Source organism: Piscinibacter lacus (genome assembly GCF_016735685.1).
Taxonomy (GTDB): domain Bacteria; phylum Pseudomonadota; class Gammaproteobacteria; order Burkholderiales; family Burkholderiaceae_C; genus Aquariibacter; species Aquariibacter lacus.
Genome location: NZ_JAERRA010000002.1, coordinates 444,260 through 552,581, shown reverse-complemented (window position 1 = coordinate 552,581; position 108,322 = coordinate 444,260). Strand labels below are relative to the sequence as shown.

The window sequence follows — 108,322 nt, the reverse complement described above, 5'->3', positions numbered from 1 at the left end:
GCACATCAACGTCAGCGGCCCGCTGGCCGGCCGCTTGCTCGGCGGCCAGATCGGCCGCGATGGCGACACCTTCCCTCTGGCCGGCAACCGCATGCGCGTGGCCGAGCCCGAGTTCACCTTCCACATGGGCCGGGACCTGCCGCCCCGCGCCAGCGACTACACGGTCGACGAGGTGATGGCCGCCGTCGCCAGCCTGCATCCCTCGATCGAGCTGCCCGATTCGCGCTTTGCCGACTTCACCGTGGTCGGCGAGGCCCAGCTCCTGGCCGACAACGCCTGCGCCGGCCGCTATGCCCTGGGCGATGCCCCGGAGCCGGGTGCGGGCGCCGACTGGCGCAGCCTGGACCTGGCGGCCCACCGCGTGCGCGGCCAGGTCTTCCGCAAGGTCGATGGCGAGGAAACCTGCGTGATCGACCGCGAAGGCCAGGGCGCCAATGTGCTGGACGACCCGCGCCTGGCGCTGACCTGGCTGGTCAACGAGCTTTCGGCCCTGGGCCTGGGCCTGGGCCGGCGCAGCCTGGTGACCACCGGCACCTGCATGAAGCCGCTGGCCATCGCGCCGGGCGACCGGGTCGAGGTGGATTTCGGCGTGCTGGGCCGGGTCGGCCTGAAGCTCGCGCCCGAGGCTGGCTGAGTTCGCCGCGGGCCCGGCCTCAGGCCTGCATCCAGCGCTGCGCCGCGGCTTCCACCACGGCCGGCAGCGGCGAGCCGCTGGCATGCAGGGCGCGCAGGCGGTCGGCATCGTTGCCTTCGAAGAGGCTGTCGCGCAGCAGTTGCGTGGCCTCCAGGGCCTGCAGGTCGAGCGCATGCTCGTCCAGGCGCACGAGGGTGCGCAGGATGTCGTCGCGCAGGCGCATGCGCTGCTTGGTCTTGGGATCGACGAACTCGCCGCGCAGGCCGAAGCGGCAGGCCTGGAAGCGGTTGAAGGTATAGACGAGGTAGTCGTCCTCGGCCGGCTCCAGGGGCCGCTCCTCCAGCAACTGGCGGCAGATGCATTGCAGGTAGCAGGCGAGGGCGGCGGCCTTGTCGACCGTCAAGGGCGTGTCGCAGACGCGCAGCTCGATGGTGCCGAATTCGGGCTTGGGCCGCAGGTCCCAGTAGAAGTCCTTCATCGACTGGACGACGCCGGTGGCGGTCATCTTGTCGAAGTAGCTGCCGAACTCGTCCCAGCTCCGCACGAAGGGCGCGCGGCCCGAGAGCGGGAAGGCAAAGACGGAGTTCAGCCGCGCCGAGTCGAAGCCGGTGTCCACGCCCTGCACGAAGGGCGAGCTGGCCGACAGCGCGATGAAGTGCGGCACATACCGGCTCAGGGCATGGAGCAGCCACAGGGCCTGGTCGCCGTCGCGGCAGCCCACATGCACATGCTGGCCGAAGACGGTGAACTGCTGGGCCAGGTAGCCATAGAGATCCGACAGGTAGCGGTAGCGCTCGCTGGCGGTGATCTGCTGCTGGCTCCAGTGCTGGAAGGGATGGGTGCCGCCACCGGCGATGGCCACATTGAGCTTGCGCGCGGCGGCGCTGATCTGGCTGCGCAGGTCGCGCAGCTCGTCGCGCAGGCTTTCGTGGCGGGTCTGGATCGAGCTGCCGATCTCGATCATCGAGCGGGTGATCTCGGGCTTGATGTCCCAGGCGCCGGTGTGGCGGGCGGTCTCGCGCAGCAGGTCGTCGGCCTGGGCGACCAGGTCGAAGTCGTGGGTGGCGACGATCTGAAGTTCCAGCTCGACGCCCAGGGTCAGCGACTCGGAGGAGGTGAAGGCTTGCAGCGGCATCGGGGGCTCCGGTGGGGGCGCTCAGGCGCGGGTGGGCGGGCGCTCGGGCGCGCCGAGCAGCGGCCCCGCTGCAGCGGCCTGCGGAACGGCGGGCAGGGGGCCGGCCGCCCCGGGGCTGGCCGCCGGCGGCACGGCCGGGCTGGCCGGCGGCCCGGCGCGCGGGCCGGGGCTGCGGGCGGGCGGGCTGACCTCGCCCGCCACCTGGGCCAGGGCGAAGCGGCCCAGCACCGGCCCCAGCAACTGCATCAGCGTGGTGGCGATCATCAGCGCCTGCCACAGGGCCTGCTCGGCCTCGTCCCGGCCCAGGGTCCAGGCATAGCTGCCCAGGCCCAGCAGCAGGGCGGTGGGCGTCATCGATTGCAGGGCCAGGGCCAGGGCGCCGGCCTGGCGCCAGCCCAGGCCGCTGAGCCGGGCCGTGCCCAGCACGCCCAGGCTCAGGCCCAGGGCGCGGGCCAGCACGATGGCCAGCACCCAGGGCCAGACGGTGGCCAGCCCGTCCAGGGTCGACAGCAGGCCCAGGCTGACGAAGAGCAGCACGCCCAGCGCGGCCCCGGCGCTGCCGAGCTGGGGCGCAACGCTGAGCCGGTGGCCCATGCGCGCCCGCGCCGCCATGCCCAGCACCAGCAGGGTCAACATGGGCGAGAACTTCCAGCCGCCGGCCAGCAGGGCCGCCACCACCAGCATGGCCAGTTGCAGCACGGCATGGGTGCCGGCATCGCGCACCGGTCGGGTCAGGGCGTCCAGGGCCAGCGCCGCAGCCAGGCCCAACATCACGCTGCCGCTGAGCACCATGCCGGCCCGCAGCAGGGCCGGCAGCCAGCCGCTCTCGGCCGCCGTCGCGCCGGCCCCGCCCACCAGCGGCGGGGCCAGCACGGTCAGGGCCTGCACCGCCAGCACGGCCAGCACGCTGCTGAAGGCGCTGGCCATCAGCAGGCGCTCGGTCACCTGGCCGCGCGGCTGGCTGGCATGCAGCAGGGCCATGGCGATCAGCGGCGAGCTGCTCATGGCCACCGCCGCCACCAGGGCCGAGGCGCCCGCCGGTGCACCCAGGGCGACCAGGCTGAGGCCGACCAGGCCGCCCGCGGCCAGGGCGCTGGCGCCGATCTGCAGCGCGAGGCCGGGGTTGTCGATCAGCCAGCGCGGCCGCAGCCGGCTGCCCAGCTCGAAGAGCAGCACGCCCATGGCCAGGTCGATCAGCGGCTTCCAGGGGTCCAGATCGGCCGGCGCCATCAGGCGCAGGGCCGGCGGGCCGGCGAGCAGGCCGATGGCCATCCAGCCCAGCAGGCGCGGCAGCTTGAGCAGGCGTTGCACCAGATCGCCGGCCAGCACGGCGACGATGACCAGGCCGGCCAGGCCGAGCACCGGGTCCAGGTCGCGCAGGGTGTCCAGCGTCCAGCGGGCGGCTTCGGCGGGCACGGCCACGGCGGCATCCAGGCCGCCGGCCGCACTCGCCGGCCAGGCGCTGGCGGCGGCTTCAGCGGCCGGGGCCAGATCGGGCAGGCCGCTTGCCGATGCAGCGGCTTCGGGGGGCACGGCCAGGCGGTCGGTGGGCTGGGGCATGGCGTCTCCTTCTGTTCTTCTGGGGCGGCGAGCTTATGGGCTGAGCCGTCAGCGGGCCTGTGGTTCCCCGGCCTTGAAAGCCGGGTGGCCCGCCCCATCTACTTGGGTGTTACCCGGAAGCCCGTTCGCGGCGGCCCTGCCGGCCTGCGCCTACGGGCGGCTTTTCGATCTTCGCGACCCTGCCCCACGCCTCATGAGCAAGCACACCCATGCCTTCCAGGCCGAGGTCCAGCAGTTGCTGCACCTCGTGACCCATGCCTTGTACTCGAACAAGGAGATCTTCCTGCGCGAGCTGGTCTCCAACGCCTCCGACGCCTGCGACAAGCTGCGCTTCGAGGCCCTGGCCGACGACAGCAAGTGGGGCGAGGACCGCGAGCTGCGCATCCGTATCGCCTTCGATGCCGAGGCCCGCACGCTCACGATCAGCGACAACGGCATCGGCCTGAGCGCGGACGAAGCCATCGCCCACCTCGGCACCATCGCCAAGAGCGGCACCCGCGAGTTCATGGCCGCGCTCGATGCCGACAAGAAGAAGGACGCCAGCCTGATCGGCCAGTTCGGCGTGGGCTTCTATTCGGGCTTCATCGTCGCCGACCGCATCACGGTGGAATCGCGCCGGGCCGGCCTGCCGGCCGCGCAGGGCGTGCGCTGGAGCAGCGCGGGCACCGGCGATTTCGAGGTCGAGGCCATCGAGCGCGCGCCGCGCGGCACCGACGTGATCCTGCACCTGCGCGAGGATGCGGGCGAGTTCCTCTCGCGCTGGAAGCTGGCTGCCATCGTCGGCAAGTACTCCGACCACATCTCCCTGCCCATCCAGATGCGCAAGGAGATCTGGGATGCCGAGAAGGGCGCGCAGACCGTCGCCGACGAGTGGGAGACCGTCAACAAGGCCGCCGCCCTGTGGGCGCGACCCAAGGCCGAGCTGAGCGAAGCCGACTACCACGCCTTCTACGAGCAGCTCAGCCACGACAGCACGCCACCGCTGGCCCACACGCACAACCGCGTCGAGGGCCGCAGCGAGTACACGCAGTTGCTCTACATCCCGGCCAAGGCGCCCTACGACCTGTGGAACCGCGACAAGCGCGGCGGCGTGAAGCTCTATGTGAAGCGCGTCTTCATCATGGACGATGCCGAGGCGCTGATGCCGGTCTACCTGCGCTTCGTCAAGGGCGTGATCGATTCCAACGACCTGCCGCTCAATGTCAGTCGCGAGCTGCTGCAGGAAAGCCGCGACGTGAAGGCCATCCGCGAGGGCTCGACCAAGCGCGTGCTGTCGATGCTGGAGGCGCTGGCCACCAGCGAGGATGCGGCCGAGCGCGCCAAGTACGCGGCCTTCTGGAAGGACTTCGGCGCGGTGCTCAAGGAGGGCATCGGCGAGGACTACGCCAACCAGGAACGCCTGGCCAAGCTGCTGCGCTTTGCCTCGACCCAGGCCGAGGAGGGCGTGTCCCTGGCCGACTACGTGGCCCGCATGAAGGAAGGCCAGGAGGCCATCTATGTGCTGACCGCCGACAGCCTGGCGGCGGCCCAGGGCAGCCCGCAGCTCGAAGTCTTCCGCAAGAAGGGCATCGAGGTGCTGCTGCTGACCGATCGCGTCGACGAGTGGCTGCTCAGCCACCTGCACGAATTCGAAGGCAAGCCGCTGCAGAGCGTCGCCAAGGGCGCGGTCGATCTGGGCAAGCTGGCCGACGAGGCCGAGAAGCAGCAGGCCGAGGCCGCCGCCGAGGCCGCCCGGCCGCTGGTCGAGCAGCTCAAGGCCGCGCTGACCGAGCGGGCCAAGGATGTGCGCGTGACCACCCGCCTGGTCGAGTCGCCGGCCTGCCTGGTCAGCGAGGAAGGCGACATGAGCGGCCACCTGGCCCGCCTGCTCAAGCAGGCCGGCCAGGACGCGCCGCCCTTTCGCCCGGTGCTGGAGGTCAATCCCGAGCATGCGCTGCTGAAGAAGCTCGACACCCTGCGCGAGGACGGCACCCGCTTCGGCGACCTGGCCCAGATCCTCTTCGACCAGGCCTGGCTGGCCGAGGGCGGCCAGCTTGAGGACCCAGCCGCCTATGTGCGTCGTGTGAACGCGCTGCTCAGCGCCTGAGGCGGCGGCACGCGGCCGGCCGCCGGGCCGGGCGTGTGCCGCTCAGCGGCCCTCGTCGAGCCGCTCGATCTGTTCCTGCAACTGCACCGTCTGCTGCGCCCAGTAGCTCGGGCTGTCGAACCAGGGGAAGGCGGCGGGGAAGGCCGGGTCGGCCCAGCGCTGGGCCAGCCAGGCGCTGTGGTGGATGAGGCGCAGGCTGCGGAGTGGTTCGATCAGGCGCCGCTCGGCCGGGTCGAAGTCGCAGAAGGCCTCATAGCCTTCCAGCAGGGCGGCCAGGGCCTGGCGGCTGCCGGCTTCGTCGCCGGGCAGCAGCATCCACAGATCCTGCACGGCTGGGGCGGTGCCGCAATCGTCAAGGTCGACGAAGTGCGGGCCGCCGGCCTCCGTCCACAGCAGGTTGCCGGGGTGGCAGTCGCCGTGGGCGCGCAGCCAGCGCAAGCCGGGCTGGGCGGCGAAGCGCTCGCGCACGCGGTCGAGCAGGGCATCGACCGTGTCGCGCCAGCGGCCGGCCAGGTCCAGCGGCAGGTGCGGGCTGGCCAGCACGGTCGCGCGGGCTTGTTCGCCGAGCCGGGCCAGGTCCAGCCGCGGCCGGTGCGCGAAGGGCTGGCGCCGGCCGACGGCATGCATGCGGCCCAGGCAGTGGCCGATGCGCAGCAGCACCTCGGGGTCGTCCAGCTCGGGCGTGCGGCCGCCGGCGCGCGGGCTGACGGCCCAGCGCAGCGCGCCGCGCCGGGCCAGGGTCGCAGGGCGGCCCAGGTGTTCGAGCGGCGGCGCTTCGTCGCGCAGCCTTGCGCCGTCCACCGGCTGCAGCACCAGCGGCGCGATCACTGGCACCTCCGCCGCGGCCAGTTCGGCTGCGAAGCTGTGCTCTTCCAGGATCTGCGCCTCGGTCCAGCGGCCCGGGCGGTAGAACTTCAGCACGACGAAGCCGCCGTCCTCCAGCCCCGCCTGGACGACGCGGTTCTCGTAGCTGTTGAGTTGCAGCAGGCGGCCGTCGCCGAACAGGCCGAGGTCTTCCAGCCGGTCGAGGATGCGGTGCGGCGTCAGCTCCGCATAGGGGGCCTCGGGGGCGGGGTGTGCGTCAGCGGCCATCGGGGGATGGTCGCATGCGGGCGGGCCGCGGCCTCACTGCTGTGCGCTGCCGCCGCCCTCGCGCCGCAGGTGCTCGCGCACTTCGCCGACGACCTCGATCAGCTCGCCCACGCGCTGGGCCTGTTGCTTGAGGTGGTAGTCGAAGGCGGCCGCATGCGTCTCGACCAGTTCCTCGAAGCGGCTGGCCAGGGTGTCGGGCGGCAGGCGCAGCCAGGCTTCGGATTCGTTGCCCTCGCGCTCCAGGATGGCGCCTGCCTTGCGGGCGATGTGCAGCATCACGCGGTTGTCGCTGAGGGCATGGATGTAGAGGGTCGCGATGCCGCGGTTGCGGGCATGCATGACGGCATGGTCGAAGAGCCGCTCCCCGTAGCCGCGGCCGCGCACCCGGGGCAGCACCGAGACGCCGAACTCGGCCATCGCCAGCCGGCCGATGCGTTCCGCCTCGGGTGCATAGGCTAGGTGGGCGGTTGCGATGAGTTGCAGGCGGCGGTTGACGATGCCGAAGACCTCGTCGCGGCCGAAATCCATGGCCTCGACCTGATGCAGGATCTGCGCATCCGACAGGGCCTGGCCAAAGCGCAGGTAGCGGTCGTCGGCATCCAGGGCCAGCAGATGCGTGGCGAGCGCCTTGCGGTCCTGTGCCGTCAGCGAGCGGATCGGCACCCAGCGCCGCAGCGCGCCGGTGCGCTGCGCGGGGGGCAGGGGGCTGGGCTCGCGCAGCAGCACGGGATCGGTCGGGATCGCTCGCTCGGGGTTCATGGCCCATACTAAGGGTAAACCCGAAACCGCACCGTCAACGCAGCCACTTGGCTTGGTCTCGATGAGATCGCAGAGGTGCAGCGCTTTCCGGCTACACTCGCAGGCTTCCTGTTTTTTGGCTGCAGGAAGACGTGTCCGCGGTTCTGGGGCCTGCGCAAAGGAGCGCGGCGCCTTCGGGTCAAGGCCACGCGGCGCCTAAGAGGCCCCCCGCCGCATCCGCGGCACCACAAGGGGCACCGACCGCGCCGGATTCCAGCCCAGTTTCCACTCTTGGATTCGTCATGAAGACCTTCAGCGCCAAACCGGCTGATGTGACGCACGAGTGGTTTGTGATTGATGCCACCGATAAGGTGCTCGGACGAGTGGCCAGCGAAGTCGCTCTCCGTCTGCGTGGCAAGCACAAGCCCATCTACACGCCTCACGTCGATACCGGCGATTTCATCGTCATCGTCAACGCCGACAAGCTCCGGGTCACCGGCAACAAGGCCAACGACAAGATCTACTACCGTCACTCGGGCTTCCCCGGCGGCATCTACGCCACGAAGTTCAAGGACATGCAGGCCAAGCATCCGGGCCGCGCACTCGAAAAGGCCGTCAAGGGCATGCTGCCCAAGGGCCCGCTCGGTTACGCGATGGTCAAGAAGCTGAAGGTGTATGCCGGTGCCTCGCACCCGCACACCGCCCAGCAGCCCAAGACGCTTGAGATCTAAGGAGCGGCGATGATCGGCAATTGGAATTACGGCACCGGCCGTCGCAAGTCTTCGGTGGCGCGGGTCTTCATCAAGAAGGGCACCGGCCAGATCACGGTCAATGGCAAGCCGGTCGAGCAGTACTTCGGCCGCCAGACCTCGATCATGATCGTCAAGCAGCCCCTGCTGCTGACGAACAACGGCGAAGCCTTCGACATCAAGGTCAATGTCCACGGCGGCGGCGAATCTGGCCAGGCAGGCGCTGTGCGTCACGGCCTGACCCGCGCCCTGATCGACTACGACTCGGCCCTCAAGCCCGAACTGAGCCGCGCGGGCTTCGTCACCCGCGACGCCCGCGAAGTCGAGCGGAAGAAGGTCGGTCTGCACGGCGCCCGTCGCGCCAAGCAGTTCAGCAAGCGCTGATCCCGGCCGATGGGTGGAGGACCTGGCCCGGCCAAGTCCTCATGCCCGTCCCCACGACAAGCCGCCCCCGGGCGGCTTGTCTGTTTCCGGGTCCACAATACGCCTCACCGCGGCTTGGACCGCAACCCGCTTCCCGAGGAGGAATCCCATGAGCGCCCTGGCCGAAACCAGCACCAGCCCCAGCATCCTGCCCAGCGCCCCGCCGGCGCCGATCGTCTTCACCGACAGCGCGGCCGACAAGGTCAAGCAACTCGTCGACGAGGAGGGCAACCCCGAGCTGAAGCTGCGCGTCTTCGTGCAAGGCGGCGGCTGCTCGGGCTTCCAGTACGGCTTCACCTTCGACGAGATCGTCAACGAGGACGACACCTCGATGGAGAAGAACGGCGTCACCCTGCTGATCGACGCCATGAGCCTGCAGTACTTGGCCGGCGCCGAGATCGACTACAAGGACGACCTGGAAGGCGCGCAGTTCGTGATCAAGAACCCGAACGCCACCACCACCTGCGGTTGCGGCTCGTCCTTCTCGGTCTGAGCCTTCCGCCGACCGGCCGGGCCGCTGCGCGGATCCGGCCCGTCCGACAAGCGCCCCGGGCTTCGGCCCCGGGCGCTTTTTTCATGGGCGGCCGCCGCGCCGAGGGCCCGATCAGACCGGGTAGCAGGCGCCAAGGATGCGCGGCCCGCGTGCGCCGGTGACGGCCGGCAGGTTGCCGGGCTCGCCCAGCAAGTGGGCCCGAGCCAGCCAGGCGAAGGCGGTGGCCTCGACCCACTGCGGCGGCAGGCCGTGCGCGGCGCTGCTCGCCACCGCCCAGTCGGGCAGGGCGGCTTGCAGGCCGCGCAGCAGCGCGCCGTTGAAGGCCCCGCCGCCGCAGACGATCAGCGGCCGTGGCGCGCCACCGGGCGCCGCGCCGGGCCGCCAGGCCTGCAGGGCCTGGGCGATGGACTGCACCGTCAGCGCAAGCAGGGTGGCCTGCACGTCTTCCGGGGCGGCTGCACCGTCGCCGTCCAGCCAGCGGGCCAGCCAGTCGGCATGGAAGTGGTCGCGGCCGGTGCTCTTGGGCGCGGGCCGGGCGAAGTAGGGATCGGCCAGGCCGCGGGCCAGCAGGGCGGGCAGCACCCGGCCGCTGGCGGCCCAGGCACCGTCGGCATCGTGGGCCAGGCCGCGCTGGCGGGCGATCCAGAGGTCCATCAGCACATTGGCCGGTCCGGTGTCGAAGCCGGTCACCGCGCCCTGCGCGGGCAGCAGGCTGAGGTTGGCGATGCCGCCGAGGTTCAGCACCGCCACATCCTGCCCGGGCTGGGCCCACAGGGCTTGATGGAAGGCCGGCACCAGCGGTGCGCCTTGGCCTCCGGCGGCGATGTCGCGACTGCGGAAATCGGCGATCACCGCGATGCCGCAGCGCTCGGCCAGGCGGGCTGGCGCGGCCAGTTGCAGGGTGTAGCCGCCGTCGGCCGGATCCGGCCGGTGCCGCACCGTCTGGCCGTGCAAGCCCAGCGCGGCGATGGCCGCCGCAGCCTGGCCGGAGGCGGCCAGCACGGCCTCAACCACCTCGGCGCAGACGGCCATCAAGCCCTGGGCGGCAAGGCTGGCGCGGTGCAGTTCGTCATGCCCCGGATGGTTCAGGGCCAGCAGCTCGGCCCGCAGCGGGGCCGGCAGCGGCCGGTGCGCGCAAGCCAGAACGCGACCCCAACCTGGCATGCCGCCGGGATGCCAGTCGACCAAGGCGCCGTCCACCCCGTCGGTCGAGGTGCCGGACATCAGGCCCAGCGTCAGCATGGAAGGCCGATTCAGGGGGCCGGGCGGGTCAGACGGGCGGCGGTCCCCCGGGACCGCCGCCGCGAGGGCGCTCACTCGAAGCGCTCGCCCTGGTTGGCGGAACCGGCCGCCGCGCTGAGTTGCAGGCTGGCCGAGCGCGCGCTCTGCGCGAAGCTGGCGCGAGCGGCTTCCGACAGCGTGACTGGTGCCGAGGCGCGGGCCATGCGGACCGGATCGACCTGGGCGCCGCCGACGAGGAATTCGAAGTGCAGGTGCGGGCCGGTGGCCCAGCCGGTGGCGCCGACGGCGCCGATGAGCTGGCCTTGCTCGACCCGCGACCCCTGGCGTACTGAAATGCGGCTGAGGTGGGCGTAGCGGGTCTCGTGACCGCCCGCATGGCGAATCATCACGATGTTGCCGTAGCCGTTCTGACGGCCCGCGAAGGACACCACGCCTTCGCCGACCGAGCGCACCGGTGTGCCGGTCGGCGCACCGTAATCGACGCCCTTGTGCTGGCTCCAGCGGCCGCTGATCGGGTGCATGCGCATCGCGAAGCCCGAGGTCACGCGCGAGAAAGCCAGCGGCGAGCCCAGGAACATGCGGTTCTTGCTGCGGCCCTTGGGGTCGAAGTAAGCGCCGCGCTTGCCGGGTTCCTGGAACCAGATGGCCTCATGGACCTCGCCACCGTTCTCGAAGCGCGCCGCCAGCACGCGGCCGGCGCCCTGGGCCCAGGCCACCGGCTCGCCGTCGGCCATCAGGCCTTCGTAGAGCACGGAGAAGGTGTCGCCGCGGCGCAGCTCGCGGCGGAAGTCGATGTCGGCACCGAACAGCTCGGCAAGCTGGTTGGTGACGGCGTCGGGCAGCTTGGCGTCGTCGGCCGCGGCGTAAAGCGAGCTGACGATCGTGCCCGAGCTGAGGCGGGTCTGCACCGCATACGGCACTTCCGCGGTGCGGGCGGTGAAGCCGCCGCCCGCCAGGCGCTTGATCTCCAGCCGGTGGAAGTGGGTGCTGGCCCGCTCGTCCAGCGGCGAGGGCGAGCGCAGGGTCAGCGAGATCATGCGGCCGCCCTCGGCCAGCACCTGCACCATCTTGCCGGGCCGGCCGGCAAGCACTTCGCGGCCGGCCGGGTCGGTGCGCAGGAAGCGCGCGGCTTCCGGATCGTCCACGCCCAGGCGCTTGAGCAGCGAATCCACGGTGTCGCCCGCACGGCTCAGGTCGCTGCGATAGAGGGCCAGGCTGTGCTCGTCCAGCGCGAGCAACTGCTCTTGCAGCGCGGCATCGCCCGGCAGGTCTTGCTGGACCAGGCGCTGCGGCAGTTCAGCCGCATCAGGCACCAGCGGCGCCACGCCGAAGGCGGTGACGGCGCTGCCGGTCAGCAGGACGATCACGGCGGCCGTGACCCGGCGGCGGTGGCGGCCCAGTGCGGCTTCAAGGGCCCGACCCGCACGCATCAATTGAAATTCGAGGTTCACCAGGAGGGTTCCGGCTTGGGCATGACACCGTTCGCAAGCAAGGCAGATGCCTGCAGCCGGTGGTCGGCTTGGTGAGGACAGTCGGGGCGCAGAACGGGCCGGATCGGGTCCGGTCCGGTTCGTGGCAGGGCGATGACGGCGGCTGCCTAGAATCCGGCGTCTGCGCGGGGCTGGAGTGTACCGGCACCCCTCTGGGGGTTCCTGTGGTTTACCCCCAGTCGATCCCCTGTTCCTGAAGGCCTGTTTTCCTCATGTCAGCTTCCCAACCCGCCGCGCCCCTGCCCCCCAGCGACGCTGTGCAGCATGCCCTGGCCCAGACCCTGCGCGGTTGCGAAGAGCTGCTGCCGCGCGAGGACTGGCTGAAGAAGCTCCAGCGCGCCGAGGCCAGCGGCCAGCCGCTGCGCATCAAGCTGGGCCTGGACCCGACCGCGCCCGACATCCACCTCGGCCACACCGTGGTGCTGAACAAGCTGCGGCAGTTGCAGGACCTGGGCCACACCGTCATCTTCTTGATCGGCGACTTCACCGCCGCCATCGGCGACCCTTCGGGCCGCAACAGCACGCGGCCGCCGCTGTCGGCCGAGCAGATCCGCGCCAATGCCGAGACCTACTACGCCCAGGCCAGCCTGGTGCTGGACCCGGCGCGCACCGAGGTCCGCTACAACAGCGAGTGGTGCGATCCGCTGGGCACGCGCGGCCTGATCCAGCTCGCCAGCCGCTACACCGTCGCCCGCATGATGGAGCGCGACGACTTCACCAAGCGCTTCCAGGGCGGCGTGCCGATCAGCGTGCACGAGTTCCTCTACCCCCTGCTGCAGGGCTACGACTCGGTCGCGCTCAAGAGCGACCTGGAACTCGGCGGCACCGACCAGAAGTTCAACCTCCTCGTCGGCCGCGCGCTGCAGCAGGAGTTCGGCCAGGAGCCGCAGTGCATCCTGACCATGCCGCTGCTCGAAGGCCTGGACGGCGTCGAGAAGATGTCCAAGTCCAAGAACAACTACATCGGCATCACCGAGCCGGCGAACACCATGTTCGCCAAGCTGCTCTCGATCAGCGACGCGCTGATGTGGAAGTACTTCACCCTGCTGAGCCTGCGCAGCGAGGCCGAGATCGCCGCGCTCAAGGCCGAGGTCGAGGCCGGCCGCAACCCCAAGGACGCCAAGGTCCTGCTGGCCACCGAGATCACCACCCGCTTCCACAGCGCCGCGGCGGCCGAGGCCGCGCTGCAGGACTTCCACCACCGCGCCCGCGGCGGCATTCCCGACGAGGTGCCCGAGCTGAGCCTGGGCGGCGCGCCGCTGGGCCTGGCCGCCCTGCTCAAGGCCGCCGGCCTTGCGCCTTCGAGCAGCGAGGCCAACCGTCTGATCGACGGCGGCGGCGTGCGCCTGGACGGCACGGTCGTCAGCGACAAGGGCCTGAAGTTCGAGGCCGGTTTCTCCGCCGTCGTGCAGGTCGGCAAGCGCAAGTTCGTCCGCGTTCACCTGGCGGCCTGAGGCATGGACCAGCCCCTTCTTCAGCGCCGTGGCGCGGCCCCAGCGCTGATGGCCGGGGTGATCGGCCTGGGCCTGGCCTGCTGGGCCCTGCTGCCCAACGAGCAGGTGCGCGAGCTGATGAGCGAGCAGGGCCCTTTCGAGGCTGGCACGGCCCTGGCCTATGCCCTGACCGCCGTGCTGGCCTGGATGCTGCGCGACCGCGAAGAGCCGGCTGCGCTCTTTGCCGCGATCGCCGTGGTGATGCTGGCTTTCGCAATGCGCGAGCTGGACTGGCACAAGGCCTACACCGACCTCAGCATGCTCAAGTCCCGCTTCTGGTCCGGCCCCTACCCCCTGCACCAGAAGCTGGCCTCGGCTGCCGTGCTGCTGCCGGTGCTGGGCAGCGTTGCCTACCTGCTGCGCCGCGGCCTGCCGCGGGTGCGCCAGGGCCTGCGCAGCGGGCACCCGGCCGCGGTGACGGCCCTCACCTTCCTCATCACCCTGGCCCTGGTCAAGCCCATCGACAGCACGGTCAATGTGCTGGTCGACGGGCACGGCTGGGTGGCGCCGGTCTGGCTGCCGCCGCTCAATGCGGCGATCGAGGAGTCGCTGGAGCTGGGCCTGGGCCTGCTCACGGCCCTGGGCCTGCTCCAGCATCGCGCCAGGCGGCGGCGTAGCTGACCCGGCCCGGCCCGCGCGGATGCACGGGCAGGGTCCAGTGCTGCCGGGGCGGCAGGCCCTGGGGCAGGGCGGCCGAGGCCGCTTTCACATCCGCCCCGCGCCCGACCCAGAGCAACGGCCCGGCCGGCAGCGCAGCCGGCGGCTCGTCCGGTCGCCGCACTTCGACCCGCGCCTGCGGCAGCGCCAGGCGCAGGCCGCCGGCCAGCACGCGGTCGCTGCTGATCACGGTGAAGGGCCCGGCCGGCACCGCGCCCGCTGCGTGCAGGCCCTGCACCAGGGCGGCCAGCGGCTCGTTCAGCTCGTCCGGGCGGTTGCGTTCGCCGGCCACCCAGGTGCGCAGGCCGATGCCGGCCAGCCAGATCACGGCGGCCAGCGCCGCCAGGCGGTGCAGCCAGCGCCGCCGGGGATGGCCTTGCAGGGCAGGCAGCGAAGCGAAGAAGAGCAGCGGCAGCGGCAGCAGGAAGGGCATCAGCCAGCGTTCCTTGAACTGCGTCGCGCCGCCCAGGATCACCAGGGCCGCGAAGAACAGGGCCATCGTCAGCAGGTAGAGGCCGCCGAGCGCGCGCGCCAGGGCGCGCTGGCTGCGGGCGGTGGCCTCGGCCACCGGCGCCTGCCAAGCGCTGCGCAGGCCGCGCGGGCCCAGCACCAGCAGCAGCACCAGGCCCAGCGGCATCAGCCCTGCCACGGCCGCGAGCAGCGCGCCGAGCAGGCCGCGGCCCATGCCCAGCAGCCGGGCAAGCGCATCCGGCGCCGCCGCGCCGGCCAGCTTGCCGGCGGCATGGGCGCGGGCCGCCTCGCCATGGTCCAGCAGCCACAGGCCGTGCGGCGCCAGCAGTGCGCCGGCCAGGCCGGCAGCCAGCAGCAGACCAGCCCAGGCCCCCCACTGGCGCAGGGCGGCGCGGCCCGCCGGCAGCCAGGCCAGCGCCGCAAACCAGGCCAGCGCGAAACCGGCATAGCTGTACTTGGACAGCAGGCCCGCGCCGACCAGCAGGCCCAGCAGCGCCCAGCGGCCCAGGCGCTGCGGCGCCTCCAGCAGGCGCAGGCTGGCCAGCACCGTCAGTGCCGCCACGGTGGTGACCAGCACCGAGTGGGTCAGGTCGCGCTGCGATTCCCAGCCGATCTGCAGCATCAGCAGCGGCATCAGCGCCGTCGTGGCGGCCAGCGGCGCCGGCATCAGCTTCAGCCCGGCCCGCCACAGCGCCAGGTAGGTGGTGGCCAGCAGCAGGTTCTTGAGCAGGCTCAGGCCCAGCAGCGAGGGGCCGGTCAACAGGAAGACGAGCTGCTGCAGCCAGGTGTAGAGCGGCGGCTGCGGGCCGTGGCCCCAGGCCCAGGACTGGGTCCACAGCGCCTGCTCGGCTTCGTCCAGCTCCAGCGCGGGCGAGGCGGCCAGGCGGGTCAGCACCTGCGCGCCGAAGTACAGCAGGGCCAGGCCCAGGGCCAGGGCCCAGGCCTGGCGCGCAGCCGTCGGGTCATGGGAGGAGGCAGGGGCGTGCATCGGCCCGGCTTATGCCGGAGCTGGATGAAGCGGGCATGAAGGCCAGCCCGGTCGAGGTGGCCTCGCGACAGCGTCGCCCTTTCTTCATGTTCGCTTCATCGACGGCCCGAACACTAGGTCGCCGGCCGGTCCACCGCGCCTTGTCCCGTCCGACGATGAACGCCTTCACCCATTTCGTCTTCGCTTCCGAGCCGCTGCCCCTGGCCGAGGTGGCTGTGCCTGCGTCGGCGGAGGCCGCCGCGCCCGAGGTGTCGATCGTCATCCCCGTCTACAACGAGGCCGAGAACCTGCCCGAGCTGATCCGCCGCGTCGGCGAGGCCCTGGCCCCGACCGGTCGCCGCTTCGAGCTGATCCTGGTCGACGACGGCTCGCGCGACGCCAGCGCCGCCCTGCTGCGCGAGGAAGCCGCCCGCCGGCCCTGGCTGGTGCCGGTGGTGCTGGCGCGCAACTACGGCCAGAGCAGCGCCCTGCAGGCCGGCTTCGACCGCGTGCGCGGCCGCTATGTGGTCACGCTCGACGGCGACCTGCAGAACGACCCGCTCGACATCCCGGCGATGCTCGACCGCCTGGACGCCGACGACAGCGTCGACATGATCTCCGGCTGGCGCCGTAACCGGCAGGACGCCGAGATCTCGCGCAAGCTGCCCAGCCGCATCGCCAATGCGCTGATCTCGCGCGCCACCGGCGTGCACCTGCACGACTACGGCTGCGCGCTCAAGGCCTACCGGCGCGAAATCATCGACCGCATCCGGCTCTACGGCGAGCTGCACCGCTTCATTCCCTCGCTCGCCAAGGACGCCGGCGCGCGCATCGCCGAGGTGCCGGTGCGCCACCATGCGCGCACCCGCGGCGTCAGCAAGTACGGCATCGACCGCACCTTCCGCGTCATCCTCGACCTGGTGCTGATCGTCTTCTTCATGCGCTACCGCCAGCGGCCGTTGTATGCCTTCGGCGGCCTCGGCCTGTGGCTGCTGACGCCCGGCCTGGGCATGCTCGGCCACCTGGGCGTGCTCAAGCTGCTGGGGCAGGACATCGGCGGCCGGCCGCTGCTGATGACCGGCATGCTGCTCAGCCTGATCGGCGTGCAGCTCATCGTCGCCGGCCTGGTCGGCGAGATGCTGACCCGCATTTACCACGAGGCCGGCGGGCGTCCGCAGGCCCATGTGCGGATGGACGGCGCGGCCCGGCGGGCGTGAGCGGGGCCGCGCCCGCCTTGCCGCCCGGACGGTCGGCCGGTGCGTCGACCCGCCGCAAGGGCCCCGTCCTCTTGCGCCTGGCCCTGGGGCTGTGCGTGTTGGCGGGCCTGCTGGCCCTGGTCGACACGGCCGCCCTGCGGCGCAGCCTGGCCGGCGCCGATCCGGCTTGGCTGCTGCTGGGCCTGGGCAGCGCGGTGCTGGCCAATCTGCTGTCGGCCTTGCGCTGGTGGGCCTTGGCGCGCTGGCTCGGCGCCTGCGTCACACCGGGCTGGGCGGTGGCCCGCTATGCCGGCGGCATCGCGCTGAATGCGCTGCTGCCGGGTGCCGTGGTGGGTGGCGACCTCTACCGCGCCCAGGCCCTGCGAGCCCACGGCCTGGGCTGGGCCGCGGCCGGGCTCTCGGTGCTGGTCGACCGAGGGGCCGGCCTGTGGATGCTCGGCGTGCTGGCCCTGGCCGGAGCCGCCCTGGCCCTGCTGGGCGCCGAGCCCGCGGCCTTGCTCGACCCCCTGGCGGCGCTGCTGCCGACCGGCCCGCAGGCGGCCCTGCGCGCCCTGCCGGCGGCCGGCTTGGCAGCGGCCTGCGCCGGCCTGGTCCTGGCCTGCACCCTGGCCCCGCTGGCCCTGACCGCCCGGTCTCCGGCCGCCGGCTCCGCCGGTCCGGCTTCGCCCGCATCGGACGGCCCCGAGGCGGCCCCGCCCGCGCTGCCCTCGCGCGCCCAGGCCCTGCGCGCCCTGGCCCGGCGGCCGGGCGCCCGCGGCCAGCTCGCCCTGCAACTGCTGGCTTCGCTGGGGGTGCAGCTCTTCTCGGTCGGCACCCTGGCCTGCGCCGGCCTGGCCCTGGGCGTGACCCTGCCGGCCTGGACCTGGGCCCTGGTCGCGCTGCCGATCTTCCTGATGTCCACCCTGCCGATCAGCTTTGGCGGCTGGGGCAGCCGCGAGGCCGCAGCCGTGCTGGCCCTGGGTGCCTTCGGCGTGCCCGCGCCGCTGGCCCTGGGCATCGGCCTGCTCTACGGCCTGGCGGCCCTGGCCCAGGCCCTGCCCGGCGCGGCGGTGCTGGCCGCCGAGCGCCGCCAGCGGCCGGCCGGGGCGCAGCCCGCGGCTTGATCGCGCCCGCGCCCGCAGCACGGGCTGGATCGCGCCAGCCCCCGCCGCACCGGCCTGATCGCGCGATGCCCCGCCCGGGCAGGCAGCGACACTTGATCCCCGCCCCGGGCCGATCCCGGCCCCGCCCTCTGCCCTCCAGGATCTCCGGGCCATGCTGCACCTCGTCACCGGCCATGCCGGCTTCATCGGCTTCCACACCGCCTGCCGCCTGCTCGAACGCGGCGAGGGCGTGATCGGCTTGGACAACCTGAACGACTACTACGACCCCGCACTCAAGCAGGCCCGCCTGGTCGCGCTGCAGGCCGTGGCGGATCGCAGCGGCGGCTTCTACCGCGATGTGCGCGCCAACCTGGCCGATGCGGCGGCGGTGGATGCCGTCTTCGCCCAGCACCGCATCGAGCGGGTGATCAACCTGGCCGCCCAGGCCGGCGTGCGCTATTCGCTGCAGAACCCGCGCGCCTATGTGGAAAGCAACATCAGCGGCTTCGTGAACCTGCTGGAGGCCTGCCGCCACCACGGGGTGGGCCACCTCAGCTATGCCTCGACCAGCTCGGTCTACGGCGCCAGCACCGCGCTGCCTTCCAGCGAGCATGTCGCCGCCGACCATCCGCTGCAGTTCTACGCCGCCACCAAGCGCGCCAACGAGCTGATGGCCCATGCCTACAGCCACCTCTACCGGCTGCCGACCACCGGCCTGCGCTTCTTCACCGTCTACGGCCCCTGGGGCCGGCCGGACATGGCGCCTTTCCTCTTCACCCGCGCGATCCTGGAAGGCCGGCCGATCCAGCTTTTCAACCACGGCCGCCACAGCCGCGACTTCACCTTCGTCGAGGACATCGTCGAAGGCCTGCTGCGCGCCAGCGACCAGCCCGCCGCGCCCGACCCGGCCTGGAACAGCGCCGCCCCCGATCCGGCCCGCAGCAATGCGCCCTGGCGGGTCTACAACCTGGGCGCGAGCGCGCCGGTCGCCCTGGTCGATTTCATCGATGCCCTGGAGGCCGCCATCGGCAAGCCGGCGATCCGCGAGCTGGCCCCCATGCAGCCCGGCGACGTGCCCGACACCGCGGCCGACACCCGCGGCCTGCAGGCCGACGTCGGCTATGCGCCGGCCACCCCGCTGCGCGAGGGCGTGCAGCGCTTCGTCGACTGGTACCGCGGCTTCTACAAGGTCTGAGCGGCGGAGGCTCCCGCCGGCAGCCGCAGCGTCGCGCGAAAGCCCGGCCGGCCCGGTGCCAGCGGCGAGGCCAGCAGGAGCTCGCCGCCCGACTGCCGCGCCACCGCCTCGACGATGGCCAGGCCCAGGCCGCTGCCTTCGGCCTGCCGGTCGGCGCGCTCGAAGGGGCGGCGCAGGCGCGCCAGCATCTCGCCCGGCACGCCCGGGCCCTCGTCCTCCAGGACCAGCGCGACCTGGCCGTCCTGCCGCTGCACGCTGAGCCGCCGCGCGACGCCCGGCCCGCCGTGGCGCAGGCTGTTCTCGATCAGGTTGCGCAGCGCGATGCCCAGGGCATCCAGGTCGCCGTGCACCGTCAGCGGCTGCAGCGCCAGCGTCCAGCCGGGCGGGGCGGCGGGGGCATCCGCGGCTTCGTCCGCCGAGCCGGCCGGCAGCAGGCCGGCCTGCATGAATTCGTCCAGCACCAGCAGGGCCAGCTCGTCGAGCGCCACCGGCTCGCGCGCCAGGCCGACGCCGGCATCCACCCGCGCAAGCTGCAGCAGCTTGGCGCCCAGCTCGCCCAGGCGCTGAAGCTGCCGCGCCAGCGTGGCGGCGCGGGCCTGGCTGGCATGGCCGGCCGGCAGCGCGTCTGCCAGCTCAACTTGCAGGCGCTTGAGCTGGGCCTGGGCGGCGGCCAGCGGGGTGCGCAGCTCGTGCGCGCTGGCGGCGGCGAACTGGCGCTCGGCGCCGAGCAGGCGGCCGAGCCGCCCGAGCAGCGCGTCCACCGCCTCGACCAGGGGCGCCAGCTCCTGCGGCAGGGTGGACGCACCGTCGGGCCCGCGCAGGGCCGGGTCGCTGGCGAGCGGCGAGAGGTCATGGCCGTCACGCCGGGCCAGCGCGGCGCGTGCCGGGGCGAGGCTGGCAAAGCCCTGGCGCAGGCTGCGGTGCAGGCCCCAGGCCAGCAGGGGCAGCAGGGCCAGCAGGGGCGCCAGCAGCCAGACCAGGGCGGGGAGGATGGCCTGCGCCCTTTCCTCCAGGGGCTCCGCCGCCACCGCCACCCGGCCGCCCCGGCGCTCCACCTCCACATGCACCCGCCAGCGCCCCGCCCAGCGCTGGCCGCGCCGGTCCAGCGCGGCCAGCGCGGCGGCCGGGGCTTCCTCGGAGCGCCACAGCATCCGCCCCTGCGGGTCGAAAAGCTGCAGGGCGATCTCGCCCTCCTGGTCGTCCTCGACCCGCGGCGCGGGGCGGTCCCAGGCCAGGGGTAGGCTGAGCAGGCGGCGCGCCTGGTCTTCCAGCGCCTCGTCGCGCAGCTTGTGCAGCTCATGGGCCGCGCCGCCGCCCGCCAGCGCCGCGGCCAGCAGCCAAGCGGCGGCGAGGCCGCCCAGCAAGCGGCGGCGCAGGCGTTGCTCCAGCCGCCAGGGGCGCGCCGGGCCGGGGGAGGGCGGCGCGGCATCGGGCCTGCTCATGCGCCGGCCTCGAAGCGGTAACCCAGGCCGCGCTGGGTGCGGATGGTCTCGGCGCCGAGCTTGCGGCGCAGGCGGCTGATCAGCACCTCCACCGAGTTGCTGTCGGCCTCGCCGCGCCCGGCCTGGGTGTAGACGGCCTGTTCCAGCGCGCTGCGGCTCCAGAGCTGGCCGGGCCGGCTCGCCAGGCGAGCGAGCAGGGCCCATTCCATGGCAGTCAGCAGCACCTCCTCGCCGCCGCGCCAGGCCCGGCCGGCGGCGAAGTCCAGCTTCAGCGCATCGGCCTGCAGTGTCGGCGGCGCGACGCTGCCGCTGCGCCGGGCCACAGCCTCGATGCGGGCCAGCAGCTCGTCGAGGTCGAAGGGCTTGACCAGGTAGTCGTCGGCGCCGGCCTGCAAACCGCGGATGCGGTCGCTGATCTGGTCGCGCGCGGTGAGCACGATGACCGGCCGGCGGTCGCCGGCCGCACGGCGGCGGCGCAGCAGCTCGGTCGCATCGCCGTCGGGCAGTTGCAGGTCGAAGAGGGCCAGCTCGATCGCCGCCTCGCCAGCCAGCCGGGCCTCGGCCTGGGCGATCAGCTTCATCCACTGCACGGCATGGCCGGCGGCTTCGAGGTGGTCGAGCACGGCCTGGCCGAGGTCGATGTCGTCTTCGAGCAGCAGCAGGTGCATGGGGTGGGTGCGCGGAGACGCGGGGCAGGGCGGGTGAGGGTGCCGGTCGGGACTGAACCGATTCTGAACCGCAGGCCGGCGCCGTTCAGGTCGGGTTCAAGTCCGCAGCCGACCATGCGGTCCATGCCTCGAAGCGCCGGGGGCCAGATGGCCCGCCCGCCCCGAAGCCCTCTTAACCCCCCCTTGAAGGAGTTCACCATGTTCCCTCGCCTGCCCCGCTTGAAGGCCCTTGCCCTGGCCGCCACCCTGGGCCTAGCCGCCCCCGCTTTCGCCAGCGGCGACCGCTGCCAAGCCGGCCCCGAAACCGGCTGGAAGCCGCTGGCCGAGCTGGTCCAGAAGCTGAGCGCCGAGGGCTGGCGCCTGCGCAAGATCGAGATCGACGACGGCTGCTACGAGGTCAAGGGTGTCGACAAGGAGGGCCGCTACCACGAGGCCTACTTCCACCCGCAAACCCTGGAGCGCAAGGGCTGGGCCCACTGATGGCCGCGCTGCCATCGCCGCGCTGCGCCTGGGTGGGCGGGCTGCTGCTGCTGGGCGGCCTGCTCGCGGCCGGGGTCGCCGGACTCGGGGTCCTGCTCGACGAGGGCCTGCCGGCCTGGCCCGGCGCCTGGGCCGCGCCCGCGTGGTGGCCGCAGGCCCTGCCGCTCGGGCCCTGGCATGCCGCTCTCGGCACCGGCCTGGCGCTGGCCCTGCTGCTGGGCCTGGCTGCGGCCCTGCTGCGCCTGCGCGGCGGGCCGCGCGGCCTGGCCGGCCTGGCCCTGCTCGACACCCTGCTGCTGGCCGGCAGCGGCGCGGCCCTGGCGCCCGGCGGCTGGCGCGAGGGCGGGCTGCCGGCGGGGCTCGATCCCTGGATCGCCGCCGGCCTGATCGAGGCCGCCGCCGAGGCCCATGCGGCCAGCACGGTTTTGCTGCCGCTGCTGATCGGCGCGGCCTGGACCGGGGCCGCCTTGCAGGCCCGACGCCTCGGCGCCGCCTGAGCGCGGGGCTCAGACTTCCAGGTTGTCGATCAGCCGGGTGCGGCCCAGCCGCGCGGCGGCCAGGGCCACGGCCGGCGTGTCGCCCGCGACGGGCTGCAGGTCGTCGCGGCGGCGCAGGCTGAGGTAGTCGGGCTGCCAGCCGCGGGCGCGCAGGGCGGCGGTGGCTTCGGCCTCCAGCGCCTCGCGGCGGTCGGCCGTGCGCGGGCCGGCGCGCCAGGCGGCGGCCAGGGCATGCAGCGCGGCCTGGAGTTGCGGCGCCTCGGCACGCTCGGCGGCATCGAGGTAGCCATTGCGCGAGCTGAGCGCCAGGCCGTCGGCCGCCCGCACCGTGGGCCCGGCCAGCACCTCGATCGGCAGCGCGAACTGCCGCACCATGCCCTGCAGCACGCGCAGTTGCTGGTAGTCCTTCTGGCCGAAGACGGCGGCATGCGGCTGGACGCACTGGAAGAGCTTCATCACCACCGTGGCCACGCCGGTGAAGAAGCCGGGCCGGAAAGCGCCTTCCAGGATGTCGGCCAGCGCGGCCGGCGGCTGCACGGTGTAGAGCTGGGGCTCGGGGTAGAGCGCGGCTTCGTCGGGCGCGAAGACCAGGTCACAGCCGGCACCGGCCAGCAGCTCGACATCGCGTTCCAGCGTGCGCGGGTAGCGGTCGAAATCCTCGTTCGGCCCGAACTGCAGGCGGTTCACGAAGATGCTGGCCACCACGGCCCGGCCCGCGTCGGCCGCAGCCTCGCGGGCCTGGCGGATCAGGGCCAGGTGGCCTTCGTGCAGATTGCCCATGGTCGGCACGAAGACCGGCCGCAGCGGGCCGGCCAGGGCCGCGCGCAGGGCGGGCAGGGTGCTCAGCAGGGGCAGCGGGAGGTCGGACATCGGAGATTCAGGCAGGGGAACGGGCTGGGCACTGCCCGGCCCGGCAGGCGCTCAGTAGCTGTGCCGGGCTTCGTCGGGGAAGCTGCCGTCGCGCACGGCGGCCACGTAGCGGCGCAGCGCGTGCTCGATCGAGTCGCTGCCGTCCATGAAATTGCGCACGAAGCGCGGCAGGCGGCCGCGGCTGATTTGCAGCATGTCGTGCAGCACCAGCACCTGGCCGGCGGTGCCGCCCCCCGCGCCGATGCCGATGGTGATCAGGCCCGGGCAGGCGCCCACCACGCTGCGCGCGGTGGCCGAGGGCATCAGCTCCAGCACCAGCATGGCGGCGCCGGCCTCGGCCAGCTCGCGGGCATGGCGGCAGAGCGTGGCCGCCCCCGCCTCGTCGCGGCCCTGGATGCGGTAGCCGCCCAGGGCATGCACGCTCTGCGGCGTCAGGCCGAGGTGGCCGCAGACGGGCACGCCGCGCTCGACCAGGAAGCGCACGGTCTCGGCCGTCCAGCCGCCGCCTTCGAGCTTGACCATCTGCGCGCCGGCCTGCGTCAGCGCGGTGGCGCTGCGCATGGCCTGGTCGGGGCCCTCGTGGTAGCTGCCGAAGGGCAGGTCGGCGATCAGGAAGGCGCTGCGCCGGCCGCGGGCCACGCAGCGGGTGTGGTACGCGACTTCGTCGAGCGTGACCGGCGCCGTGCTGTCGTGGCCCTGCAGCACCATGCCCAGCGAATCGCCGACCAGCAGGCAGTCGACGCCGGCCGCATCCAGCAGGCCGGCGAAGCTGGCGTCGTAGCAGGTCAGCATCGCGATCTTCTCGCCGCGCGCGGCCATGTCGCGCAGCCGCGGCAGGGTCAGCGCGGGGCGTTCGGCGGCGGCGGTGGGGCTGGGGTGGCTGCTCATCGGAGGGGGCGGGGCGCCATCGGCACCGGGGGGCGGATTCTAGGAAGCGCGCCGGCTGCGGCGCCGCCGGGCGGGGGCGTTCAGACCGGCTGGTAGGCCAGGCGGACGTAGATCGGCGCGTAGGCCTCGGCCTGGGTCAGCTCGATCAGGCGCTCGCGGGCGAGTTCGAGCATGGCGATGAAGGTCACGACCAGCACGGCCGGGCCGCGTTCGACCTCGAACAGGTGCTCGAACTCGACATAGCGCTGGCCCTGCAAGCGCTTGAGCACGATGCTCATGTGCTCGCGCACCGAGAGCTGCTCGCGGCTGATCTTGTGATGCTGGTTCAGGCGGGCGCGCTTGAGGATCTCGGTCCAGGCCTCGCGCAGGTCCTCAGGCCGCACCTCGGGCTGGCGCAGCTCGACCGTGGTGTCGATGTGCGCCTGCGCGCGCCAGAAGTCGCGCCCCAGCAGCGGCAGGCGGCCCAGCTCGGCGGCAGCCAGCTTCATCTGCTCGTATTCGAGCAGGCGGCGGACCAGCTCGGCGCGCGGGTCCTCGGCCTCGGCCTGGCCCTCGACCTTGCGCGGCGGCAGCAGCATGCGCGACTTGATCTCGATCAGCATCGCCGCCATCAGCAGGTATTCGGCGGCGAGTTCGAGGTTGCGCTTGCGGATCGCCTCGACATAGCCGAGGTACTGCCGCGTGACATCCGCCATCGGGATGTCGAGGATGTTGAAGTTCTGCCGCCGGATCAGGTAGAGCAGCAGGTCCAGCGGGCCCTGGAAGGCTTCGAGGAAGACCTCCAGCGCATCGGGCGGGATGTAGAGATCGGTCGGCAGCGCGAACAGCGGCTCGCCATACAGCCGGGCGACCGCAGCGACCTGGTCGACGGTCTGCGGCAGGGCGTCCGGCGGCAGGGCCGAGCCCGGCCCGGCGAGCTCGCCGGCCGTGTGCATGCGCGGCTCAGGTCTTGCTGTGATAGACGTAGGCCTGCTGCGGCACGCGGGCGGCGCGCCATTCGGCCTGGGCGGCGCGGTCCACCGGCTGGTCCCAGAGCAGGGCGCGGCCTTCGCGCTGGCGGCTTTCCAGGGCCGGATCGGCCTTCTTCAGTTCGCTGATGAACTGGGTGGTGTCGGACTGGTAGGGCTTCCAGAAGAGCGGCATGGCGATTCCTTGCGGCGGCCGGATCCCGGCCTGGGGTTGTCCCGAATTTTAGGCCCCGCGTCCCCGCGCCGCCCCCGGGCGGCCCGACGATGGGAAGATTCCGCCCATGGCCCGTGCATTCACCCCTCCCTTGCCCGACCTTCCGCCCGCCCCGGCACCGGCGACCGAGCCGCCGCCCGGCCCGGCCCGGCGCGGGCCGGCGGCTGCGCCGCGGGCGGCATCCCGGGCCGTGCCCGAGCCGGTCGAGATCGAGCTGCGCCTGCAAATTCCGCCGGCCGCCCGCGAGACGGTGCGCGCCTTCCTGCGCGAGGACGGCGGCAGCGCCCAGAGCCTGAAGGCCGTCTACCTCGACACGCCCGACCGCCTTCTGGCCCGCCATGCCATGGCCTTGCGCCTGCGCAAGGAAGGCCGGCAATGGGTGCAGACGCTCAAGTGCGGCGCCGCCCACGCCCTGGTGCGCGGCGAGCACAACGTGCCGCTGCCGGCCCTGCCCGGCGGCGGCCAGCCGGGCGTGGACCCCCAGCGCCATGCCGGCCAGGCGGTGGGCGAAAGCCTGCTCGCCCTGCTCGACGAGGCCGCGCGCGCGCAGGGCCCGGCGGCGGTGCGCCTGGTCGAGGGTTTCGTGACCGACATCCAGCGCCGCAGCCGCCGCCAGCGCCTGCGCCACGGCACGGTCGAGTTCAGCCTGGACGAGGGCGAGCTGCGCGCCCCCGACGGCGCCGGCGGCTGGCGCATCTGGCCGGTCTGTGAGCTGGAGATCGAGCTGATCAGCGGCTCGCCCCGCGCCGTGTTCGAGGCCGCCCGCCGCTGGACGGCCCGCGGCCTGTGGCTGGAGCCGCGCAGCAAGGCCGAGCGCGGCGAGCGCCTGCGCCGCGGCGGCGGCCCCGGCCAGCCCGGCCCGGCCTTCGGCGCGCAGGCGCTGAAGCTGCCGCGCGGGGCCGAGGCCTCCACCCTGGCCGAAGCCGCGCTCGACAACGTCGCCGCGCAGGTGCTGCGCAATGCGGGCGAGCTATGCGGCGGCGTGGCCGGCGCCGAATCCCTGCACCAGTTGCGCGTCGGCCTGCGCCGGCTGCGCTCGCTCGACAAGCTGCGCGCCGGCTGGCCCGGGGTCGCGCCGATCGCCGCCGGGCCGGCCCTGGCCGAACTCTTCCGCCGCCTGGGCGCAGCCCGCGATGCCGATGCCCTGGGCGAGGGCCTGGGCGCCGAGCTGGCGGCCGCCTGGGCGCAGGCCCAGGGCCTGGCCGAGCCGCCCGCGGGCTTCCTGGCCCGTGGGCTGCCGGCCGAGGCGGTGCCCGATCCCGTCGCCGAGCTGCGTGCCGCCCCGGCCCAGCAGGCCCTGCTGCTGCTGCTGGCGCAGAGCGCGCTGCCGGCCGAGCGCATCGCGCCCATGCTGGCGGACTGGACCCGCGAGCGTTCACGCCCCGCGGCCCCGGCCGCCCCGTCCCGCAAGGCGCCCGCCGCCGACATGGCGGATGCGCTTCGTGCGGTCGATCCCGCCCTGGCCGCGGCTGAGGCCGCCCCGCCGCCCCTGCCCTCCGGCGCGGCCGACCCCGCGCCCGACCCCGGCGCCCGCGCCCAGGCCGGCGCCCGGCTCGCCCGCTGGCAACGGCGCCTGGTGCGCGAGGCCAAGGCCTTCGACACGCTCGATGACGAGGCCCGCCATGCCCTGCGCAAGGCGCTCAAGCGCCAGCGCTACAGCGTGGAGCTGTGCGCCGACCTCTACAGCCGCAAGGCGCTGGCCGCCTACCTGAAGCCGCTGCGCGCCGCGCAGGAGGCGCTCGGCCTGTTCAACGATGTCTGCGTCGCCACCGCCCAGGCCCGTGCGGCGGCCGAGGCCGGCCAGGCCGAGGGCTGGTTCGCGCTGGGCTGGTTGCAGCCGCGCCGCGCCCAGGTGCTGGCCGAGGCCGGCGCCTGCCTCCAGCGCTTCCGCAAGGTGCCGCCGCCCTGGGCCTGAGGCTCAGGGCCCGGTCGACCGGGGCGGGGTCGCGCCCGGCAGCGGCTCGTCCAGCCGGGCCAGCACGGCGGCCAGGTCGGCTTGCAGGCGCTCGGGGCCCAGTTCGTCCAGCAGGCCGCCGCGCTGCATCAGCAGGGCCGGCTGGGGATGGGCCTCGACCAGCCACAGCGCGATGCCGCGCCGCGCCAGGTCGCGGCCGAGCTGCACCAGCACGGCCAGGCCGCTGCTGTCCAGCGCGATCAGGCGCTGCAAGTCCAGCACCAGCACCCGGCAGCCCGGCGGCAGTTGCTCGGGCAGGTCCTCCAGCTTGCCGCTGGCACCAAAGAACAGGGCGCCGTACAGCCGCCGCAGCGCCACGCCCGGTGCGGGTTCGGGCGCGAGCTGCACCTCGAACAGCGCAGCCATGCGCCAGATGAAGAAGACGCAGGCCAGCACCAGGCCGACTTCCACCGCCACCATCAGGTCGAAGACCACCGTCAGCACGAAGGTGCTGAGCAGGATCACCCGGTAGCCCGGCGCGAACTGCCGCAGCCGCGCGAACTCGTGCCATTCGCCCAGGCGGACCGCGGTCATGAAGGTGATGGCGGCCAGCACCGCCAGCGGCACATCCTCGGCCAGCGGCGCGGCCACCAGCACCACCAGCAGCAGCGCCAGGGCGTGGACGATGCCGGCGACCGGTGTCGTCGCGCCGGCCCGCACATTCGTCATCGTGCGGGCGATGGTGCCGGTGGCGGGAATGCCGCCGACCAAAGGCACCACCATATTGGCCACGCCCTGGGCCATCAGCTCCTGGTTGGGATCGTGGCGCGGCAGCTCGGGGGCGAGCTGGTCGGCGATGCGGGCGCAGAGCAGGGCCTCGACCGCGCCGAGCAGGGCCAGCGTGAGTGTGGGGATGACCAGGTCGCGCGCGCCGGCCCAGCTCAGCGCCGGCCACTGCAAGGTCGGCAGGTGGTCGGGGATGCCGCCGAAGCGGCTGCCGATGGTCTCCACCGGCAGGGCCAGGCCGGCTGCGGCCAGGCTGCCGAGCAGCAGCGCGACCATCTGCGCCGGCACCAGGCCCAGGCCGCTGCCGAGCGTGGGCTGCGCGCGCCGGGCGAGGCCCACCATGCGGGGCCAGCCGACGATCAGGCCCAGGCAGGCCAGGCCCAGGGCCAGGGTGCTCGGGTCCGTGTCCCCGAGACCGCCCGCCAGCGCGCGGAGCTGCGAGAAGGCATCGGCCGGCAGGCGACCCAGGTCCAGGCCCAGCAGGTCCTTGAGCTGCGACAGCGCGATCAACACCGCGATGCCATTGGTGAAGCCGATCACGATGCTGATCGGCACATAGCGCACCAGGCCGCCCAGGCGCAGCAGGCCCATCAGCACCATCAGCCCGCCCGCCAGCAGGGTGGAGACGAGCAGATTGGCCAGGCCGTAGCGCTCGACGATGCCGTAGACGATGACGATGAAGGCGCCCGCCGGCCCGCCCACCTGCACGTTCGAACCGCCCAGGGCCGAGATCAGCAGGCCGCCGACGATGGCGGTGAACAGGCCGGCCTGGGGGCTGACGCCCGAGGCGATCGCGAAGGCCAGGGCCAGCGGCAAGGCCATCACGCCGACGGTGAGGCCCGCACCCAGGTCGCCCAGGGCCTGCTGGCGGGTGTAGCCGGGCAGGGTGTCGAGCAGGCGCGGCCGGAAGCGCGCCAGGCGCAGGCGCGGCAGCGGTCGCGCGGCGGGGGCAGGGGAGGGGGCGTCGGGGGTCATCGACAGCCCATCGGCCGGTGCAGCCGCGCCTGAAGGCCGCGCCCCGGCCCCGCGGGATCGGCCCGGTTCAATGGATGCGCAGGCCCGGCGTGGCCCCGCTGTCGGGCGCGAGCAGGTGGATGCCGGGGCGGGCCTTCTCGTCGGCATGGCTGGCGGCCAGCACCATGCCTTCGCTCAGGCCGAACTTCATCTGCCGCGGCGCGAGGTTGGCCACCATCACCGTCAGGCGGCCGACCAGGTCTTCGGGCTTGTGCACGCTGGCGATGCCGCTGAAGACATTGCGGGTGCGGCCCTCGCCCACGTCCAGCGTGAGCTGGAGCAGCTTCTTGCTGCCGGCCACGGCCTGCGCGTCGACGATCTTCGCGATGCGCAGGTCGATCTTGGCGAAGTCCTCGATCGTGATGGTTTCGGCGATGGCCTCGCCGCCGGGGCGGTTGGGGTCGTCGGCCCCCGGCGCGGGGGCAGCGGCCGGCGTCGGCTCGGCGGCGGCCGGCGGGGCTTCGAACAGGGCGTCGAGCAGCTTGGGATCGACGCGCTGCATCAGGTGGCTGTAGCTGCCGATGCGGTGGCCGGCGAGCGACTGCCCGGCCTGCGCCCACTGCAGCGGCCCGACCTGCAGGAAGGCCTCGACCTGCGCGGCCAGGGCCGGCAGCACCGGTTTCAGGTAGAGGCTCAGCAGGCGGAAAGCCTCGATGCAGGTCGAGCAGACGGCATGCAGGCGCGCGTCCTGGCCGTCCTGCTTGGCCAGCTCCCAGGGCTTGTTGGCATCGACATAGGCATTCACGCGGTCGGCGAGCAGCATGACCTCGCGCAGGGCCTTGCCGGTGTCGCGGCCGTCATAGAGGCGGGCCAGCTCGGGCGCGGCCTCGCGCAGGGCGGCCACCACCGCAGCGCCTTCCGCGTCAAGGGTGTCGGCAAGGCGGCCGTCGAAGCGCTTGACCAGGAAGCCCGCCGCCCGGCTCGCGATGTTGATGTACTTGCCGACCAGGTCGCTGTTGACGCGGGCGACGAAGTCCTCGCGGTTGAAGTCCACGTCTTCCACCCGGCCGCTGAGCTTGGCGGCCAGGTAGTAGCGCAGCCACTCGGGGTTCAGGCCGAGCTTCAGGTACTTGAGCGGGTCCAGGCCGGTGCCGCGGCTCTTGCTCATCTTCTCGCCGTTGTTGACGGTGAGGAAGCCGTGCACATGCACCGCGTCGGGCACCTTGCGGCCGCTGAACTTCAGCATCGCCGGCCAGAACAGGGTGTGGAAGGTGACGATGTCCTTGCCGATGAAGTGCACCTGCTCCAGCCCGGGCTGGGCGAGGTAGCTGTCCAGGTCGCGGCCCAGGCTCGCCAGATGAGCCTGCAGCGAGGCCAAGTAGCCCACCGGGGCATCAAGCCAGACATAAAAGTACTTGCCCGGCGCATCGGGAATCTCGATGCCGAAATAGGGCGCGTCGCGGCTGATGTCCCAGTCGCCCAGGCCGACCTTGCCGTCCTCGTCGCGCTTGAACCATTCCTTGACCTTGTTGGCCACTTCGGGCTGCAGGCGGCCGTCCTGGGTCCAGCTTTCGAGGAAGGCGACGCAGCGCGGGTCGGACAGCCTGAAGAAGAAGTGCTCGCTGCTGCGCAGCACCGGCGTCGCGCCCGACAGGGCGGAGTAGGGCTTCTTCAGATCGGTGGGCGCATAGACGGCGCCGCAGGCCTCGCAGTTGTCGCCGTACTGGTCGGCCGCGCCGCATTTGGGGCACTCGCCCTTGATGAAGCGGTCGGGCAGGAACATGCCCTTCTCGGGGTCGAAGAACTGCTCGATCGTGCGGGTCTCGATCAGGCCGTTCTCGCGCAGCGCGCGGTAGATGGACTGGGCCAGCGCGTGGTTTTCCGGCGCGTCGGTGCTGTGCCAGTGGTCGAAGGCGATGTGGAAGCCGTCGAGGTAGGGCTTGCGGCCGGCGGCGATGTTGGCCACGAAGGCCTGCGGCGTCAGGCCGGCCTTCTCGGCGGCGATCATGATCGGCGCGCCATGCGCGTCGTCGGCGCAGACGAAGTGCACCTCATGGCCCTGCATGCGCTGGAAGCGCACCCAGATGTCGGCCTGGATGTACTCCATGATGTGGCCGATGTGGAAATGCCCGTTGGCATAGGGCAGGGCGGTGGTGACGAAGAGCTGGCGGGGCATGGTGTGCGGGCGTCCGGGAGGGCGCCGGCCGGGGCTGCGGGCAAGCCCGCAAGTTTAGGCGGCGGGCGGTGGCCGCCTCGCGCCCTGCGGGGGCTCGGGCCCGCGGGTCGCAGGCTAGACTCGGTGCCCCTGCTTCGGCACGCCTGTTCCTAGCCTGATTGCCCGCCATGTCGCTCACCGATGCCGCCGTCCTCGCGGCGCTCCAGACCGTCTCCGACCCCAACACCGGCAAGGACTTCGTCAGCACCCGCACGGTCAAGAACCTGAAGGTCGACGGCGGAGACATCGCCTTCGACGTCGAGCTGGGCTACCCGGCCAAGAGCCAGATTCCCCCGCTGCGCAAGGCCCTGATCGCCGCGGTGCGCACGCTGCCGGGCGTGGAGAACGTCAGCGTGAACCTGAGCAGCCGCATCACCGCGCATGCCGTGCAGCGCGGCGTGCAGTTGCTGCCGGGGGTGAAGAACATCGTTGCCGTGGCCTCGGGCAAGGGCGGCGTGGGCAAGAGCACGACGGCCGTCAACCTGGCCCTGGCCCTGGCCGCCGAGGGCGCCCGTGTGGGCCTGCTGGATGCCGACATCTACGGCCCCAGCCTGCCGATGATGATGGGCCTGACGGCGCGGCCCGAGTCGGCCGACGGCAAGACCATGGAGCCGTTGGAGAGCCACGGCCTGCAGCTCATGTCGATCGGCTTCCTGGTCGAGGCCGACAACCCCATGGTGTGGCGCGGCCCCATGGCCACCCAGGCCCTGGAGCAGATGCTGCGCCAGACCAACTGGCAGGACCTGGACTACCTGATCGTCGACATGCCGCCCGGCACCGGCGACATCCAGCTCACGCTCAGCCAGCGCGTGCCGGTGACGGGCGCGGTCATCGTCACCACGCCGCAGGACATCGCCCTGCTTGACGCCCGCAAGGGCCTGAAGATGTTCGAGAAGGTCGGCGTGCCCATCCTCGGCGTCGTCGAGAACATGGCCGTCTACTGCTGCCCGAACTGCGGCCACAGCGAGGCCATCTTCGGCGCCGATGGCGGCAAGCACATGGCCGCCGAATACGGTGTGGCCCACCTCGGCAGCCTGCCGCTGAACCGCAGCATCCGCGAACAGGCCGATGCCGGCCGGCCGACGCTGATCAGCGAGCCCGATGGCGAGATCGCCGCGCTCTATAAGGGCGTGGCCCGCCAAGTGGCGGTGAAGATTGCCGAGAAGTCCAAGGACTACTCGACCAAGTTCCCGACCATCTCCGTCAGCAAGACGAGCTGATGGACGCGCCGGCCGCCCGCGAGCGCCCGGCGATCGAGGTCGCCGTGGTCATGGCGCGCGAGGCCGCGCCCAACCGCTGGGAGGACTGGCGCTTCCGCATCGACGAGGTGCTGGCCATGCAGCCGGCCTTCGGCACCGCGGCCCGTTGCCTGCACGACGATGGCAAGGTCGCGCGCTTCCTGCACCCGGGGCTGCGCATCGAGCTTTTCCCCGATGAGGCCGAGGGCTATCACCTCAATCTCAGCAGCGGCACGCCGGTGGTCTTCGTGATGTGGCGGATCGACGAGGATGATCCCTCGCGGGCTTGGCCCGAGGCGGTGAGCCTGTCCTACCACGTGGCCGGGCGCTGGCTGGATGCGCAGGAGCGGGTCGACAACTGCCCGCTGCCGCCCGACTGGCGCGACGCCTTGCAGGCCTACACCGAGGTCCATCACCAGCCCGAGCCGCGCAAGCGCCGCCGGCCGCAGTCCTTCCTGCCGCCCGAGGCGCGCGGCTGAGCGGCCATGGGCGCTGATGCCGAGGACGGCTTCTTCGCACGCTGGTCGCGCCGCAAGGGCCAGGCCCGCGGGCCGGCCGACACGCTGCCGGCCGAGCCGCCCCCTGCTGCCGGGCCTACCGCCGGGCCGCCCGCCGCCCTGGCGGCCGAGCCGCCCCGCCATGCCGCGCCGCACCGCACCGAGCCACCGCCCGGGGTCGTGCCGCCCCCCGCGGCCGAGCCCCCCCCGCCGACGCTGGACGATGCCGCCCGCCTGCGGCCCGGCGAAGCGGTCGAGCGCTTCGTGCGGCCGGGCGTGGATGAGGCGGTCAAGCGCGCCGCGCTGAAGACGCTCTTCGCCGATCCGCACTTCAATGTGATGGACGGGCTCGACATCTACATCGACGACTACGGCAAGCCCGACCCCATCCCGCCGGCCATGCTGCGGCAGTTGCAGCAGGGCGAAGCCCTGGGCCTGTTCCGCGAGGAGCGCGAGGCCGAAGCCCGCGCCGCGGCCCAGGCTGCCCGCAGCGCGGCCGGGCAGCCGCCCGAGCCGGACGTCGATGCCGTAGCCGAGATGGAAGCCGAGCCGGTAGCCGATGTGGGAGCCGATGCGCGAGCCGGGTCGGAAGCCGAGCCCGAGCCCGAACCCGCCGACGCCAGGCCGGACACCGGGCCTGAACCCGCCCGCGCCCGCGCCGCCCCCGCCCCCGGGCCGAACCCGCTGGTCACCCCGCAGCCGCCATGCGAGGCTGCGCCGCCCCCGACGACCCCGCTGCCCCTGCCGCCCGCCCTGCCATGAAGACCCTGGTCTGTTCCTGCAACGACACCCTGCCGATCGACCCGCCGGCCCTGCGCGAGGCCCTGCGCCTTGCCGCCGGCGAGGACGCGGCCGAGGGCCTGTCGGCCGGCCACCGCCTGCTCTGCCGCCGCGAGGCCGGCGCCTTCCAGCAGGCGGCCCAGGGCCAGGACGCGCTGCTGGTCGCCTGCACCCAGGAGGCCCGCCTCTTCAGCGAGCTGCATGCGCAGACCGAGGGCGCGCCGCCGCTGGTCGAGCGGCCGATCCGCTTTCTTAACCTGCGCGAGACGGCCGGCTGGTCGGCCGAGGCGCGCGAGCGGCCGGCCGCCCTGCCGCCCAAGCTGGCCGCGCTGATTGCCGAGGCCCAGCGGCCCGATCCGCCGCCGGTCGCCCAGGTCAGCTACCGCTCGGCCGGCCGCTGCCTGGTGATCGGCGCCCCGGCCGACCTGGCCGGCGTGCTGCCCCTGCTGGGCGATGCGCTGGACCTGACGCTTTTCCTGGACGGCCCGGCCGCGCCGCTGCCGCAGGACCGCCTGGTGCCGGTGCTCGGTGGCCGCATCGAGGCCCTGCAGGGCTGGCTCGGCGCCTTCACCTTGCGCTGGCGCGACGAGGCGCCGATCGACCTGGACCTCTGCACCCGCTGCAATGCCTGCGTCTCGGCCTGCCCCGAGGGCGCGATCGGCCTGGACTACCGCATCGACATGACGCGCTGCGACCGCCAGCGCGCCTGCCTGAGCGCCTGCGGCGTGGCCGGCGCGATCGATTTCGAGCGCGAGGCCGCGCCGCGCGAGCAGGGCTTCGACCTGGTGCTGGACCTCGGCGCCCGGTCCCTGCTGGACCTGCATCAGCCGCCCCAGGGCTACCACCATGTGCCCCTGCGCGCCGCCGACGGCGCAGCCCGGCTGAGCGCGGCCGTGGTCGCGCTGCGGTCGGCGGTCGGCGTGTTCGACAAGCCCAAGTTCTTCGACTACCGCGTCAAGCTCTGCGCGCACAGCCGCAACGAGCGCGAGGGCTGCCGGGCCTGCATCGACGTCTGCTCGGCCCAGGCCATCCAGAGCCGCGCGACGGTCGAGGGGCCGGACCGTGGCGGCATCCGGGTCGAGCCGCATCTCTGCGTGGGCTGCGGCGCCTGCACGACGGTCTGCCCGAGCGGTGCGCTGTCCTACCGCTACCCCGGCCCGGACGAGCTGGGCGGCCGCATGCGCACGCTGATCGGCGGCTACCTGAAGGCTGGCGGCGAGGCCGCGGCTGGCCGGCCGCTGCTGCTGCTGCACAGCCAGCAGGGCGGGCGGCAGGCGATCGAGGCCCTGGGCCGCGCGGCCCAGGCCGGGCCGCAGGCCTTCGGCGGCCCGGCCCCCTCGCCACGGCCCGGCGCCACCGCGCGCCGCCGCGGCCTGCCGCTGGCGGTGCTGCCGCTGGCGCTGTGGCACAGCGCCTCGGTCGGGCTGGAGCTGTGGCTCTCGGCCCTGGCCTGGGGCGCGCGCGGCGTGGTGGTGCTGCTCAGCGGCGAGGAGGCGCCGGACTACCGCCGCGCCCTGGCCGCCCAGGCCGCGCTGGGCCAGGCCCTGCTGCAGGGCCTGGGCTGGTCCGGCACGCCGCTGCGGCTGATCGACCTGGCCGGCGCCGAGGCGCCCGAGGCCGAGCTGGAAGCCGGCCTGCATGCCGCCCTGGCCGAGGGCCTGCGCCCGGCGCTGGCGCCTGCCGTCTTCGCGGCCGGCAGCGACAAGCGCGCCCAGCTTGAGCTGGTGCTCGACCATCTGCTGGCGCATGCGCCGCAGGCCGCCGCGCTGCCGGCGGCGCTGCCCCTGCCCTCGGTGCCGGGCTCGGCCTCGCCCTGGGGCGCTGTGGCGATCGACACCGGCCGCTGCACGCTCTGCATGGCCTGCGTCGGTGCCTGCCCGGCCTCGGCCCTGGTCGACAACCCCGAGCGGCCCGAGCTGCGATTCATCGAGAAGAACTGCGTGCAGTGCGGCCTGTGCGTCGGCACCTGCCCCGAGCAGGCCCTGGCCCTGCAGCCGCGCCTGCTGCTGGCCGAGGCCGGCCGCGCGCGCCGCGAGCCGCGCGTGCTGCATGCCCAGGAGCCCTTCCGCTGCGTGCGTTGCAGCAAGCCCTTCGGCACGCTCAAGGCCATCGAGAACATGGTCGCCAAGCTGGCCGGCCATGCCGCCTTCCAGGGCGCCGCGGCCGAGCGGCTGAAGATGTGCGGCGACTGCCGGGTGGTCGATCTCTACAGCGACCCGCGCGAAGTCCGCATCACCGACCTCTGAGCCCCCCGGTGCGCGCGCCGCGCCGATCTGCCTGCCCCGACGACCGCCTGCCTGCCGAGCCGCCGATGAATCCTGCCGAGCTGCGTGCCCTGTCCTTTGCCTCCGCCGACCAGGCCGAGGAGATCGCCCGTGCCGAGATCTACGGCCTGCTGGCCCGGCTCTTCCTGGCGCCGCCGGATGCCGCCCTGCTGGCTGCCTTCGCGGTGGTGGTGACCGAGGCGCCCGAGCCCGGCGCCTTCCTGGAGGCGCCCTGGCAGGACCTGGTGTCCGCCCTGCGGGCCGGCAGCCCCGAAGCGGCTGCGGCGGAGTACGAGGCGCTCTTCCTCGGCGTCGGCCGGCCGGAGATCTTTCTGTACGCCAGCCACCATCTCAGCGGCTTCCTCAACGAGAAGCCGCTCGTGCAACTGCGCAGCGACCTGGCCGCCCTCGGCCTGCAGGGCGACCGCGAGCGCGGCGAGACCGAGGACCATGTCAGCGCGGCCTTCGAGGTGATGCGCTACCTGATCGCCGGCGACGATGCCGCGGTGTGCAACCTGGAGCAGCAGCGGCGCTTCTTCCGTGCCCATGTGCAGTCCTGGGTCGAGCGGCTGTGCGATGTCTTGCAGGCGCATCCGCGTGCGCGGCTCTATGCCGCGCTGGCGGCCTACACGCGGGCCTTCGTGCAGGTCGAGACCCAGGGCTTCGACCTGCTCGAAGCCTGAGCCTGGGCCCGGTATGCGGCGCGCACGCGGGGCCCCAACGCGGTCGTCACTTTTTCTGCATCGCGAGCCTTGTCGACCCTTGCAAGTCTTCATTCCCGAGCAAAGCACTTTACGGGCTTATCCCGGCAGACCAAGGGCAGGGCCGGGGACCACAATAGTCCGAAGATATGAATCGCGATGCATGGCCTGAAGGCCCACGCGTCCTGCACGAGGAGACCATCATGTCCAAGGCCGAAGCTTCGAAGGAAGTCCTGTCCCGCCGCCGCCTGTTCGCAGGCGCCGGCACCGTCGGTGCCCTGGCGGCCGTCGCTGCTGTGCTGCCGCGTCAAGAGGCTGTACCAGTCGAGGCACCGAAAGCCGAGGCCGCGCCGGCCGAAGGCACGCCGGGCTACCGCGCCAGCGCGCACGTGCTGCGCTACTACCAGACCGCCCGCGTCTGAAGCTCCGGCCGGGCGGTCGCGCCCGGCCGACCGAGAGCCTGCCATCCCCCGCAAGGCCCGCTGCGGCCGCTGCCACGAGGAGTTCCCCATGTTGCTCACGCGCCGTTCGTCCTCGGTCGATGCGACCGCGATGCCGTCGATGCTCGCCAGCTTGCAGCGCGGTGTCGCCCGCGCCCTGCCCACCGTCGACCGCCGCGGCTTCCTGCGTCGCTCCGGCCTCGGTCTCGGGGCCGGCCTGGCCCTGCCGCAGCTCACGATGATCCGCAAGGCCGAAGCCGCCGACGGTGCGAAGGCCGCGGCGGCGGACGGTGCCCGCAAGATCGAGGTCAAGCGCACCGTCTGCGGCCACTGCTCGGTGGGTTGCGCGGTGGATGCCGTGGTCGAGAACGGCGTCTGGGTCCGGCAGGAGCCGGTCTTCGATTCGCCGATCAACCTCGGCGCGCACTGCGCCAAGGGTGCGGCCCTGCGCGAGCATGGCCATGGCGAGTTCCGCCTGAAGTACCCGATGAAGCTGGTCGACGGCAAGTACCAGCGCATCAGTTGGGACCAGGCCTACGAGGAGATCAGCGAGCGCCTGCTGGCCATCAAGAAGGAGAGCGGCCCGGACGCGCTCTTCGTCGTCGGCTCCAGCAAGCACAACAACGAGCAGGCCTATCTGCTGCGCAAGTGGATCAGCTTCTGGGGCAGCAACAACACCGACCACCAGGCGCGCATCTGCCACTCCACCACGGTCGCGGGTGTCGCCAACACCTGGGGCTACGGGGCGATGACCAACTCCTACAACGACATGCAGAACGCCAAGGCGGCGATCTACATCGGCAGCAATGCGGCGGAGGCGCACCCCGTCTCGATGCTGCACATGCTGCATGCCAAGGAGAAGGGCTGCAAGATGATCGTCGTCGACCCGCGCTTCACGCGGACGGCGGCCAAGGCCGATGAGTACGTGCGGATCCGCTCGGGGTCCGACATCCCCTTCCTCTTCGGCGTGATGTGGCACATCTTCAAGAACGGCTGGGAGGACCAGAAGTACCTCGCCGACCGTGTCTACGGCATGGAGAAGGTGCGCGAGGAAGTGCTCGCCAATTGGACGCCGGACAAGGTGCAGGAAGCCTGCGGCGTCGATGAGGCCACCACTTTCAAGGTGGCCAAGATCCTGGCCGAGAACCGGCCCGGCACCATCGTGTGGTGCATGGGCCAGACGCAGCACACCATTGGCAATGCCATCGTGCGCGCCTCCTGCCTGCTTCAGCTTGCGCTGGGCAATGTGGGCGTGAGCGGGGGCGGCACCAACATCTTCCGCGGCCACGACAACGTGCAGGGCGCGACCGACGTTGGTCCCAACCCCGACAGCCTGCCCGGCTACTACGGCCTGGCCGAGGGCTCGTGGAAGCACTACGCCAAGGTCTGGGGCGTGGACTTCGACTGGATCAAGGCCCAGTACGCGCCGGGCATGATGAGCAAGTCCGGCATGACGGTCTCGCGCTGGGTCGACGGCGTGCTGGAGAAGAACGAGCTGATCGACCAGGACAGCAATCTGCGCGCGCTGTTCTTCTGGGGCCATGCGCCCAACTCGCAGACCCGCGGCCTGGAGATGAAGCGGGCCATGGACAAGCTGGACCTGCTGGTCGTCGTCGACCCCTTCCCCAGCGCCACCGCCGCGATGGCGGCCATGCCCGGCAAGCCCGAGGACCAGAACCCCAAGCGCGCCGTCTACCTGCTGCCGACCACCACGCAGTTCGAGACCAGCGGCTCCTGCACCGCGTCGAACCGCTCGATCCAGTGGCGCGAGAAGGTCATCGACCCGCTGTGGGAGAGCCGCACCGACCACATGATCATGAGCCAGCTTGCCGACAAGCTCGGCTTCGGCAAGGAGCTGGTCAAGAACTACACCATGGTGCAGGGCAAGGGCGGCATGGAGCCCGAGACCGAATCGATCCTGCGCGAGATCAACCGCGCCGTCTGGACCATCGGCTACACCGGCCAGAGCCCCGAGCGCCTGAAGGCCCACATGCGCAACATGCATGTCTTCGACGTGAACACGTTGCGGGCCAAGGGCGGCATCGACCAGGCCACTGGTTACAAGCTCGACGGTGACTACTTCGGCCTGCCCTGGCCCTGCTACGGCACGGCCGAGCTCAAGCATCCGGGCTCGCCCAATCTCTACGACACCTCCCGGCATGTGATGGAAGGCGGCGGCAATTTCCGCGCGAACTTCGGCGTCGAGAAGGATGGCGTGTCCTTGCTCGCAGCCGACGGCTCGCACAGCAAGGGCGCCGACCTGACCACCGGCTACCCCGAGTTCGATCACGTCCTGCTCAAGAAGCTGGGCTGGTGGGACGAACTGACCGAGGACGAGAAGAAGGCCGCCGAGGGCAAGAACTGGAAGACCGACCTGTCCGGCGGCATCCAGCGCGTCGTGATGCAGAACCACGGCTGCCATCCCTTCGGCAATGCCAAGGCGCGGGCGGTGGTCTGGAACTTCCCCGACCCCATCCCCAAGCACCGCGAGCCGCTCTACAGCAACCGGCCGGACCTCGTCGCCAAGTACCCGACGCATGACGACAAGAAGGCCTTCTGGCGCCTGCCGACGCTCTTCAAGACCGTGCAGGACGCCAACCTCGACATCGGCAAGCAGTTCCCGCTGATCATGACCAGCGGCCGGCTCGTCGAGTACGAAGGCGGTGGCGAGGAGACCCGCTCCAACCCCTACCTGGCCGAGCTTCAGCAGGACATGTTCGTCGAGCTCAACCCGCGTGCCGCCAACGACCGCGGCATCCGCAACGGCGACATGGTCTGGGTCAAGACGCCGCCCATGCAGCAGGTGCCGGGCTTCCCCGGCATCAAGGTCAAGGCGCTGGTGACCGAGCGGGTCGATGCCGAGACGGTCTTCCTGCCCTTCCACTTTTCCGGTCGTTGGGGGGGCGTCGACCTGGCGCCCTATTACCCGCAGGGCGCCATGCCCGTGGTCCGCGGCGAGGCGATCAACACCGCCACGACCTACGGCTACGACAGCGTGACGATGATGCAGGAGACCAAGACCACCCTTTGCCAGATCGAAAAGGCCTCGGCCTAAGAAGGAGCTGACATGGCCCGCATGAAGTTCATCTGCGACGCCGAGCGTTGCATCGAGTGCAACGGTTGCGTCACCGCCTGCAAGGCGGAACACGAGGTGCCCTGGGGCGTCAACCGCCGCCGCGTCGTCACCCTCAACGACGGCCTGCCCGGCGAGAAGAGCATCTCGGTCGCCTGCATGCATTGCAGCGATGCGCCCTGCATGGCGGTCTGCCCGGTCGACTGCTTCTACCGCACCGACGAAGGCGTGGTGCTGCACGACAAGGACGTCTGCATCGGCTGCGGCTACTGCAGCTACGCCTGCCCCTTCGGCGCGCCGCAGTTCCCGACCAACGGTACCTTCGGCCTGCGCGGCAAGATGGACAAGTGCACCTTCTGCGCCGGCGGCCCCGAGGCCCATGGCAGCGAGACCGAGTTCGAGAAGTACGGCAGCAACCGCCTGTCGGAAGGCAAGCTTCCCGCCTGCGCGGAGATGTGCTCGACCAAGGCCCTGCTGGGCGGCGACGGCGATGTGGTGGCGGACATCTTCCGCACCCGCGTGCTGACGCGCGGCAAGGGCAGCGAGGTCTGGGGCTGGGGCACCGCCTACGGCAAGCCGGGCGAAGGCAAGGCGCCGGCCGGAGGCCAGTCTTGATCGCCGTCCGCACGGGCCTCTTGCTGGCGCTGGCGGCCGGGCTGGCTGCATGTGGCGAGCCCCCGCAGGAACTGGCTGCGGGCCAGAAGCGGGCCGACCGTCCCGCCTGGCAGTCCGAGGCCTCGCCCTTCGCCGCCCCGGGCTGGCAGGGCAAGGACCAGGCGAGCTGGGAGCAGCAGATCCGCAGCCGCAACCAGGGCCAGAACGAATACGCCCGCGTCTCGAAATGAGCGGCCGGCCCGCCTTGCGCGGGCCGTGCCCCGACTTCCTCCGCCCCGAGGTCGAACCATGAGTCTTTCCGCCACCTGCCGCACCCTTCTGGCCGGCTGCATGCTGGCCCTGGCCGGGCTGAGCGCCCAGGCCCAGGCCCAGGCCCAGCCGGACGCCGCTACAGCGCAGCCCGGCGCAGCCGCCGAGCCGCGTGCCGACGAGAGCAATGCCGAGCGCGCCAAGAGCCAGCCTGGCAACAATGCGCCCTTCTGGCGTGCGGTGCGCGAGTCCGGCCATGACGCCGGCTTCACCACCCTGCCCGGGGCCGAGCAGGGCGTGCTGGTTCAGCCCTTCGTGCAGTACCCCGGCTCGCGCTGGACGACGGCCGGCGAGGCCTGGCGCCAGGTCCGCAATCAGTGGATCGTGCCCTACGGCGGCGCGCTGCTGCTGATCGTCGTGCTGGCCCTGGGCCTGTTCTACAAGGCCAAGGGCACGATGAAGCTGCATGCGCCCGAAACCGGCCGCCGCATCGAGCGCTTCACCCACTTCGAGCGGGCCGCGCACTGGAGCAATGCCATCACCTTCGTGCTGCTGGCGGTCTCGGGCGTGGTCATGGCCTTCGGCAAGTTCCTGCTGCTGCCGCTGATCGGCCCGACCCTGTTCGGCTGGCTGGCCTATGCGCTGAAGAATGTGCACAACTTCGCCGGACCGGTGTTCGCGGTGTCGCTGCTGGTGGTCTTCTTCACCTTCGTGCGCGACAACATGCCGAGCAAGGACGACTGGCTCTGGATCGTTCGCGGTGGCGGCCTGTTCAGCGGCGCCCATGTGCCTTCACACCGCTTCAATGCGGGCGAGAAGATCGTCTTCTGGGGCGGCGTCTTCGGCCTGGGCCTGATCGTCGTGGCCTCGGGCCTCGTGCTCGACAAGCTGGTGCCCGGCCTGGGCGAGACGCGCGGCGAGATGCAGATCGCGCACATGGTCCATGCCGTGGCCACGGTGCTGATGATGGCCATGTTCCTCGGTCACATCTACATGGGCACGGTGGGCATGCAGGGCGCCTACCAGGCCATGCGCAGCGGCTATGTCGACGAGGCCTGGGCGCGCGAACACCATGCCCTGTGGGCCGAGGACATCCAGGCCGGCCGCATCCCCGCGCAGCGCAGCCCGCAGCCGGCGGCCGATGCGTCCGCCGCCCTGGGCCGCCCGGCCTGAGCCCCGACGAGACCCGCTCCCGCAGGAAGACGCCATGAAGCTTCACACCCTCTGCCAGGCCGCCGCCCTGGGCGCGCTGGCCCTGAGCCTGGCCGCCCCGGTCGCGGCCAAGCTGCCGCCGCCCAGCCCCGAGGCCAAGGCCAAGGCCGACGAAACCAAGGCCAAGACGGCCCATGGCGACAAGGTCGGCGCCTACAAGCTCTGCCTGTCCATGGAGCGCACGGCAGCGCACTACTACACGACCGCCAAGACGGCGGGCAAGGAAACCCGCCCGCCGGTGGCCACCCCGCCCTGCGCCGATCCCGGCCCCTTCGTCTACACGCCGCCCGAGGCTGCGTCCGCGCCCAAGCCCTGAACCCGGATGGCGTGCGGGCCGCCGGTGCGCCCGCTGGCATCATGGCCGGCGACCCATTCCTTCCGCGACCCGATGCCGCTGCCCCGACTGACCCAGGCCCAGGCGCCCCTGACACAGGCCATCGAAGTGCTCGACGAGCACGGTGAGCATCGCAGCACCTCCATCCCGGCCGAGCGACCGCTCACCGTCTTCGTCGACAAGCGCGAGCTGCTCACCCTGATGACACTCGGCGCCGCGCCCGAGCTGCTGGTGCTGGGCTACCTGCGCAACCAGCGCCTGCTGGAGCGGCTGGACGACATCGAATCCATCACCGTCGATTGGGAGGTCAATGCCGCCGCGGTCCGCACCGTGTCGGGCCTGCCCGACCTGGAGGCACGCACCGCGCAGAAGGTGGTCACCACCGGCTGCGGCCAGGGCACGGTCTTCGGCGGCCTGATGGACGAGATCGACCGCATCGAGCTGCCGCCGCCGGCCGAGGCCCGCATCAGCCAGCGCGGCCTCTATGCCCTGCTGGAGGCCATGCGGCTGCAAGAGAGCACCTACAAGTCTTCCGGCTCGGTGCATGGCTGCGCCCTGTTCGCGCTCGGCAAGGGCGCCGATGGCGTGCAGACCGCCGAGTTGCTGCACTTCGTCGAGGACGTCGGCCGCCACAATGCCATCGACACCATCGCTGGCTGGATGTGGATGCAGGGCCTGGACAGCCGCGGCAAGGTCTTCTACACGACCGGCCGGCTGACCAGCGAGATGGTCATCAAGGCCGCGCAGATGGGCGTGCCCATCGTCGTCTCGCGCTCGGGCATCACGCAGATGGGCCATGCCCTGGCCGGCCAGCTCGGCATGGCCCTGTTCGGCCGGGCCGTGAACCGGCACTTCCTCTGCTACAGCGGCTTCGAGCGCTTCGACGCCGAGCCCGCCGCCGCGCTGGAACGCCGGCCGCTGCCGGCGGATTGAGCGCCGCAGCCTGACGCTGCGCTCAGGCCAGTTGGGCGTGCAGGGCCACCAGGGCCTGCGTCAAGGCATGGCGCGGCTCCAGGTGGATCATGGGTTGCGCGAGCTGGTGCGATTCGCGCACCTTCACCGAGCTGCCCAGATAGGGTTGCAGCACCGGCAGGCCCTCCTCGATCAGCTCCTGCACCAGCCGCAGCGGCAGCTTGGCACGCGGCTGGAACTGGTTGACCACGATGCCCTTCACCTTCAGCTCGGGGTTGTGGTCGGCGCGGATTTCCTCGACGTTGGCCAGCAGGGTGTAGAGCGCCTGGCGCGAGAAATCGTCGCAGTCGAAGGGGATCAGGCAGCCGCCGGCGCCCATCAGGGCCGAGCGTGTGTAGAAGTTCAACGCGGGTGGCGTGTCGATGTAGATGCGGTCGTAGTCGGCAGCCAGGGCCTGCAGGGCCTCGCGCAGCTTGTAGATCTTGTGGCGCGACTCCAGCTTGGTCTGCAATTCGTCGAGCCGCGGGCTGGCCACCATCACGTCCAGGCCGGGGAAGGGCGAGGGGGTGACGAAGTCGCCGGCCGGCAGCGGGCGGAAGCTGAAGCTCAGCGTCTGCTCGAAGAAGTCGGCCACGCCGCGCGCGGCGGCCGCGGCCTCGCGGCCCAGCAGGTAGGCGCTGGAATTGGCCTGCTGGTCCAGGTCGATCACCAGGGTCTTCAGGCTCTCGTGCGCGCTGATGGCCGCGAGGTTGCAGGTGATGGTGGACTTGCCGACCCCGCCTTTCTGGTTGAACACGACGATGGGCATGGCGGCTTCCTGCGCAGGGGGTGGGGCACGGCGAGAGCGCCGCACCGCCATTTTGCGGCAATGCAGCAAAAGTGGAACGGCGGCCCGGCGGACGCGAGCCGCTTCCTAGAATCCGCGCTTCACGACGAGGACTCCCGATGAGCATCAAGAGCGACCGCTGGATCCGCCGCATGGCCGAGCAGCACGGCCTGATCGAACCCTTCGAGCCGAAGCAGGTGCGCGAGGTCGAGGGCCGCCGGGTCATCAGCTACGGGACCAGCAGCTACGGCTACGACATCCGCTGCGCACCGGAATTCAAGGTCTTCACCAACATCCACAGCACCGTGGTCGACCCGAAGAATTTCGACGAGAAGAGCTTCGTCGACTTCCACGGCGACCACTGCATCATCCCGCCCAACAGCTTCGCGCTGGCGCGCACGGTCGAGTACTTCCGCATCCCGCGCAATGTGCTGACCATCTGCCTGGGCAAGAGCACCTATGCGCGCTGCGGAATCATCGTCAACGTGACCCCCTTCGAGCCCGAGTGGGAAGGCTATGTGACCCTGGAGTTCAGCAACACCACGCCCCTGCCGGCCAAGATCTACGCGGGCGAGGGCTGCGCCCAGGTGTTGTTCTTCGAGAGCGACGAGGTCTGCGAGACCAGCTATGCCGACCGTGGCGGCAAGTACCAGGGCCAGGTCGGGGTGACCTTGCCCAAGGCCTGAGTCCAGGCCTGAACTCGGGCTGAGCGACCGCTTCAGTCGGTAAACAGCTCGGCCGTCTGCGGCCCCGCAGGCGGGCGGCGGCGGATCGGGGCGGTCTCCGGCGCGTCGGCGGCCCGCAGGCTGCTGGCCCGCACGCCCAGCAGGCGCAGCGGCTGGTCCAGCGGCATGCGTTTCAGGCCCAGGCCGGCGGCGCGGCGCAGGGTGGCGGCTTCGTCGCTCGGGGTGTCCAGGGTCTGCTCGCGGCTGAGGGTGCGGAAGTCCGCATCGCGCAGCTTCACGCCGACGCGGCCGGCGCGCAGGCCGCGCTTGCGCAGGTCCTCGGCCAGGCGCTCGCACAGGCGGGTGAAGACGGCGCCAAGCTCGGCCCGGTCGCTGCGCGGATGCAGGTTGCGCTCGAAGGTCGTCTCGCGGCTCAGGCTCTTGGGCTCGCGGTGGGTCACGACCGGCCGCTCGTCGCGGCCCTGCGCGGCCTCATGCAGCCAGGCGCCGTAGCGCGGGCCGAAATGCACGATCAGCCAGGCCGGATCGGCCGCGGCCAGTTCGCCCAGGGTCTGCATGCCCAGGGCCGACAGCTTCTCCGCCGCCCGCGGGCCGATGCCGTTGAGCTTGCGCGCCGGCAGCGGCCAGATGCGGGTCGCCAGGTCCTCGGGGCCGAGCACGGTGAGGCCGCCGGGCTTGTCGAGTTCGGAGCCCAGCTTGGCCAGCAGCTTGTTCGGCGCCACCGCGATCGAGCAGCTCAAGCCGGTCGCGGCCCGGACGGCTGCCTGAAGCGCGGCGGCGCAGGCCCGGCCGCCGTCCTCGGCCACGCCGGGCAGGGCGCTGAGGTCGAGGTAGATCTCGTCGATGCCGCGGTCCTCGATCGTCGGCGCGATCGTCGCCGCCGCTGCCTTGAAGGCGCGCGACGCGGCCTTGTAGGCCTCGAAATCCGGCGGCAGCCGCAGGGCCTGCGGTGCGAGCCGCGCTGCCTGCATCAGCGGCATGCCGCTGTGCACGCCGAAGGCGCGGGCCGGGTAGGTGGCGGTGGTGACGACGCCGCGGCCGCGGTAGCGCCCCAGCGGCTCGGGGGCCGGCGGGCCTTCGCCGCCGGCCGGGCGGCTGCCGCCGATGACCAGGGGCAGGCCGGCCAGCTCGGGCCGGCTCAGCAGCTCGACGGACGCGAAGAAGGCGTCCATGTCGAGGTGGGCGATGCGGCGCGACATGGTCGGCCGCTCAGCCTGCGAAGCGGGCGGGGCATCCGGCGGGCCATGCGGGCCCGGCCGGATCCGTCCGCCGGCCGCTCAGCGCGGCGTGAACTCGCTGGCCAGCGCGCACAGCCGGGCGCTGCGCGCGCCACTGCGGCAAAAGGCCAGGATGGGCTTGGGCATACTGGCCAGCAGCTCGGCCATCGCACGGGCCTGCTCGGGGGTCTGCATGCTGCCGAGCACCGGCAGGTGGGCGTATTGCAGGCCGGCGGCCTCGGCAGCGGCCTGCACGGACTCGCTGCTCGGCTGGCCCGGTCCGCCTTCGCCGTCCGGCCGGTTGTTGATCACGCTGCGGAAGCCGGAGGCGGCGACCGCAGCCATCGCCTCGGGGCCCAGTTGCGGCGCGAAGGCGAGGTCGGCGTTGGCACGCTGGAGGGGCAGGTCGGAGGGGCTCATGGACGGACGTTGTCAGGTTTGCATGACACAACTGTAGCGGCTTGCCGCCAGCGGGGGCCGGGCTTCAGCGGCTGAGACGCGACTTGACCGCCGCGGACACCTGCGCCATCTCGGCGATGCCGGCCAGCGCGGCCTTGGCGCTGCCCATCAGCTTGCCCATGTCGGCGGCGGCCAGCGCACGGCCTAGCTCGGCGGCCAGGGCATTGCCCAGCGCGTCGACACGGGCCTGCACCTCGGCGGCGTCCAGGCGTTGCGGCAGGTAGGCGGTCAGCACGGTGATCTCGGCCTGTTCCTTGTCGGCCAGGTCCTGGCGGCCGGCGGCGCTGTACTGGCTCACCGAGTCCTTGCGCTGCTTGATCAGCTTGTCGACCACGGCGATGACGGCGGCGTCGTCCAGCGTGATGCGCTCGTCGACTTCCTTCTGCTTCAAGGCAGCCAGCAACAGGCGGATGGTGCCCAGGCGCTCGGCATCCTTGGCGCGCATCGCGGTCTTCATGTCCTCGGTGATGCGGTCTTTCAGGCTCATGTCGGGTCTCCAGAAACGACGAAGCCCGCAACGGCGTCCCGTGGCGGGCTTGGGTGCGGCAGCCGGTTCAGGCCACCCACGCCGGGGCGACGATCAGTACAGGCGCTTGGGCAGCTGCTGGCTGCGGACCCGCTTGTAGTGGCGCTTCACGGCGGCGGCCTTCTTGCGCTTGCGCTCGGCGGTCGGCTTCTCGTAGAACTCGCGTGCGCGCAGGTCGGTCAGCAGGCCGAGCTTCTCGATGGTGCGCTTGAAACGGCGCAGGGCGACATCGAAAGGCTCGTTTTCCTTGAGGCGGATGGTGGTCATGAACGGGTGGATCCAGTGGGTGCGACCGGTGTCGACGAACGGGCAGTTTCCGGACAAGCCCGGGACGTCGATCGAGACGCTGTTGCCGGCAAAGAGCGCGAGTATAGGCGAGTCCGCCGGCTGCGCCAGCACCCGCGGCCGGGCTGCCGCTCAGCCCCCGTCGGCCCGCAGGCCCATCGCGCAGGCCTGGGCGCTAGCCCAGGCCCACTGGAAGTTGTAGCCGCCCAGCCAGCCGGTGACATCGGCCACCTCGCCGATGAAGTGCAGGCCGGGCACGCGGCGGCTCTCCATCGTCTGCGAGCTCAGCTCGCGGGTGTCGACCCCGCCCATCGTCACCTCGGCCTTGCGGTAGCCCTCGGTGCCGCTGGGCAGCAGTTGCCAGCGCTGCAAGCGGTCGGCCAGGCCGCTCAGCGTGGCGTCGCGCTGCTCGGGCAGGGTGCGCCGGGCCAGCTCGCCCAGCGGCGCGCAGACCTTCTCGGCCAGCCGCGCCGGCAGCCAGGTCAGCAGTTCGTTGCCGAGCTGCTTGCGCGAGCGCTGCTTGGCCTCGCGCAGCGCGGCGGCCAGGTCGATGCCGGGCAGCAGGTCCAGCTCCAGCATCTGGCCGGGCCGCCAGTGGCTGGAGATCTGCAGCACCGCCGGCCCGCTGAGGCCGCGGTGGGTGAACAGCAGGTCCTCCAGGAACTCGCCGCGCGCCGGCTTGCTGCCGGTGGCCACCCGCACCGGCAGGGCCAGGCCGGCCAGGTCGGCGAAGGGCGCCCAGTCGGCTGCGGCAAAGGTCAGCGGCACCAGGCCGGGCCGCGGCTCGACGATGCGGTGGCCGAACTGCCGCGCGATGCGGTGGCCCCAGTCGCTGGCGCCGATCTTCGGGATGGACAGGCCGCCGCTGGCAACCACCAACTGCCGCGCCTGCACCAGGCCGCGCGAGGTGTCGAGCTCGAAGCCGCCCGCCGCCGTCTGCCGCACCGCCTCGACGCGGCAGGGCTGCCAGCGCCGCACGCCGCCGGCCTCGCACTCGCGCAGCAGCATCTGGATGATGGACTCGCTGCTGTCGTCGCAGAAGAGCTGGCCCTTGTGCTTCTCATGCCAGGCAATGCGGTGGCGCTGCACCAGGGCGATGAACTGGGCCGGCGTGTAGCGCGCCAGGGCCGAGCGGCAGAAGGCCGGGTTCTCGGACAGGAAGTGCGCCGGGCCGGCATCGCGGTTGGTGAAGTTGCAGCGCCCGCCGCCGGAGATGCGGATCTTCTCGGCCACCTTCTCCGCATGGTCGATCAGCAGCACCGAAAGCCCGCGCTGCCCCGCCACGCCTGCACAGAACAGGCCGGCCGCGCCGGCGCCCACGATGACGACATCAGCACGGTCCATCAAGCCATTATCGACACGCTGGCTTCTCCCCGGCGGCCTAGCATCGGCCGATGCGGCAAGCTGATCCCCCTTCGCCCGGCCTGGCCTGGCCCCTGCTCGAAACCCTGGCCGATGCGCTGGGCGCCGTGCTGCTGCGCAAGGATGCGCAGGGCCGCTACCTGAGCCTGAATGCCGCGGGCGCCCGCGCCCTGGGCCTGGACGATGCCGCGGCGGCCTGGGGCCGCGACGATGCCGCCCTGCTGCCCGCCGACCGGGCCGAACGCCTGGCCCGGGCCGAGCAAGGCGCCGCGCCCGGCATGCCCACCCATCCCCTCCTGATCGACCTGGGGCCGCCGGGTGCGCCGGCGACTTACCTCAGTGCCCGGCTGCGGCTCGACCCGCCGGCGGCCGATGGCACCGCCCTGGTCGGCCTGTGGCTGGATGCCCGCGGGCAGCAGCGGGCCGAGCAGGCCCTGCGCCAGACCCTGGCCCAGTTCGAGGCCCTGCAGCAGGCCCACGAGCAGCTCAGCCGCGCCGTCCAGCCCCGCGCCCTGGCCGAGGAGCCGGTGCCCGGCCTGCATCCGCCCGCCCAGTTCGACGCCAATCTGCGCCGCGAGGCCGACCTGTCCCAGCGCGAGCACCGCGAATTCGCCCTCGTCCTGATCGAGCCCGATGCCCTGCCGCCCGAGGGTCCGCCCGCCGCCGAGCGCCGCGGCCTGGTCGAGGCCCTGGGCCGCCTGCTGCGCGACAGCACCCGGGCGATGGACACGCCCTGCCGGCTCGACGGCGAGCGCCATGCCCTGCTGATGTCGGGCTGCGGCCTGGCCGCGGCGCACAAGCGCATGGAGGGCCTGCGCCGCGCCTGCGCCAGCCAGATCGTGGTGGCGGGCGATCAGGCCCTGCATTTCAGCGTGTCGATCGGGATTGCCGTTTTCCCGATCAGCGCAACGTCCACCCAGGCGCTGCTCGATGCAGCCCGGACGGCGCTGCAAGCCGCCCAGGCCCAGGGCGGCAACCAGGTCGTGCTGGCCAGCATCCCCTTCGCTGGCTGAAGCGCGCCGGGCGCTGCCCGGGCCGCCTCGCAGCGGCATGGGCGGGCCGGGCCGCTTCGCTCACGGCGACTCAGTGCAAATGCCAGGCGCGGCGCAGCATCTCCACCGCCACCCCGAGCAGCATCAGGCCGAAGAGCCGGCGCAGCCGCCGGCTCTGGGTGGCATGCGAGATCCGCGTGCCCAGCGGCGCCGCCAGCACGCTGGTGCTGGCCAGCAGCAGCCAGGACGGCAGGTGCACCAGGCCCAGGCTGCCCTCCGGCCGGCCCGGCAGGCCCTGGCCGACCACGATGTAGGCCAGCGTCGCCGCCAGCGCCAGCGGCAGGCCCAGGGCGCTGGAGGTGGCCACGGCGCGGTGCATCGGCACCTGCCAGCGGCCCATCATGGGCACCGAGAGGAAGGCCCCGCCCGCCCCGACCAGGGCCGACAGCAGGCCGATCAGCCCGCCCGCACCCAGCAGGCCCAGCCCGCCCGGCAGGCCCGGACGACCCGGGCCGACCTGCGGCGCCGGCCCGGCGACGAAGAGCATCTTCAGCGCCGCATGGCCGACGAAGAGGCCGAACATCAGGGTCAGGCCCAGGGCCGGCAGATGGCGGGCCAGCAGCGCGCCCAGGGCGGTGCCCAGCATCACGCCGGGCAGCAGGCGCCGCACGACCGTCCATTCGATGGCGCCCCGCGCCTGCTGGGCCCGGACGGCCGACATCGAGGTCAGGCAGATCGTCGCCAGGGCCGTGGCCACCGCCATCTTCAGCTGCAGATCCGGGGCCGTGCCCGCATGCGCCAGCACCTGGCTGAGGAAGGGCACCAGGATCATGCCGCCACCGATCCCCAGCAGACCGGCCAGAAAGCCGCTGACGCTGCCGAGGACCAGCAGGAGGAGGAGGACGGGCAGGTCGGGCATCGCGGCGTCGGCCAGAGGCGCCATGCGCCGGGTGGGGCCCGGAGGGGGGAAGAAGGTGTCCGCTGCGAGCCGGGGACCGCAGGCCTGAACCCAGGGGATTCAGGTGGGCGAGGTCAGCGAGGCTTCGGGTTCATCTGACGCGAGACGATCACGCCCGCCTCGCATGTTCCAAGCCCAGGCTCGGCAAGAGCATCGGTTCAAGGACATAAAAGTCCCCGCGAACGCAGCGAACGAGGGGCAGTGTAGGCCGGGCCTCGCCCGCCCATGCGGCGTCCGGGCGACGCCCCCAGGCGATCCGGGGGCGATCGGGCGGCGCGGCTCAGAGCAGGCGGCCGTCCTCGCCCAGCACGCTGTCGATGCGATCGATCAGGCCGCGGATGCGGGCCTCGACGGCCGCATCCGCGGCGCCGGCCTCGGCCTGCGGGGCAGGGCGGGCCTGGGCCTCGGCGGCCTGCTGCTCGCGCTCGACCTTCTGCGAGGCGAGGTTGAGCGCCGCGAGCACGGCGATCTTCTCGCGCGCCCTGATGCGGCCGGCATCGTGGATCAGGCTCATCTCGCGGTCGACCGCGCGCACGGCGGCATGCAGGACCGCCTCGCCCTCGTCGGTGCAGACCAGGCGGTAGCTCTGGCCGAGGATGGTGGCTTCGATCTGCTTCACGGCATCTCCCCGGTCGGCGGCGCGGCGGCGGCGGGCGCATCGGCCTGGAGCCGGTCGAGCAGGGCGTCGATGCGCTGGCGGGCGGCCGCCAGGCGGCCGCGCAGCGAATCGCGCTCGGCCGAGACGGCCAGCAGTTGCTGCTCCAAGAGCCCGTGGGCCCGCTGCAGTTCCTCGTGGCGCAGGAGAAGCCGCTCCACGCGTGCGCTCAGGTCCTCGATGCTCGACATGCTCTCCCCGCTTCCGATGGCCGCGGATTCTAGGCGGCGGCCCGCCCGCAGCCGGCCCGTTTCAGGCCCGGTCGGTCTTCTCGCGGAAGCCGCAGACCGTGCGAACCGCACAGGCGCCGCAGCGCGGCGCGCGGGCCTGGCAGACATAGCGGCCGTGCAGGATCAGCCAGTGGTGCGCGTGCACCAAATAGGCCGGCGGGATGCGCTTGAGCAGCTTCAGCTCGACGGCCAGCGGCGTCTTGCCCGGCGCCAGGCCGGTGCGGTTGCCGACGCGGAAGATATGGGTGTCGACCGCCATCGTCGGCTGGCCGAAGGCCACATTGAGCACGACATTGGCCGTCTTGCGGCCCACCCCGGGCAGGGCCTCCAGGGCCTCGCGGCTGCCCGGCACCTCGCCGCCATGCTGCTCGACCAGGATGCGGCAGGTCTCCACCAGGTGCTTGGCCTTGTTGCGGTAGAGACCGATGGTCTTGATCTGCTCGGCCACGCCTTCGACCCCCAGGGCCAGCATCTTCTGCGGCGTGGGCGCCAGCGCGAACAGCCGCCGGGTGGCCTTGTTGACGCCGACATCGGTCGCCTGGGCCGAGAGCAGCACGGCCGCCAGCAGCTCGAAGACGCTGCTGTAGGCCAGTTCGGTGGCCGGATGCGGATTGGCCGCAGCCAGGGTGGCGAAGAAGGTCTCGATCGCGTCGCGCTTCATCGCGGGGCTCCGGGTTCAGCCGGCGGCCTTGGCGCGCACGCGGGCCAGGGCCGCCTCGATGGCGGCGCGTTTGCGGTCGGCCGCGCCGGGGGCGGCCAGGCGCGGGTCGGCGTCGAGCGTGGCGAGCTTGTCCTGCGCGCGGGCGGCCTGGCGGTCGGCATGGGCGGCCTCGCGCCGCGCCCGGCGCTGGCGGGTGTCGGCATAAGCCTTGCGGGCCGCCTCGGCGCGGGCCGGCGACCAGGCGGCCCAGCCGATGGCGGCTGGCTCGGCCGGCGGGTCGAGGGTGATGCAGTCCACCGGGCAGGCCGGCAGGCAAAGCGCGCAGCCAGTGCAGTCGGCAGCGATCACGGTGTGCATCTGCTTGGACGCGCCGACGATGCAGTCCACCGGGCAGGCGGCGATGCACAGGGTGCAGCCGATGCACCAGGCCTCGTCGATGCGGGCCAGGCGCAGCGGCCCTTCGCTGCCGCAGTCCGGATCCAGCGGCAGCGGCACCCGCCCGCTGAGCGCCGCCAGGCGCTGCACGCCTTCGGCGCCGCCCGGCGGGCAGCGGTTGATCGCCGCGCCTTCGTGGACGATGGCCTCGGCATAGCTGCGGCAGTCCGGGTAGCCGCAACGCGTGCACTGCGTCTGCGGCAGGGCCGCGTCGAGCCGGTCGACGGCGGCCGCGCGCGCAGCATCCGCCGCGCCCGGGGCCGGGCCCTGCGCCGCGCCCGCCATGCTGCTTACTCGGCCTTGGCGCTGTGCCGGCCGATGAAGTCGCGGATCGCCGGGTAGGCCAGCTCGCGCCAGCGGCGGCCCGAGAAGATGCCGTAGTGGCCCGCGCCGGCCACGTCGTAGTGGGTCTTGCGCTCGGCCGGGATGCCGCTGCAAAGCTCAAGCGCGGCCCGGGTCTGACCGGCGCCGGAGATGTCGTCAAGCTCGCCCTCGACCGTCATCAGCGCAGTCTGGCGGATGTCCTGCGGGCGCACGGCCGCGCCGTCGATCGTCCAGGTGCCGTGGACCAGGGCGAAGTCCTGGAAGACGGTCTGGATGGTGTCCAGGTAGTACTCGGCCGGCATGTCGAGCACGGCGTTGTACTCGTCGTAGAACTGCCGGTGGGCCTCGGCCGAGTCGTCGTTGCCGCGGATCAGGTCGAGGAAGTAGTCGTAGTGCGAGCTGAGATGCCGGTCCGGATTCATCGCGACGAAGCCGGTGTGCTGCAGGAAGCCCGGGTAGACCAGACGGCCCGCGCCCGGATAGTTCGGCGGCACGCGGTAGATCACATTGTTCTCGAACCAGGCGATGCTCTTGTTCATCGCCAGGTTGTTGACGGCCGTGGGCGACTTCCGGGCGTCGATCGGGCCGCCCATCATCACCATGGCGCGCGGCGCCACCTCACCGCGGCTGGCCAGCAGCGAGACGGCGGCCAGCACCGGCACGGTCGGCTGGCAGACCGAGATCACGCTGACGTCCGGGCCGAGCAGGCGCAGGAAGTCCATCACGTAGTGCACGTAGTCGGCCAGGTGGAAGGGGCCGACGGCGGTCGGCACCATGCGGGCGTCGATCCAGTCGGTGATGTAGACCTTGTGGTCCTGCAGCAGGGTCTGCACCGTCTGGCGCAGCAGGGTGGAGTGGTGACCCGACAGGGGCGCGACGACCAGCACCGTGGGCTGGCCGCGCATCTTGTTGAGCAGTTCGACGTTGTCGGTGTAGCGCTTGAAGCGCAGCAGGCGACAGAAGGGGCGTTCTTCGGTGACCAGTTCCTGCACGACCACCTCGGTCCCGTCGACCTGCAGGTGGTTGATGCCGAAGCTCGGCTTCTCGTATTCCTTGGTTAGCCGGTGCATCAGCTCGAAGCCCGCCGACAGCCGCTGTGACCCCGGTGCATGCGTGAAGGGCGAGAGGGGATGGCTGTAGAGCTTGGCCGTGGCCGAAGCGAACTCGGAAAAGGGGCTCAGCAGCGCACGCTGGGTTTCGTAGAGCTGATACAGCATCGGAGATCTCCTGATTCCGGTTCACGACGGCCGGGACGGCCGTCGCGGTCCGTCAAAGCACCGCGGCGATGCCGCGGGCGACGGCGTCGAGGTTCTTTTCGTTGAGCGCGGCCACGCAGATGCGGCCGGAATCGACACCATAGATGCCGAACTCGCTGCGCAGTCGCTGCATCTGGGCGGCGTTCAGGCCCGAGTAGCTGAACATGCCCTTCTGGCGGGTGATGAAGGCCAGGTCCTGCTTCACGCCGGCGGCTTGCAGCCGCTCCACCAGCGCGCCGCGCATGGCCTGGATGCGCACGCGCATGCCGGCCAGTTCCTCTTCCCACTGGGCGCGCAGCGCCGGCGTGGTCAGCACGGTGGCGACCAGGGTGGCGCCGAAGGTCGGCGGGTTGGAGTAGTTGGTGCGGATGACGATCTTGAGCTGGCTCAGCACGCGGGCGGCTTCCTCCTTGCTGGCGCTGACCGCGCTGAGCGCGCCGACGCGCTCGCCGTAGAGGCTGAAGCTCTTGCTGAAGCTGGTCGAGACGAAGAAGTTCAGGCCGGCTTCGAGGAAGGCACGGATGACCGCGCCGTCCTCGGCGATGCCGTCGCCGAAGCCCTGGTAGGCCGAGTCGAGGAAGGCGACCAGGCCGCGCGCCTTGACGGTGGCGATGACTTCGCTCCACTGGGCGGGCGTCAGGTCGTAGCCGGTCGGGTTGTGGCAGCAGGCATGCAGCACGACCACGGTGCCGGCGGCGGCGGCGTTCAGCGCGGCCAGCATCTTGTCGAAGGCGATGCCGCGCGCTTCGGCGTCGTAGTAGGGGTAGCTGCCGACGGTGAAGCCCGCATTCGTGAACAGCGCGCGGTGGTTCTCCCAGCTCGGGTCGCTGATCAGCACGGTGGCGCCGGGGTTCAGGCGCTTGAGGAAGTCGGCGCCGATCTTCAGGCCGCCGGTGCCGCCCAGGCCCTGCACGGTGGCGATGCGGCCGCTGGCCACGGCCTCGTCGCCGAAGACCAGGGCCTGCACGGCCTTGTCGTAGGCGGCGATGCCGTCGATCGGCAGGTAGCCCTTGGCCTTGGGCGCTTCGAGCAGCGCCTTCTCGGCCGCGGCCACGCACTTCAGCAGGGGCAGCTTGCCGTTCTCGTCGGTGTAGACGCCAACGCCGAGGTTGACCTTGGCCGGGTTGGGGTCGGCGTTGAACTGCTCGTTCAGACCCAGGATCGGGTCGCGGGGCGCCATTTCGACGGCGGCAAACAGGCTGGAGGACGACATCGGAGGAACTCGCAGGCGAGGGCAGAGGGAGCGGGGTGTGGGGGCGCGTTCCCGCGGGTGGAAGAGCCGCAAGCCGCGGCCGACCCGACCATCGGCTACGCTGGAGGGTGGCGCCGACCTGGGGAACACCCTGAGTTTAATGGCCGACACTGACCCGACCCTTGCCGCCGATGAATCCCCCGCCCCGCTCCGCCGTGTCGCCCGACACGCCTGTCACCGCCGCCGCGCCGGATGCCGCCGCGCCCGAGGGGTCCTTCGTCAGCTTCCCGGGCTCGCCCTTCCAGCTTTTCCAGCCCTATCCGCCGGCGGGCGACCAGCCCGAGGCGATCGCCGGCCTGGTCGAGGGCATCGAGGACGGCGAGGTCTACCAGACCCTGCTGGGCGTGACCGGCTCGGGCAAGACCTTCACGATGGCCAATGTCATCGCCCGCACCGGCCGACCGGCGATCGTCTTCGCGCCGAACAAGACGCTGGCCGCCCAGCTCTACAGCGAGTTCCGCGAGTTCTTTCCGAAGAATGCGGTCGAGTACTTCGTCAGCTACTACGACTACTACCAGCCCGAGGCCTATGTGCCGCAGCGCGACCTGTTCATCGAGAAGGACAGCGCGGTCAACGAGCACATCGAGCAGATGCGCCTCAGCGCCACCAAGAGCGTGCTGGAGCGACGCGATTGCGTGATCGTCGCCTCGGTCAGCGCCATCTACGGCATCGGCAAGCCCGAGGACTACACCGAGATGCGGCTGATCGTGCGCGTCGGCGACCGCATCGGCCAGCGCGACCTGATCGGCCGTCTGGTGCGCATGCAGTACAAGCGCAATGACACCGATTTCTCGCGCGGCAGCTTCCGCGTGCGTGGCGACACGGTCGATGTCTTCCCGTCCGAGCATGCCGAGCTGGCCATCCGCATCGAGCTTTTCGATGAGGAACTGGAGACGATCTCGCTCTTCGACCCGCTGACCGGCCGGGTGCGGCAGAAGATCCCGCGCTTCGTGATCTATCCCGCCAGCCATTACGTGACGCCGCGCGAGAAGGTGCTGTCGGCGATGGACGCGATCAAGGAGGAGCTGCGGCTGCGGCTCGACGAACTGGTCAAGTCGGGCAAGCTGGTCGAGGCCCAGCGCCTGGAGCAGCGCACCCGCTTCGACCTGGAGATGCTTCAGGAGGTCGGCCACTGCAAGGGCATCGAGAACTACAGCCGTCACCTGAGCGGCGCCGCGCCGGGCGAACCGCCGCCGACGCTGATCGACTACCTGCCGGCCGATGCGGTGATGTTCCTCGACGAGTCGCATGTGCTGATCGGCCAGTTCGGCGGCATGTACAACGGCGACCGCGCGCGCAAGCAGACGCTGGTGGACTTCGGCTTCCGCCTGCCCAGCGCGATGGACAACCGGCCGCTGAAGTTCGACGAGTTCGAGCGCAAGATGCGGCAGACGGTCTTCGTTTCGGCCACGCCCGCGGCCTACGAGAACGAGCATGCCGGCAAGGTGGTCGAGCAGGTGGTGCGGCCGACCGGCCTCGTCGACCCGCAGGTCGAGGTGCGGCCCGCCACCCATCAGGTCGACGATGTGCTTCAGGAGATCCGCATCCGCGTCGACAAGAACGAGCGCGTGCTGATCACCACGCTGACCAAGCGCATGGCCGAGCAGCTCACCGACTACCTGAGCGACAACGGCGTGAAGGTGCGCTACCTGCACAGCGACATCGACACCGTCGAGCGGGTCGAGATCCTGCGCGACCTGCGCCTGGGCCACTTCGATGTGCTGGTCGGCATCAACCTGCTGCGCGAGGGCCTGGACATTCCGGAGGTCTCGCTGGTGGCCATCCTCGATGCCGACAAGGAAGGCTTCCTGCGCGCCGAGCGCAGCCTGATCCAGACCATCGGCCGCGCGGCGCGCAATGTGAACGGCCGCGCCATCCTCTATGCCGACCGGATCACCGACTCGATGCGCAAGGCCATCGACGAGACCGAGCGGCGCCGCGCCAAGCAGATCGCGCACAACACCCTGAACGGCATCGTCCCGCAGGGCATCCGCAAGCAGGTGCGCGAGATGATCGACGGCGTCTACAGCGCCCAGGCCAAGGACGACCAGAAGGCCGAGGCCGCCGCGGCCATGGCCTCGATCGACGAGCGCGACCTGGGCAAGCGCATCAAGCTGATCGAGAAGCAGATGCTGGAGCACGCCCGCAACCTCGAGTTCGAGAAGGCGGCCCGCCTGCGCGACCAGCTCGCGCTGCTCAAGGAACAAGCCTTCGGCGCGACCGGCACCGACAACGTGCTGCCGCTGCCGGCTGGGCCGCGCGGGTGACGCCGGTTTGTCGCGAAGCTTGCGAAGACCCCGGGTCGGGTGGTCCCCCGGGTCCGCACGCTTGACCTTCATAGAAAAGCCATTTTTCCGAATGAAACAGGCCGAGTCTGGTGCGGACCATGATTTGTCCAAGACGCCGATACGTCATCAGGGGTGTTCGGCCCGAACCGGGACAGCTGAAGGGCGAGTCTGCCTATAATCGAGTCATTCAGTCGGAAATAACCGACGGGGGGTGTGGAGAGGAAACCTGCCGGCCAGCCGGCCTTGCCTCTGCCAAGGAGTGATTCCATGCGTCTGACCACCAAAGGCCGTTTTGCCGTGACCGCCATGATCGACCTGGCGCTGCGCGAGCACAGCGGACCGGTCGCCCTGGCCGCCATCAGTGCGCGCCAGCAAATCTCGCTGTCCTACCTGGAACAGCTTTTCGGCAAGCTCCGTCGCCATGAGCTCGTCGAGTCCACCCGCGGTCCGGGCGGCGGCTACTCGCTGGGCCGCAAGGCCGAGGACATCACCGTCGCCGACATCATCGTCGCGGTGGATGAGGCGCTCGATGCCACCGGCTGCGGCGGCAAGGAGAACTGCATGGGCGAGGACGCCGGCCGCTGCATGACGCACGACCTGTGGACCAGCCTGAACACCAAGATGATCGAGTACCTCGATTCGATCTCGCTGCGCAAGCTCGTCGAAGACCAGTTGGCCAAGGGCATCTCGATCGAAGAGGCGCCGGTCAAGCGGGCGATCTCCTCGGCGCCCGTGGTCAAGCCGATCAAGGTGACGGCGCCGAACTCGGTCTTCGCGCTCGGCAACGCCTTCAGCAAGTGAGTCCGGCCGCCTGCCGGTCGGAGCCTGCGGCTCCGCCGGCCGTCCGCCGAGTCCCCATCCCTTCCTGTTTCGCCAGCCCGCCGCGACCCAGAGGCTGAGCCCGCCATGGACATGACCCCGCACTTCCCGATCTACCTCGACTACGGTGCCACCAACCCCTGCGATCCGCGCGTCGTCGACGCCATGATCCCCTGGTTGCGCGAGCACTTCGGCAACCCCGCCTCGCGCAGCCACGCCTGGGGCTGGGAGGCGGAGGAAGCCGTCGAGAAGGCCCGCGAGCAGGTCGCCGCGCTGATCGGCGCCGACCCCCGCGAGATCGTCTGGACCTCCGGCGCGACCGAGTCGAACAACCTCGCTATCAAGGGCGCAGCGCAGTTCTACAAGGGCCGCGGCAAGCACATCATCACCGTCAAGACCGAGCACAAGGCCGTGCTCGACGCGGTGCGCGAGCTGGAGCGCCAGGGCTTCGATGCGACCTACCTGGATGTGCAGGAAGACGGCCTGATCGACCTGAACCGTCTGAAGGACGCGATCAGGCCGGACACCATCCTGATCTCGGTCATGTTCGTGAACAACGAGATCGGCGTGATCCAGGACATCCCGGCCATCGGCGCGCTGTGCCGGGAGCGCGGCATCGTCTTCCACGTCGACGCGGCCCAGGCCACCGGCAAGACGCCGATCGACCTGGCGACCCTGCCCGTCGACCTGATGAGCCTGGCCTCGCACAAGACCTACGGCCCCAAGGGCATCGGCGCGCTCTATGTGCGCCGCAAGCCGCGCGTGCGGCTCGAGGCCCAGATGCACGGCGGCGGCCACGAGCGCGGCATGCGCTCCGGCACCCTGCCCACGCACCAGTGCGTCGGCATGGGCGAGGCCTTCCGCATCGCCCGCGAGGAAATGGCCACCGAGCTTCCGCGCATCCGCGCCTTGCAGCAGCGCCTGATCACCGGCCTAGCCGACATCGATCAGACCTTCCTGAACGGCCATGCCACCCAGCGCGTGCCGCACAACGTGAACATGAGCTTCAACTTCGTCGAAGGCGAGTCGCTGATCATGGGCATCAAGGGCCTGGCGGTCTCGTCCGGCTCGGCCTGCACCTCGGCCAGCCTGGAGCCCAGCTATGTGCTGCGCGCCCTCGGCCGCAGCGACGAGCTCGCCCACAGCAGCCTGCGCATGACGCTGGGCCGCTTCTCGACCGAGGAAGAGATCGACTACGCCGTGGCCACCATTCGCGAGAACGTGGGCAAGCTGCGCGATCTCTCGCCACTTTGGGAAATGCATCAGGATGGGGTCGATCTGAGCACCATTCAGTGGGCGGCACACTGAGGCGGGGGCGTCCCTGCGGACGCCCGAGCACGGTGTGCCGGATCGGTCGCCTGCGAGCGGCCGGTCCGGGCAGCCCAGCCGCAACACCATGACAGGAGCAACACCATGGCCTACAGCGACAAAGTCATCGATCACTACGAAAACCCCCGCAATGTCGGTTCCTTCGCCAAGGGCGATGAGGACGTCGGCACCGGCATGGTGGGCGCGCCGGCCTGCGGCGACGTGATGAAGCTTCAGATCCGTGTGAACCCCGAAACCGGGCTCATCGAGGATGCCAAGTTCAAGACCTACGGCTGCGGCTCGGCCATTGCCTCAAGCTCGCTGGTCACCGAGTGGGTGAAGGGCAAGAGCCTGGACGAGGCGCTGAGCATCAAGAACACCCACATCGCCGAAGAGCTGGCCCTGCCGCCGGTCAAGATCCACTGCTCGATCCTGGCCGAAGACGCGATCAAGGCGGCGGTGGACGACTACAAGGCCCGCCACCCCAGCAAGGCCGAGGCTTGATCCGACTATGGCCGTGACCCTGACCGAAGCCGCCGCGCGGCACGTGACCCGCTACCTGGCCCGCCGCGGCAAGGGCGTGGGCGTGCGCCTGGGCGTGAAGACCACCGGCTGCTCGGGCCTGGCCTACAAGCTGGAGTACGCCGACGAAGTGGCCCCGGAAGACGTGATCTTCGAGGGCCATGGCGTGAAGGTGCTGATCGACCCGAAGAGCCTGCCCTACCTCGACGGCACCGAGCTGGACTTCGTCCGCGAAGGCCTGAACGAAGGCTTCAAGTTCCACAACCCGCGCGAGCGCGATCGCTGCGGCTGCGGCGAGTCCTTCCGGGTCTGAGCCCGTGGTGCCGGCCGCCGGGCCGACCCGGCGCGCTTGAGCCCATCTCCCCCTGACGCGGCCCCCGGGCCGCGTTGTCGTTCCTCCCCGTCCCGAACGCCCCGCGCCTGTCGCACCGCCGCCCTCCGACGATGAGCCTGCCCGCCCTCGATGCCGACGATTTCCAGCTCTTCGGCCTGCCCGCCCGGCAGGCGCAGGACCGGGCCGAGATCGACCGCCGCTGGAAGGAGCTGCAAACGGCCGCCCATCCCGACCGCCATGCCGCCGCCGGGGCCGCGGCGCAGCGGGTGGCCATGCAGTGGGCCGTTCGCATCAACGAGGCCCATCGCCGCCTGAAGGATCCGCTGCAACGCGCCGCCCTGCTGTGCGAGCTGGCCGGCGCGCCCATCGAGGCCGAGCGCAACACCGCCATGCCAGCCGATTTCCTGATGCAGCAGATGGCCTGGCGCGAGGCCCTGGACGAGGCCGGCGACGCGCTGCCCGCCATCGAGGCGCTCGACGCCGAACTGCAAGCCGAGCAGCGTCGCCGCCTGGCCGCCGTCGAGGCCCTGCTCGACGGTCAGCCTCGCGATGCTGCGGGCGCCGCGCGCGAAGTGCGTGCCCTCATGTTCATCAAGCGCTTTGCCGCCGATGTGCAGGCCCGGCTCGACGCGCTGGGACAATGACGCCCTGATTCCCGACACCCGATGGCCCTCCTCCAGATCTCCGAACCCGGCCAGTCGCCGGACCCGCACCAGCGCCGCATCGCGGTGGGCATCGACCTGGGCACCACCCATTCGCTGGTTGCCGCCGTGCGTTCCGGCGTGCCGGAATGCCTGCCCGACGACAGCGGTCGCGTGCTGCTGCCCTCGGCCGTGCGCTACCTCGACGGCGGTCGCCGCGTGATCGGCCATGAGGCGCTGGCCGCGCAGGCCGAGGACCCGGAGCACACCCTGGTCTCCGTCAAGCGCTTCATGGGCCGTCGCCTGGCCGACCTGCATGAGGCCGCCACGCTGCCCTACCGCTTCGAGGACGGCCCCGGCATGGTGGCCATCGCCACCCGGGCGGGCCTGAAGTCGCCGGTCGAGGTCTCGGCCGAGATCCTCGCCACCCTGCGCTTCCGCGCCGAGGACAGCTTCGACACCGATGAGCTGTTTGGTGCCGTCATCACCGTGCCGGCCTATTTCGACGACGCCCAGCGCCAGGCCACCAAGGATGCCGCCCAGCTTGCCGGGCTGAATGTGCTGCGCCTGATCAATGAGCCGACGGCCGCCGCCATCGCCTACGGCCTGGAGCACGGCAGTGAAGGCCTCTACGCCGTCTACGACCTGGGCGGCGGCACCTTCGACATCTCGCTGCTGCGCTTGCAGCAGGGCGTGTTCGAGGTCGTGGCCACCGGCGGCGATTCGGCCCTGGGCGGCGACGACTACGACCAGGCCCTGGCCGCTTGGGCCCTGGCCGAGACCGGCCGCAGTGTGAGCACCCCGCAGGACAAGCGCACGCTGCTGGTCGCGGCCCGTGCCGCCAAGGAAGCGCTCAGCAGCGCGCCCGAAGCCACGCTGCACGCAGCGCTCGCCGACGGTCCGCTGCGCTTGAACCTGGACCGCGCCACCTTCGCCCAGCTCAGCCGCGCGCTGACCGACCGCACCCTGGCCGCCGTCAAGCGCGTGCTGCGCGATGCCGGCGTCACGCGCGAAGAGGTGCAGGGCGTCGTGCTGGTCGGCGGCTCCACCCGCATGCCGCTCGTCCGCGAGGCGGTCGAGGCCCACTTCGGCTTCGCCCCGCTGACCAATCTGAACCCCGACGAGGTGGTCGCCCTGGGCGCCGCCATCCAGGCCCAGCAGCTCGCCGGCAACACCGCCAACGGCCTGCTGCTGTTGGACGTGACCCCGCTCTCGCTGGGGCTGGAGACCATGGGCGGCCTAGTCGAACGCATCGTGCCGCGCAACAGCACGCTGCCCATCGCCCAGGCCCAGGACTTCACCACCTTCAAGGACGGCCAGACGGCCCTGGCCCTGCATGTCGTGCAGGGCGAGCGCGAGCAGGTCGAGCATTGCCGCTCGCTCGCGCGTTTCGAGCTGCGCGGCATCCCGCCCATGGTGGCGGGTGCGGCGCGCATCCGGGTCACCTTCACCGTCGATGCCGATGGCCTGCTCAGCGTGGCCGCACGCGAGCAGCTCTCGGGCGTCGAGGCCCAGATCACGGTCAAGCCCAGCATCGGCCTGTCCGACGAGCAGATCGCCGCGATGCTGCAGGACGGCTTCGCCACCGCCGAGGGCGACATGCGCGACCGCGCCCTGCGCGAGGCGCGGGTCGAGGTCGAGCGCCTGGTGCTGGCCACCCGCGCCGCGCTGGCGGCCGATGCCGACCTGCTCGACGAGGACGAGACCGCCCGCGTCGAAGCCGCCATCCAGGCTGCCGAGGTCCAGGCTCGCCGGCCGGATGCCGAGGCCGATGCCGCCGCCATCGACGCAGCCGTCAAGGCCCTGGCCGATGCGACCGAGGACTTCGCCGCCCGCCGCATGAACCGCGGCATCCGCCAGGCCCTGGCGGGCCGCCGCGTCGACGAGGTCTGAACCTGCCGGCCGCACCCCTTCCCCCAAGGATTCCCATGCCCCTCATCCGCATCCTGCCGCACCCCGAGTACTGTCCCCAGGGCACCGAGCTGCAGGCCGAGCCCGGCAGCTCGATCTGCGAAGCCCTGCTCGAGCACGGCATCGCCATCGAGCATGCCTGCGACATGAGCTGCGCCTGCACCACCTGCCACGTCATCGTCCGCGAAGGCTTCCGCAGCCTCAATGACATGGACGAGAACGAGGAAGACCTGCTCGACCGCGCCTGGGGCCTGGAGCCCGATTCGCGCCTGAGCTGCCAGGCCTTCGTTGCCCAGCAGGACCTGGTGGTCGAGATTCCCAAGTACTCGATCAACCACGCCAAGGAAAACCACTGAGCCTTCGGAGTCTCACGCGATGAGCCGCCAGATCATCCTCGACACCGAAACCACCGGCCTTTCTGCTGCCGACGGCGATCGCGTGATCGAGATCGGCTGCGTCGAGCTGCTGAATCGCCGTCTGACCGGTCGCAACCTGCACCTCTACCTGAACCCGGATCGTTCCAGCCATCCGGAGGCGCTGAAGGTCCACGGCCTCAGCGACGAGTTCCTCGCCGACAAGCCGCGCTTCCCGGATGTCGCCGAGCGCCTGCTCGACTACCTTGCCGGTGCGGAGCTGATCATCCACAACGCCGCCTTCGACATCGGCTTCCTGGATGCCGAGCTGGAGCGCATCGGCCGACCGCCGCTGAAGCAGCATGTCGACGGCGTGCTCGACACCTTGCTGCTGGCGCGCGAGACCTGGCCCGGCAAGTCCGCCTCGCTCGATGCGTTGTGCAAGCGGCTGGAGGTCGACAACAGCGGCCGCCAGCTTCACGGCGCGCTGCTCGACGCCGAGCTGCTCGCCGAGGTCTACTTGCGCATGACGCGCGGCCAGGACTCGCTGGTCATCGATGCGCTCGACAGCGCCGAAGCCGGTCAGCCCGCCGCCCTGGCCGCCGCGGCGCTGGAGCTGGGCCGTGTGCCGCTGATCGCGATCAACGTCAGCGCCGAGGAAGCCGCGGCCCACGAAGCCCTGCGTGCCGAGCTGGACAAGGCCTGTGGCGGCCTGTCCAAGTGGTCTGCCGCCATGGCATAATCTCGCCTCTCGATTGCCGGTGGGTGCCCAAAAGCACCGGCCAAGCGAAGCGGGCCATCAAGCCGCAAGCCAGAACAATCGGGCGGTTAGCTCAGCGGTAGAGCACTGCCTTCACACGGCAGGGGTCGCAGGTTCGAACCCTGCACCGCCCACCAGATCAAGCCTCGCGAATTTTGTTCGCGAGGCTTTTTTCTTGGCCCCAGATGCAGGGACCCGCTGTCATGCGGTGGTGCGAAGCTTCGGCGCTACTGCGCGCGCTGGCGCTGCCGCGACCTCACCACGGAATGGCCTGGCCCTTGGCGTCGATGAAGCTTGCGCCGCGCTGCGCGGGCAGGGTGTCCAGCGCGGCCAGCAGGCCCTGGGCGGCCTCTTCGGCCGAGACCGTGGGATGGCCGGCCAGGAAGGGCGCGGACAGGGGCGAGGGCACGGTGCCCGGTTGCAGTGCGGCGAACACGGCCTCGGGCCGGCTGCGGGTGCATTCGATCGCGGCGGTCTGCAGCAGCATGTTGCCGGCGGCCTTGGCTGCGCGGTAGCCGTACCAGCCGCCGGCGCGGTTGTCGCTGATGCTGCCGACGCGGGCCGACAGCACGCCGAAGATGCAGCGCCCCTGGCGCGGCAGCAGCGGAATGAAGTGCTTGAGCACCAGCGCCCGGCCGATGGCATTGACCTCGAAGCTGCGCGCCAGTGCGCGCGGGTCCAGGTCGTCGAGCCGCTTCTCGGGCCCGCGGCCGTCCAGGCGGAGCGCGCCGCAGGCATCCAGGATCAGGGCATAGGGACCGGCCTCCCGCATCGCCTCGGCGGCGGCGCGCAGCGTGGCTTCGTCTTCCAGCACGAGGGGCGGTGTGCCGCGACGGCTCAGGCCGGTGACCGTGGCACAGCGCGGGTCGGCTTCCAGCGCAGCTTTCAGGGCCGAGCCCAGCGTCCCGCTGGCCCCCAGCACCAGCGCGCGGTAGCCCTCGGGCAGATGCTTCATGCGCTCTCCTTAATCAGCGGCGCACTGTGCCTCAAGGCATGAGCCCGGCCGACGCACGGGGCTTTGCGCGGGGCTGTGCTCCGCGCGCTTGCTCAGTCCCGGTTCAGCAGCAGGCGGCCCAGTCCGCGGTAGAGCGGGCTGGGCAGCCAGTCGGCCTGCGCCTCGGCCAGGGCCAGCCGGGGCCAGCGGCGCAGCAGCTCGCGCAGCAGCAGCTCGGCTTCCAGCAGCGTCAGCGCCGCCCCCAGGCAGACATGCGGCCCGCTGCCGAAGGCCAGGGCGCCGGGCGCGGCACGGTCCGGGTCGAAGCGGTCCGGATCGGCATGGCGGTCCGGATCGCGGTTGGCCGCGCCGATCATCAGCACCAGCAACTGCCCGCGCGCCATCCACTGGCCTGCCCGCTCATGGCCCTGCGCGACGCGCCGCACCGTGTACTGCACGGGGCTGTGCAGGCGCAGCACCTCGCGCACCACGCGCGGCACGGCCTCGGGCTCGGCCCGCAGGCGGGCCCAGAGGCCGGGCGTGGCCAGCACCGTCTGCAACAGGCTGCCGAGCAGGTGGCGGGTGGTCTCGTGGCCTGCAAAGAGCAGCATCACGGCCTGGGCCAGCAGCTCGTCGGCATGGGGCAGCAGGCCGGCGGCTTCGGCGGCCAGCAGGCGGTCGATCAGGTCGTGCGGCGGCTGCGCCGGCGCATGCTGCGCGGCGCGACGGGCCGCGATCAGGGGCTCGAACAGGCCGGCCAGGATCAGCAGCCGCCGCTGCGCGCGGCGCAGCAGCGCCGGCTGGGGATCCAGGGTGGCGAGCAGGTCGGCCAGGTCGCCGGCCCCGGCGGCAAAGCGCGCCAGTTCGGCCTCGGGCACGCCCAGCATGCTGCCGATCACGCCGGCGGGCAGCGGCCGGGCCAGGGCGGCGATGGCGTCGAAGGGGCCCTTGGCCGGTAGGGCGGAAAGCAGCCGGTCGAGCCGGGCCTCGATGGCCGGCCGCAGCGCCTGCAGGGCGGCAGGGTGGAAGCCGGCCTGCATCAGCGGGCGCAGGCGCTGGTGGTCGGGGTCGTCGACGAAGAGCAGGGCGCGCGCCAGCAGGCGCTGGAAGCGCGGGCTGGCGTCTGCGGACGGCTGCGCCAGCCCGGCCTGCCGGGCCAGCTCGCCCCAGCCGGCCACCCGCGCCACCGACAGGCGGGGATCGCGCAGCGCGGCCTCCACCTCGGCATGGCGGCTCAGCAGCCAGCAGCCGCCGAAGGCCTGGTCCCACCAGTGCAGCGGCCCGCTGCGGTGCAGGGCGGCCATGGGCATGGCCGGGCCGCCGCGGGCCAGGGCGCTGGCCAGCTCGTCCGGCAACCGCGGCCGCGTCGCGGGCGCTTCGAGCAGCGAGGGGGGCAGGGGCAGGTTCACGGGGGACAGGGGGCGGACGGCATGCGCGACAGGGTGCATCCCCCGTGCCCGGGCGATCAAGCGCCGATCAAGCCGGCGGGCGGCTGCAACGGCCACAGCGCTTGCGGGGCCCGCGCGCGCGGCCGGTGCATGGCCGCATGCGGCGTGCCCGCGACGGCGCCGCAAGCCGCAGGGATGGTGCCCCGACCCGGGTTCGAACCGGGATGGACCGGTCAAGGTCCGGCGGATTTTCATACCCCCACGGCTTTCGCCGCCCGCAGCTGGGGCTGCGGTTCGGGGTCTGGAGCGCGCCTTCACCATGCCGGCCGCCAAGCCGGTGCAGGTGCCCGCCGTCCGCTCTCTACACCTTCCGCCTCCGGCCGGGCCGCAGGGGCTTGGCTCGGCGTTGCCTCGCAACGGCCGGGGCCGGGCAGGGGGTTCGCCGAATTTGACGGGATTCACGCCGGCCGTTTCCGTGCCGGGTGCTCAATGACTCAAGTCCGCTGCGTCTGCCTGTTTCGCCATCGGGGCGACGCCGGCCGGATGGTAGCCGCCCCGTCCGGGGCGGCGCCCGCTCACAGGCGGCCGGCCAGGCTCAGGGCCATGGTCTCGTTGTCGGTGAAGAGTCGCGAGCGGGTCAGGAAGGCCTTGCCCTCCGGCCCTTCGAGCGAGAAGGTGCCGCCGTGGCCGCCCTCGACCACGTCGATGATGAGCTGGGTGTGCTTCCAGTATTCGTACTGCTGGGCGCCGATGTAGAAGGGCAGCCCGCCGATCTCGCCGAGCTTCACATCGGCCGCGCCGATCATGACCTCGCCCTCGATGTAGCAATTGGCCGCGCTGTTGTCGCAGCAGCCGCCCGACTGATGAAAGATCAGGTTCGGGCCGTACTTGTGCTTAAGCACTTCGATCAGTTGAATCGTTGCCTCGGTGGCAATCACCTTGTCGACCATGATGTTCTCCTCCTGTCTTGGCCGGACGGGGGCGCACAGGCCCCCGTCCCCTCACCGGTTCACTGCCGATCGTCGGGACGATCAGAAGAAGCCGAGCTTGCTCTCGCTGGTGCTGACCAGCAGGTTCTTGGTCTGCTGGTAGTGGTCCAGCATCATCTTGTGGGTCTCGCGGCCGATGCCCGACTGCTTGTAGCCGCCGAAGGCCGCATGCGCCGGGTAGGCGTGGTAGCAGTTGGTCCACACGCGGCCCGCCTTCAGGGCGCGGCCCATGCGGTAGGCGACATTGCCGTTGCGGCTCCACACGCCGGCGCCCAGGCCGTAGAGCGTGTCGTTGCCGATCTCGACGGCTTCGGCTTCGGTCTTGAAGGTGGTCACGGCCAGCACGGGGCCGAAGATCTCCTCCTGGAAGATGCGCATCTTGTTGTGGCCCTTGAAGACGGTCGGCTCGATGTAGTAGCCGCCTTCCAGCTCGCCACCCAGGATCTTGCGATGGCCGCCGACCAGCAGCTCGGCACCTTCCTCGCGGCCCAGTTGCAAGTAGGAGCTGATCTTGCTGACCTGTTCCTGCGAGGCCTGGGCGCCCAGCATGGTCTCGGTGTCCAGCGGGTTGCCCTGCTTGATGGCCTTGATGCGGTCCACGCAGCGGGCCATGAACTCGTCATAGATCGATTCGTGAATGATCGCGCGCGAGGGGCAGGTGCAGACCTCGCCCTGGTTGAAGGCGAACAGCACCAGGCCTTCGATGGCCTTGTCCAGGAAGCCGTCGTCGGCCGCGGCCACGTCCGCGAAGAAGATGTTGGGTGACTTGCCGCCCAGCTCCAGCGTCGCCGGGATCAGGTTGTTCGCCGCGGCCTGGCCGATCAGTCGGCCGGTGGAGGTGGAACCGGTGAAGGCGATCTTGGCGATGCGGGTGCTGGTGGCCAGGGGGTGGCCGGCCTCGCGGCCGTAGCCGTTGACGATGTTCAGCACGCCGGCCGGCAGCAGGTCAGCGATCAGCTCGGCCAGGACCAGAATGGAGATCGGGGTCGACTCGGCCGGCTTGAGCACCACGCAGTTGCCGGCGGCCAGGGCCGGGGCCAGCTTCCACGCTGCCATCAGGATGGGGAAGTTCCAGGGAATGATCTGGCCGACCACGCCCAGGGGCTCATGGAAGTGGTAGGCGATCGTGGTTTCGTCGATCTCGCTGATCGAGCCTTCCTGCGCGCGCAGGCAGCCGGCGAAGTAGCGGAAGTGATCGGCCGAGAGCGGGATGTCCGCATTCAGCGTCTCGCGCATCGGCTTGCCGTTGTCCACCGTCTCGGCATAGGCCAGCTTTTCCAGGTTGGCATCGATGCGGTCGGCGATCTGCAGCAGGATGTTGGCGCGCACGGCCGGGGCGGTCTTGCCCCACTTCTCGGCGGCGGCATGGGCCGCGTCCAGGGCCAGGTCCACGTCGGCGGCATTGGAGCGGGCCACCTTGGTGTAGGGCTTGCCGGTGATCGGGGTGATCACGTCGAAGTACTGGCCGCTCAGCGGGGCCTTCCACTGGCCGCCGATGAAGTTGTCGTACTGCGGCTTGTACTCAACCTTGGCGCCGGGGGTGTTGGGGTAGGCGTAGAGCATGCGAGGTCTCCTCGGATCGTGGATGGATGATGAAGTCGACCGCCTATGCAGCGCGGGGTCTGCCGGTCGTTGGAGAACAGTGCGCAGGGCGCGTGCCAAGCCGCCACACAGGCACCATCCTGCGGGTTCACCCTGGGGTCATGCCCCCTTCATGTGCCCTCGGTCGGCACGGTCCGGCGGCCCCGGGCTGCATGCCGACCGCGCTTGCTCCCGGATGGGACGCCTCGCGCAAAGGCCTTTCCCGGCCCCTGCCTCGGACTGGCGCAGCGGCCCGCGCGACGCGGGCCTGAAAACTCATGCATCCATCTGCATATCGTGGAGCGGCCATTCCAGGCCCACGCTCAGGCCCTGAGCCTCGGCCTCGGCAAACACCACCCCGCCGTGCATGTGCGCCACCGCCTGCACGATGGCCAGGCCCAGGCCATAACCCTCGCGCTGCGAGCGGGCCGCATCCCCGCGCACGAAGCGGTGGAACATCCGCGCCCGCAGCGCCTCGGGCGGCGGCGTGCCCGGGTTGAGCACGTCCAGCCGCAGGCGGCCCAGCGGCCCCGGCCCGGCTCGCCAGCGGGCCCGCAGCAGCACCTCGCTGCCCGGCGCGCTGTGCGCGATGCCATTGCTCAGCAGATTGCACAGCGCCCGCTGCAGCAGCGCCGGATTGGCATGCAGCGGCGGGGCGCCGGCCGCTTGCAGGGCCGGGTCCACCGTGATGCGCAGCCTCACCCGGGCGGCGTCGGCCAGGGCCTCGACGAAGTCGGTGCAGTGGCTCAGCTCGCGCTCCAGGCTCAGGGGCTGAGCCTGCGCGGCCTGCACCCGGTCGCCGCGGTCGGCGCGGGCCAGGAAGAGCATGTCCTTGACCAGGCCGCCCAGCTCCTCCAGCACTTCGAGCTGGGTGCCCAGGGCCTCGCGCAGCTCCTCGGTCGAGCGGGTGCCGGCCAGCATCACCTGGCCGCCGTTGATCAGGGTGGCCAGGGGCGTGCGCAGCTCATGGGCCACGTCGGCATTGAAGGTTTCGAGCTGACGGTAGGCCGCCTCGCGGCGCTCCAGCACGCCGTTGAAGGCCTGGGCGAGGGCATCGAGGCCGGGGTCGCCATGCCGCTCGGGCAGGCGCTGGCCCTGGGCGGTGGGCGCCAGCGCGGCGCTGGCACGCGCCAGGCGACGCAGCGGCCGCAGGCCGCGCCAAGAGGCCAGCCCGCCCAGCAGCACGGTGGCCAGCAGCCCGGCCAGGCCCAGGCCTAGCAACTGCCGCAGGTGGCCGGCCAGCAGGGCCTCGCGCGGACGGCCGTCCAGGGCGACCACGATCTCGCCCACGCCCAGGCCGACGCCGTCGCGCGGGTTCAGGCTCAGGTCCAGGCCGCTGGCATGCGGCATGGGCATGGGCAGCGGCAGCCGCAGGGCCTGCATCAGCACGCCGTCGTCGCGCCGCACCTGGCATTGGCCGTCGGGCTGGTCGGTTTCCACCAGCTCGGGCTTGCCCGGGCCGCCGTGCAGGGGCTGGCCGCTTGCGTCCAGCAGCCACATGCGCAGGCGGCCGTGGCCGAGCAGCAAGGTGTCCAGCTCGCCGCCCAGGGCGGTCAGGTAGGGGTCGCGGGCGCGTGCCTGCTCGATCTTCTGCCGCAGCAGCTCGGCCCGGCTCACCAGCTCGACACGGTCCAGCTCGTGCAGCGTGGTCTCCAGCGTGTGCTGGAAGGCCCAGCCCATGGCCAGCATCACCAGGCTGACGATCAGGCCCAGCGTCAGCGTCAGCCGGCGCGCCATCGAGGGCCGCTTCATCGCGGATCCGCCGCGGTGCGCGACTCCAGCACATAGCCCATGCCCCGCACGGTGTGCACCAGCGGCTCGCCGAAGGGCTCGTCCACCTTGGCGCGCAGGCGCCGCACGGCCACGTCGACGATGTTGGTGTCGCTGTCGAAGTGCATGTCCCAGACCTGCTCGGCCAGCAGGGTGCGCGACAGCACCTCGCCCTGACGCCGCATCAGCAGCGAGAGCAGGGCGAACTCCTTGGCCGTCAGGTCGATGCGCTGGCCGCCCCGCTCGGCCCGGCGCTTGAGCAGGTCCAGCCGCAGATCGCCGGCCAGCAGCTCGGTCGGCGCCCGGCCCGGGCCGCCCTTGCCACCCCGCCGCAGCAGGGCCTGGATGCGCGCCAGCAGCTCCGAAAAGGCGAAGGGCTTGACCAGGTAGTCGTCCGCCCCGCCCTGCAGGCCGCGCACGCGGTCCTCCACTGCGTCGCGGGCGGTCAGCATCAGCACCGGCGTCTGGCGCTTCTCGCGCAGCGCAGCCAGCACGCCGAAGCCGTCCAGGCCGGGCAGCATCACGTCGAGCAGGATCAGGTCGTAATCGCCCTCTAGCGCCAGGTGGCGGCCGTCGATGCCGTTGTGTGCGCGGTCGACGATGCCGCCCTGCTCGCGCAGGCCCTTGTGCAGGTAGTCGCCCAGTCGGGGCTCGTCTTCAATCAGCAGGATGCGCATGGGGCAAGTCTCGCAAGGCCGTGGATGACAACTTGGTCATCTGGGCGCCCGATTCCTGACGGGGTCCGATCGTCACAGTACGTTCCATGCACTCGACACGGAGTCGGTGCAGAACCCCCCCCGAAACAGGAGCTTGTCATGACCCCCCGCACCGCCACCCCCCGTACCGCCCGCACCGCCCGTGCCACCCTCAAGGGCCTCGTCGCCAGCCTCGGCCTGCTCGCCCTGGCCGGTGTCGCCCAGGCCGCCGGCATCCACGGCGTCAGCCACGACGGTTTCATCGACCAGGGCGATCACCTCGTCTTCGTCGGCCTGCCGCAGGCTGGCGAAGCCGCTAAGACCCGCGCCCAGGTCGGCACCGAGCTGCAAGCCGCCCGCGCCAAGCCGGTGCTGCAAGACGGCTGGCGCCAGGAAGGCGACAGCCTGCGCTTCGTCGGCATCTACCCGGCCGGCAGCGCCAGCAAGAGCCGCATGGCCGTGCTCGACGAACTGCGCGCCTGGAAGTCCAACCCCGTGCATGCGGACGGCTGGGTGAGCCTGGGCGACAGCGTGAGCTTCCAGGGCGTGGCCACCGAGTTCAAGCTGAGCGCGATGCCGGCGGAAACGGTGCAGCGTTGATCCGCAGCCCCGGGGGCCGGGCCGCGAAGGCGGCGCCGCCCCCCGGACTGCGGCGCTTCATCCGAACAGGCGGCTCAGGCCCTCGGCCCCCAGCCAGAACACGCCGCCGATGCAGACCCTGCCCGTCAGCAAGACGGCGCAGCCCGCGATCCCCGCCGCGCGGATCACGACCGCCCGGCCACGACGGTGCCGCCATGGCGCCGCAGCCCCCCGCCACCGCCACCCGCCCCGATGCGGGCGCGCCCGTTTCGGTGTCCAGACGATGGTCATGCGGCCGATCGGAAGGGCCTTCCGAAGCGCGGCTCCATCCCCTGACCCCTGTTGCCTCGTCTGCCGCGCCGGCATCCAGCGCGGCGGGCGCAGCGCTGTGCGGGGTCCGGGCAGCTTGAGCGGGGCCTTGCAGCCCGAGCGGCCCGAGCGCTCGGATCGCCCCATCCCCTGGCAGCGCGCAACGCAGATCGTGGATGACAACTTGGTCATCTGGGCGCCCGATTCCTGACGGGGTCCGATCGTCACAGTACGTTCCATGCACTCGACACGGAGTCGGTGCAGAACCCCCCCCCCGAAACAGGAGCTTGTCATGACCCCCCGCACCGCCACCCCCCGCACTGCCCGCACCACCCTCAAGGGCCTCGTCGCCAGCCTCGGCCTGCTCGCCCTGGCCGGTGCCGCCCAGGCCGCCGGCATCCACGGCGTCAGCCACGATGGTTTCATCGACCAGGGCGATCACCTCGTCTTCGTCGGCCTGCCGCAGGCTGGCGAAGCTGCCAAGACCCGCGCCCAGGTCGGCACCGAGCTGCAAGCCGCCCGCGCCAAGCCGGTGCTGCAAGACGGCTGGCGCCAAGAAGGCGACAGCCTGCGCTTTGTCGGCATCTACCCGGCCGGCAGCGCCAGCAAGAGCCGCATGGCCGTGCTCGACGAACTGCGCGCCTGGAAGTCCAACCCCGTGCATGCGGACGGCTGGGTGAGCCTGGGCGACAGCGTGAGCTTCCAGGGCGTGGCCACCGAGTTCAAGCTGAGCGCGATGCCGGCGGAAACGGTGCAGCGTTGATCCGCAGCCCCGGGGGCCGGGCCGCGAAGGCGGCGCCGCCCCCTGGACTGCGGCGCTTCAGCCGAACAGGCGGCTCAGGCCCTCGGCCCCCAGCCAGAACACGCCGCCGATGTAGACCATGCCCGTCAGCGAGACGAGGTAGCCGGCGATCACCGCCGCGCCGTCCTCCTCGATCATGCCCAGCGCCACCAGCAGGATGCCCCAGGCCGGGAAGGTGTTGGACAGCGGAATCGGCAGCGGCAGCATGAACACCGCCGCGCTGATCACGATGGCCAGGCCATTGACCCGCTGCATCAGCGCCGGCCGCACCATGCCGCCCAGGCGCGGATGGACCAGCTTCTCCAGCCAGCCAGCGATCTTCAGGCCGATCTGGATCACCTTCTGAAGCGCGGCAAACCCCACCTCCACCTTCATCAGCCGCGCTGGCAGCCAGGGCGGCTGGCGCAGCGCGATGCGCAGACCCAGCAGCAGCATCACCAGGCCGAAGGGCGTGGACATGCCCGGCGGCGTCACCGGCTGGCAGAAGGGCAGGGCCATGAAGATGATCAGGATGTTGAAGCCCCGGTCCTTGAGCACGTCGACGATCTGCGCGACGCTCATCGGCGCGCCGGCCGCACGGTCCAGCACCCGGCGCAGGTCGTCGGACAGGGTCGGAACCGGCTCGGCGGCCGGGTGGGAGGCAGGGCTCATGAAATCCGTCTTCGAGAACAGGGAAGGGGGGTGGCCGGGCGGGCAGGCGCAGCCTCAGGCTTGCAGCCAGCAGGCATCGTGCCCGTCGAAGCGGGCGCGGCGATGACCGTCGCGATGCAGCTCCAGCCAGTCGATTTCAAGCACCTCGGCCTCCAGCGCGGCGAACTGCGCGCGGTCCTCGGCCAGCAGGGCGGGCGCGGTCCCGTCCAGCGGCTCGCCCGGCGCGCGTGCCGACAGGTAGTCGCTCGCGCTGGGCGAAAGCTTGACCCGCGCCCAGCGCGACGCCAGCGCCAGGCCGCGGGTGTGCAGCGTCACCCGCAGCTTCAGCCGCACTTGCCAGTGCAGGCGCGGCGACCAGGCCAGCAGGGTGGCCCGCGGCTGGCGCGCCAGGTGCGCGATCTTGGCCGCGCGGGCATCGCTGTAGACCCACAGGCGCCGGGTGGCCGCCTCCACCTCGCGCAGCACCAGGGTGCGCGCCTCGGGCAGGCCCTGGGCATCGACGGTGGCCAGCACCGGCGTGCGCCAGGCATGGTGGCGGTCGTGGCAGGCGCGGGCGAGCTGCTGCCAGATCGCCGCCTCGATGGCCGGCAGCTCCGCCAGCCGGGGCGGCTGGGGGTCGGCGGCCGGCGGCTCGGCGCTCACGTCGCGGCGGCGGCGGCCGGGCTCAGGCCTGCTCCCGGCGCAGGGCCGGGAAGAGCAGCACGTCGCGGATGCTTGGCGAATCGGTGAGCAGCATCATCACCCGGTCGATGCCGATGCCGCAGCCGCCGGTGGGCGGCATGCCGTGCTCCAGCGCGCGCACATAGTCGGCGTCGAAGAACATGGCCTCGTCGTCGCCCGAATCCTTGGCCTCGACCTGGCCCTGGAAGCGCGCGGCCTGCTCCTCGGGGTCGTTCAGCTCGGAGAAGCCATTGGCCATCTCGCGGCCGGTGATGTAGAGCTCGAAGCGCTCGGTCACCTCGGGCCGCGTGTCGCTGGCGCGGGCCAGGGGCGAGATCTCGGTCGGGTGCTCCATGATGAAGGTCGGCTGCCAGAGCTTGTCCTCCACCGCCTCTTCAAAGTAGGCCACTTGCAGCGCGGCCAGGCTCTTGGCCGAGAGGCGGTGCTTGGCTTCGCTCAGGCCCAGGCGCAGCAGCTCGCCGCGCAGCCAGCCGGCATCGTCCACCCGCTCGCCGGCCTCGGTGTGGGCCAGGATGGCCTCGCGGATCGTCAGCCGCGCGAAGGGCTGCGACAGGTCCACCGCGCGGCCGGCATAGCTCAGCACCTCGGTGCCCACGGCGCTGCGCGCGGCGTGGCGCAGCACCTGCTCGGTGAAGTCCATCAGGTCCTGGTGGTTCCAGTAGGCCGCATAGAACTCCATCATCGTGAACTCGGGGTTGTGGCGGACGCTGATCCCCTCGTTGCGGAAGTTGCGGTTGATCTCGAACACCCGCTCGAAGCCGCCGACGATCAGGCGCTTCAGGTACAGCTCCGGCGCAATGCGCAGGTACATCTGCTGGTCCAGCGCGTTGTGGTGGGTGACGAAGGGCTTGGCATTCGCGCCGCCGGGGATGGGGTGCAGCATCGGCGTCTCCACCTCCAGGAAGGCATGGTCCACCATGAAGCTGCGGATCGCCGACACGGCCTTGCTGCGCGCGGTGAAGCGCGCCCGCGCCTCGGCATCGGTGATCAGGTCCACATAGCGCTGGCGGTACTTCTGCTCCTGGTCGGTCATGCCGTGGAACTTGTCCGGCAGCGGCCGCAGGCTCTTGACCAGCAGGCGCACCGACGTGGCCTTCACCGTCAGCTCGCCGGTCTTGGTGCGGAACAGCGTGCCCTCGCAAGCCAGGATGTCACCCAGGTCCCAGTGCTTGAAGGCGGCCAGGGTCTCGGCGCCCACCGCGTCCTGCGTCACATAGATCTGGAGCCGCCCGGCCGTCGGGCCGGCCGAGCCGTCTTGCAGCGTCGCGAAGCAGGCCTTGCCCATCACCCGCTTGAGCATCATCCGGCCGGCGATCGCCACCGTCTCGGGCGCGGCGTCCAGCGTCTCGCCGCTCACCTCGGCCAGGCGGGTGTGCAGCTCGCCCGCGGCATGGCTGGGCTTGAAGTCATTGGGAAAGGCGATGCCCTGGCTGCGCAGCGCCGCCAGTTTCTCGCGGCGCTCGGCGATGAGCTGGTTCTCGTCGACGGCGGCGGGGGCGGGGGCGGATTGGGGTTCGCTCATGGGGGCTTTCGGATCGGCGCGCGCGCCGGTCGGCAGGACGGGCGCGGCTCGGGGCCGCAGTGCGGCGCTGCGGCGCTGCGGCAGAACGCGCGATTTTAGGCGGCCCGCCCCGCGCGGCCGGCCGGGCCGGGCGGGGCCGCGGCCGGGCGCGGGGGGCGCCCGCGGCCCCGGGTCCGCCCGGGGCCGGGGCGGGAGCGAATCCCGCAGACCGGCTTCCTAGAATCCCTGGATGACTTCACATGCATCCGACCCCCGCACGCTCGCCGTCGTCGGCCTGGGCTACGTTGGCCTGCCGGTGGCGGTGGCCTTCGGCCAGCACCGCCCGGTGGTCGGTTTCGACATCAACACCCGCCGCATCGCGCAGCTCCGGGCCGGGCAGGACGTGACCGGTGAAGTCGAGCCCGCGCGCCTGCAAGCCGCCGCCATCCGCTACACCGCCGACCCGGCGGACCTGAAGGCCTGCGACTTCTTCATCGTCGCCGTGCCCACCCCGGTGGACGGCGCCAACAAGCCCGACCTGCGCCCGCTGCTGGCCGCCTCGCGCAGCGTGGGCGGGGTGCTCAAGCGCGGCGACATCGTCGTCTTCGAATCGACCGTCTACCCCGGCGCCACCGAGGACGACTGCGTGCCCGTGCTGGAAGCCGCCTCGGGCCTCAAGCACGGCGTCGACTTCTTCTGCGGCTACAGCCCCGAGCGCATCAACCCCGGCGACCGCGAGCACACCTTCGAGACCATCCGCAAGATCGTCTCCGCCTGCGACGAGGCCACGCTGGACGTGGTGGCCGCCGTCTATGCCAGCGTGGTCAAGGCCGGTGTGCACCGCGCCAGCAGCATCAAGGTGGCCGAGGCCGCCAAGGTGATCGAGAACACCCAGCGCGACCTGAACATCGCGCTGATGAACGAGCTGTCGGTCATCTTCGCCCGCCTGGGCATCGACACCGCCGAGGTGCTGGCCGCCGCCGGCAGCAAGTGGAACTTCCTGCCCTTCCGGCCCGGCCTGGTCGGCGGCCACTGCATCGGCGTCGATCCGTATTACCTGACCCACAAGGCCGAGGCCGCCGGCTACATCCCCCAGGTCATCCTGGCCGGCCGGCGCATCAACGACAACATGGGCCGCTACGTGGCCCGCAACCTGATCAAGCGCATGCTCAAGGCCGGCCTGGACGTGCCGCGCTGCACCGTGGGCGTGCTGGGCGTCACCTTCAAGGAGAACTGCCCCGACACCCGCAACAGCAAGGTCATCGACCTGATCCGCGAGCTGCAAGAGCACGGCACCACCGTGGTGGTGGCCGATCCCGAGGCGGATCCGCACGATCTGGCCGAGGAATACGGCCTGCAACTCGGCACCATCAGCCCCCAGCAGCCCGTCGATGCCCTGGTCGTGGCCGTCGCCCACACCGCCTACCGCCAGATGCCGGCTGCCGAGCTGCGCGCCCTGCTGCGCGGCCCCGCGCCCCTCGTGGCCGATGTGAAGTCCCTGTTCGACCGGCACGAACTGGCGGCCCTGGGCTGCACGGTCTTCCGCCTCTGATGCCCTGGCCCCCTGCCGACCCCGCCCCCATGAGCCCCACTTCCCCCGCGCCGGTGCCCCTGCCCATCACCGACCGCCGCATCCGCCTGGCCCTGGTCGGCTGCGGCCGCATCGCCCAGAGCCACTTCAAGGCCCTGGCCGAGCATGCCGCGCGGGCCGAGTGGGTGGATGTTTGCGACCCCGTGCCCGAAGCCCTGGCCCGCGCCGTGGCCACCACCGGCGCCCGCGGCCATGCCAGCTTGGCCGGCCTGCTGGCCACCACCGACGCCGACCTCGTCGTGCTCACCACCCCCAGCGGCCTGCATCCGCAGCAGGCCATGGCCTGCGCCGCCGCCGGCCGCCATGTGCTCACCGAAAAGCCCATGGCCACCCGCTGGGAAGACGGCCAGGCGATGGTGCGCGCCTGCCGGGATGCGGGCGTCAAGCTCTTCGTCGTCAAGCAGAACCGGCTCAACCCCACCTTGCAGCGCCTGAAGCGCGCGATTGCCCAGAAGCGCTTCGGCCGCATCCACCTCGTCACCGTCAACGTCTTCTGGACCCGGCCGCAGAGCTATTACGACGACGCCCCCTGGCGCGGCTGCTGGGACCTGGACGGCGGCGCCTTCATGAACCAGGCCAGCCACTATGTGGACATGGTCGACTGGCTGGTCGGCCCGGTCGACAACGTGCATGCCTACACCGCCACCCTGGGCCGCGACATCGAGGCCGAGGACACCGGCGTCATGAGCCTGCGCCTGCGCGCCGGCGGCCTGGCCAGCATCAACGTCACCATGCTCACCCACCCCAAGAACTTCGAGGGCAGCATCACCGTGCTGGGCGAGCGCGGCACCGTGCGCATCGGCGGCGTGGCCGTCAACGAGGTGCAGCACTGGCAGTTTGACGAGCCCCACGCCGACGACGACAGCGTCGCCCAGGCCAGCTACGACACCGCATCCGTCTACGGCCCCGGCCACCCGCTGTACTACGACAACGTGCTGCGCACCCTGCGCGGCGAGGCCCGCGCCGAGGTGGATGGCCGCGAAGGCCTGCGCTCGCTGGAGGTGCTGATCGCCGCCTACCGCAGCGCCCGCGACGGGGTGCGGGTGGGGTTGCCGCTGGTGTTCTGAGCCCGGCCCTCCCGCCCTGAACCGGAGCCCTCCATGTCCACCCTGGCCGAACCCTCAGGATCCGGAAGGCAGCAGCCGACGCAGCCCCAAATGCTGGGCGAAGGGGGCGTAGTCCCGGTCGTCGTCCAGCAGCGTCCAGCCCTCGGCGATGCAGCGGGTGGCGATCAGGCAGTCGATCGTGCGGCGCACCGTGTGGCCCCGCGCGCGCAGGCTGCGGAAATGCTGCGCCGCTTGAAGCGCGATGTCCGCCCCACCCAGCGTGCGGCACTCGAAGCGCGCAAGCAGCTCTCTGGCGCGCCGGAAGTCCGCCTCCCGGTCGAAGCCCTGCAGCACCTCCGCCAGGATCAGGTCGCCCATCAGCAGCGGCTGCACGCCCAGCAGACCGTCCAGCGCATCGGTCTGCGGCGTGACGGTGCCGCGGAAGTAGTCCACCCAGACGCTGGAATCGACCAGGATCATGTCGGTCGCGGCTCCCGCAGCGCCTGCACGTCCGCAGCCGTATCCAGCTTGCCCCGCCAGGCCCGCAGCTCGGCCTGCTTGCGAAGTTGCAGCAGGGTGCGCAGGCCCAGTTCCACGGCCTCACGCTTGGTCTTGATGCCCGTCACGCGCAGCGTCTCGGCCATCAGCGCTTCGTCAATCACGATGTTGGTTCGCATGGGTGTGTATCCTTTGCAAAGATCATACACATCACCCCTGGCTGGCGCCAAGCCTCGAATCGCATGCCAACGTGCTGCCGTATTGCTGACAGGCGGCGCGCAGGGCCTGTCGGGCCTGCTGCACCGCACCGGCCGGGCTGCCGCGGGTGTCTTGATGCACGTGCCCCTGACCGATGGGGCCAAGATAGACAATCGCCGTCTCGTATATCCAGGAGGATCCATGCAAGTCGCGAAATGGGGCAACAGCTTGGCGGTGCGCCTGCCGGCGGGTCTGGTGGAGGCGCTGGATCTGAAGGCCGGCGACCACATCGAAATCCAGATCGTCGGGGAGCGCCGGCTCGAAGTCGAGAAAGCGCGCTCCCCCCTCGAATTGCTGGAGCGCCTGCGTCGTTTGCGGGGGCGCTTGCCCGCGGACATCAAGTTCGACCGGCTGGAGGCGCACGAAGGCCGTGGCTGAGCAAGCCTTTCTGGACACCAACGTCCTGCTCTACCTCCTGTCGGCCGATCTGCATAAAGCGGAGCGGGCCGAGTCGCTGGTGGGCCAGGGCGGCTGGATCAGCGTCCAGGTGCTCAACGAATTCGCATCCGTCGCCTCGCGCAAATACGGCCTGGGCTGGCCCGACATCCGCGAGGCCCTGGCGGCCATCCGCGCCCATTGCCAGGTGCTGCCGCTCACGCCGACGGTGCATGACCGTGGGCTGGACCTGCTCGACGCGCACAGCCTGTCGGTGTACGACGCCATGATCGTGGCCGCTGCGCTGGAAGCCGAGTGCCGCACCCTCTGGACCGAAGACATGCAGCACGGCCGGGTGGTCGATCAGCAACTGACCCTGCGCAACCCCTTCCTGGCGCCCGCCTGAGCATGACCCCGCCCCCCTGGATCCACCCCAGCGCCCTCGTCGACGAAGGCGCCCAGCTCGGTCCCGGCACCAAGGTCTGGCACTTCAGCCATGTCTGCGCCGGGGCGCGTATCGGCGCCGATTGCTCGCTGGGCCAGGGCGTGTTCGTGGGCAATGACGTCCTCATCGGCCGCGGCGTCAAGATCCAGAACAACGTCTCCGTCTATGACGCGGTGACGCTGGAGGACGAAGTCTTCTGCGGCCCCAGCATGGTCTTCACCAACGTCTTCAACCCGCGTGCGGCCGTGGTGCGCAAGCACGACTACCGCCGCACCCTGGTCAAGCGCGGCGCCAGCCTGGGCGCCAACTGCACCGTGGTCTGCGGCCACACCATCGGCGCCTGGGCTTTCATCGGCGCGGGCGCCGTCGTCAGCCGCGACGTGCCCGACTTCGCCCTCATGGCCGGCGTGCCCGCCCGCCGCATCGGCTGGATGAGCCGCCACGGCGAACGCCTGTCCCTGCCCGCCCGCGCGCCCGAAGGCCAGATGCTCGAAGCCGCCTGCCCCGCCACCGGCGAGCGCTACCGCCTGCAGGGCGAGGCCCTCCGCCTGCTCGACCCTGCCGCCTGAGGCCTGCCCCCGCCATGCAATTCATCGACCTCAAGCGCCAGTACGCCGCCCTCAAGCCCGCCATCGATGCGCGCATCCAGCGCGTGCTGGACCACGGCCAATACATCATGGGCCCCGAGGTGGCCGAGCTGGAAGCCGCCCTGGCTGCCTTCACCGGCCGCAAGCACGCCATCACCGTGGCCAGCGGCACCGAGGCCCTGCTCATCGCCCTCATGGCCCTGGGCGTCCAGGCGGGCGACGAAGTCATCACCACGCCCTTCACCTTCGTGGCCACCGCCGAAGTCATCGTCCTGCTCGGCGCCACGCCCGTCTTCGTCGACATCGAGCCCGACACCTGCAACCTGGACGTGCGCCAGGTCGAGGCCCGCATCACCCCCCGCACCAAGGCCATCCTGCCCGTCAGCCTGTATGGCCAGGTGCCCGACATGGACGAGCTGCTGGCCCTGGCCGCGCGCCACGGCCTGCCCGTGGTGGAAGACGCCGCCCAGAGCTTCGGCGCCCGCTACCAGGGCCGGCCCAGCGGCAGCTTCGGCGCCTTCGGCTGCACCAGCTTCTTCCCTAGCAAGCCCCTGGGCTGCTACGGCGACGGCGGCGCCCTCTTCACCGACGACGACGCCCTGGCCCAGGCCGCCCGCGAGATCCGCGTGCACGGCCAGAGCCGCCGCTACCACCACAGCCGCCTGGGCGTGGGCGGGCGCATGGACACCCTGCAATGCGCCATCGTCCTGGCCAAGCTCGACCGCTTCGCCTGGGAGCTTGAACGCCGCCAGACCCTGGGCGCCCGCTACACCGCCCTGCTGAGCGCCACCGGCCTGCCCCAGACCGGCCAGCTCGGCCTGCCCACCGTGCGCCCCGACCGCGACTGCGTCTGGGCGCAATACACCGTGCGCATCCCCAGCACCCGCGGCCCCGGCCGCGAAGCCGTGCAGGCCGCCCTGCAAGCCCAGGGCATCCCCACCGCCGTGCACTACCCCGTGCCCCTGCACCACCAGCCCGCCTACGCCGCCCTGTGCTGCCCCGAGTGCTGCCCCGAAAGCCTGCGCGCCGGCCGGGAGGTGATGAGCCTGCCGATGGGGCCGGACCTGACGGAGGAAGAGCAGGGGAGGGTGGTGGAGGCGCTGCGTGGCTGTCTCGAAGAGGCGCACGCATGAGCTTCCGGCGCTGCCTTGTGTGCGCCCACGATGCACCGCAGCTTGCCTTCGAGAAGGACGCCCATCCCATCGTGAGCTGCCCGTCTTGCGGCATGACCTATGTCGGCGCGGACCCGGCCCGCATCGATTTCGCCGCGCTCTACGGCGAGAGCTACTACACCGGCGGCAGCGACGCCGTCTTTGCCGACTATGTGGGCCAGCAGGCGCTGCGCCGCGCGCATGCACGCCGCAAGCTCGCGCTGCTGCGCCATCTGCCGCCGCGGCTGCCGCGCAGCGGGCGGCTGCTCGATGTCGGCTGTGCGGCCGGCTTCTTCCTGGCCGAGGCCCGTGCGCACTACGAGGTGCAGGGTGTCGAGCTGTCCGAATGGAGTTCGCAGTTCGCCCGCGAGCAGCTCGATCTTCCGGTCCGCACCGGCACCTTGCAGGATGCGGCCTTCCCCGGCGAGCACTTCGACATCGTCACCCTCTGGGATGTGATCGAGCATGTGCCCGAGCCGCTTGCCCTGCTGCAGGAGGTCGCGCGCGTGCTGCGCCCCGGCGGACGCGTGGTGCTGACCACCGGCGACTGGGGCAGCGCCTATGCGCAGGCGCGCGGCGCCGACTGGCATCTGATGACGCCGCCCTGGCACCTGAGCTTCTTCAGCCGCGACACGCTGGCCGAAAGCGCGAGGCGCGCGGGGCTGAAGGTGATCGGCTGGCGCAGCGAAGGGGTGGGCGGCGACGGGCCCTTCTGGCGCAGCCGGCCCGGCCTGCTGCTGACCCGGCTGCTCGACCGCGGGGACATCGTTCGCCTCACCCTGGGCAAGTGATCCGCCATGGACCCGGTGGCCCGTGGGACCCTGATCAATTTCTCGACCCGTGTCCTGTCGGTGGCGGCTCTGCTGGGCTTGACTGCCCTCAGCGCCCGGATGGGCACCGAGGTGCAGGGGGCCTTCGCCCTGTTCACCAGCGCCGAAGGCGTGCTGATCGCCCTGCTTTCCGGCTTCGGCGTCGCCCTGGCCCGCCAGGCCTCGCAGGGTGGGGCGCGGCAGGCGGCGCCCCTGGCCGGGGCCATCGTGCTGGCCTGCCTGCTGGCCGGGCTGGTCGCCGGCGCGCTGCTGGCCGGGCTGGCCTGGACCGGTCCCGAGGCCTACGGCATGTTCATCTGGCTGGCCCTGGCCGCCCCCCTGCTGCTGCTGGGCCCCAGCCTGGGCGGCCTGTGGCTGGGCACGGGGCGCATGGGGCCGCTGGCGGCCCAGAGCCTGCTGCCCCCCCTGATCGCCCTGGCTGTGCTGGGCGGGGCCAGCCTTGTTTGGCCCGGTCAGGTCGGCCTCGGCCTGCTGATTGCCACCTGGCTGCTGGCCAAGGTGCTGGTCAGCCTGGGGGTGGTCGGCGTGCTGTGGCGCGGCAAGGGACTGGCCCGGCCCGATCTGCCGCGCCTGCGGGCGGAATGGCCCTTCGTGCTCGCCATCGGCCTGACCAACTTGATCGGCCTGCTGAACTACCGCGTCGGCCTCTTGCTCGTCGAGCGGCAGCTCGGACTGGGCTCTGCCGGCGTGTACTCGATCGGCATCGTGGTCGCCGAGCTGCTGTGGTTCGTGTCCTCCTCGCTGACCCAGGCGGTCTATGGCCGCATCGGCACGCCGGACGGCGAGCGCGCTGCGCAGCTCACCGTGCGCACGGCCCAACTGTCCTGGGCGGCGCTGCTGGTCTGCATGCTGCCGCTGGGCCTGCTGGCGACGGTGCTGGTCCCGCGCGTGCTCGGCCCGGCCTATGCCGACAGCCTGGAGGTGATGGCCTGGATGCTGCCCGGCGTGCTGTTGTTCGGCGGCGCGTCCTCGCTGTCGGCCTACTTCACCAACCATGCCGGCCGGCCGCAGGTGGCCGCCCGGGTGGCGGGGCTGTCGCTGGGGCTCAATGTGCTGCTGTCGATGCTGCTGATCCCGGCCCTGGGCATGCGCGGTGCGGCGCTGGCGACTTCGCTGTCCTATGCGATCAGCGTGCTCTACCTGGGCTGGCTCTTCGTTCGCCATGCCGGGTTGCCGCTGTCGGACCTGTGGTGGCCGGGCGCGCCACTGAGGCAGGATTTGCGGACGGTGGCCGCGCTTCTCGGCCGCTGGCTGCCCAGGAGGAAGGCTTCGTGAAGCGCTTGATCAACCGCGTCTGGCGGGCCCTGGTGGCGCCGCGCATGGTCTACGGCTGGCGCCATCCGCGCGACGGACGCTGGCTGGCCCACACCCGCATCAGCACGGCCACCCGGATCGAGCAGCCCGAACAGCTCGACCTCGGCGATCACGTCTACATCGGCCCCTTCAACCTGCTCGATGCCTCGGGCGGCCTGCACATCGGCGAGGGCTGCCAGATCACCACCCATTGCGCGCTGCTCAGCCATTCCAGCCACCAGGCCCTGCGCCTGGCCGGACGGGCCTACTGGGGCCATCCGCAGCCGCCGGGCTTCGTGCGCGATGCCGTGCAGGTGGGCGCCTACACCTTCATCGGGCCGCACAGCACGGTCATGCCGGGCAGCCGGATCGGGCGCGGCGTGCTGGTGCGGGCCTACAGCTATGTGAGCGGCGAGGTGCCGGACTTCGCCATCGTCGCCGGCCAGCCGGCCCGCGTGGTGGGCGACACCCGCGACGGCGATCGGGCCTGGCTGGCGGACCATCCCGAGTGGCGCGCGGCCTACCTCGCGTGGGCGGAATCGCCCGAGGCGGGGCCGCAGCCGTGAGGCCGATGCGCCTGGTGCTCTTCGGCGACGGCGAAAGCCCGCACCTGCTGAAGTGGGCGCGCGCCCTGGCCCCCCGGGTCGAGCTTTGGGCGGTCTCCTCGCGCGGCTTCCTGCCCGGCTTCGACGCCGTGCTGCCGCCCGAGCGCCGCCTGGCCCTTGCCACCCGGCCCGACGCTGCCGGCGGCAACTTCGGCCTGCTGCGCAAGCTGCCCGAACTGGCGCGGGCGCTGCGTCGCATCCGGCCGGACTGGGTGCATGCCCACTACCTCACCTCGCACGGCACGCTGGCCTGGCTGGCGACACGCGGGCTCGGGGCGCCCGGGCGGCTGGTCGGCTCGGCCTGGGGCTCGGACATCCTGCTCAGCCCGCGCCGCAGCCGGCTCATCCATGCCCTGACCCGGCGGGTGCTGGCCGCCTGCGCGCTGAGCACCAGCGATTCGCTGCACATGGCCGAGGCCATGCGCGCCATGGGCGCCGCGGAGGTGATGACCTTCCCCTTCGGCCTGGAGGCCCTGCCCCCGCCGCCGCCCGCCAAGGATGCGGGCCGTTTCTTCGCCAACCGCGGGCTGGAGCCGATCTACGCCCCCGAGCGTGTGCTCGATACCTTCACCCGCCTGGCCTGGCCGGGCAAGCAAATGCATGTCGCCAACGACGGCAGCCTGCGCGCCAGCCTGCAAGCCCAGGGCCGGGCCGAGGTGCAGTGGCTCGGCCGCCTCGACGCCGAGCGCCAGGCCACCGAGTACGCCCAGGCGCGCTGGTACCTGAGCCTGCCGACCAGCGACTCGGTGGCGGTTTCGGTGCTGGAGGCGATGGCCCATGGCTGCATCCCCATCCTCTCGGACCTGCCCGCCAACCGCGAGCTGGTGCGCGACGGCGTGAACGGCTTGATCCTCCGCGATGGCGAGCCCCTGGACCCCGCCCGCCTGGCCGCCCTGCTACCGCGCGCCGACGCCATTGCCCGGGCCAACCGGAGCTGGGTGGCGCAGCACGCGCTGTTCGCGCCCTGCGTCGAGGGCTTCGTCCGGAGGTTGCATGAGCTGGTCTGACCCGGCGCGTGCGCGCGCGGCAGGCGCAGGCCGCGCGGCTGCGGCTGATCGAGCCGGTGGGCGACTTGGACAGGGTCCAGCTTGAGCGCCATGCCGCGCTGATCGCAACCGATTCCGGCGGGGTGCAGAAGGAGGCCTTTTTCCACCGCGTGCCCTGCGTGACGCTGCGCGACGAGACGGAATGGGTGGAGTTGGTGGACGCCGGCTGGAACCGCCTGGCCCCGCCCACCTCGGCCGAGGCGGTGGCCGCCGCCCTGCACGACGCCCTGGGCACGCAGGGCCAGGCGGCGCAGCCCTATGGCGCGGGGGATGCGGCGCAGCGGATTACGGCGCGGCTGGTAGGGAGTTTGGGGGTGGCTTGATCAGGCGGCGTTGTAAGGCCGGTCGCGCCCGGACGCTTCCGCGAAGGCCCTCGGGTCTCAGCCGGCCTGAAGCCAATCCTCCAGTCGCAGACCCTCGATGCGCTGGAACTCCCGGGTGTTGTGCGTGACCAGGGTGGCGTCCTCGGCCAGGGCATGGCAAGCGATCCACAGATCGTTGGCGCCGATGGGGGTGCCGGCATCCTTCAGGCGGGTGAACTGCTCGGCGTAGTGGCGGCAGATGGCAGGCCCAGAGGGATACAGCACCTTGATCTGCCGGCTCAGGGCGTCCAGGCGCTTGAGCACCTCGGGTTTGCGGGTGCTGCGCTCCGCCCCCTTGAGGAGTTCGGCCCAGGTGATGAAGGACATGCCCAGGCGCGTGTCGTCGGCCATCTGGTCCACGCGCTGCGCCACGTGCGCAGGCTGGTTCTTGATCAGGTAGATCAGGATGTTGGTGTCGAGCAGGACGATCACAGCTCGTCGCGCTCCTGCATGGGCAGCGTGCCGGCGCGCTCGGCTTCCAGGGCGGTGACGAAGTCGGGGTCGGCAGCCTGCACGGCCCGCAAGGCATCCAGCAGCGCCGCCCCGCGATCCGTGCGCATCGGCTGGAGAACCAGTTCACCCAGATCGTTGCGCCAGATGCGCACCCGGTCCGTGTCGAGCCGCAACTCCGCCGGGATGCGAACCGCCTGGCTGTTGCCGTTGTTGAAAACCCGGGTGGTCAGGGGATCCATGATGAGCCTCGTACATCCATGAGTGTGTGTATTTTGGGCGGGCAGGGGTGGGATGGCAAGCCCGGATCGGTCGGGCTTCGATGCACAAGCCCGCGCGTGACGGCCCGCCCAGCTCGATCGAACGCCCACCGCACAATCGCCCTGCGCCCTGAATCCCCCGCATGAACCTCCTGCTCCTCAACCACTACGCCGGCGGCCCCGCCTATGGCATGGAGTTCCGCCCGCGGCCAGTCGGGAGGCCGGAACGCCTCACAATTCAGGCCCACCCTCGGAGATAAGCCATGAAGGTTCAGGGCAAGCACGCAGCCTCCCAGCTTCCTTTGCCGGACCATGAAAGCGACATCGCCGACCAGGCCTCGCGGGCCGGTCGGGCCGCCCATGAGCGTGCCCTGGCCCAGGGCCGCAAGGTGCTGATGCGTTCGGCCGAGGGCATGCTGATCGAGCGTCAGCGCCAGCAGCCTGACCGGGTGATCCGCACGCTGCCGCCGGGCACGCCGGTGCAGGTCGGGCAGGTGCTGCTGCGTCGCAAGAACCCGGGCCCGAGCCGGTGATCCGCACGCCACCGGCTCGGATGCGGGTCTTTGCCGGGCCCAACGGTTCCGGCAAAAGCACGATCAAGGATGAACTCAGGCCTGATTGGATCGGCGCCTACCTGAATGCGGATGACATGGAGCGGGCCTTGCGTGAGGGGCTGGGCATCCCGCTGCCCAATCTCGGGCTGGCGGCGCAAGGCGATGGCTTTTTGGCTGCGTTGCGGAGCGAGCTGGCGACGTCGACCTTGCTGAGTCGTCACGGTCTTGCTGAGGTGGCCGGCGTCCTGACCCTCGACTCGCAGGATCATCTCCAGGTGCCGGCTTCCGCCGTGAATGCCTATGTGGCGGCGGTGCTGGCGGCTGCGCTCCGGCGGCGGCTGGTGGACCAAGGTACGTCCTTCACCTTCGAGACGGTGATGTCGTCGGACGACAAGATCGAGTTGATGCGCGATGCACGGGCGCGGGGCTACCGGGTCTATCTCTACTTCGTCGCGACCGAGGACCCTGCCATCAACATCGAACGGGTTCGGTTGCGTGTCAGCCAGGGGGGTCACGACGTGCCCGAGGACAAGGTGCGTGAGCGCTACGTCCGCTCGATCGGCTTGCTGGATGCAGCCTGTCGTGCCTCGGACCGGGCTTACGTCTTCGACAACTCCGGCGAGGCGCACCGGTTGATCGCCGAACTCGAAGACAGCGGCCAGCAGCTTCGTCTGCATGCGGACCGTCTGCCAGCCTGGCTGGAACGCAGCAGCCTGTGGGATGCGTTCAGGCCGGATCGACCGGATCCCCCCGCACCTTCGGCAGGGGCGCGGTGAACCTCCTGCTCCTCAACCACTACGCCGGCGGCCCCGCCTATGGCATGGAGTTCCGCCCCCATCTGCTGGCGCGGGAATGGGTGAAGCGGGGCCACCGGGTGCAGGTGCTGGGCGCGGGCTTTGCGCATGTGCGCGCGGTGCAGCCGCTGGCGCCGGAGGCCCGCACGCCGCGCGACGAGGTGGTCGATGGGGTGCAGTTCCGCTGGTATCCCACGCCGGCCTATGCGGGCAACGGCCTGGGCCGGGTGCGCAACATCGCGGCCTTCCTGGCGGCGGTGGCGCGCGACGGGCGGCGGCTGGTCGAGAGCTTCCGGCCCGATGCGGTGATTGCGTCGAGCACCTACCCGATGGATTTCTGGCTGGCCCGGCATCTGGCGCGGCGGGCGGGGGCGCGGCTGGTCTTCGAGCTGCACGACCTGTGGCCGGCCTCGCTGGTGGAGCTGTCGGGCATGTCGCCCTGGCATCCCTTCGCCCAGCTTTGCGGCTGGGCCGAGCGCAGCGCCTGCCGGGGGGCGGATGTCTATGTGTCCATGCTGCCCAAGGTGCACGAGCATGTGGCCGCGCGGGGCCTGGACCTGCGGCGCCTGCACATCGTGCCCAACGGCATCAGCGCGGCGGACTGGGCGGCCGAGCCACCGCCGCTGCGCGCCGACTTGGCCGCCTGGCTGGCCGAGGCGCGTGCGGCGGGCGCGGCGGTGATGGGCTATGCCGGCTCGATGGGCGAGCCCAATGCGCTGGACACCCTGCTGGATGCCGCCGCCCTGCTGCGCGGGCAGGCGCTGCGCCTGCTGATCGTGGGCGACGGGCATGAGCGCGAGCGCCTGGTGCGCCGCATCGCCGACGAGGGCCTGGCGCCTCAGGTGCACTGGGCGCCGCCCGTGCCCAAGGCGATGATGCCCTCGCTGCTGGCCGGCCTGGACCTGGCCTACCTGGGCTGGCGCCGGCAGCCGCTCTATCGCTACGGCATCGCGCCCAACAAGCTGATGGACTACATGATGGCCGCCCGCCCGGTGCTGCATGCGGTGGAGGCCGGCAACGACCCGGTGGCCGAGGCCGGCTGCGGCCTGACCGTGGCGCCCGAATCGCCCCAGGCGGTGGCCGAGGGCGCCCGCCGCCTGCTGGCCCTGCCGGCCGCCGAGCGCGCCCGCCTGGGCGCCGCCGGCCGCGCCCATGTGCTGGCGCATCATGAATGGGGCGTGCTGGCGCAGCGTTTTCTGGAGGCGCTGGCCGCGCCGCCCCGCGCGGCCTGAGTCCGCCGTCCCTGCAAACCGAGTGTCCGGATGAGCCCGAACCCCTCCCCTGAGGAAACCGCCCGCGTGGTGGAACGCTATGCCCGCCGGCCGGCGCTGGACGGCCGCTACAGCCTGCTGCGGCCCGAGGTGATGCATGCGGTGCAGGAGCGCCAGCGCGCCCTGGCCGGCCTGCTGCGCGAAGCCGCGCGGCGCGACCCGCGCTGGGCCGATCTGACCGCCCTGCGCCTGACCGAGGTGGGCTGCGGCAACGGCGGCAACCTGCTGGAGCTGCTGCGCCTGGGCCTGCGGCCCGAGCACCTGACCGCGCTGGAGCTGCTGCCCGAGCGCGCCGCCAGCGCCCGCGATGTGCTGCCGGCCGGGCTGGCGGTGATCGAGGGCGATGCCTGCATCGCGCCCGTCGAGCCCGGCAGCCAGGATCTGGTGCTGGCTTCCACCGTGTTCAGTTCCTTGCTCGATGCGGCTTTCCAGCAGCGCCTGGCCGATGCGATGTGGCGCTGGCTGCGGCCGGGCGGGGCGGTGCTCTGCTACGACTTCGCCTTCGACAACCCGCGCAACCCGGACGTGCGCGGCGTGCCGGTGGCGCGGCTGCGCCAGCTCTGGCCCGAAGCCCGCCTGAGCGTGCGCCGGGTGACGCTGGCCCCGCCCCTCGCACGCCGCCTGCCGGCGCCGCTGCTGCCCCTGTTCAATGCCCTGCCGCTGCTGCGCACGCACCGGCTGGTGTGGCTGGCGCGTCCCGATCTGCGGGGGAACTGAGACATCTGGACATCGGCCCGCAGCTTGCATGGCGATACAGTCCCATCCGCCCGCCGTCCGCACGCGCCGGGCAGCTCCCACCCCCTTCTCACGAAAACCACATGAAGATCACTGTCGTCGGCACCGGTTATGTCGGTCTGGTCACCGGGGCCTGTCTGGCCGAAATGGGCAACCATGTGGTTTGCCTGGATCTCGACGCCCGCAAGATTGAAATCCTTAACACCGGCGGGATTCCCATCCATGAACCCGGCCTGCTGGAGGTGGTGCAGCGCAATGTGAAGGGTGGCCGTTTGCAGTTCACGACCGATGTGGATGCGGCGGTGGCGCATGGCACGGTGCAGTTCATCGCGGTGGGCACGCCGCCGGACGAGGACGGCTCGGCCGACCTGAAGTACGTGCTGGCGGCGGCCCGCGCCATCGGCGAGCGCATGACCGACTACAAGGTCATCGTCGACAAGAGCACGGTGCCGGTGGGCACGGCCGACAAGGTGCAGGCGGCGGTGGCCGAGGCCCTAGCGGCGCGCGGCGAGGCGATGGAGTTCTCGGTGGTGTCCAACCCCGAGTTCCTGAAGGAAGGCGCGGCGGTCGAGGACTTCATGCGGCCGGACCGCATCATCGTCGGCGCCGAGGACGAGCGCGCCATCCTGCTGATGCGCTCGATCTACGCCCCCTTCGTGCGCAACCGCGACCGCCTGCTGGTGATGGACCTGCGCAGCGCCGAGTTCACCAAGTACGCGGCCAATGCCATGCTGGCCACGCGCATCAGCTTCATGAACGAGTTGTCGCGCCTGGCCGAGCGGGTGGGCGCCGACATCGAATGGGTGCGCCAGGGCATCGGCAGCGATCCGCGCATCGGCACCCAGTTCCTCTACCCCGGTGCGGGCTACGGCGGCTCCTGCTTCCCCAAGGATGTGAAGGCCCTGGTGCGCAGCGGCGCCGAGGTGGGCCTGAACCTGGGCGTGCTGGAGGCGGTGGAAGCCGCCAACGAGCGCCAGAAGCAGGTGCTGGTCGAGAAGGTGGTGGCGCGCTTCGGCGCCGACCTGGCCGGCCGCCGCTTCGCGATGTGGGGTCTGGCCTTCAAGCCCGGCACCGACGACATGCGCGAGGCGCCGAGCCGCGTGATCGTGGCCGAGCTGACGGCCCGCGGCGCCGAGGTGGTGGCCTATGACCCGGTCGCGATGGACGAGGCCCAGCGCGTGATGCCCGGCCAGGCCGGCCTGCGCTATGCGGCCAGCGCGCCCGAGGCCCTGCCGGGCGCGGATGCGCTGCTGATCGTGACCGAGTGGAAGGAATTCCGCAGCCCGGACTTCGACGCGATCCGCGCCCAGCTCAAGCAGCCGCTGGTCTTTGACGGCCGCAACCTCTTCGAGCCGGCCGACATGGCCCGGCTGGGCATCGAGTACCACGCCATCGGCCGCCCGGCGCCCCAGCGCGCCGGCTGAGACTGCCCCCTGCCCATGAGCGAACGCGCTGCCGACCTGCCGCCCTTCGTCCCCTTTGCCCTGCCGGAGATCGGCGAGGCCGAGATCGCCGAAGTCGTCGACACCCTGCGTTCGGGCTGGGTGACGACCGGCCCCAAGGCGCGGCGCTTCGAGCAGGATTTCGTCGCCTTCCTGGGCGGTGACCCGGCGCTGCAGGCGATCGCCGTGAACTCGGCCACCGCCGGTCTGCACCTGGCGCTGGAGGCCCTGGGCATCGGCCCGGGCGACGAGGTGATCACCACCACCCACACCTTCACGGCCACGGCCGAGGTGGTGCGCTACCTGGGCGCGGATGTGGTGCTGGTCGACATCGACCCGGCCACGCTCTGCATCGACCCGGCGGCGGTGGAAGCCGCCATCACCCCGCGCAGCAAGGCCATCGTGCCGGTGCACTACGCCGGCCTAGCCGCACCCATGGAGGCGCTGCTGGCCCTGGCCCGCCGCCACGGCTTGAAGGTGGTGGAGGATGCTGCCCATGCCCTGCCCACGAGCTGCGGCGGCGCCCTGGTGGGCACGCTGGGCAGCGATGCCACCGTCTTCAGCTTCTACGCCAACAAGACCATCACCACGGGCGAGGGCGGCATGCTCGTCACCCGCGATCCGGCCCTGGCCGAGCGCGCCAAGGTGATGCGCCTGCATGGCATCAGCCGGGATGCCTTCGACCGTTTCACCGCACAGGCGCCGAGCTGGTATTACGAGGTGGTCGCGCCGGGCTTCAAGGTCAATCTCACCGACATCGCCGCGGCCCTGGGCTTGCAGCAGCTCCGGCAGGCCGAGGCCTTTCGCGCGCGCCGCGCCGCGATTGCCGCGCGCTACGACGCCGCCTTCGCCGACCTGCCGGTGATCCTGCCGCCGCGGCCCGGCGCGGCTGGCGCCACCGCGCCCGACGACCTGCATGCCTGGCATCTGTATGTGCTGCGCCTGGCCGACGATGCGCCGGCCCTGGGCGCCGGCCGGCCCGGTGCCGGCGGCGACACCGGCGACCGCGATGCCTTCATCGAGCAGCTCTACGCCCGCCGCATCGGCTGCAGCGTGCACTACATCCCCCTGCACCTGCACCCCTACTGGCGCGAGCGCTACGGCCTGCGCGCCGCCGACTTCCCGCACAGCCAGCGCGCCTACGAGCGCATGCTCAGCCTGCCGCTGTTCAGCGCGATGCGCGACGAGCAGGTCGACCGCGTGATCGCCGCCGTGCGCAGCACGCTGCGGGGCGACGCGGCCTGAGCGGCCGCCCGGGGCCACCGTGGGCAAGCGCCTCTTCGACCTGCTGGCCGCCGGCCTGGGCCTGCTGCTGCTGGCGCTGCCAATGGCGGCGATCGCGCTGGCCGTGCGGCTCGATTCGCCGGGGCCGGTCTTCTTCCGCCAGCAGCGCGTCGGCCGCCACGGCCGGCTGTTCCGCATCCACAAGTTCCGCACCATGGTGGCGGATGCCGAGCGGCGCGGACCGGGCATTACCGTGGGCGAGGATGCACGCATCACTCGCGTCGGCGCCTGGCTGCGGCGCCACAAGCTTGACGAGTTGCCGCAACTGATCGATGTGCTGCGGGGCACGATGAGCCTGGTCGGCCCGCGGCCCGAGCTGCCGCGCTACGTGGCCCATTACGCACGCCTGCTTGGCGAGGCCGATGCAGCCCGGCTGCTGGCGCTGCGGCCGGGCCTGACCGATCCGGCCTCCCTGGCCTTCCGCGACGAGGCCGCCCTGCTGGCCGACGCCGCCGACCCCGAGCGCCGCTATGTCGAGGAGCTGCTGCCGCGCAAGCTGGCCCTGGCCCTGGCCTATGCCGGCCGCGCCAGCCTGCGCACCGACCTGGGCCTGATCCTGCGCACCCTGGCCGCCTTGCTGGGCGCCGCCGGCCCGCGCCCGCCGCAGGGCCCGGCGCCCCGGCCGCCGGCCTGATGAAACCGCCGCGATGAGCCGCCTGCCGCCGCCCAAGCTGCCGCCCGTCGAAGCGCCCGGCGGCTGGGCCTTGCGCGTCGAGGCCCTGCTGACCCGCATCCGCCCGGCGCGTGCCGGCCTGTCGCTGCTGGTCGATGCCCTGATCGTGGCCCTCACCTGGCAGGCCACCTACCTCTTCCGCCTGGGCTTCGACGACTGGTTCGCGCGCCGGCCCGACTACGACCCGCTGGTGCTGTTGGGCATCGTCATCGTCTATGCGGCGGCGGGCGTGGCCTTCGGCGTGCCGCGGGCGGTCTGGCGCTTCATCGGCTTTGGCGAGGTGCAGCGCCTGGCCCTGGTCTGCCTGGTGGCGGGCGCGGTCTCGGCCAGTGCGGTGCAGATGGCCGGGCTGTATGCCACGCCGCGCGCGGTGCTGGCCCTGCATCCGCTGATGACGCTGTTCGGCCTGGCCGGCGTGCGCATCGCCTACCGCATGTTCTACGAGCACCTGCGCATGCGCCTGAGCGGCCGCGGCGGCAGCAGCCGGCGCGCCATCGTGCTGGGTGCGGGCGATGCGGCGCGGCTGCTGATCGCCGGCATCCAGCACCAGGGCTGGACGGTGGTGGGCTTGCTCGACGACGACGAGGCCAAGCAGGGCAGCCGCGTCGGCAATGTGGCGGTGATCGGCCGGCTGGAGCGCCTGCGCTCGCTGGCCGAGCTGCACAGTGCCAGCCATGTGATCGTGGCCATGCCTTCGCTGCGGCGCGAAGTCCGCCGCAAGGTCTTCGAGCAGGCGGCCTCGGTGGGCCTGCCGGTGCTGACGGTGCCCAGCGAGGCCGAGCTGAGCGAGGGCGTGGCCGTCAGCCGCGTGCGCGACATCGAGCCCGAGGACCTGCTGGGCCGCGAGCCGGTGCTGCTCGACGAGGCCGGCATCGCCGAAGGCGTGGGCGGCAAGGTGGTGCTGGTCACGGGTGCGGGCGGCTCGATCGGCAGCGAGCTGTGCCGCCAACTGGCGCGCTACGGCCCGGCCCGGCTGCTGCTGCTGGAGCTGAGCGAGTTCAACCTCTATGCCATCGCCGAGGAACTGGCCGAGCGCTTTCCGCACCTGGCGGTGGAGCCGCTGATCGGCGATGTGCGCGATCTCGACGGCCTGCGCCGGCTGTGGGCCGCGCGGCAGCCGCAGATCGTCTTCCATGCCGCGGCCTACAAGCATGTGCCGCTGATGGAAGAGGCCAATGCCTGGCAGGCCCTGCGCAACAACACCCTGGGCACCTGGCAGGCCGGCCGGGTGTCGGCCGAGCATGGCGTCGAACGCTTCGTGCTGATCAGCACCGACAAGGCGGTGAACCCGACCAATGTGATGGGCGCCAGCAAGCGCGCGGCCGAGATCGTGCTGGCGCATCTGGCCGCCACCCAGGCCGGCACGCGCTTCATGGCCGTGCGCTTCGGCAATGTGCTGGGCAGCAGCGGCAGCGTGATCCCGAAGTTCAAGGCGCAGATTGCCCGCGGCGGGCCGGTGACCGTGACCCATCCGGACATCACCCGCTACTTCATGACCATCCCCGAAGCGGCGCGCCTGGTGGTGCAGGCGGCGGTGCTCGGCGAGAGCGGCCGCGTCTATGTGCTGGACATGGGCGAGCCGGTGAAGATCGTCGACCTGGCGCGCGAGATGATCCGCCTGGCCGGCCACAGCCTGGAGGAGATCCCGATCGCCTTCAGCGGCCTGCGGCCCGGCGAGAAGCTCTACGAAGAGCTGCTGGCCGATGCCGACGCCACCCTGCCCACGGCGATCGAGCGCCTGCTGGTGGCGCGCATCGCGCCGCCGGCCGAGGCCGCGCCGGCCCTGCTCGACTGGATCCAAAGCCGCGACAGCGCCAGCCCGGCCGAGGTGCGGGCCCTGCTGGCCCGCGTGATCCCGGAGTACCGGCCGGCACGGCACTGAGGCCGGCGGCGGCAGGTGCCACGTATCTAGCCGGCGGCCGGCCGACCCCGCGGGCGGACGCTGCCGCCGCCGGCGGGATCAGCCCAGCAGCGCCAGCAGCCAGGCGCGCAGCGCGGCGCCCTGGCTCTCGCCGTCCGGCAGGCTCAGGGGCTGAGCCTGTGCAGCCGTCAAGCCCAGGCCGCCGGCGGTGATCTGGACGTGCAGCGGCACCAGGCCTTCGCCCAGGCCCTCGGCCGTATCACTGCCGATCAGCACGATCAGGCCGGCCTCGCGCAGCAGCGCCAGGGTGGCGGGCAGCTCGGCTTGCAGGCCGGCGGGCAGCGCGTTGCGCTCCAGCCGCAGGGTGTGGCGGCCGGCGGCATGCAGCTCGCGCTCGGCCTGGTCGAGCAGGGCCGCACGCTGGGTGGCCGTGCCGCCGAGGAAGGCCAGCACCGCCGCCTGCTGCTGCTTGAGCGCGGCCCGCGCGGCGGCATCGACCGGCCGGTCGCCGGTCTGCTGCCCCTGCACGGCATGCAGCAGCATGCCGGCGCCGACGGTGTTGTGGCTGAGCCGGTCGATCAGGATGAAGCCGCCGGTGTCGCGGTTGGCGGCATAGGGATCGAAGGGCAGGGCCTTGTCCAGCGTCAGCGTGCAGACCGCGATGCCGTTGAGCTCAAGCTGCTCGGCCGGATGCTTCTCCAGCGTGTTCACATTGAGCTGGTGGCGGATGGCGCCGACCGTGGCCGGCACGGTGGCCGTGCCCAGCTTCATCAGGTAGCGGCGGCCGGGGCGCATCGGCTCGTCGTGCATCCACACCAGGGTGGTCTCGAACTGGCTGGCGGCCGCGGCCGGCTGGTCCAGGCCGCAGAGCAGGTCTCCGCGCGAGCAGTCGATCTCGTCGGCCAGGGTCAGCGTGACGGACTGGCCGGCCACGGCCTCGGGCAGGTCGCCGTCGGCGGTGACGATGCGCGCGACGGTGCTTTCCTTGCCCGAGGGCAGCACGCGCACGCGGTCGCCGGGGCGCACCACGCCGCCGGCGATCTGGCCGGCGAAGCCGCGGAAGTCGAGGTTGGGCCGGTTGACCCACTGCACCGGCAGCCGGAAGGGGCTGCGCTGCAGGCGGGTGTCGTCGATCTCGACCGTCTCCAGGAACTCCATCAGCGCCGGGCCCGTGTACCAGGGCATGCGCGCGCTGCGCTCGGTGATGTTGTCGCCGACCAGGGCCGACATGGGGATGGGGTGGAGGGCCACGCCGTCCATGCCGAGCTGCTGCGCGAAGGCGCCGAAGTCGGCCACGATGCGGTCGAAGACGGCCTGCTCGTTGCCCATCAGGTCCATCTTGTTGATGGCCAGTACGATGTGGCGGATGCCCAGCAGCGAGACCAGGGTGGCGTGACGGCGGGTCTGGGTCAGCACGCCGCGGCGGGCGTCGATCAGCAGGATGGCCACGTCGGCGGTGGACGCGCCGGTGACCATGTTGCGGGTGTACTGCTCATGGCCCGGCGTGTCGGCGACGATGAACTTGCGCCGGTCGGTGCTGAAGAAGCGGTAGGCCACATCGATGGTGATGCCCTGCTCGCGCTCGGCCGCCAGGCCGTCGACGAGCAGCGCGAAGTCGATGTTCTCGCCCTGGGTGCCCCACTTCTTGGAGTCGGCCTCGATGGCGGCGAGCTGGTCCTCGAAGAGCATCTTTGATTCATAGAGCAGGCGGCCGATCAGCGTGCTCTTGCCGTCGTCGACGCTGCCGCAGGTGATGAAGCGCAGCAGGCTCTTGCGCTCGTGCTGCTTCAGGTAGGCGTCGATGTCCTGGGCGATGAGGTCGGAAACGTGGGCCATGTCAGAAATACCCTTCCTGCTTCTTCTTCTCCATCGAGGCGGCGGTGTCGTGGTCGATCATGCGGCCCTGGCGCTCGGAGGTCGTGGTCAGCAGCATCTCCTGGATGATCTGCGGCAGGGTGGTCGCGGTGGATTCGACCGCGCCGGTCAGCGGGTAGCAGCCCAGGGTGCGGAATCGCACGCTCTTCATCTGCGGCTGCTCGCCGGGGCGCAGGGGCATGCGGTCGTCGTCGACCATGATCAAGGTGCCGTCCCGCTCGACCACCGGCCGCTCGGCCGCGTAATAGAGCGGCACGATGGGGATGTTCTCCAGGTGGATGTACTGCCAGATGTCCAGCTCGGTCCAGTTGGAGATGGGGAAGACGCGGATCGACTCGCCCGGCTGCTTGCGCGCGTTGTAGAGCTTCCATAGCTCGGGCCGCTGGTTCTTCGGGTCCCAGCGGTGCTCGGCGCTGCGGAAGCTGAAGATGCGCTCCTTGGCGCGGCTCTTCTCCTCGTCGCGCCGTGCACCGCCGAAGGCGGCGTCGAAGCCGTGCAGGTCCAGGGCCTGCTTCAGGCCCTGGGTCTTCCACAGGTCGGTGTGGATCTGCGAACCGTGGCTGAAGGGGCTGACCCCCAGGGCCTTGGCTTCGGGGTTCTGGTGCACCAGCAGTTCCATGCCCAGCTCGCGGGCCATGCGCTCGCGCATGGCATACATGGCCTGGAACTTCCAGGTGGTGTCCACATGCAGCAGCGGGAAGGGCGGCGGGGCCGGGTAGAAGGCCTTCTTCGCCAGGTGCAGCATCACCGAGCTGTCCTTGCCGATGGAATAGAGCATCACCGGCTTGTCCGCCTCGGCCACCACCTCGCGCAGGATGTGGATGCTCTCGGCTTCGAGGCGTTGCAAATGGGTCAGGGCGGCAGTCATCGGACGATCGACACGGGTCAGGACCAGGAAGGCCGGACGGGCCGGCGCGCAACCCGTCAGGATAGCCGACCCGTCCGGGCGGGTCGGCGCCGCTTCAGTCGATGCGCAGAGGCTCGAAGCCCTTGACCAACTCGTCGAGAGCCTTCATCTGCCCCAGGAAGGCCGGCAGCCGGTCCAGCGGCAGGGCACTGGGGCCGTCGCACTTGGCCTGCGCCGGGTCGGGGTGGGCTTCCAGGAAGAGCCCGGCGAGGCCGACGGCCAGGCCGGCCCGCGCCAGGTCGGCCACCTGCTGGCGGCGGCCACCGGAGGCGGCGCCCAGCGGGTCGCGCTGCTGCAGGGCATGGGTCACATCGAAGATCACCGGCAGGCCGCCGCTGACCTTCTTCATCACGTCGAAGCCCAGCATGTCGACCACCAGGTTGTCGTAGCCGAAGCTGGTGCCACGGTCGCAGAGCAGGATGCGCTCGTTGCCGGCCTCGCGCAGCTTCTCGACGATGTTGCCGACCTGGTGCGGGCTGAGGAACTGCGGCTTCTTGATGTTGATGACGCGCCCGGTGCTGGCCAGGGCCACGACCAGGTCGGTCTGCCGCGCCAGGAAGGCCGGCAGTTGCAGCACGTCGATCACCTCGGCGGCGGGCGCGCATTGCCAGGGCTCGTGCACGTCGGAGATCACCGGCACGCCGAAGGTCTGCTTGACCTCTTGCAGGATTTTCAGGCCCTCGTCCAGGCCCGGGCCGCGGTAGGAATGGATGGACGAGCGGTTGGCCTTGTCGAAGCTGGCCTTGAAGACGTAGGGGATCTTGAGCTTCGTGCAGGCCTGCACATAGGCCTCCGCGGCTTGCAGGGCCAGGTCGCGCGACTCCAGCACATTGATGCCGCCGAACAGGACGAAGGGGGCGTCGTTGGCGACGGTGATGTCGGGCGTGATCGCGATCGGGAGCATGGGCATGGGGCAGGGCGAGGCCGGGGCGGCGTGCCCCGCTCAGGCAAAGGTCTTGGCGTCGGCCAGCAGCGGGGCGGCCAGGTCCTTGGGGGAGAGGGTGGGGGCCATGCCGAGCTCGGGCCAGACCACGCCGACGGCGGGATCGTCCCAGCGCACCGAGCCTTCGCTTTCAGGGGCGTAGTAGTCGGTGGTCTTGTAGAGGAAGTCGGCGATCTCGCTGAGCACCAGGAAACCATGGGCGAAGCCCGGCGGGATCCAGGCCATGCGGTGGTTCTCGGCACTCAGCTCGAAACCCACCCACTGGCCGAAGCGCGGGCTGCTGCGACGCATGTCGACCGCGACGTCGAAGACCTTGCCGGCCACCACCCGCACCAGCTTGCCCTGGGCATGCGGGTCGAGCTGGTAGTGCAGGCCACGCAGCACGCCGCGCACCGAGCGCGAGTGGTTGTCCTGCACGAAGCAGGTGGGCCGGCCGAGCGCGGTGTCGAACACGCGCTGGTTGAAGCTCTCCGTGAAGAAACCGCGATCGTCCCCGAAGACCTTCGGGTCGAGCAGCAGCACTTCAGGCAGCCGGGTGGGCGTGATCTGCATCAGAACACCTTCTCCTTGAGGATCTTCAGCAGGTATTGACCATAACCGTTTTTCTTCAGCGCCTGACCCAGCCGTTCAAGGGTTGCCGCATCGATCCAGCCGGCCCGGTAGGCAATTTCTTCCGGGCAGGCCACTTTCAGGCCCTGGCGTTTCTCCAGGGTGGCGATGAACTGGCCGGCTTCGAGCAGGCTGTCGTGGGTGCCGGTGTCCAGCCAGGCATAGCCGCGGCCCATGATCTCGACGCTGAGCTGCTGCTGCGCCAGGTAGCGGGCATTCACTTCGGTGATTTCCAGCTCGCCGCGGGCCGAGGGCTGGATGTCGGCCGCGATGTCGCAGACCTGGTGGTCGTAGAAGTAGAGGCCGGTGACGGCGTAGTTGCTCTTGGGAACGTCCGGCTTTTCCTCGATGCTGATCGCGTTCTGCGCGGCGTCGAACGCGACGACGCCATAGCGCTCCGGATCCTGCACGTGATAGGCGAACACGCTGGCACCGTCCGTCCGCGCCGCGGCATTGCGCAGCAGGCCCTGGAAGTCGTGGCCGTAGAAGATGTTGTCGCCCAGCACCAGGGCGCTGGGCGCGCCGCCGACGAAGTCGCGGCCGAGGATGAAGGCCTGGGCCAGGCCGTCCGGGCTGGGCTGCACGCAGTAGCTGAGGTTCAGGCCCCACTGCGAACCGTCGCCCAGCAGGGCCTGGAAGCGCGGCGTGTCCTGCGGCGTGCTGATGACGAGGATGTCGCGGATCCCGGCCAGCATCAGCGTCGTCAGGGGGTAGTACACCATCGGCTTGTCATAGACCGGCAGCAACTGCTTGCTGACGGCCAGGGTGGCCGGGTGCAGTCGGGTGCCGGAGCCGCCCGCGAGGATGATGCCTTTGCGTTGCATGGAAAACCGTGGGATCGGGAAGGGGCTTCAGGCGCCGAGCACTTCGCTCAGCATGCGGTCGACGCCGGTCTGCCAGTGCGGCAGTTCCAGGTCGAAGGCCGCGCGCAGCTTGCGGGTGTCCAGGCGGGAATTCAGCGGGCGCCGCGCCGGCGTGGGGTAGGCGAGGGTGGGAATCGGCAGGATGGCATCGGGCGGCACGCGCAGCGCATGGCCATGGGCGCGGGCCCATTCGATGACATGGCAGGCGTAGCCGTGCCAGCTCACCTCGCCGCCGGCCACCGCGTGATAGGTGCCGGCCAGGGCCGGTTGCCGGGCGAGGCGGCGCAGGGCATGCGCGCTCAGGTCGGCCAGCAGTTCGGCACCGGTGGGCGCGCCGATCTGGTCGTCGATGATGGTGAGCTTGTCGCGCTCGCCCGCCAGGCGCAGCATGGTCTTGGCGAAGTTGCCGCCGCGGGCGGCATAGACCCAACTGGTGCGCAGGATCAGGTGGCGGCAGCCGCTGGCGCGGATGGCCTCCTCGCCGTCGAGCTTGGTCTGGCCATAGACGCTGAGCGGGCCGGTGGCGGCATCCTCGTCGCGCGGCGTGTCGCCGCTGCCGTCGAAGACATAGTCGGTGCTGTAGTGCAGCAGGGTGGCGCCGAGCGCGGCGGCCTCGCGGGCCAGCACGCCGGGCGCCTCGGCATTGATCGCGGCGGCCACCGCCGGCTCGCTCTCGGCCTTGTCGACGGCGGTGTAGGCGGCGGCATTGACGATCACGTCCGGCCGCACCGCCTGCACGGTGGCGGCCAGGGCCTCGGGCTGGCGGAAGTCGGCGGCCAGATCCTGGCTCTGGGTGCCCAGGGCGACCAGTTCCCCCAGCGGCGCGAGCGCGCGCTGAAGCTCCCAGCCGACCTGGCCGCCCTTGCCCAGCAGCAGGATCTTCATGGCCGGGGACTCAGGCCGGGTCCGCGACGCGGCCGCCGTAGTTGCGGGCCAGCCAGTCGCGGTAGCTGCCGCTCTGCACCTCGGCCACCCAGTCGCGGTTCGCCAGGTACCAGGCCACCGTCTTGCGGATGCCGGTGGCGAAGGTCTCGGCCGGGCGCCAGCCGAGTTCGCGCTCGATCTTGCGGGCATCGATGGCGTAGCGGCGGTCGTGGCCCGGGCGGTCGGTCACATAGGTGATCAGGCGCGCATAGGGGCCGGCCGGGTCGGGCTGCAACTCGTCGAGCAGGCCGCAGACGATGTGGACGATGTCGATGTTGGCCTGCTCGTTCCAGCCGCCGATGTTGTAGGTCTCGCCGAGGCGGCCGCCGGCCAGCACGGCGCGGATGGCGCTGCAGTGGTCCTTGACGTAGAGCCAGTCGCGAATCTGCTGGCCGTCGCCGTAGACCGGCAGCGGCTTGCCGGCCAGGGCATTGACGATCATCAGCGGGATCAGCTTCTCGGGGAAGTGATAGGGCCCGTAGTTGTTCGAGCAGTTGGTCGTCACCACCGGCAGGCCGTAGGTGTGGTGCCAGGCCCGCACGAGGTGGTCCGACGCGGCCTTGCTGGCTGAGTAGGGGCTGTTGGGCTCGTAGGGGTGGGTCTCGGCGAAGGGCGGGTCGCTGGGCTGGAGGCTGCCGTAGACCTCGTCGGTGCTGACATGATGGAAGCGGAAGGCCGCCTTCTCCGCGCCTTCGAGCGTGCCCCAGAAGGCGCGCGCGGCCTCCAGCAGGGTGAAGGTGCCGTCGACATTGGTCCGCATGAAGGCGCCGGGGCCGTGGATCGAGCGGTCCACATGGCTTTCGGCGGCGAAGTGCACCAGGGCGCGCGGGCGGTGGGTGGCCAGCAGGCGGTCGATCAGGGCGCGGTCGGTGATGTCGCCGTGCACGAAGACATGCCGCGGGTCGTCCTTCAGCGAGGCCAGGTTGGCCAGGTTGCCGGCGTAGGTGAGGGCGTCGAGGTTGACGACGCCTTCGGCCGCCGGGTCGGCCAGCCAGTCGAGCACGAAGTTGCTGCCGATGAAGCCGGCGCCGCCGGTCACGAGAATCATGTCTTGTCTGCCGAGTTGCGGCCGTAGGTGTCTTCGAAACGGACGATGTCGTCCTCGCCCAGGTAGCTGCCCGACTGCACCTCGATGATTTCGAGCGGGATGCTGCCGGGGTTGGCCAGGCGGTGGGTCTCGCCCAGCGGGATGTAGGTGCTCTGGTTTTCGCTGAACAGGCGCTTGCTGCTGCCGCAGGTCACCTCGGCGGTGCCGGAAACGACGATCCAGTGCTCGGCACGGTGGTGGTGCATCTGCAGGCTCAGCGAGGCGCCCGGTTTCACCAGGATGCGCTTGACCTGGAAGCGCGGGCCGGCGTCGACGCTGTCGTACCAGCCCCAGGGGCGGTGCACGCGGCGGTGCAGTTCGCCCTCGCCGCGGCCGGACTGCTGCAAGCGCGCGACGATCTGCTTGACCTGCTGGCTGCGGCTGCGGTCGGCGACCAGCACGGCATCGGGGGTCTCGACGACGACGAGGTCCTCGACGCCGACCGTGGCCACCAGCCGGCTCGTGGCGTGCACCAGGGTGTTGCGGCTGTCCTCGAACAGCACATCGCCCTGGGCCACATTGCCCTGGGCATCGGCCGCGCCAACCTGCCAGACGGCATCCCAGGCGCCGAGGTCGCTCCAGCCTGCATCCAGGGTCAGCGTGACCAGCGGGGCCGGGGCCTGGGCATCGCCGGGCAGGCGCTCCATCACCGCATAGTCGATCGAATCGGCCGGCGTGGCCTCGAAGGCGGCCTTGTCCGGCCGCACGAAGGAGGCATCGAGCTTGCGCCCGGCCCAGGCGGCGCGGGCGCCGGTGGCGATGTCGGGCCGGTAGCGGTCCAGTGCCGCCATCCAGGCCGAGGCCTTGAGCACGAAGAGGCCGCTGTTCCAGGCATAGCCGCCCTCGGCCAGGTAGCGTTCGGCGGTGGCGCGGTCGGGCTTCTCGACGAAAGCCTGCACGCGGCGCACCGGGCTGCCGTCGGCCGGGGCCGTGCTCTTGATGTAGCCGTAGCCGGTCTCGGGGCGGGTCGGGGCCACGCCCAGGGTGACGATCTGGCCGGCCTGTGCGGCCTCGACGGCCTGGGCCAGCAGGGCGGTGAAGGCGGCGGTGTCGCCCACCGTCTGGTCGGCCGGGCTGACGAGCAGCACCGGGTCGCCGCCGTTCTCCAGCGCGGCCAGGGCCGCCAGGGCCAGGGCCGGCGCGGTGTTGCGCGCGGCGGGCTCCAGCACGATGGCGGCGGCTTGCACGCCGATTTCGCGCAATTGGTCGAGCAGCAGGAAGCGGTGACCCTCGGCACCGATCAGCAGCGGGGCCTCCATCGTGCCGGCCCGCTGGCCCAGGGCCTGCAAGCGCTGCACGGCTTGTTGCAGCAGCGTCTGCTCGCCGCCCAGGGCGAGAAACTGCTTGGGATACAGGGCACGGCTCAGCGGCCAGAGACGGGTGCCTGAACCCCCGGACAAGATGACGGGAACGATGGACATGGGAGGGCGTGCCGCACGGGGCGGTATCGGAGGGGCGAGCGCACTATAACGACCGTGTCTTGCGTTTCTCCCCCGAAACAGGTGGGCCCGGTCCTGGGCCGGGCGGTCTGCCGTGGGGATCGCACCGGGTTGGCCTGCAAAACCCGGGCCGGCTGTTTGGGGCGATTGACCGTTCCCGTCGATAATCCTCGGTTGATGCAAGCAGAAAACACCCCCGAGGCGCCGGTTGATGCGCCCCCCGCCCGTTTCTCGACCCTGCCGCTGGACGCCAAGCTCCTGCGTGCCGTGGCCGATGCCGGCTACGAAACCATGACGCCGATCCAGGCCAAGGCCATCCCGGTGGTCCTGGCCGGCCGGGATGTGATGGGCGCAGCCCAGACCGGCACCGGCAAGACGGCGGCCTTCTCCATCCCGCTGCTCCAGAAGATGATGCGACACGAGAGCGCCAGCGTCTCGCCGGCCCGTCACCCGGTGCGTGCGCTGGTGCTGGCGCCGACGCGCGAGCTCGCCGACCAGGTCGCCAACAACGTCAAGACCTATGCCAAGCACACCCAGCTTCGCTCCACCGTGGTCTTCGGCGGCATCGACATGAAGCCGCAGACGCTGGAGCTGAAGAAGGGCGTCGAGGTGCTGATCGCCACCCCCGGCCGCCTCCTCGACCACATCGAGGCGAAGAACTGCAACCTCTCGCAGGTTGAGTACGTGGTGCTCGACGAGGCCGACCGCATGCTCGACATCGGCTTCCTGCCGGACCTGCAGCGCATCCTCAGCTACCTGCCCAAGACCCGCCAGACCCTGCTGTTCTCGGCCACCTTCTCGCCCGAGATCAAGAAGCTCGCCCAGAGCTACCTGCAGGACCCGCTGCTGGTCGAGGTCGCCCGGCCGAATGCCACCGCTTCCACCGTCGAACAGCGGTTCTACCGCGTCGAGGAGGACGACAAGCGCGCCGCCGTGCGGCAGATCCTGCGCGAGCGCGGCATCACCCAGAGCATCGTCTTCGTCAACAGCAAGCTCGGCGCGGCGCGGCTGGCGCGTGCCTTCGAGCGCGACGGCCTGCGCACCAATGCGCTGCACGGCGACAAGTCGCAGGACGAGCGCCTGAAGGCCCTGGCCGCCTTCAAGGCCGGCGAGGTCGACCTGCTGGTGGCCACCGACGTGGCCGCCCGCGGCCTGGACATTGCCGACCTGCCGGCGGTCTTCAACTACGACATTCCCTTCCATGCCGAGGACTACATCCACCGCATCGGCCGCACCGGCCGGGCCGGCGCCTCGGGCCTGGCCTTCACCTTCGTCGACCGCGACGACGGCCGCCTGACCGGCGAGATCGAGAAGCTGCTCAAGAAGAAGCTCGACGTCGAGCCCTACGAGCTGCGCGACGACCGCCCGCGCCGCAGCGCGCCGCCGCCGCGCGCCCGCGAGACCGACTTCAACGACGAGCGGCCCGCCGCGCCCCTGCGCAGCAGCCCGCCTTCCGCCCCGCCGCGCCGCGCGCCGGCCAGCGATCCCTTCTTCGACCGGCCCTATGAGCCGCCGGCCGAAGACCAAGCCACCGCCGCCTGGGACCGTGCCCCGGCGCCCGCCGCGGCCGGCAACAGCCTGTCGCGCTTCATCAAGCCGCGCCGCCGGATTGCCGCCCTGCTGGGCGGCTCCAAGGGTTGAAACGCGGCGGCCTGACGGCGCCGCCGGCCTGGCGGCTGCTGCTGATCGGCGGCCTGCTGCTGGGCCTGGTGGTTGCGCTTCAGCCCTACCACCCCGAGCCGGGCGAGCTGCTGCACTTCGACAAGGTCAAGCACATCGCGGCCTTCCTGCTCTTCGGCCTGATGGCGCAGCGCGCCTGGCCCGACCGGCTGCTCGCGCCCCTGCTGGGTCTGCTGGCCTATGGCGGCCTGGTCGAGATCGGCCAGGGCCTGCTCACCACCACCCGCAGTGCGTCCTGGGCCGATCTGCTGGCCGATGCCTTCGGCCTGCTGCTGGCCTGGGGCTGGGCGGCCTGGCGGCTGCGCCAGGCGCCGCGGCCCGCGGCGGGCTGAGCGACCGGCCCGGGCGGGGCGTCCGCGGCGCCCGCCGCTTCAGGATCGCCGAAGCGGCGGCCCCGCTCCTTCAAGCCGCCAGCCAGGCGAAGACTGCCGGCCGGTGGCGCGGGAAGCTGGGCGGTTCCACCCGCCAGGCCGACACGCTGCGTGTGCGGCACCAGCCGCCCGGCAGCGTCAGGCCGCAGGCCACGGCCAAGCGGGTGCCGGGCTGCAAATGGCGCAGCAGGGCCTCCATCAGCACGGCATTGCGGTAGGGCGTCTCGATGGCGAGCTGGGTCTGCTGCTCGCGCGCCGAACGCTGTTCCAGCTCGCGCAGGCGCTGCGCGCGGCCGGCCTCGTCCTGCGGCAGGTAGCCGGCAAAGGCAAAGCTCTGGCCCTGCAGGCCGCTGGCGGCCAGCGCCAGGCTCAGGCTGCTGGGGCCGGCCAGCACCTCCACGGCCAGGCCTTCACGGTGCGCGGCGGCCACCAGCTCGGCGCCCGGATCGGCCACCCCGGGCAGGCCGGCTTCCGAGATCAGGCCCAGGTCCTGCCCGGCGCGCAGCGGCGCGAGCAGGGCCTCATGTGCCTTCAGCAGCGCGACCCGGTCGGCCGCCTGCGGCCGACCCTTGGCCGGGCGCGGCAGCTCGGTGATGGCCACGGCCTGCAGCGGCTGGGCCAGGGGCTGCACGGCATCGACCCGCTTCAGGAAGGCCCGGGTGGTCTTGGCGTTCTCGCCCACCCAGTGGCCGAGCCGGGCGGCCTCGCGCAGCACGGCCCGCGGCAGCACCTCGCGCAGGTCGGGCGGCGCCGCGTCGGCGTCGAGCGCGCCGAGGTCCAGGGTGTTGGGCACCAGGATCAGGCGGCCGGCGTTCATGCCGCAGCCCCCAGCGGGTCCAGGCCGACGCCGCGCAGCAGGGCGGCGGTGGCGATCAGGGGCAGGCCGATCAGTGCGGTCGGATCCTCGCTCTCGATCGCCTCCAGCAAGGTGATGCCCAGGCCCTCGCACTTTGCGCTGCCGGCGCAGTCGAAAGCGGGCTCCAGCGCGACATAGCGCGCGATCGCGGCCTCGTCCAGGCGGCGGAAGCGCACCCGCACGGGGATGCAGCATTCGCCGTGCAGGCCGCCCGGCCCGGCCAGGGCCAGCGCGCTGTGGAAGACCACCGCCTGGCCCGACAGGCGCCGCAACTGGGCCTGCGCGCCGGCCGCATCGCCGGGCTTGCCGAGCGGCTCGCCGGCCAGGTCGGCGACCTGGTCGGCACCGATCACCCAGGCCCTGGGATGGCGGCCGGCCACCTCCAGCGCCTTGCTGCGCGCCAGGCGCCCGGCCAGGGCCCGCGGGGTTTCGCCGGGCCGCGGGCTTTCGTCGACCTCGGGCGCGACGCAGGTGAAGGGCAGGTGCAGGCGGGCCAGCAGCTCGGCGCGGTAGCGCGAGCTGGAGCCGAGGATCAGTGGCGGGGCGGTCATGCAGGGATTGTCGGCCGGCGCCCCGGGAGCCGGCCCGGTCAGGCCCCGGGACGCCAGCCCGACCGCCGGCCGGGCCGCCCGACCGACCGACCGACCGACCGCATGCCGTTCGCCACGGGGCCGACGCCTAAACTGCGGCGCATGAGCCTGCGTCCCGCCAAGCCCCGAGCCCTCGATGTCGCCGCCTTTGCCGAGGCCGGCCAGGACCTGTCCGGCGCCTGGCCGCTGACGGAGCTGGTGCGCCTGAGCGATTCGACCGCGCCCGAGGCCCGGCCCGGCGCCGAGGATGCGGTGCGCTGGTCGCTGCGTGGCGAGCACCGCCCGCGCGCCGGCGGCGACCCCATCGTCCGCCTGCATTTGCAGGCTGACACCCGACTCTTCCTGAGCTGCCAGCGCTGCCTGGCCCCGGTCGAGGTGCTGCTGCGCATCGACCGTAGCGTGCGCTTCGTCCGCGACGAGGCCCAGGCTGCCGAGCTCGACACCCTGAGCGACGAGGATGTGCTGGCCATGGACCGCCGACTCGACGTGCAGGCCTGGGTCGAGGACGAGATGCTGCTCGACCTGCCGCTGGTGCCGCGCCACAGCCGCTGCCCCGCGCCGCTGCCGGGGGCCGAGGCCCTGGGCGTCGGCGTGGCCCCGCCCGAGGGCGAGGGCTTCGAGCCCTTGCCCGAGCCCGAGCCGCCGCGGGTCCAGCCCTTTGCGGAGCTCGGCGCCCTGGCGGCGCTGCGGGCCAGCCTGGGCGGCGCGGCGCCCGAAGCCGAGGCCGGCGGTGCCGAGCCGCCCCGCCCGCCGCGCCGCAAGGGGCGCGGCCCGGCGAGCTGAGCTTTTCGCGCATTTCCGCCCTGCTACACTCGCGGGCTTTACCTCGGACGCCACTGCGGCCTTCGAGCCCCGTCCGTCCTGCTTCACTGGAGCCAACCATGGCCGTTCAACAGAACAAGAAGTCGCCCT

General features: G+C 71.6%; 112 protein-coding genes, 1 tRNA gene and 1 other RNA gene (2 of these 114 cut by a window edge). 62 read left to right on the top strand and 52 right to left on the bottom strand.

The annotated features are described in order from the left end of the window. Nucleotides 1–634 carry the 3' portion of a 2-keto-4-pentenoate hydratase gene (locus JI742_RS12910; protein WP_201827503.1) on the top strand. It extends 197 nt beyond the left edge of the window, so 634 of the gene's 831 nt are visible here — the last part of the coding sequence; its start codon lies off the left edge, out of view; its stop codon occupies nt 632–634. Nucleotides 635–653: 19 nt separating this feature from the next. Here the strand turns inward: JI742_RS12910 and JI742_RS12905 are convergent, their stop codons facing one another. Both JI742_RS12905 and JI742_RS12900 read right to left on the bottom strand, forming a co-directional pair. Beyond that, nucleotides 654–1,769, bottom strand: coding sequence for a YbdK family carboxylate-amine ligase (locus JI742_RS12905; RefSeq protein WP_201827501.1), 1,116 nt, complete (start codon nt 1,767–1,769; stop codon nt 654–656). Between the two features lie 21 nt (nt 1,770–1,790). Further along, on the bottom strand, nt 1,791–3,329 hold the full coding sequence (locus JI742_RS12900; protein ID WP_201827499.1) for a cation:proton antiporter: 1,539 nt from the start codon (nt 3,327–3,329) through the stop codon (nt 1,791–1,793). Nucleotides 3,330–3,522: 193 nt separating this feature from the next. Here JI742_RS12900 and htpG point away from each other — a divergent pair, with 193 nt between their 5' ends. Further along, a complete protein-coding gene (gene htpG, locus JI742_RS12895; protein ID WP_201827497.1) occupies nt 3,523–5,415 on the top strand; it encodes a molecular chaperone HtpG in 1,893 nt (630 codons plus the stop codon). Between the two features lie 42 nt (nt 5,416–5,457). Here htpG and JI742_RS12890 read toward each other — a convergent pair whose 3' ends face one another. Continuing rightward, nucleotides 5,458–6,507, bottom strand: a complete 1,050-nt coding sequence (locus JI742_RS12890; protein WP_201827495.1) for a serine/threonine protein kinase — start codon at nt 6,505–6,507, stop codon at nt 5,458–5,460. Nucleotides 6,508–6,540: 33 nt separating this feature from the next. Then, nucleotides 6,541–7,266: a GNAT family N-acetyltransferase gene (locus tag JI742_RS12885; RefSeq protein ID WP_201827493.1), complete on the bottom strand. Its 726-nt coding sequence runs from the start codon at nt 7,264–7,266 to the stop codon at nt 6,541–6,543. A 281-nt stretch (nt 7,267–7,547) separates the two neighbouring features. On the opposite strand from JI742_RS12885, the gene rplM reads away from it, so the two are divergent. The 3 genes from rplM to erpA all read left to right on the top strand — a co-directional run bounded on the left by rplM (nt 7,548) and on the right by erpA (nt 8,910). Further along, nucleotides 7,548–7,976 (top strand): 50S ribosomal protein L13, encoded by a 429-nt coding sequence (rplM, locus tag JI742_RS12880; protein ID WP_201827491.1) that lies wholly within the window; start codon nt 7,548–7,550, stop codon nt 7,974–7,976. Nucleotides 7,977–7,985: 9 nt separating this feature from the next. After that, nucleotides 7,986–8,378 carry a 30S ribosomal protein S9 gene (gene rpsI, locus JI742_RS12875; protein ID WP_201827489.1) on the top strand — a complete coding sequence of 131 codons (393 nt, stop codon included), beginning with the start codon at nt 7,986–7,988 and terminating at the stop codon, nt 8,376–8,378. Nucleotides 8,379–8,526: 148 nt separating this feature from the next. Continuing rightward, nucleotides 8,527–8,910 carry an iron-sulfur cluster insertion protein ErpA gene (erpA, locus tag JI742_RS12870; protein ID WP_201827487.1) on the top strand — a complete coding sequence of 128 codons (384 nt, stop codon included), beginning with the start codon at nt 8,527–8,529 and terminating at the stop codon, nt 8,908–8,910. 111 nt (nt 8,911–9,021) lie between these two features. Here erpA and JI742_RS12865 read toward each other — a convergent pair whose 3' ends face one another. Both JI742_RS12865 and JI742_RS12860 read right to left on the bottom strand, forming a co-directional pair. Then, nucleotides 9,022–10,152 carry an anhydro-N-acetylmuramic acid kinase gene (locus JI742_RS12865; protein WP_201827485.1) on the bottom strand — a complete coding sequence of 377 codons (1,131 nt, stop codon included), beginning with the start codon at nt 10,150–10,152 and terminating at the stop codon, nt 9,022–9,024. A gap of 71 nt (nt 10,153–10,223) precedes the next feature. Then, nucleotides 10,224–11,603 carry a M23 family metallopeptidase gene (locus tag JI742_RS12860; protein WP_350309681.1) on the bottom strand — a complete coding sequence of 460 codons (1,380 nt, stop codon included), beginning with the start codon at nt 11,601–11,603 and terminating at the stop codon, nt 10,224–10,226. A gap of 251 nt (nt 11,604–11,854) precedes the next feature. Here JI742_RS12860 and tyrS point away from each other — a divergent pair, with 251 nt between their 5' ends. After that, a complete protein-coding gene (gene tyrS / locus JI742_RS12855; protein ID WP_201827481.1) occupies nt 11,855–13,096 on the top strand; it encodes a tyrosine--tRNA ligase in 1,242 nt (413 codons plus the stop codon). Nucleotides 13,097–13,099: 3 nt separating this feature from the next. Beyond that, nucleotides 13,100–13,756, top strand: coding sequence for a hypothetical protein (locus JI742_RS12850; protein ID WP_201827479.1), 657 nt, complete (start codon nt 13,100–13,102; stop codon nt 13,754–13,756). Here the strand turns inward: JI742_RS12850 and JI742_RS14075 are convergent. After that, nucleotides 13,707–15,251, bottom strand: a complete 1,545-nt coding sequence (locus JI742_RS14075; protein WP_201827477.1) for a glycosyltransferase family 39 protein — start codon at nt 15,249–15,251, stop codon at nt 13,707–13,709. The two genes, JI742_RS12850 and JI742_RS14075, sit on opposite strands and share 50 nt — an antisense overlap. 155 nt (nt 15,252–15,406) lie before the next feature. Here JI742_RS14075 and JI742_RS12840 point away from each other — a divergent pair, with 155 nt between their 5' ends. The 3 genes from JI742_RS12840 to JI742_RS12830 all read left to right on the top strand — a co-directional run bounded on the left by JI742_RS12840 (nt 15,407) and on the right by JI742_RS12830 (nt 18,724). Continuing rightward, nucleotides 15,407–16,447 (top strand): glycosyltransferase family 2 protein, encoded by a 1,041-nt coding sequence (locus JI742_RS12840; RefSeq protein ID WP_201827475.1) that lies wholly within the window; start codon nt 15,407–15,409, stop codon nt 16,445–16,447. Between the two features lie 71 nt (nt 16,448–16,518). Then, nucleotides 16,519–17,550 (top strand): lysylphosphatidylglycerol synthase transmembrane domain-containing protein, encoded by a 1,032-nt coding sequence (locus tag JI742_RS12835; protein WP_236677025.1) that lies wholly within the window; start codon nt 16,519–16,521, stop codon nt 17,548–17,550. Nucleotides 17,551–17,701: 151 nt separating this feature from the next. Then, complete coding sequence (locus tag JI742_RS12830; protein ID WP_201827474.1) at nt 17,702–18,724, top strand: NAD-dependent epimerase; 1,023 nt, start codon at nt 17,702–17,704, stop codon at nt 18,722–18,724. On the opposite strand, the gene JI742_RS12825 is transcribed toward JI742_RS12830, so the two are convergent. Continuing rightward, nucleotides 18,712–20,166, bottom strand: coding sequence for a sensor histidine kinase (locus tag JI742_RS12825; RefSeq protein ID WP_201827472.1), 1,455 nt, complete (start codon nt 20,164–20,166; stop codon nt 18,712–18,714). The genes JI742_RS12830 and JI742_RS12825 overlap by 13 nt on opposite strands. Then, on the bottom strand, nt 20,163–20,834 hold the full coding sequence (locus JI742_RS12820; RefSeq protein WP_201827469.1) for a response regulator transcription factor: 672 nt from the start codon (nt 20,832–20,834) through the stop codon (nt 20,163–20,165). The genes JI742_RS12825 and JI742_RS12820 overlap by 4 nt, the downstream gene beginning before the upstream one ends. A gap of 198 nt (nt 20,835–21,032) precedes the next feature. Between JI742_RS12820 and JI742_RS12815 the strand changes: the two genes are divergently transcribed. Both JI742_RS12815 and JI742_RS12810 read left to right on the top strand, forming a co-directional pair. Beyond that, entirely contained in the window at nt 21,033–21,314 is a 282-nt protein-coding gene (locus tag JI742_RS12815; RefSeq protein WP_201827467.1) for a PepSY domain-containing protein, read from the top strand. Then, the gene (locus JI742_RS12810) at nt 21,314–21,811 is read left to right on the top strand and encodes a hypothetical protein (protein WP_201827465.1); all 498 of its coding nucleotides are present in this window, start codon (nt 21,314–21,316) and stop codon (nt 21,809–21,811) included. Before JI742_RS12815 ends, JI742_RS12810 begins: the two co-directional genes overlap by 1 nt. 9 nt (nt 21,812–21,820) lie before the next feature. Here the strand turns inward: JI742_RS12810 and panC are convergent, their stop codons facing one another. The 4 genes from panC to JI742_RS12790 form a co-directional block, all read right to left on the bottom strand. Next, nucleotides 21,821–22,666, bottom strand: coding sequence for a pantoate--beta-alanine ligase (panC, locus tag JI742_RS12805; RefSeq protein WP_201827986.1), 846 nt, complete (start codon nt 22,664–22,666; stop codon nt 21,821–21,823). A gap of 66 nt (nt 22,667–22,732) precedes the next feature. Beyond that, entirely contained in the window at nt 22,733–23,569 is an 837-nt protein-coding gene (gene panB, locus JI742_RS12800) for a 3-methyl-2-oxobutanoate hydroxymethyltransferase (RefSeq protein ID WP_201827462.1), read from the bottom strand. An 80-nt stretch (nt 23,570–23,649) separates the two neighbouring features. Continuing rightward, nucleotides 23,650–24,504 carry a segregation and condensation protein A gene (locus tag JI742_RS12795; protein ID WP_201827460.1) on the bottom strand — a complete coding sequence of 285 codons (855 nt, stop codon included), beginning with the start codon at nt 24,502–24,504 and terminating at the stop codon, nt 23,650–23,652. A 7-nt stretch (nt 24,505–24,511) separates the two neighbouring features. Beyond that, a complete protein-coding gene (locus JI742_RS12790) occupies nt 24,512–24,712 on the bottom strand; it encodes a DUF3460 family protein (protein ID WP_201827458.1) in 201 nt (66 codons plus the stop codon). Nucleotides 24,713–24,842: 130 nt separating this feature from the next. Here JI742_RS12790 and JI742_RS12785 point away from each other — a divergent pair, with 130 nt between their 5' ends. Beyond that, nucleotides 24,843–26,666 carry a CYTH and CHAD domain-containing protein gene (locus JI742_RS12785; protein ID WP_201827456.1) on the top strand — a complete coding sequence of 608 codons (1,824 nt, stop codon included), beginning with the start codon at nt 24,843–24,845 and terminating at the stop codon, nt 26,664–26,666. Between the two features lie 3 nt (nt 26,667–26,669). On the opposite strand, the gene JI742_RS12780 is transcribed toward JI742_RS12785, so the two are convergent. Both JI742_RS12780 and metG read right to left on the bottom strand, forming a co-directional pair. Continuing rightward, nucleotides 26,670–28,406: a SulP family inorganic anion transporter gene (locus JI742_RS12780; RefSeq protein ID WP_201827454.1), complete on the bottom strand. Its 1,737-nt coding sequence runs from the start codon at nt 28,404–28,406 to the stop codon at nt 26,670–26,672. 67 nt (nt 28,407–28,473) lie between these two features. Further along, nucleotides 28,474–30,561, bottom strand: a complete 2,088-nt coding sequence (gene metG, locus JI742_RS12775; protein WP_201827452.1) for a methionine--tRNA ligase — start codon at nt 30,559–30,561, stop codon at nt 28,474–28,476. Between the two features lie 167 nt (nt 30,562–30,728). On the opposite strand from metG, the gene apbC reads away from it, so the two are divergent. The 12 genes from apbC to JI742_RS12715 all read left to right on the top strand — a co-directional run bounded on the left by apbC (nt 30,729) and on the right by JI742_RS12715 (nt 42,936). Then, on the top strand, nt 30,729–31,820 hold the full coding sequence (gene apbC, locus JI742_RS12770; RefSeq protein WP_201827450.1) for an iron-sulfur cluster carrier protein ApbC: 1,092 nt from the start codon (nt 30,729–30,731) through the stop codon (nt 31,818–31,820). Next, nucleotides 31,820–32,317, top strand: a complete 498-nt coding sequence (locus JI742_RS12765) for a DUF3305 domain-containing protein (protein WP_201827447.1) — start codon at nt 31,820–31,822, stop codon at nt 32,315–32,317. Before apbC ends, JI742_RS12765 begins: the two co-directional genes overlap by 1 nt. Before the next feature lie 6 nt (nt 32,318–32,323). Further along, entirely contained in the window at nt 32,324–33,097 is a 774-nt protein-coding gene (locus tag JI742_RS12760) for a DUF3306 domain-containing protein (RefSeq protein WP_201827445.1), read from the top strand. Continuing rightward, nucleotides 33,094–35,361, top strand: a complete 2,268-nt coding sequence (locus JI742_RS12755; protein WP_201827443.1) for a 4Fe-4S binding protein — start codon at nt 33,094–33,096, stop codon at nt 35,359–35,361. Before JI742_RS12760 ends, JI742_RS12755 begins: the two co-directional genes overlap by 4 nt. 65 nt (nt 35,362–35,426) lie before the next feature. Continuing rightward, complete coding sequence (locus tag JI742_RS12750; RefSeq protein ID WP_201827441.1) at nt 35,427–36,062, top strand: TorD/DmsD family molecular chaperone; 636 nt, start codon at nt 35,427–35,429, stop codon at nt 36,060–36,062. Nucleotides 36,063–36,283: 221 nt separating this feature from the next. Then, complete coding sequence (locus JI742_RS12745) at nt 36,284–36,502, top strand: formate dehydrogenase (RefSeq protein WP_201827439.1); 219 nt, start codon at nt 36,284–36,286, stop codon at nt 36,500–36,502. Between the two features lie 88 nt (nt 36,503–36,590). Further along, nucleotides 36,591–39,575, top strand: coding sequence for a formate dehydrogenase subunit alpha (locus JI742_RS12740; RefSeq protein WP_201827437.1), 2,985 nt, complete (start codon nt 36,591–36,593; stop codon nt 39,573–39,575). A gap of 12 nt (nt 39,576–39,587) precedes the next feature. Beyond that, complete coding sequence (fdh3B, locus tag JI742_RS12735; RefSeq protein WP_201827435.1) at nt 39,588–40,208, top strand: formate dehydrogenase FDH3 subunit beta; 621 nt, start codon at nt 39,588–39,590, stop codon at nt 40,206–40,208. Continuing rightward, nucleotides 40,205–40,438, top strand: a complete 234-nt coding sequence (locus JI742_RS12730; RefSeq protein WP_201827433.1) for a hypothetical protein — start codon at nt 40,205–40,207, stop codon at nt 40,436–40,438. The genes fdh3B and JI742_RS12730 overlap by 4 nt, the downstream gene beginning before the upstream one ends. Nucleotides 40,439–40,496: 58 nt before the next feature. Further along, nucleotides 40,497–41,630, top strand: a complete 1,134-nt coding sequence (locus JI742_RS12725) for a formate dehydrogenase subunit gamma (RefSeq protein WP_201827431.1) — start codon at nt 40,497–40,499, stop codon at nt 41,628–41,630. A gap of 34 nt (nt 41,631–41,664) precedes the next feature. Continuing rightward, on the top strand, nt 41,665–41,985 hold the full coding sequence (locus tag JI742_RS12720; RefSeq protein WP_201827429.1) for a hypothetical protein: 321 nt from the start codon (nt 41,665–41,667) through the stop codon (nt 41,983–41,985). 72 nt (nt 41,986–42,057) lie between these two features. Beyond that, complete coding sequence (locus JI742_RS12715) at nt 42,058–42,936, top strand: formate dehydrogenase accessory sulfurtransferase FdhD (RefSeq protein WP_201827427.1); 879 nt, start codon at nt 42,058–42,060, stop codon at nt 42,934–42,936. Nucleotides 42,937–42,958: 22 nt separating this feature from the next. Here the strand turns inward: JI742_RS12715 and JI742_RS12710 are convergent, their stop codons facing one another. Continuing rightward, a complete protein-coding gene (locus tag JI742_RS12710) occupies nt 42,959–43,723 on the bottom strand; it encodes a ParA family protein (protein WP_201827425.1) in 765 nt (254 codons plus the stop codon). A 137-nt stretch (nt 43,724–43,860) separates the two neighbouring features. On the opposite strand from JI742_RS12710, the gene dcd reads away from it, so the two are divergent. Next, nucleotides 43,861–44,427 carry a dCTP deaminase gene (gene dcd, locus JI742_RS12705; protein WP_201827423.1) on the top strand — a complete coding sequence of 189 codons (567 nt, stop codon included), beginning with the start codon at nt 43,861–43,863 and terminating at the stop codon, nt 44,425–44,427. Between the two features lie 32 nt (nt 44,428–44,459). On the opposite strand, the gene dinB is transcribed toward dcd, so the two are convergent. The 5 genes from dinB to JI742_RS12680 all read right to left on the bottom strand — a co-directional run bounded on the left by dinB (nt 44,460) and on the right by JI742_RS12680 (nt 48,258). Continuing rightward, nucleotides 44,460–45,626 carry a DNA polymerase IV gene (dinB, locus tag JI742_RS12700; protein WP_201827421.1) on the bottom strand — a complete coding sequence of 389 codons (1,167 nt, stop codon included), beginning with the start codon at nt 45,624–45,626 and terminating at the stop codon, nt 44,460–44,462. A 78-nt stretch (nt 45,627–45,704) separates the two neighbouring features. Beyond that, nucleotides 45,705–46,064: a protein tyrosine phosphatase family protein gene (locus JI742_RS12695; protein WP_201827419.1), complete on the bottom strand. Its 360-nt coding sequence runs from the start codon at nt 46,062–46,064 to the stop codon at nt 45,705–45,707. Nucleotides 46,065–46,128: 64 nt separating this feature from the next. Then, complete coding sequence (locus JI742_RS12690) at nt 46,129–46,590, bottom strand: GatB/YqeY domain-containing protein (RefSeq protein WP_201827417.1); 462 nt, start codon at nt 46,588–46,590, stop codon at nt 46,129–46,131. Between the two features lie 93 nt (nt 46,591–46,683). After that, a complete protein-coding gene (gene rpsU, locus JI742_RS12685) occupies nt 46,684–46,896 on the bottom strand; it encodes a 30S ribosomal protein S21 (protein WP_182664174.1) in 213 nt (70 codons plus the stop codon). Nucleotides 46,897–47,046: 150 nt separating this feature from the next. Next, on the bottom strand, nt 47,047–48,258 hold the full coding sequence (locus JI742_RS12680; RefSeq protein ID WP_201827415.1) for a BaiN/RdsA family NAD(P)/FAD-dependent oxidoreductase: 1,212 nt from the start codon (nt 48,256–48,258) through the stop codon (nt 47,047–47,049). A 50-nt stretch (nt 48,259–48,308) separates the two neighbouring features. On the opposite strand from JI742_RS12680, the gene JI742_RS12675 reads away from it, so the two are divergent. Beyond that, nucleotides 48,309–49,289: a GGDEF domain-containing protein gene (locus JI742_RS12675; protein ID WP_201827413.1), complete on the top strand. Its 981-nt coding sequence runs from the start codon at nt 48,309–48,311 to the stop codon at nt 49,287–49,289. A 70-nt stretch (nt 49,290–49,359) separates the two neighbouring features. On the opposite strand, the gene JI742_RS12670 is transcribed toward JI742_RS12675, so the two are convergent. From JI742_RS12670 to JI742_RS12640, 8 genes are all read right to left on the bottom strand, one after another. Beyond that, the gene (locus tag JI742_RS12670) at nt 49,360–50,187 is read right to left on the bottom strand and encodes a sulfite exporter TauE/SafE family protein (protein WP_201827411.1); all 828 of its coding nucleotides are present in this window, start codon (nt 50,185–50,187) and stop codon (nt 49,360–49,362) included. A gap of 55 nt (nt 50,188–50,242) precedes the next feature. Continuing rightward, a non-coding RNA gene (gene ssrS, locus JI742_RS14165) (6S RNA) lies at nt 50,243–50,420 on the bottom strand. Between the two features lie 86 nt (nt 50,421–50,506). After that, a complete protein-coding gene (locus JI742_RS12665; RefSeq protein WP_201827408.1) occupies nt 50,507–50,845 on the bottom strand; it encodes a cell division protein ZapA in 339 nt (112 codons plus the stop codon). After that, the gene (locus JI742_RS12660; RefSeq protein ID WP_201827406.1) at nt 50,842–51,072 is read right to left on the bottom strand and encodes a DUF904 domain-containing protein; all 231 of its coding nucleotides are present in this window, start codon (nt 51,070–51,072) and stop codon (nt 50,842–50,844) included. Before JI742_RS12660 ends, JI742_RS12665 begins: the two co-directional genes overlap by 4 nt. A gap of 61 nt (nt 51,073–51,133) precedes the next feature. Next, a complete protein-coding gene (nth, locus tag JI742_RS12655; RefSeq protein WP_201827404.1) occupies nt 51,134–51,772 on the bottom strand; it encodes an endonuclease III in 639 nt (212 codons plus the stop codon). 15 nt (nt 51,773–51,787) lie between these two features. Beyond that, complete coding sequence (locus tag JI742_RS12650; RefSeq protein WP_201827402.1) at nt 51,788–52,492, bottom strand: RnfABCDGE type electron transport complex subunit B; 705 nt, start codon at nt 52,490–52,492, stop codon at nt 51,788–51,790. A 5-nt stretch (nt 52,493–52,497) separates the two neighbouring features. Then, a complete protein-coding gene (locus JI742_RS12645; protein WP_201827400.1) occupies nt 52,498–53,748 on the bottom strand; it encodes a polyhydroxyalkanoate depolymerase in 1,251 nt (416 codons plus the stop codon). Nucleotides 53,749–53,800: 52 nt separating this feature from the next. Next, complete coding sequence (locus tag JI742_RS12640; RefSeq protein ID WP_201827398.1) at nt 53,801–55,000, bottom strand: amino acid aminotransferase; 1,200 nt, start codon at nt 54,998–55,000, stop codon at nt 53,801–53,803. A gap of 170 nt (nt 55,001–55,170) precedes the next feature. Between JI742_RS12640 and uvrB the strand changes: the two genes are divergently transcribed. From uvrB to JI742_RS12590, 10 genes are all read left to right on the top strand, one after another. Then, complete coding sequence (gene uvrB / locus JI742_RS12635; RefSeq protein ID WP_201827396.1) at nt 55,171–57,306, top strand: excinuclease ABC subunit UvrB; 2,136 nt, start codon at nt 55,171–55,173, stop codon at nt 57,304–57,306. A 288-nt stretch (nt 57,307–57,594) separates the two neighbouring features. Then, a complete protein-coding gene (locus JI742_RS12630; RefSeq protein ID WP_201827394.1) occupies nt 57,595–58,128 on the top strand; it encodes a Fe-S cluster assembly transcription factor in 534 nt (177 codons plus the stop codon). Nucleotides 58,129–58,233: 105 nt separating this feature from the next. Continuing rightward, nucleotides 58,234–59,454, top strand: a complete 1,221-nt coding sequence (locus JI742_RS12625; protein WP_201827392.1) for an IscS subfamily cysteine desulfurase — start codon at nt 58,234–58,236, stop codon at nt 59,452–59,454. A gap of 105 nt (nt 59,455–59,559) precedes the next feature. Next, nucleotides 59,560–59,958, top strand: coding sequence for a Fe-S cluster assembly scaffold IscU (iscU, locus tag JI742_RS12620; protein WP_201827390.1), 399 nt, complete (start codon nt 59,560–59,562; stop codon nt 59,956–59,958). Nucleotides 59,959–59,965: 7 nt separating this feature from the next. Beyond that, the gene (iscA, locus tag JI742_RS12615; RefSeq protein ID WP_182664201.1) at nt 59,966–60,289 is read left to right on the top strand and encodes an iron-sulfur cluster assembly protein IscA; all 324 of its coding nucleotides are present in this window, start codon (nt 59,966–59,968) and stop codon (nt 60,287–60,289) included. 131 nt (nt 60,290–60,420) lie between these two features. Beyond that, nucleotides 60,421–60,954 (top strand): Fe-S protein assembly co-chaperone HscB, encoded by a 534-nt coding sequence (gene hscB, locus JI742_RS12610; RefSeq protein WP_201827388.1) that lies wholly within the window; start codon nt 60,421–60,423, stop codon nt 60,952–60,954. Nucleotides 60,955–60,975: 21 nt separating this feature from the next. Further along, nucleotides 60,976–62,844: a Fe-S protein assembly chaperone HscA gene (gene hscA, locus JI742_RS12605; protein ID WP_201827386.1), complete on the top strand. Its 1,869-nt coding sequence runs from the start codon at nt 60,976–60,978 to the stop codon at nt 62,842–62,844. Nucleotides 62,845–62,879: 35 nt separating this feature from the next. Then, entirely contained in the window at nt 62,880–63,218 is a 339-nt protein-coding gene (fdx, locus tag JI742_RS12600) for an ISC system 2Fe-2S type ferredoxin (RefSeq protein ID WP_201827384.1), read from the top strand. Nucleotides 63,219–63,237: 19 nt separating this feature from the next. Further along, nucleotides 63,238–63,957, top strand: coding sequence for a DNA polymerase III subunit epsilon (gene dnaQ, locus JI742_RS12595; RefSeq protein ID WP_201827382.1), 720 nt, complete (start codon nt 63,238–63,240; stop codon nt 63,955–63,957). Nucleotides 63,958–64,037: 80 nt separating this feature from the next. Then, nucleotides 64,038–64,112, top strand: a tRNA-Val gene (locus tag JI742_RS12590). Between the two features lie 119 nt (nt 64,113–64,231). Here the strand turns inward: JI742_RS12590 and JI742_RS12585 are convergent. The 6 genes from JI742_RS12585 to JI742_RS12560 all read right to left on the bottom strand — a co-directional run bounded on the left by JI742_RS12585 (nt 64,232) and on the right by JI742_RS12560 (nt 71,314). After that, nucleotides 64,232–64,930 carry a Rossmann-fold NAD(P)-binding domain-containing protein gene (locus JI742_RS12585; protein ID WP_201827380.1) on the bottom strand — a complete coding sequence of 233 codons (699 nt, stop codon included), beginning with the start codon at nt 64,928–64,930 and terminating at the stop codon, nt 64,232–64,234. A gap of 92 nt (nt 64,931–65,022) precedes the next feature. Beyond that, nucleotides 65,023–66,318: a cytochrome P450 gene (locus tag JI742_RS12580; protein ID WP_201827378.1), complete on the bottom strand. Its 1,296-nt coding sequence runs from the start codon at nt 66,316–66,318 to the stop codon at nt 65,023–65,025. A 554-nt stretch (nt 66,319–66,872) separates the two neighbouring features. Continuing rightward, nucleotides 66,873–67,247, bottom strand: a complete 375-nt coding sequence (locus JI742_RS12575) for a DUF779 domain-containing protein (RefSeq protein WP_201827376.1) — start codon at nt 67,245–67,247, stop codon at nt 66,873–66,875. 81 nt (nt 67,248–67,328) lie between these two features. Then, complete coding sequence (exaC, locus tag JI742_RS12570; protein ID WP_201827374.1) at nt 67,329–68,849, bottom strand: acetaldehyde dehydrogenase ExaC; 1,521 nt, start codon at nt 68,847–68,849, stop codon at nt 67,329–67,331. A gap of 294 nt (nt 68,850–69,143) precedes the next feature. Then, a complete protein-coding gene (locus JI742_RS12565) occupies nt 69,144–70,619 on the bottom strand; it encodes a heavy metal sensor histidine kinase (protein WP_201827372.1) in 1,476 nt (491 codons plus the stop codon). Then, a complete protein-coding gene (locus JI742_RS12560; protein ID WP_201827370.1) occupies nt 70,616–71,314 on the bottom strand; it encodes a heavy metal response regulator transcription factor in 699 nt (232 codons plus the stop codon). The genes JI742_RS12565 and JI742_RS12560 overlap by 4 nt, the downstream gene beginning before the upstream one ends. 138 nt (nt 71,315–71,452) lie before the next feature. Between JI742_RS12560 and JI742_RS12555 the strand changes: the two genes are divergently transcribed. Both JI742_RS12555 and JI742_RS12545 read left to right on the top strand, forming a co-directional pair. Next, on the top strand, nt 71,453–71,932 hold the full coding sequence (locus tag JI742_RS12555) for a hypothetical protein (protein ID WP_201827367.1): 480 nt from the start codon (nt 71,453–71,455) through the stop codon (nt 71,930–71,932). A gap of 580 nt (nt 71,933–72,512) precedes the next feature. Continuing rightward, the gene (locus JI742_RS12545; RefSeq protein ID WP_201827363.1) at nt 72,513–72,983 is read left to right on the top strand and encodes a DUF4148 domain-containing protein; all 471 of its coding nucleotides are present in this window, start codon (nt 72,513–72,515) and stop codon (nt 72,981–72,983) included. 57 nt (nt 72,984–73,040) lie between these two features. On the opposite strand, the gene JI742_RS12540 is transcribed toward JI742_RS12545, so the two are convergent. Genes JI742_RS12540 through lysS form a run of 3 tightly spaced genes read right to left on the bottom strand, consistent with a single transcriptional unit; the run spans nt 73,041 to nt 75,876 of the window. Continuing rightward, the gene (locus tag JI742_RS12540; RefSeq protein ID WP_201827361.1) at nt 73,041–73,673 is read right to left on the bottom strand and encodes an exopolysaccharide biosynthesis protein; all 633 of its coding nucleotides are present in this window, start codon (nt 73,671–73,673) and stop codon (nt 73,041–73,043) included. A gap of 54 nt (nt 73,674–73,727) precedes the next feature. Continuing rightward, nucleotides 73,728–74,315, bottom strand: a complete 588-nt coding sequence (locus tag JI742_RS12535; protein ID WP_350309680.1) for a pyridoxamine 5'-phosphate oxidase family protein — start codon at nt 74,313–74,315, stop codon at nt 73,728–73,730. A 22-nt stretch (nt 74,316–74,337) separates the two neighbouring features. Next, nucleotides 74,338–75,876 (bottom strand): lysine--tRNA ligase, encoded by a 1,539-nt coding sequence (gene lysS / locus JI742_RS12530; RefSeq protein ID WP_201827359.1) that lies wholly within the window; start codon nt 75,874–75,876, stop codon nt 74,338–74,340. A gap of 229 nt (nt 75,877–76,105) precedes the next feature. Between lysS and JI742_RS12525 the strand changes: the two genes are divergently transcribed. Then, nucleotides 76,106–77,407: a nucleotide sugar dehydrogenase gene (locus JI742_RS12525; protein ID WP_201827356.1), complete on the top strand. Its 1,302-nt coding sequence runs from the start codon at nt 76,106–76,108 to the stop codon at nt 77,405–77,407. Nucleotides 77,408–77,436: 29 nt separating this feature from the next. Continuing rightward, nucleotides 77,437–78,513 (top strand): Gfo/Idh/MocA family protein, encoded by a 1,077-nt coding sequence (locus tag JI742_RS12520; RefSeq protein ID WP_201827354.1) that lies wholly within the window; start codon nt 77,437–77,439, stop codon nt 78,511–78,513. Nucleotides 78,514–78,567: 54 nt separating this feature from the next. Here the strand turns inward: JI742_RS12520 and vapC are convergent, their stop codons facing one another. Together vapC and JI742_RS12510 are read right to left on the bottom strand one after the other, a co-directional pair. After that, nucleotides 78,568–78,972, bottom strand: coding sequence for a type II toxin-antitoxin system VapC family toxin (vapC, locus tag JI742_RS12515; protein WP_201827353.1), 405 nt, complete (start codon nt 78,970–78,972; stop codon nt 78,568–78,570). Next, nucleotides 78,969–79,169 carry a type II toxin-antitoxin system VapB family antitoxin gene (locus JI742_RS12510; protein WP_201827351.1) on the bottom strand — a complete coding sequence of 67 codons (201 nt, stop codon included), beginning with the start codon at nt 79,167–79,169 and terminating at the stop codon, nt 78,969–78,971. The genes vapC and JI742_RS12510 overlap by 4 nt, the downstream gene beginning before the upstream one ends. A 220-nt stretch (nt 79,170–79,389) precedes the next feature. On the opposite strand from JI742_RS12510, the gene JI742_RS12505 reads away from it, so the two are divergent. Genes JI742_RS12505 through JI742_RS12465 form a run of 9 tightly spaced genes read left to right on the top strand, consistent with a single transcriptional unit; the run spans nt 79,390 to nt 85,903 of the window. Continuing rightward, entirely contained in the window at nt 79,390–79,626 is a 237-nt protein-coding gene (locus JI742_RS12505; protein WP_201827349.1) for an AbrB/MazE/SpoVT family DNA-binding domain-containing protein, read from the top strand. Further along, entirely contained in the window at nt 79,619–80,029 is a 411-nt protein-coding gene (locus JI742_RS12500; RefSeq protein WP_201827347.1) for a PIN domain-containing protein, read from the top strand. Before JI742_RS12505 ends, JI742_RS12500 begins: the two co-directional genes overlap by 8 nt. A 2-nt stretch (nt 80,030–80,031) precedes the next feature. Continuing rightward, a complete protein-coding gene (locus JI742_RS12495) occupies nt 80,032–80,637 on the top strand; it encodes an acyltransferase (protein WP_201827345.1) in 606 nt (201 codons plus the stop codon). 14 nt (nt 80,638–80,651) lie between these two features. Further along, nucleotides 80,652–81,788 (top strand): DegT/DnrJ/EryC1/StrS family aminotransferase, encoded by a 1,137-nt coding sequence (locus JI742_RS12490; protein ID WP_201827342.1) that lies wholly within the window; start codon nt 80,652–80,654, stop codon nt 81,786–81,788. Continuing rightward, nucleotides 81,785–82,597 (top strand): class I SAM-dependent methyltransferase, encoded by an 813-nt coding sequence (locus JI742_RS12485; protein ID WP_201827340.1) that lies wholly within the window; start codon nt 81,785–81,787, stop codon nt 82,595–82,597. The genes JI742_RS12490 and JI742_RS12485 overlap by 4 nt, the downstream gene beginning before the upstream one ends. Before the next feature lie 6 nt (nt 82,598–82,603). Next, nucleotides 82,604–83,911 (top strand): MATE family efflux transporter, encoded by a 1,308-nt coding sequence (locus JI742_RS12480; RefSeq protein ID WP_201827338.1) that lies wholly within the window; start codon nt 82,604–82,606, stop codon nt 83,909–83,911. Continuing rightward, nucleotides 83,908–84,495: an acyltransferase gene (locus JI742_RS12475; protein WP_201827336.1), complete on the top strand. Its 588-nt coding sequence runs from the start codon at nt 83,908–83,910 to the stop codon at nt 84,493–84,495. The genes JI742_RS12480 and JI742_RS12475 overlap by 4 nt, the downstream gene beginning before the upstream one ends. A gap of 5 nt (nt 84,496–84,500) precedes the next feature. Next, entirely contained in the window at nt 84,501–85,541 is a 1,041-nt protein-coding gene (locus JI742_RS12470) for a glycosyltransferase (protein WP_201827979.1), read from the top strand. A gap of 8 nt (nt 85,542–85,549) precedes the next feature. Continuing rightward, the gene (locus JI742_RS12465) at nt 85,550–85,903 is read left to right on the top strand and encodes a UDP-N-acetylglucosamine 2-epimerase (RefSeq protein ID WP_350309679.1); all 354 of its coding nucleotides are present in this window, start codon (nt 85,550–85,552) and stop codon (nt 85,901–85,903) included. Nucleotides 85,904–85,960: 57 nt separating this feature from the next. Here JI742_RS12465 and JI742_RS12460 read toward each other — a convergent pair whose 3' ends face one another. Both JI742_RS12460 and JI742_RS12455 read right to left on the bottom strand, forming a co-directional pair. Continuing rightward, entirely contained in the window at nt 85,961–86,374 is a 414-nt protein-coding gene (locus JI742_RS12460; RefSeq protein WP_201827334.1) for a type II toxin-antitoxin system VapC family toxin, read from the bottom strand. Beyond that, on the bottom strand, nt 86,371–86,634 hold the full coding sequence (locus JI742_RS12455) for an antitoxin (protein ID WP_201827332.1): 264 nt from the start codon (nt 86,632–86,634) through the stop codon (nt 86,371–86,373). Before JI742_RS12455 ends, JI742_RS12460 begins: the two co-directional genes overlap by 4 nt. A gap of 281 nt (nt 86,635–86,915) precedes the next feature. Here JI742_RS12455 and JI742_RS12450 point away from each other — a divergent pair, with 281 nt between their 5' ends. From JI742_RS12450 to JI742_RS12415, 8 genes are all read left to right on the top strand, one after another. Continuing rightward, complete coding sequence (locus tag JI742_RS12450; protein WP_201827331.1) at nt 86,916–87,185, top strand: hypothetical protein; 270 nt, start codon at nt 86,916–86,918, stop codon at nt 87,183–87,185. Then, entirely contained in the window at nt 87,182–87,982 is an 801-nt protein-coding gene (locus tag JI742_RS12445; RefSeq protein ID WP_201827330.1) for an ATPase, read from the top strand. Before JI742_RS12450 ends, JI742_RS12445 begins: the two co-directional genes overlap by 4 nt. Continuing rightward, complete coding sequence (locus JI742_RS12440; protein WP_201827329.1) at nt 87,979–89,232, top strand: glycosyltransferase family 4 protein; 1,254 nt, start codon at nt 87,979–87,981, stop codon at nt 89,230–89,232. Before JI742_RS12445 ends, JI742_RS12440 begins: the two co-directional genes overlap by 4 nt. Before the next feature lie 30 nt (nt 89,233–89,262). Then, nucleotides 89,263–89,988: a methyltransferase domain-containing protein gene (locus JI742_RS12435; protein ID WP_201827328.1), complete on the top strand. Its 726-nt coding sequence runs from the start codon at nt 89,263–89,265 to the stop codon at nt 89,986–89,988. Between the two features lie 101 nt (nt 89,989–90,089). After that, nucleotides 90,090–91,430 carry a UDP-glucose dehydrogenase family protein gene (locus JI742_RS12430; RefSeq protein ID WP_201827327.1) on the top strand — a complete coding sequence of 447 codons (1,341 nt, stop codon included), beginning with the start codon at nt 90,090–90,092 and terminating at the stop codon, nt 91,428–91,430. A gap of 15 nt (nt 91,431–91,445) precedes the next feature. Beyond that, entirely contained in the window at nt 91,446–92,693 is a 1,248-nt protein-coding gene (locus tag JI742_RS12425; RefSeq protein ID WP_286184257.1) for a DegT/DnrJ/EryC1/StrS family aminotransferase, read from the top strand. Nucleotides 92,694–92,712: 19 nt separating this feature from the next. Then, nucleotides 92,713–93,366 (top strand): sugar transferase, encoded by a 654-nt coding sequence (locus JI742_RS12420; RefSeq protein ID WP_201827326.1) that lies wholly within the window; start codon nt 92,713–92,715, stop codon nt 93,364–93,366. Nucleotides 93,367–93,379: 13 nt separating this feature from the next. After that, nucleotides 93,380–95,287: a polysaccharide biosynthesis protein gene (locus tag JI742_RS12415; RefSeq protein ID WP_201827325.1), complete on the top strand. Its 1,908-nt coding sequence runs from the start codon at nt 93,380–93,382 to the stop codon at nt 95,285–95,287. Nucleotides 95,288–95,365: 78 nt separating this feature from the next. On the opposite strand, the gene cysN is transcribed toward JI742_RS12415, so the two are convergent. From cysN to JI742_RS12375, 8 genes are all read right to left on the bottom strand, one after another. Further along, nucleotides 95,366–97,102 carry a sulfate adenylyltransferase subunit CysN gene (cysN, locus tag JI742_RS12410; RefSeq protein ID WP_201827324.1) on the bottom strand — a complete coding sequence of 579 codons (1,737 nt, stop codon included), beginning with the start codon at nt 97,100–97,102 and terminating at the stop codon, nt 95,366–95,368. 1 nt (nt 97,103) lies between these two features. Continuing rightward, entirely contained in the window at nt 97,104–98,009 is a 906-nt protein-coding gene (gene cysD, locus JI742_RS12405) for a sulfate adenylyltransferase subunit CysD (protein WP_201827322.1), read from the bottom strand. A 94-nt stretch (nt 98,010–98,103) separates the two neighbouring features. Next, on the bottom strand, nt 98,104–98,952 hold the full coding sequence (gene kdsA / locus JI742_RS12400) for a 3-deoxy-8-phosphooctulonate synthase (RefSeq protein ID WP_201827970.1): 849 nt from the start codon (nt 98,950–98,952) through the stop codon (nt 98,104–98,106). Nucleotides 98,953–98,991: 39 nt separating this feature from the next. Next, on the bottom strand, nt 98,992–99,543 hold the full coding sequence (rfbC, locus tag JI742_RS12395) for a dTDP-4-dehydrorhamnose 3,5-epimerase (protein WP_201827320.1): 552 nt from the start codon (nt 99,541–99,543) through the stop codon (nt 98,992–98,994). Beyond that, nucleotides 99,543–100,424: a glucose-1-phosphate thymidylyltransferase RfbA gene (gene rfbA, locus JI742_RS12390; RefSeq protein ID WP_201827318.1), complete on the bottom strand. Its 882-nt coding sequence runs from the start codon at nt 100,422–100,424 to the stop codon at nt 99,543–99,545. Before rfbA ends, rfbC begins: the two co-directional genes overlap by 1 nt. Nucleotides 100,425–100,451: 27 nt before the next feature. Then, nucleotides 100,452–101,348, bottom strand: a complete 897-nt coding sequence (gene rfbD, locus JI742_RS12385) for a dTDP-4-dehydrorhamnose reductase (RefSeq protein ID WP_201827316.1) — start codon at nt 101,346–101,348, stop codon at nt 100,452–100,454. A gap of 10 nt (nt 101,349–101,358) precedes the next feature. Next, entirely contained in the window at nt 101,359–102,435 is a 1,077-nt protein-coding gene (gene rfbB / locus JI742_RS12380; protein WP_201827313.1) for a dTDP-glucose 4,6-dehydratase, read from the bottom strand. Continuing rightward, nucleotides 102,432–103,895, bottom strand: coding sequence for a mannose-1-phosphate guanylyltransferase/mannose-6-phosphate isomerase (locus tag JI742_RS12375; protein WP_201827311.1), 1,464 nt, complete (start codon nt 103,893–103,895; stop codon nt 102,432–102,434). The genes rfbB and JI742_RS12375 overlap by 4 nt, the downstream gene beginning before the upstream one ends. A 195-nt stretch (nt 103,896–104,090) precedes the next feature. On the opposite strand from JI742_RS12375, the gene JI742_RS12370 reads away from it, so the two are divergent. After that, the gene (locus JI742_RS12370) at nt 104,091–105,554 is read left to right on the top strand and encodes a DEAD/DEAH box helicase (RefSeq protein WP_201827309.1); all 1,464 of its coding nucleotides are present in this window, start codon (nt 104,091–104,093) and stop codon (nt 105,552–105,554) included. Continuing rightward, nucleotides 105,551–105,925, top strand: a complete 375-nt coding sequence (locus tag JI742_RS12365) for a VanZ family protein (protein WP_236677024.1) — start codon at nt 105,551–105,553, stop codon at nt 105,923–105,925. Before JI742_RS12370 ends, JI742_RS12365 begins: the two co-directional genes overlap by 4 nt. Before the next feature lie 70 nt (nt 105,926–105,995). Here JI742_RS12365 and JI742_RS12360 read toward each other — a convergent pair whose 3' ends face one another. Continuing rightward, entirely contained in the window at nt 105,996–106,781 is a 786-nt protein-coding gene (locus JI742_RS12360; RefSeq protein ID WP_201827307.1) for an SAM-dependent methyltransferase, read from the bottom strand. Further along, entirely contained in the window at nt 106,778–107,371 is a 594-nt protein-coding gene (locus tag JI742_RS12355; protein ID WP_201827304.1) for a Maf family protein, read from the bottom strand. The genes JI742_RS12360 and JI742_RS12355 overlap by 4 nt, the downstream gene beginning before the upstream one ends. Nucleotides 107,372–107,512: 141 nt before the next feature. On the opposite strand from JI742_RS12355, the gene JI742_RS12350 reads away from it, so the two are divergent. Both JI742_RS12350 and rpmF read left to right on the top strand, forming a co-directional pair. Beyond that, complete coding sequence (locus JI742_RS12350; protein WP_201827302.1) at nt 107,513–108,193, top strand: YceD family protein; 681 nt, start codon at nt 107,513–107,515, stop codon at nt 108,191–108,193. Between the two features lie 98 nt (nt 108,194–108,291). Then, nucleotides 108,292–108,322, top strand: partial view of a 50S ribosomal protein L32 gene (rpmF, locus tag JI742_RS12345; protein WP_201827300.1) — the 5' end (the start) only. 152 nt of this gene lie beyond the right edge of the window; 31 of the gene's 183 nt are visible here — the first part of the coding sequence; the start codon lies at nt 108,292–108,294; its stop codon lies off the right edge, out of view.

Excerpts from the sequence above, each read along its gene's own strand:
- JI742_RS12425 (WP_286184257.1), top strand. The coding sequence starts at position 91,446 with ATGAGCGAACGCGCTGCCGACCTGCCGCCCTTCGTCCCCTTTGCCCTG.
- JI742_RS12415 (WP_201827325.1), top strand. The coding sequence starts at position 93,380 with ATGAGCCGCCTGCCGCCGCCCAAGCTGCCGCCCGTCGAAGCGCCCGGC.
- JI742_RS12810 (WP_201827465.1), top strand. The coding sequence starts at position 21,314 with ATGGCCGCGCTGCCATCGCCGCGCTGCGCCTGGGTGGGCGGGCTGCTG.
- JI742_RS12640 (WP_201827398.1), bottom strand. The coding sequence starts at position 55,000 with ATGTCGTCCTCCAGCCTGTTTGCCGCCGTCGAAATGGCGCCCCGCGAC.
- rfbD (WP_201827316.1), bottom strand. The coding sequence starts at position 101,348 with ATGAAGATCCTGCTGCTGGGCAAGGGCGGCCAGGTCGGCTGGGAGCTT.
- erpA (WP_201827487.1), top strand. The coding sequence starts at position 8,527 with ATGAGCGCCCTGGCCGAAACCAGCACCAGCCCCAGCATCCTGCCCAGC.
- dinB (WP_201827421.1), bottom strand. The coding sequence starts at position 45,626 with ATGTCGCGCCGCATCGCCCACCTCGACATGGACGCCTTCTTCGCGTCC.
- JI742_RS12675 (WP_201827413.1), top strand. The coding sequence starts at position 48,309 with ATGCGGCAAGCTGATCCCCCTTCGCCCGGCCTGGCCTGGCCCCTGCTC.
- JI742_RS12630 (WP_201827394.1), top strand. The coding sequence starts at position 57,595 with ATGCGTCTGACCACCAAAGGCCGTTTTGCCGTGACCGCCATGATCGAC.
- JI742_RS12760 (WP_201827445.1), top strand. The coding sequence starts at position 32,324 with ATGGGCGCTGATGCCGAGGACGGCTTCTTCGCACGCTGGTCGCGCCGC.
- rpsI (WP_201827489.1), top strand. The coding sequence starts at position 7,986 with ATGATCGGCAATTGGAATTACGGCACCGGCCGTCGCAAGTCTTCGGTG.
- exaC (WP_201827374.1), bottom strand. The coding sequence starts at position 68,849 with ATGCTCTACGCCTACCCCAACACCCCCGGCGCCAAGGTTGAGTACAAG.
- rfbB (WP_201827313.1), bottom strand. The coding sequence starts at position 102,435 with ATGATTCTCGTGACCGGCGGCGCCGGCTTCATCGGCAGCAACTTCGTG.
- iscA (WP_182664201.1), top strand. The coding sequence starts at position 59,966 with ATGGCCGTGACCCTGACCGAAGCCGCCGCGCGGCACGTGACCCGCTAC.
- JI742_RS12370 (WP_201827309.1), top strand. The coding sequence starts at position 104,091 with ATGCAAGCAGAAAACACCCCCGAGGCGCCGGTTGATGCGCCCCCCGCC.
- hscA (WP_201827386.1), top strand. The coding sequence starts at position 60,976 with ATGGCCCTCCTCCAGATCTCCGAACCCGGCCAGTCGCCGGACCCGCAC.
- JI742_RS12795 (WP_201827460.1), bottom strand. The coding sequence starts at position 24,504 with ATGCACACGGCCGGCGAGCTCGCCGGGCCGGGCTCGGCCCTGCCGCCG.
- JI742_RS12435 (WP_201827328.1), top strand. The coding sequence starts at position 89,263 with ATGAGCCCGAACCCCTCCCCTGAGGAAACCGCCCGCGTGGTGGAACGC.
- cysD (WP_201827322.1), bottom strand. The coding sequence starts at position 98,009 with ATGACTGCCGCCCTGACCCATTTGCAACGCCTCGAAGCCGAGAGCATC.
- JI742_RS12560 (WP_201827370.1), bottom strand. The coding sequence starts at position 71,314 with ATGCGCATCCTGCTGATTGAAGACGAGCCCCGACTGGGCGACTACCTG.
- tyrS (WP_201827481.1), top strand. The coding sequence starts at position 11,855 with ATGTCAGCTTCCCAACCCGCCGCGCCCCTGCCCCCCAGCGACGCTGTG.
- JI742_RS12715 (WP_201827427.1), top strand. The coding sequence starts at position 42,058 with ATGCCGCTGCCCCGACTGACCCAGGCCCAGGCGCCCCTGACACAGGCC.
- JI742_RS12825 (WP_201827472.1), bottom strand. The coding sequence starts at position 20,166 with ATGAGCAGGCCCGATGCCGCGCCGCCCTCCCCCGGCCCGGCGCGCCCC.
- JI742_RS12490 (WP_201827342.1), top strand. The coding sequence starts at position 80,652 with ATGCAATTCATCGACCTCAAGCGCCAGTACGCCGCCCTCAAGCCCGCC.
- vapC (WP_201827353.1), bottom strand. The coding sequence starts at position 78,972 with ATGATCCTGGTCGATTCCAGCGTCTGGGTGGACTACTTCCGCGGCACC.
- JI742_RS12585 (WP_201827380.1), bottom strand. The coding sequence starts at position 64,930 with ATGAAGCATCTGCCCGAGGGCTACCGCGCGCTGGTGCTGGGGGCCAGC.
- JI742_RS12905 (WP_201827501.1), bottom strand. The coding sequence starts at position 1,769 with ATGCCGCTGCAAGCCTTCACCTCCTCCGAGTCGCTGACCCTGGGCGTC.
- JI742_RS12755 (WP_201827443.1), top strand. The coding sequence starts at position 33,094 with ATGAAGACCCTGGTCTGTTCCTGCAACGACACCCTGCCGATCGACCCG.
- JI742_RS12485 (WP_201827340.1), top strand. The coding sequence starts at position 81,785 with ATGAGCTTCCGGCGCTGCCTTGTGTGCGCCCACGATGCACCGCAGCTT.
- rpsU (WP_182664174.1), bottom strand. The coding sequence starts at position 46,896 with ATGACCACCATCCGCCTCAAGGAAAACGAGCCTTTCGATGTCGCCCTG.
- JI742_RS12815 (WP_201827467.1), top strand. The coding sequence starts at position 21,033 with ATGTTCCCTCGCCTGCCCCGCTTGAAGGCCCTTGCCCTGGCCGCCACC.
- JI742_RS12900 (WP_201827499.1), bottom strand. The coding sequence starts at position 3,329 with ATGCCCCAGCCCACCGACCGCCTGGCCGTGCCCCCCGAAGCCGCTGCA.
- JI742_RS12505 (WP_201827349.1), top strand. The coding sequence starts at position 79,390 with ATGCAAGTCGCGAAATGGGGCAACAGCTTGGCGGTGCGCCTGCCGGCG.
- nth (WP_201827404.1), bottom strand. The coding sequence starts at position 51,772 with ATGAAGCGCGACGCGATCGAGACCTTCTTCGCCACCCTGGCTGCGGCC.
- metG (WP_201827452.1), bottom strand. The coding sequence starts at position 30,561 with ATGCCCCGCCAGCTCTTCGTCACCACCGCCCTGCCCTATGCCAACGGG.
- JI742_RS12820 (WP_201827469.1), bottom strand. The coding sequence starts at position 20,834 with ATGCACCTGCTGCTGCTCGAAGACGACATCGACCTCGGCCAGGCCGTG.
- JI742_RS12520 (WP_201827354.1), top strand. The coding sequence starts at position 77,437 with ATGAGCCCCACTTCCCCCGCGCCGGTGCCCCTGCCCATCACCGACCGC.
- kdsA (WP_201827970.1), bottom strand. The coding sequence starts at position 98,952 with ATGCTCCCGATCGCGATCACGCCCGACATCACCGTCGCCAACGACGCC.
- JI742_RS14075 (WP_201827477.1), bottom strand. The coding sequence starts at position 15,251 with ATGCACGCCCCTGCCTCCTCCCATGACCCGACGGCTGCGCGCCAGGCC.
- JI742_RS12790 (WP_201827458.1), bottom strand. The coding sequence starts at position 24,712 with ATGCCGCTCTTCTGGAAGCCCTACCAGTCCGACACCACCCAGTTCATC.
- JI742_RS12690 (WP_201827417.1), bottom strand. The coding sequence starts at position 46,590 with ATGAGCCTGAAAGACCGCATCACCGAGGACATGAAGACCGCGATGCGC.
- JI742_RS12840 (WP_201827475.1), top strand. The coding sequence starts at position 15,407 with ATGAACGCCTTCACCCATTTCGTCTTCGCTTCCGAGCCGCTGCCCCTG.
- JI742_RS12470 (WP_201827979.1), top strand. The coding sequence starts at position 84,501 with ATGCGCCTGGTGCTCTTCGGCGACGGCGAAAGCCCGCACCTGCTGAAG.
- JI742_RS12660 (WP_201827406.1), bottom strand. The coding sequence starts at position 51,072 with ATGTCGAGCATCGAGGACCTGAGCGCACGCGTGGAGCGGCTTCTCCTG.
- JI742_RS12430 (WP_201827327.1), top strand. The coding sequence starts at position 90,090 with ATGAAGATCACTGTCGTCGGCACCGGTTATGTCGGTCTGGTCACCGGG.
- JI742_RS12625 (WP_201827392.1), top strand. The coding sequence starts at position 58,234 with ATGGACATGACCCCGCACTTCCCGATCTACCTCGACTACGGTGCCACC.
- JI742_RS12565 (WP_201827372.1), bottom strand. The coding sequence starts at position 70,619 with ATGAAGCGGCCCTCGATGGCGCGCCGGCTGACGCTGACGCTGGGCCTG.
- JI742_RS12765 (WP_201827447.1), top strand. The coding sequence starts at position 31,820 with ATGGACGCGCCGGCCGCCCGCGAGCGCCCGGCGATCGAGGTCGCCGTG.
- rfbA (WP_201827318.1), bottom strand. The coding sequence starts at position 100,424 with ATGCAACGCAAAGGCATCATCCTCGCGGGCGGCTCCGGCACCCGACTG.
- JI742_RS12850 (WP_201827479.1), top strand. The coding sequence starts at position 13,100 with ATGGACCAGCCCCTTCTTCAGCGCCGTGGCGCGGCCCCAGCGCTGATG.
- JI742_RS12830 (WP_201827474.1), top strand. The coding sequence starts at position 17,702 with ATGCTGCACCTCGTCACCGGCCATGCCGGCTTCATCGGCTTCCACACC.
- fdx (WP_201827384.1), top strand. The coding sequence starts at position 62,880 with ATGCCCCTCATCCGCATCCTGCCGCACCCCGAGTACTGTCCCCAGGGC.
- JI742_RS12780 (WP_201827454.1), bottom strand. The coding sequence starts at position 28,406 with ATGACCCCCGACGCCCCCTCCCCTGCCCCCGCCGCGCGACCGCTGCCG.
- JI742_RS12480 (WP_201827338.1), top strand. The coding sequence starts at position 82,604 with ATGGACCCGGTGGCCCGTGGGACCCTGATCAATTTCTCGACCCGTGTC.
- JI742_RS12740 (WP_201827437.1), top strand. The coding sequence starts at position 36,591 with ATGTTGCTCACGCGCCGTTCGTCCTCGGTCGATGCGACCGCGATGCCG.
- hscB (WP_201827388.1), top strand. The coding sequence starts at position 60,421 with ATGAGCCTGCCCGCCCTCGATGCCGACGATTTCCAGCTCTTCGGCCTG.
- JI742_RS12555 (WP_201827367.1), top strand. The coding sequence starts at position 71,453 with ATGACCCCCCGCACCGCCACCCCCCGTACCGCCCGCACCGCCCGTGCC.
- JI742_RS12350 (WP_201827302.1), top strand. The coding sequence starts at position 107,513 with ATGAGCCTGCGTCCCGCCAAGCCCCGAGCCCTCGATGTCGCCGCCTTT.
- JI742_RS12360 (WP_201827307.1), bottom strand. The coding sequence starts at position 106,781 with ATGAACGCCGGCCGCCTGATCCTGGTGCCCAACACCCTGGACCTCGGC.
- JI742_RS12650 (WP_201827402.1), bottom strand. The coding sequence starts at position 52,492 with ATGGCGGGCGCGGCGCAGGGCCCGGCCCCGGGCGCGGCGGATGCTGCG.
- JI742_RS12575 (WP_201827376.1), bottom strand. The coding sequence starts at position 67,247 with ATGGTCGACAAGGTGATTGCCACCGAGGCAACGATTCAACTGATCGAA.
- JI742_RS12540 (WP_201827361.1), bottom strand. The coding sequence starts at position 73,673 with ATGAGCCCTGCCTCCCACCCGGCCGCCGAGCCGGTTCCGACCCTGTCC.
- JI742_RS12725 (WP_201827431.1), top strand. The coding sequence starts at position 40,497 with ATGAGTCTTTCCGCCACCTGCCGCACCCTTCTGGCCGGCTGCATGCTG.
- JI742_RS12545 (WP_201827363.1), top strand. The coding sequence starts at position 72,513 with ATGACCCCCCGCACCGCCACCCCCCGCACTGCCCGCACCACCCTCAAG.
- panB (WP_201827462.1), bottom strand. The coding sequence starts at position 23,569 with ATGAGCAGCCACCCCAGCCCCACCGCCGCCGCCGAACGCCCCGCGCTG.
- JI742_RS12510 (WP_201827351.1), bottom strand. The coding sequence starts at position 79,169 with ATGCGAACCAACATCGTGATTGACGAAGCGCTGATGGCCGAGACGCTG.
- dcd (WP_201827423.1), top strand. The coding sequence starts at position 43,861 with ATGAGCATCAAGAGCGACCGCTGGATCCGCCGCATGGCCGAGCAGCAC.
- JI742_RS12355 (WP_201827304.1), bottom strand. The coding sequence starts at position 107,371 with ATGACCGCCCCGCCACTGATCCTCGGCTCCAGCTCGCGCTACCGCGCC.
- JI742_RS12745 (WP_201827439.1), top strand. The coding sequence starts at position 36,284 with ATGTCCAAGGCCGAAGCTTCGAAGGAAGTCCTGTCCCGCCGCCGCCTG.
- htpG (WP_201827497.1), top strand. The coding sequence starts at position 3,523 with ATGAGCAAGCACACCCATGCCTTCCAGGCCGAGGTCCAGCAGTTGCTG.
- JI742_RS12670 (WP_201827411.1), bottom strand. The coding sequence starts at position 50,187 with ATGCCCGACCTGCCCGTCCTCCTCCTCCTGCTGGTCCTCGGCAGCGTC.
- JI742_RS12750 (WP_201827441.1), top strand. The coding sequence starts at position 35,427 with ATGAATCCTGCCGAGCTGCGTGCCCTGTCCTTTGCCTCCGCCGACCAG.
- JI742_RS12865 (WP_201827485.1), bottom strand. The coding sequence starts at position 10,152 with ATGCTGACGCTGGGCCTGATGTCCGGCACCTCGACCGACGGGGTGGAC.
- JI742_RS12375 (WP_201827311.1), bottom strand. The coding sequence starts at position 103,895 with ATGTCCATCGTTCCCGTCATCTTGTCCGGGGGTTCAGGCACCCGTCTC.
- apbC (WP_201827450.1), top strand. The coding sequence starts at position 30,729 with ATGTCGCTCACCGATGCCGCCGTCCTCGCGGCGCTCCAGACCGTCTCC.
- JI742_RS12455 (WP_201827332.1), bottom strand. The coding sequence starts at position 86,634 with ATGGATCCCCTGACCACCCGGGTTTTCAACAACGGCAACAGCCAGGCG.
- lysS (WP_201827359.1), bottom strand. The coding sequence starts at position 75,876 with ATGAGCGAACCCCAATCCGCCCCCGCCCCCGCCGCCGTCGACGAGAAC.
- JI742_RS12525 (WP_201827356.1), top strand. The coding sequence starts at position 76,106 with ATGACTTCACATGCATCCGACCCCCGCACGCTCGCCGTCGTCGGCCTG.
- JI742_RS12450 (WP_201827331.1), top strand. The coding sequence starts at position 86,916 with ATGAAGGTTCAGGGCAAGCACGCAGCCTCCCAGCTTCCTTTGCCGGAC.
- JI742_RS12695 (WP_201827419.1), bottom strand. The coding sequence starts at position 46,064 with ATGAGCCCCTCCGACCTGCCCCTCCAGCGTGCCAACGCCGACCTCGCC.
- uvrB (WP_201827396.1), top strand. The coding sequence starts at position 55,171 with ATGAATCCCCCGCCCCGCTCCGCCGTGTCGCCCGACACGCCTGTCACC.
- JI742_RS12710 (WP_201827425.1), bottom strand. The coding sequence starts at position 43,723 with ATGCCCATCGTCGTGTTCAACCAGAAAGGCGGGGTCGGCAAGTCCACC.
- rfbC (WP_201827320.1), bottom strand. The coding sequence starts at position 99,543 with ATGCAGATCACGCCCACCCGGCTGCCTGAAGTGCTGCTGCTCGACCCG.
- cysN (WP_201827324.1), bottom strand. The coding sequence starts at position 97,102 with ATGGCCCACGTTTCCGACCTCATCGCCCAGGACATCGACGCCTACCTG.
- JI742_RS12680 (WP_201827415.1), bottom strand. The coding sequence starts at position 48,258 with ATGGACCGTGCTGATGTCGTCATCGTGGGCGCCGGCGCGGCCGGCCTG.
- JI742_RS12645 (WP_201827400.1), bottom strand. The coding sequence starts at position 53,748 with ATGCTGTATCAGCTCTACGAAACCCAGCGTGCGCTGCTGAGCCCCTTT.
- rplM (WP_201827491.1), top strand. The coding sequence starts at position 7,548 with ATGAAGACCTTCAGCGCCAAACCGGCTGATGTGACGCACGAGTGGTTT.
- JI742_RS12885 (WP_201827493.1), bottom strand. The coding sequence starts at position 7,266 with ATGAACCCCGAGCGAGCGATCCCGACCGATCCCGTGCTGCTGCGCGAG.
- JI742_RS12495 (WP_201827345.1), top strand. The coding sequence starts at position 80,032 with ATGACCCCGCCCCCCTGGATCCACCCCAGCGCCCTCGTCGACGAAGGC.
- JI742_RS12890 (WP_201827495.1), bottom strand. The coding sequence starts at position 6,507 with ATGGCCGCTGACGCACACCCCGCCCCCGAGGCCCCCTATGCGGAGCTG.
- iscU (WP_201827390.1), top strand. The coding sequence starts at position 59,560 with ATGGCCTACAGCGACAAAGTCATCGATCACTACGAAAACCCCCGCAAT.
- fdh3B (WP_201827435.1), top strand. The coding sequence starts at position 39,588 with ATGGCCCGCATGAAGTTCATCTGCGACGCCGAGCGTTGCATCGAGTGC.
- JI742_RS12720 (WP_201827429.1), top strand. The coding sequence starts at position 41,665 with ATGAAGCTTCACACCCTCTGCCAGGCCGCCGCCCTGGGCGCGCTGGCC.
- dnaQ (WP_201827382.1), top strand. The coding sequence starts at position 63,238 with ATGAGCCGCCAGATCATCCTCGACACCGAAACCACCGGCCTTTCTGCT.